Here is a 91,033-nt window from a genome sequence, read left to right as displayed (position 1 = left end):
GACCCCAAGCCCTACATCTGGACCAAGACCGCCGACGACATCCTCGAGCGCCTCGCCGGATATTTGAAGCGAATTCCTGACTCAGAAGACTAGGGCGTGTCCGCGAAGTCCCGCCCGGCGGGCGGCGCTTGGCGCACACCCCCGCTGCCTTGTCGGGCTCGTCCGAGCAGGCCCACGACGAGGGCGACCCTCCGCCGTGCGATCGCACGCCCCAGGCACCGTCCGCCCCGCCCTCCGGGCGGACACCGGGACTTCGCGGACCCGCCCTGGAGCCTGCCGCGCGGCCGGGCCTGTCGTGGCCCAGCGGCGCGCGCCTACTCCGTGACGCGGACAGCCGGGCACGGGGGGAAGTACGTGTGCGCCGGTCCGCATTCACCGTTCCGCGGCCGCGTCGATGCGCGGGATCCGGATGCCGTTGACGAGAAGCCCCCGTGGATGCGGCGGGGTCCCCGGGAGGGTTCTCCCGGGCGGACCGCAGTGTCGGGAGCCGGATGGAGACGCGGGGCAGCGGCCTTCCGAACGCCGCGCTTCGCTGCCGTGGCGCTAGGGTCCCAGTGACCCGCGCCCGACCACACGTGCGAATGGTTGACGTGTCCCTGCCTAGTCGGTACTTTCGCGCTCAGTGCTCTCCACTCACCGGCCCCTCGCGTACCGCTGAGCTCTTGGAGTCATCAGATGCCGGAACGTCAGCAGCTTCGCAGGCCCGCATCAGATCCGACAACGTTGTCAATTTCCCTTGTGGTTCCGGCCGTTGCTGTACGCACTGACCGACAACGTTGTCAGCGCTCACTCAGAGGAGAAATCTCGTGAGGACACGACTGTCCAGATCCCCCGGAGCGTATGTGATCGGCGTGCTCGCGGCCGCATCGCTGGCCGTGGCCGGGATGTGTGCGCCGGCCACGGCCGCCGCCAGGGCGGCGGCCGCTCCGGTCACCTCTCCGGCCACCTTGGTCAACCCGTTAGTCGGGACGACCAACCAGGCCAACGACTTCCCCGGCGCCGACGTGCCCTTCGGGATGGTGCAGTGGAGCCCGGACACGCCTTCGCGCCCACCGGGTGGTGGCTACGAGTACAACGACTCCTCGATCACGGGCTTCAGCCTGACCCACATCGCGGGCCCCGGGTGCGGTGCCTCCGGCGACATTCCGGTGCTGCCGACCGTCGGTGCGGTGAACACCGGAGCGACGGACGCGTTCTCGCACGCCAACGAGTCGGCCTCCGCGGGCGCGTACGAGGTCGCGCTCAACAACCAGGTGACCACCGAGCTGACCACGACCACGCGGAGCGGCATGGCCCGCTTCACGTTCCCCAAGTCCACCCAGGCGAACCTGATCTTCAAGCTCACCGGCAGCCAGTACGGCGGCACCAACACCCAGTTCACGAAGGTGTCCAGCACCGAGGTGAGCGGTCAGGTCACCAGCGGTCACTTCTGCGGGGCCGGAAACACGTACACCGTGTACTTCGACATGGTCTTCGACCAGCCGTTCGCCAACGAGGGCGCGTCGATCGCCAAGCCGGCGGCGACCCCGCGGGTCACTACCGGCACGGCGTCGAGGAACGCCGTGGACGATCCGAGCAAGTCGGTGCTGCACGCAAAGATGCCGAAGGCCGCGACGCCGAAGTCCGTGACGGGAAGCGCGGTACCCCAGGCGGCCGCCTCGAACGGCTACGTCACCTTCGACACCACTGCCAACCCGGTGGTGCAGGCCAAGGTCGGCGTCTCCTACGTGTCGGTGGCCAACGCGGTCGCCAACCGCACCGCGGAGAACAGCGGTTGGGACTTCGCCGCGACCCGCACCGCCGCGCAGAACTCGTGGAACGCCGCGCTGGGAAAGGTGCGGATCGCGGGCGGTACCGCGGCGCAGCAGCAGACCTTCTACACCGCGCTCTACCATTCGCTGCTGCATCCCAACGTGATCAGCGACTCGAACGGCCAGTACTACGGCTTCGACGGCAAGACGCACACCGTGGACTCCGGCCACAGTGCCGCCTACGCGAACTACTCGGGCTGGGACATCTACCGCTCGCAGGCCCAGCTCGAAGGGCTGGTCGCTCCGCAGGTCGCCTCGGACACCGCGCAGTCGATGGTCGACGACTACGCGCAGACCGGCCAGTTCCCCAAGTGGTCGGAGAACAACGGTGAGTCGTACGTGATGGTCGGGGACCCGGCGGACGCCATCCTCGCGGACTACCATGCCTTCGGCGCCACGAAGTTCGACACCGCCACCGCGCTGGCCGACATGGTCGCGGAGGCGAGCAAGGCCAACAACAACCGGCCGGGTCTGAACTACCTGAACTCGCCCGGGTACATGCCGCACGACGGCAGTTACGGCTGCTGCAACTTCTACGGCCCCGTGGCCACCACGCTGGAGTACGACACCGCTGACTTCGCACTCTCCGCGCTGGCCGGCCGGCTCGGCGACAGCGCGGACCAGAAGACCTACGCCAACCGCGCGCAGGACTGGCGCAACGTGCTCAACCCGGCCTCCGGCTTCGTCGAGCCGCGCAATGCCGGCGGCTCCTGGACCGGCGGTTTCGATCCGACCAGCGGCACCGACATGGTCGAGGCCGACTCCTGGATCTACACCGGGATGGTGCCGTTCGACGTCGGTGGCCTGGCCAGGGCCAAGGGCGGGAACAAGGCCATGAACGACTACCTCGACACCACCCTGCGCAGCTTCACCGGCGGCAACGGCTACGCGTGGGTGGGCAACGAGCCGAGCATCGAACTACCGTGGGAGTACGACTACATCGGTGAGCCGTACAAGACGCAGAGCACGGTGCGGGCGGTCCAGGACCAGATCTGGGCGGACACCCCCGGAGGCCTGGCCGACGGCAACGACGACCTGGGCACGATGAGCGCGTGGTACGTCTGGTCCGCGCTCGGCATGTACCCCGAGACCCCGGGCACCTCTGATCTCGCCCTCGGCTCACCGCTGTTCACGCAGGCAGTGATTTCGCTGCCGTCCGGCGCGTCGCTGACGATCAACGGCAACGGTGCCGCGGACAACGCACCGTACGTGCAGTCGGCCACCTGGAACGGCGCGGCCCGGAACAACGCCTACGCACCCACCACGGCGGTCACCGCGGGCGGCACGTTGAGCTTCACGCTCGGCACCAGCGCCAACACCTCATGGGCAAGCGCCGCTTCGGCGGCCCCGCCCTCCTACGCCGGCGACACCGCGGCACCGGCCTCGCCCCGCATCGGCCCGATCGGGGCCGGCGTCGGCACGAACCTGTGCGTGGACGACGCCAACTCCTCAACCTCCGACGGCACCCACGTCCAGATCTACGGCTGCAACAGCACCTACGCCCAGGACTGGATCGTCGCCGCCGACGGGTCGCTGCGTACGCTCGGCAAGTGCCTGGACGTCAGCAACAGCGGCACCACCAACGGCACGGCCGTCCAGTTGTGGACCTGCAACGGCAGCGGCGCCCAGAAGTGGACGCCGGGCTCCAACGGTTCGCTGGTCAACCCGCAGTCGGGGCTGTGCCTGGACGTCCCGAACTCCTCCACCGCCAACGGCACACAACTGCAAATCTACGGCTGCAACGGCACGGGCGCGCAGAACTGGAAGCTGCCGAGCTGAGCCGGTCCGCCCGGCGACCGGGCGGCATTCCCCGCACCTTCTCCAGCAGGTTCGGCTCCCGCCGTCCGGCCGTACGGCCGGACGGCGGGAGCACTTCCGCTCTCCGGCGGTCCGGCGCCGCGCCTGCGCCCTGCTGATAGGCCGGATGGCCGCAATCTGGTGGAGCACAGCGCTCCGGGGCAGTAGATGGGCAGAGCAGTCGCCGATTCCGAACGCGCGAGGGGGCCGAAGGATGATCCAGGTGGCGGATATCCGCGAGTGGCGCACGTACGACGTCGTGGACCCCGCAGGGCACAAGATCGGCACCTTCGAGGCGGTCTACGTGAACACCAGCACGGACGAGCCGGCGATGGCCACTGTGCAGATCGGCCTGCCCACACGACACCGGCTGGTGTTCGTCCCCCTTGACGGTGCGAGCGTCGGACCGGGATACGTGAAGGTCGCGTACGACAGGGCGCTGGTGAAGGAGAGCCCGTCGATGGGCACCGACGACGTGCTGCCCGCCGAGGACGAAGCCGCGATCTTCGCCCACTATGACATCGCCTACCACGTCGGCGCCGCCGGCGAGCGACAGCTCGCACGCCGCTGAGCGTCGCACGGACAGGGAGTACGCCGTGGTTCTCTTCCTGGCGCTGGTCATCGTCGCCATCGTGCTGGGCCTTGTCGGGGCTGTCGCCCACGGCCTGGCCTTCCTGCTGGTCATCGGCATCGTGTTGTTCGCGGCCGACATCGCCTATCTCGCGCTGCGCTGGCGGCGCTCGGGAAGGCGTCCCGTGCGCTGACCGCACGGCGAGGGAGCACGGCACGGCACCGCCCGGTCTCCGCCGGTGCCCTGTCCTGTCGGCGGAGTTCGCGGGCGCCCGCGAACGGGGTAGCCGGGCCGGGCCGTGACGCCGTGGCCGTTTGCGGTGCCCGTGGCGCCGCTGTACCGGGCCTCAAGTAATCGGAACCAGAGTGCCTTTAGTGGTGATCCCGTGCTACCTTTCTGGGTGTAACGGGACGACGGACCCATTAACTGGGGTCTGTCGGTGTCCCTCGTTCCAACGCCCCCTCCGTGCAGCGGAGTCGAAAGGGATGTGTGTCATGTCCACCACAAATACGGAGTCGCGGCCCACCGCAACCCGCCCGGAGCCCGGTGCCGCCGCCGGCGCCGAGCAGCTCACCGGCCGGCTGAAGCTTGTCCTCGGGGTGCTGCTGGTCGCCCAGTTCATGCTCGCCGTCGACTTCTCGATCCTGAACGTCGCGCTGCCGGCGATCGGCGACGGGCTCGGCTTCTCCCTGTCGAACCTGCAGTGGATCGCCACCGCGTTCGCCCTGTCCGCCGCCGGGTTCACGCTCTTCTTCGGCCGCATCGGCGACCTGATCGGCCGTAAGAAGATGTTCATCGGCAGCATCGCCCTGCTGGGGCTGTCGTCCCTGCTCGGCGGACTCGCCACCGGCCCGGGGGTCCTCCTGGCAGCCCGCGTCGCCCAGGGTCTGGCCACCGCCGCCGCGACCCCGGCCGGGCTGTCGCTGCTGACCACGGCCTTCCCCGAAGGGCCGCTGCGGCAGAGGGCGCTGGGGGCGAGCGGCGCCCTGATGTCGGCGGGCTTCACCGCCGGAGCCATTCTCGGCGGCGCTCTGACGGACCTGCTGTCGTGGCGGTGGGCCTTCTTCGTCAACGTGCCGGTCGCGCTCGCCGTCGTCCTCGTCGCCCCGGCCGTCATCAAGGAGTCCAGGCCCGCCGAGCGTCCCCGGCTCGACCTGCCGGGCGCCCTCACCGTGACGGGCGGTCTGCTCGCGCTCGTCTACGGGCTCACCCAGGCCGGTGCGCGAGGGTGGACCGGCGCCCCGGCGCTGTCCGGCCTGACCGCGGGCCTGGCGCTGCTGGCCGTGTTCTTCCTGATCGAACGGAAGGTCGCCCAGCCGCTGGTGCCGCCCGCCGTGCTCGGCCGCCGCAACGTGGCCTGGGGCAACGTGTTCGGCCTGCTGGCCTTCGTGACCGAGACGTCGCTGGTGTACCTGCTGACCCTCTACCTCCAGGACACCCTCGGCTTCTCGCCGCTCCAGGCCGGTGTGACCTTCGGCGTGCTCGGCGCGGGTACGGTCGTCGGCGGGCTCCTCGCCGCGAAGGTCATCGCCCGCACCTCCACGTCGACCGCGCTCGTCGCCGGAGGGCTGCTCCAGGCGGCCGCCACGGCCGTGCTGCTCTTCCTGGGCACCTCCACCGGCACGGCCCTGGGCGTACTGCTGCCCGCCACGTTCCTCGGCGGCATCGGCAACATGCTCGTCATCGTCGGCTTCATGGTGACCGCCACCAGCGGCCTCCCGGACGCCGAACAGGGTCTGGCCACCGGACTGGCGTCCATGTCCCAGCAGGTCGGCATCACCATGGGCACGCCGATCATGTCCGCCGTCGTCACCGCGGCCGGGGGCGGCGCCGCCACCGCCTCGGCGATCCACCACGGTGTCACCGTCGCCATCGCCGTCAACGCCGCCCTCGTCCTGCTCGGGGTCGTCCTCGCCGCGGGCTTCCTGCACGCCCGCAAGGCCGCCCCGCGGGCCGGGTCCGCCGTGTGAGCCCGGGGGCCCCGGACCGGTCCCCGGCCGGACGCGGGACGGGCGGGGCGGACCGCACCTGTCGGGCCGCCCTGCCCGTCCCGAGGTGACCACCGCCGCACCCTCCGCCGCCGCCCGTACCGCGCGCCGGTACGCACCATCGCGTCCTTCCCCGGTTCTGCCGCCCCGGCCGTTCCCGTACGAAAGGAGCCCCCCATGTCTCCCGCACTCCGCCCGGCCCGCCCCGCCGCCGGGGCGACCTGGTCCGACCTCGTGATCCCCGGCGACCCCGCCGTCAGCGCCCGCGTGTTCCGCCCCGGCTCCGGCCACGCAGCGCCCAACGGCTTCCTGGTGTGGGCCCACGGCGGCAGCTGGCAGTACGGATCGGTCGCGCAGTGGCACGACGTGACCGCCCGCCTCGCCGTCCTGTCCGGCTGGACCGTGGTGAGCGTCGACTACCGGCTCGCACCGCGCCACCGGCACCCCGCCCCCCTCGAAGACCTCCTGACGGCCCTGGAGTGGACCCGTCTGCGCAGCGACGCCTCGGGCTCGCCGCTGGCGGTCGGCGGCGACAGCTCGGGGGCCACCCTCGCGGCCTGCGCCGCACTCGCCGTCCGTGACCGCGGCGGCCGGCTCGACGCCCAGGTCCTGGCCTACCCTCCGCTCGACCCCGGCTGCCGGGCGCCGAGCCACCGGCGCGACCCCCGGGCCTTCCCGACCGCGGCCGCGCTGCGCCGCGCCTGGCACGCCCACCGCGGGACGGCAGCCACCGCCCTCGCCGCCGACGGCACCGTCCTGCACTCCACGCCCTTCGGCGCAGCGGGCCACCGCGGACTCGCCCCGGCCGTCCTGGCGGCCGGCGACCTCGATCCCGTCAGCGGCGACACCCTCCGCTACGCGCGGATCCTGCGCGACGCCGACGTCCCCGTCCACCTCCTCCACCCGCCCGGCACCGGGCACGCCGACCTCCTGCGCCCGACCGGGACCCTGCTGCCGCTCCTCGCCCGCACCCTGCGCGACCTGCCCCGCGAGCTCTGCACACCACCGTCCGAAAGGAACGACGTCCGATGACCTCGACCGTTTCCCCCGCCGAACCTCCCGCGTCCCCCGCCCCGCTGGACGCCCTCCTGCGCCACTTCACCGATCTGCGCGAGGGCACCCACGCCGGGCACCGGGACAGGACCGGCAAGGACGGTGCCTTCCGCGCCGCCGTCCGGCTCATGGACGCGCCCGCCCGCCAGGTCCTCGCCGAGTTCGACGCCCACCTGCTGCTCGGCAGCGGGACCCTGCACGCCACCGGCCTCCGCCAGGACGGGCACGGCGGAAGCTTCGCCGCCTGGTCGCTCTGCTGGCCCGAGCAACTGCGGGCCGGTATCACCTCCCTGACCCTGCACGCCCACTACGGCGCCGGCTTCCACCACCCCCACCTTCGCGGCGCGACTGTCGGCGAGTGGCCGCTCAACGTCTCCACCCCGCAGCAGGCCGCCGAACTGGTGCCGACCCTGCGTGCCGTCGTGGCTGCCGACCTCCACAACCTCGTCTTCCAGCGCGACTGGCGCATCGTCCCCGCCCTGCACGGCTCCCCTCGCGGCGGGGAATCCGGGACGGAAGGACTGCGATGAGTCCGCCCTCTCGCCGTCGGGCCCCCGTTCAGCCGACCGGGCCCGGCGCGGTGGCGGTCCGGGCGTCGAACGCCAGCCGGGCGTCGAGGATCTGGCCGACGTGGGTGTCCGCCCACTGTCCGATGGACGCGCTCAGCAGCCCCGCCTGGCAGCCGAGCGGTGTCAGGTCGTACTCCACGCGCGGCGGAACGGTGGGGAAGACCTTGCGGACGACCAGCCCGTCCCGCTCCAGCGTGCGCAGGGTCTGGGTCAGCATCTTCTGCGTGACGCCCGGCACGCTGCGGCTGAGTTCGTTGAATCGCATGGGCCCCGCGTTCTGCCGCAGCGCTCCCAGCGCGTAGAGGACCCACTTGTTGGCGAGCACCGCGATCACGGTGCCGGTGGGGCAGGCGACGGAGGGCACCGACCAGGTGGCTTCCGCGGCGTCATCGGTTTCCAATGGGTACCACCTTCCGAGAGGGTGCCTACTGTACAGAAGATACCGACCGGGTGATGATCAACGCATGCGAGCAGTCATTCAGCGTTCCCTCGGCGGCCCCGAGGTGTTGGAAATCGCCGAGGTCGACGTTCCCCGCCCCGCATCGGGCCAGGTGCTGGTGCGCGTCGAAGCCACGGGCTTCTGCCCGGCCGACTGGAAGGTCCGCGCCGGCCACGTACGGTGGTTCGGCGATCCGCCCTTCACCCTGGGACACGAGTTCAGCGGTGTCGTCGTGGAACGCGGCGCGGACGTACGCCGGTTCACGGCCGGGGACGAGGTGTTCGGATGGACGACCCCGCCGCACGGCAGCCACGCGCAGTACGTGGCGGTGCCCGAGACCTCCGTCGCCGCCAAACCGCCGACCGTCGACCACGCGCACACCGCGGCACTGCCCATCGCGGGACTGACCGCGCTCGGCGCCCTGGTGGACATCGCACAGATCCACGCGGGCCAGCGCGTCCTCGTGCACGGAGCGGCCGGCGGCGTGGGACACCTGGCCGTGCAGATCGCCAAGGCCCACGGCGCCCACGTCATCGCCACCGCGAGAACGGCGAAACACCCCTACCTGCGCGACCTCGGGGTGGACGAACTCGTCGACTACACGCGGACCGACTTCGCCTCCCTGCGGAACGTGGACGTCGTACTCGACACCGTCAGCAACGACTACGGCCCGAGATCCCTCGCCACACTCGCCCCGGGCGGCATCCTCGTCGACGTCGTGGGCGTCGGCGTCGACCGCACACCGGTCAAGGAGCAGGCGGCGGCCGCCGGGCTCCGGTTCGCCGAACTCTCCCTCGAACCGACCCCCGACTCCCTCGCCCGGCTCGCGGAACTGGCCGACCGGGGCACCCTGTCCGCCACCGTCCTCGAAACCCTCCCCCTCACCGAAGCCGCACGCGCACACGAACTGAGCGAGAGCGGACGCGTACTGGGAAAGCTCGTCCTCGTACCCTGAGCCGATCCGCCGCACGGCGGACGGGGGCGGGGGACACGCGGTGACCGGTGCCTCCCGTCCGGAGCGAGGAAGCTCAGCCGGCTCCCCGACCGGCGGCAGGGTGTCGTACCGGCCCGTGGCGCGTCGAGATTTACGGCGACGTGCGCGCGAGGTGCGCGCGGACCGCGTCGGCCGCTTCCACGTGCGGCTCGCGGACGACATAGCGGGTGATGCCCCAGCGGCTCTCGTGACGGGCCAACGCGGACGCGATCTCCTCGACCGTACCGATCCACGCGTAGGGGGAGCCGAGGACGGTCGCCGCGTCGCAGTGCAGGCGAGCGCCGATCTCGTGTGCCGCCGCCTCGGCGTCGTCGGTGATCTCCACCATCTGCACGAGTGCTTCCCGGGCCGGGGCGCTCTCGCGCTCGGCAGCCCCCTGCTCGATGAGGTCGACCTGACGGTCGATGTCCGCACCGCGCCAGCGCACCTCGTGCATGTGCCCGTCCGGCAGGGTCCGTCCCAGTCCACTCAGCCCGACCACGTCCGCGTGCGCTCCGGCCCAGCGCAGCAGGGCTGTGTTGCCGCCTCCGAAGGTGAAGGGAACCCGGCGCTGCACGGGACGGGGAGCGACCAGCCGCGCCTGGTCGGACCGCACGTCAGGGCCTTCCAGGCTGACCGTCTCACCTGCGAGAAGCGCGCGGCACGCCATCGCCACGTCCTGGAAACGCCGGACGCGGCCCGCGACGTCGGGGCGGCGCGTCCCCAGCATGGACCACTCGGCCGGGGTGTGACCCGCGCCCAGCGCCAGACGCGCACGTCCGCCGGACACCACGTCGAGGGTGGCCACGTCCGACGCGAGCAGCAGCGGCTCGCGCACGCCTGCCTGCGACACGTAGGAGCCGAGACCGAGCCGTTCGGTCACCGCGGCGGCGGCCGCCAGCGCCACGAAGGGGGAGGCGGCGGAGCCGGGATGGTCGGCCGTCAGCAGCGCGTCGTACCCGACTGCCTCCAGGTGCCGGGCCAGCGCGAGCCAGGAGGCGGCGTCCCGGGGCTGGGCCTGAACGGACAGTGCCGGAGGTGTCATAGGAGGAGCCTAATTCGGACTGTTGAGTCCCGACAGTGTCGCGGAACGCGAGCACCGTCGTGGCCGGGCACGGGGGGCGTTGGCCATACTCTGACGGCATGGCGAACCGTGACGGCGTCCGTGTCGATCTCGACAGCATTTTCAATGCGTTGGAGACGAACGGCTTCGATGAGGTCCGGGTGGAATTCGCTCCGGACGACGGTGGTGGTGCGGCGGCGTTTGTCGAGGTGGTGCGCCAGGCGACGAACGAGGCCAATGACCTGGCCAATGAGGCGGCGCCGGACTCCATCTGGGGGTCCTTGCTGACAGCAAGCCTTGCGGGTTTCTCTGTGCGGCTGGGGTCGATCTGGAGTGAGGAGGCGCTGCACACCTGGCTCGCGGCGTTCGGCGATCGGGTGCGGGTGGGTGGGCTGTCGGGTGAGCTGCGGGCCACGAAGACCGTCCGGTTGCCTGCCTGGGATTCGCCTGATCCGATGATGACCGCGTACGTCGCACTGGGGAAGTTGTCCGGGCTGGACGGTGCCGGTAGGTCGGGCTGGGCCGGGCGGGCGGTGCGTTGGGCGGCCGAGGCCGGAGGGGACGCCTACGTCGGCAGTAGCGGGATGAGTCAGCTCGACACCACCGGCGAGGTGTCGGTGCACCTGGCCTCCATGCTGCAGGTGGCTTCGTCCGGTGCGGTGCTGTACGCGGACGGGCTCGCGTCGCGGGCGGCGATGGCTGAGATCGGCTCGGACGGCCAGGCCATGTACCAGACCCATGATGCGTCCGCGTCCCTGGCAGCTGCGGTCGACCGGGCCCGCGCGGCGATCCTCGCCGAGGCGGAGCATGCGCACTACGCGTTCGTGGCGCCGACGCCGCGCCGGGCATACGGCTGGGACGCACGCGGCCGTGCCCTGCCGCCGCTGCGGGAGGGGATTCCGGCCAACGCGCTGTACACGCACGCGGACCTGTGGGGCCGGTTGGTTCCCGACGTCCACGGCATGCAGCTGCTCACGGACGAGCACCTGGACCGGGTCGCGGACCTTTCACAATGGACTGTGACGCACGTCGCTGCCGGGCGCACGCTCGTCGAGGCATCGGATCTGGCCGAGTGGCTCGGTCCCGGCGGCCCCGCGCTCTCGGTCCTCGACCAGGCGCGTGCCGACTTCGGCCGGGCTCTGGTGCCTGCCGACGATGTCCGGTAACCGCCGCTCCCCGTACGAACCATGAGCTTCTTCGAGGTGACCACCGGTCGGGCCAGGCGCTCGACTACGCACACCAGCTGCGACTGACCAGAACGTGGCGGCTTTCTGGAAATGGCCCGCTTCTGCAAAAGCGACGAAGGTGCGTGCTGCTTATCGATCCATGCCGGCTCACCTCGATGAACAACTGACAGTTGTGGATTTGAGGTAGCCCGGTTGTTTGACCAGCGGTTGTCCTGCCTACCAAAGGCGCAAGCGCCCGGTCGTGATCACGATGGAAGTGGTCCGGTTCGCGGCCGTGGCGACGACACCTGTCGCCTATGCCTTCGGGCGGCTCGGTTTCGTCCAGTTGCTCGTGGTCTCGGCCGTGGTCGCCGCTGCGAAGATCGCTTTCAACGCGGCCGGCGGCGCCTACCTCAAAGGCCTCGTGCGGCCGGGTGATCTTCTGGTGGCCAACGCGCGGTTCGAGTCCACGAACTGGAGTTCCATCGCGGTGGGGCCACCGCTGGGCGGGGCGGCGATCGGGCTGTTCGGGCCGGTGACCACCGTGGTGGCCGACGCGCTCAGCTACCTGCTCTCAGCGCTGGGCATCACCGCCATCCGCGGCCAGGAAGAAGCGCCGCGGACAACCGCCAGGCGTTCTGTCCGCGCGGACGCCCTGCTCGACGGTAGACCGCGACCCGCAGCTGAAGTTCGCAACCGGTCCACCCGGAACACCCTGCTCGGCACGGTGGAAGGGGCTGTCGCCGACGTCCGCGCACACGGCGGCACCATTGCCTACGTACGTGCCGGCTTCACCGAGGCCGGCTGGGACGCGGTCCCGGCCGCCAACACGTCCTTCGCCCCCCCTGGACCGACACCGTGTCATGCACCACGAGGACGCGGCCGCCGCCGTCCACGAGCGGCTTGCTCCCCAGGCCGACGACATCGTCGTGCGCAAGGTCCGGCACGGAGCCATGTCCACCACCGACCTCGACCGGCAGCTACGCAAGCGGAACATCACCACTCTGGTCGTCCCCGGCATCGCTACCAGCGGAGTCGTCCTGTCCACCGTCACGGACGCGGCCGACCGCGACTACCGGCTCTGTGTCCTGTCCGACGGCGTCACCGACCCGGACACCGAAGTCCACGACGTCCTGCTCCACCGCGTCTTCCCTCACGTGCCCACATCATCGACACCGCAGGACTGCGTGCACTGCTCCGGGCCGGTTGAGTCTCCCCCGGTGGGAGACGGCAGGGTGGCGCCATGGAAGGCGAAACGCGCTATTCGATCGGAGAGCTGGCCCGACGGACCGGTCTCACGGTCAAGACCGTCCGGTTCTACTCCGATCGCGGGATCGTGACACCGGCAGGCCGTAGCCCGGCCGGCTACCGCCAGTACGACACCGATGCCGTCACCCGTCTGCAACTGGTCGGGGCCTTGCGGGAGTTGGGGCTGGATCTGCCCACCGTCCGCCAAGTCGTCGAGCGGGAGGTGCCGCTCGTGGGGGCGGCCGCGGCGCACGCGCGGGCCCTGGCGGTACGGATCCGCGTTCTGCACCTGCAACACGCCGTGCTCACCGTGGTGGCCGAGCGCGGGCTCACTGCCGAGGAGGCCGATGTCATGCACCAGCTCGCCAGGCTTTCCGAACAGGGGAGACGGCAACTCGTCGAAGACTTCCTGCACGCGGTCTTCGACGGCCTGGACGGCGATCCCGCACTCGCCGGTGCCATGCGCTCGATGACCCCCCGACCGGCGGACGACCTTGGGGCGAAGCAGGCCCGGGCCTGGGTGGAATGGGCCGAACTGGCCCTCGACCCGGACTTCCGGGCCGGTGTGCGGCGCATGGCGCAGGACTTTGCGGCCGACCGGGCACGCAGCGGCGCCGCAGGCCCGCACCGCGACTTCACCGCGACCGTCCGTGACCTGGTCACACCGGCCGTCCTGGCGGGGGTCGAACCGGCCGCCCGCGACGCCGACCCGGTCGTGGCGGCGCTCACCGTCCAGTACGCGCACCTGTGCGACCGCCGCGACGAAGCCGCGCTGCGCGGCCGGCTGCTGCGCCGGCTGGAGGACGCGCACGAACCGCGCCGGGACCGGCACCTCCAGCTGCTCGCGGTGATCAACGGCTGGCCCGCCCCCGACGACCTGGCGCCCGTGCTTGCCTGGGCCGCTGACGCCGTACGCGCGCGGATACACGCGGCAGCGCCGCATCCGCTCCCTCCAGGCGCATCCGTAAGCAGCGCGGACCGTTGACCGTCCGCGGCCCGGCACCGCCCCTGCACCACTGAGCACCCGTCGACTTCCCCGCACCGAAGGCTCGTCACACCCATGAAGAGGACTCGTCGCGCCGCGGTACTGGCAGCCTGCTGATCGCCCTGCCGGCGTCCGTCACCGTCCCGTCCGCGACAGCCGTCGCGCCGACGGCCGTCGCGCCGGCCTCGTCCCGGGCCGAACTCCCGCGGCCCGGCGGGCCGTACGCCGTCGGACGGCAGATCCTGGAGCTGGTCGACCAGCAGCGGCCCGGCCCGTGGGTACGGGCGTCGGGCCCGCGCCGGCTGATGGTGTCGCTGTACTACCCGGCGCTTGCGGGCACCGGCGGTCCGGCCCCGGCCCGGATCGGCTTGGCCGGCCACTCGGCCGGTGGCGCGGCGGCCGTTCCCGCCCTGCCCGCCGACGGCCGGACGGTCACCGCTTCCCGGGCGCTCCAGTCACCCGTGAGTACGTGGCGGCCTTCTTCGACCTCCATCTGAAGGGCCTGGACCGACCGGTCCTCGACGGACCGACCCCCGGCAACCCGGAGGTCGCCTTCCACCCGTGAGATCCGGACGCCTCGGCAGGCCCGCACAGCATGAGTGCCCCTCGCCACGGAGAAACGTCAGGTGACGGTTGGTTCAAGGCCGTCCGGGATCGGTTGCCGTGACGTGGTCGATCAGGGCCAGGGCGTCGGCCACGGAGCCGGTGGGGTCGGGGACGGGGTAGAGCACACCGCGTACCGTGCGGTCCCTGTCCAGCAGCAGCGTCAGGCGTTTGAGGCGGTCCGTGCCGGCGGCCCGGAAGGTCGGCAGCCGCAGCGACGCCGTCAGTTGCAGGGCGGCGTCGGACAGCAGGGGGAACCGGATGCGGGCGTGCTCGGCGAAAGCGGCCAGCTCGTCCGGTCGCTGGGTGCTGACGCCGTGGACACGGGCGCCGCGGGCGGCGAACTCCGGCAGCCGGTCGCGGTAGGCGCACGACTCCAGGGTGCAGCCCGGGGCGCCGGGGATGTCACCCCAGCCGGGCGGGTGGCCCGCGGCGCCGGGCGCGTAGGCACCGGGGAAGCAGTAGAGCACGGTCCACGCCGTTTCCCCCACCGGGTCGAGTTCGGCGGGAGTGCCGGGGCCGGGCGCGGCCGGCAGCGCCAAGGCGGGCAACCGGCTGCCGACCAGTTCGTGCACCCGGCGGGCCTCGACGGAGTCGACGGGGGTGGTCGCGGTGAGCGTGCCGTCGCCCATCACGTACCGGCCGCCCCAGTCCTGGAGCGCGACCAGGACCGGGAGCAGGCCCTTACCGGTCGGGGTGAGGTGGTAGGCGTGGCGCGGGGGGTGCGCCTGGTAGAGCCGTTTTTCCAGGACGCCGTCACCGACAAGGGCGGTCAGCCGCTCGGAGAGCACCTTGCGGCTGATGCCGAGCCCGGTGCGCAGCGCGTCGAAGTTGTGCGTGCCGCCCGCGATGTCACGCACGATCAGCAGCGTCCACCAGTCGCCGACGACCGCGAGCGCCTGAGCGATGGAACAGTGCGGGTCGACGTCTCTCGGGTTGCGCATGCTCCCAGCTTGCCACCGGCGTCCACGCACCCCCTCTAGTGAGTCTTCATTAGAGACTCACTAGGGGGCTGGCGATGTCCGGGCCGGTGACACAGGACCACCAGAGCGCCGGTGGGGGGCCGGCGGCCGCGGGCGGCCACCGCGGTGACAGAGCCCGGCGGCGCCGGAGCGCGGCCGTCTTCTGGCGGTACTGGACCGCCTCGGCGATCAGCGGCGCCGGTGACGCGGTCACCACCGTGGCGCTGCCGCTCCTCGCGGTCGGTGTGCTCGGAGCGGACGCTTTCCAGGTCAGCCTGATCACGGCGGCGGGCTTCGCCGCGTGGATCCTGATCGGCCTTCCGGCCGGCGTGCTGGTGCACCGGCTGCCGCTGCGGGAGACCCAGGTGGCCATGGACCTGCTGCGGGCAGCGGCGATCGGCTCGGTGCCGCCGGCCGCCGCGTGCGGGGTCCTGTCGCTGGGGCAACTCATCGTTGTCGCACTGCTGGTGGGACTGGCGAGCGTCGTCTTCGACGTGGGCAACGCGACGTTCCTGCCGTCGGTCGTCACCAAGGAGGAGCTGACGGCCCGCAACAGCCTGCTCTCCGGTACCGTCTCGGTGACCCAGTTGGCCGGGCCGTCGCTGGGCGGAGTGCTCGTGCAGGCCCTCGGCGCGGCGGCGACCCTGGTGGTCGACACCGTCAGCTACCTCGCCTCGGCGGCCCTGCTGCGGACACTGCCCCGACGCGGCGGGCCCGGCTCCGGCGCCGTGCCCGGGGCCGGGCCGTCGACCGTCGCGCTGATCCGGGAGGGCTGGCGCTACGTCGTCCGGCACCGGGCGGTGGGGCCGTGCGCCGCGGTGGCGACCTCCGTCAACTTCGTCTGCGGGGGGCTCACCGCGCTCACCCCGGTATTCCTGGTGCGCACCCTGCACGCCCCCTCCGCGGTGGTGGGCGTGCTGATGGCCGCGGAAGGAGTGGGCGGTCTTGCCGGCGCGGCCATGGCACCGCGGCTGGCGGCACGGGCCGGCAGCGCCCGGGCGCTGCTGCTGGCGTGCGGCACGTCGGCGTGCGCGGCGCTGCTGATGCCGCTGGCCGGCAGCGGTCCGGGTCTGCTGCTGTTCGCTGCGGGCAACGCGGTCTTCGGCGCCGGCACGGTGGTGCTGAGCATCCTGACCCGCACTCATCGCCAGACCACGACACCGCCGGACCTCCTGCCACGGGTGATGGCCACCGTGCGGTTCGTGTCCTGGGGTGCCATCCCCTTCGGAGCCCTGACAGCCGGGGCCGCATCCGTCGCGTGCGGTACCCGCGGGGCGCTGTGGCTGGTCTGCGCCCTCGCCTTCGTCGCCCCGGGTGTCCTGCTGGCCGGTCCGCTGCGCGGGGTGCGCCGCCTGGAGGACGCGGGCTGACCGCGCCGCCCGCGACCGGGACGGGGCGGCGCGATCAGCGACGTCTGAGGTGGCTGGTGCCGCAGGAGGCTGAGTCGTTCGTCTGTTCGGCGGCAATGCAGCGGCCTAGCTCGGCGAGCGAGGACGGTTGCCGCTCCGCCGACGCCGGGAGCCGCCACACGGACCTCGGGAAGCCCGCCCAGCTCGCGGGGGCTGGGGGTGACGCTGTGGCCCAGCCCTCCGGCCCGTCGGCGCGGTCCTCTGGCGTCGGAGGTGAAAGCCACGTTCACCCACACGTCCGTCGGCCCGAACGCCTCCTCCACCGCGTCCGCCGCCGCGGCCACGGCCTGGTGGTCGGCCACGTGGGTGGGCACCACGAGCGCTTCGCGGCCCAACTCCCGCACCTCCGCCGCTGCCGCCTCCAGCCCGGCCCGTCCGCGCGCCAGCAGCCCGATACGGGCCCCGCGTCGCGCGAACTCCCTCGCCACCGCGCGTCCGCTGCCGCCGCTCGCGCCGGTGACGACCACCGTCTGCCGCCGTGCACGCGCCCGCCCGGCCATCCGCTCTTTCGAGCCGTCGCCCATGGCCGCGCGTCTCCTTCCGTGCGCGAATGCGGTCACCCCGCGGCGAGCCCGGCATGCGGCCGCCCCGCCATCCGGGGGCCGTGGGGCGTACCGCACCGTGGTCTGGGGCATTCGCCCGCTATGGACCATTCCGTGGCGCCCGTCCTCGACGCCCTCGCGGCCTACCACCGCGAAGGGCAGCTGCCTTTCACCCCGCCGGGCCACAAGCAGGGCCGCGGCGCCGATCCGCGGGTGCGGGAGGTGCTGGGCGAGGCGGTCTTCGCAGCCGACGTGCTGGCGGTGGCGGGGCTCGACGACCGGCGCTCCACCGGCCGGGTGCTGGAGCGGGCGCAGGAGCTGATGGCCGACGCGGTGGGCGCCGAGCACACGTTCTTCTCGACCTGCGGCAGCTCGCTGTCGGTGAAGGCCGCGATGCTCGCTGTGGCCGGACCGCACGAGAAACTGCTGGTCAGCCGCGACGCCCACAAGTCCGTCGTCGCCGGACTGATCCTCGCCGGTATCCGTCCCGTCTGGGTGGACCCGACGTGGGACGCCGAGCGCCATCTGGCCCACCCGCCGAGCCCGGAGTCCTACGCCGCCCGCCTCGCCGAGCATCCCGACGCCCGCGGCCTCCTCGTCACCAGCCCGACCCCGTACGGCGCCTGCGCCGACCTCGGCGGCATCGTGGAGGTCGCGCACGCCCGGGGGCTGCCGTGCGTCGTGGACGAGGCGTGGGGAGCGCACCTTCCCTTCCACCCCGACCTGCCCACCTGGGCGATGGACGCGGGCGCCGACGTCTGCGTCACCTCCGTGCACAAGATGGGGTCCGGTCTGGAGCAGGGCTCCGTCTTCCACCTCCAGGGCGGCAGGATCACCCCGCAGACCCTCGCTGCGCGCGCCGACCTGCTCGGCAGCACCAGCCCCTCGGTGCTCCTCCACGCCGGGCTCGACGGCTGGCGCCGCCAGATGGTCGAGCACGGCCGCGAGCTGTACGACCACGCGCTCGCCCTCGCCGACCGCACCCGGGCCAGGATCGCCGCCCTCGACGGACTCCAAGTCAACGGCCGCGCCGACTTCTGCGGCCCCGGCCGCGCCGCCGACCTGGACACCCTCCAGGTCTTCGTGGATTTCACGGCCCTCGGCACCAGCGGGTACGCCGCCGCCGACTGGCTCCGCGCCCACCACCGGATCAACCTGCACGTGTCCGACCACCGCCGGACCAGCGCCCAGCTCACCCACGCCGACAACGAATCCACCGCGGACCGACTGGTCGGCGCCCTGCGCGACCTGGCCGCCCGCGCCGGGGAGCTGCGGCCCGCCCCGCGCGTGGCGCTGCCGAGCCCTGCCGAACTGCGCCTGGAGCAGGCCGTGCTGCCGCGGGACGCGTTCTTCGGGCCGGTCGAACAGGTGCCCAGGTCGAAGGCGGCGGGCCGGATCGCCGCCGAGATGCTCACCCCGTACCCGCCGGGCATTCCCGCCGCGCTCCCCGGCGAGCGGCTGAACGCGGAGGTCCTCACATACCTGGAGTCCGGTGTCGCCGCGGGCATGGTCGTGCCGGACGCCGCCGACCCCTCGCTGCGGACCGTGCGGGTGTCCGTGGCGGGCAGCGGGGCCGACTGAGGGCGGGGCGCCCGCACCCCGCGGCGACCTCCGGTTCCTGCGGGGTGTCCGAGGGACGTGAGGCCCGCTGTCGCAGCGACGCTCGGGGTCGAGGAGGAGTACGTCCTGCTCGACGCGGACACCGGGCTGCCCGCACCGCGGGTCGGCGCGGTACGGGCAGCCGCCCCGCACGAGCCCGTGCCGGGCGGCGACGAGGTGGATGTGGGCAACGAACTGCTCCAGGCGCTCGTCGAGGTCGCCACGCCGGTGTGCACGGGCCTGGACGAGGTGACCGGCCGGCTCTCCCGGCTGCGCCGGGCGCTGGCCGACGCGACGTACGCGTGCGGGTGCCGGGTGACCGCGAGGGGGACGGCCCGGCTGGGTGTCTCGGCCGGGGTGAGCGGCTGGAATGTGTTCTTCCGTATCGGGTAGTCGGCGGGGAGGGAGTGGTGGGGCCGCCACCGCGGGCACCGTTTGAGGAGGTGCGTATGACGGGCAGCGGGCAGGACGGCCGCTACGCGGCCGTGCTCTTCGACGTCGACGGCACGCTGATGGACACTGTCCCGTTGCACACCGTCGCCTGGTGGGAGGCGTTGCGCCAGAGCGGGCGGACGGTCGCGATGACCGATATCCAGCGGGCGGTCGGGATGGACGGTACGCATCTGCTCGACACCCTGGTGGGCGGGGACCGTGACCGTGGGGGCGACGCCGGGCTCAAGGGCGCGCACGACGCGGTCTACGCGCAGTTCTGGTCGCGGCTGGCTCCGCTGGAGGGTGCCGCCGACCTGGTGCGGGCCTGTGCGGCCCGTGGGCTGCGGGTTGTCCTGGCGTCGTCGGCGTCCGGGAGGGAGGCGGAGGTGATGGTCGGTGCGCTGGGTGCCGGGGACGCCGTGCATGCCGTGACGACCTCCGACGACGTCGAGGCGGGCAAGCCCGCGCCCGACGTGGTGCGGCGGGCGCTGGAGCGGGCGGACGTCGCCCCCGGGCGGGCGGTGTTCGTCGGGGACGCGGTGTGGGACCTGCAGTCCGCGGGGAAGGCCGGGGTCACCGGCCTCGGTGTGCTCACCGGCGGCGGCTACTCCCGTGAGGAGCTGCTGGAGGCCGGTGCCGCCCGCGTCTACCGCTCGCCCGCCGACCTGCTCGAACGGCTCGACGACAGCCCGATCGGCGCGCTCGCCGCGGGGAAGAGCCCCGGCTGACCGGCGAGCCCGTCCCGCCCGCCGAGCCGAACCTCCACCCGCGACCCCAAGTCCGCCTCCCAGCGCGGCGGGCAGCACTCGCACAGCCGGGCGCAGGGCCCGGCCCGTGACCAGCGCCACGCGTGTGCGCCGTGCTCGGCCGCGCAGCGAGGCCGCCTCCCGCGCCGTGAACCTGTGGGGGCCTTCGCCGGACACCTGCTGCGCGGCACGGACGCCGACGTCGCCCGGCCGGCCGTCTGGCTGCCTTGCCGTCTCCCAGCGCGTCCTCCGGACGCCGTTTTTCCGGGGCCCGGTGGGGGAGTGGAGGGAGAGCGCGGTATCGCCGTGGAGCGCGCTGAGCCCGGCGCGTACGGCCACCGCCGTGGCCGTCGCGATCTGGCTCCGGACGCGAGCTCCTACGCGACCCGGCAGTAAACGCTCCGGTTCTGGCGCCGGGCGCTGCTGACGAGAGCAGCCAGACCGCTCACGATCGCGTCGGCGATCTCCGTGTCGATGACCTCGCCGTCCTCCGCGCGCAGCCGCGTCCACGAGGCGGCGACATCGCTCAACCTGGAGTGCGTGGCATCCGCGAGCGCGGTGGACAGGCGAGGCGAGATCGCGAGGACGGCGCATCCGTCGTCGTCCTGGCCGGCGACGGTGCGCGGCTCACCGGCCTCGACGAGATCCTCGAAGTCGCCGCCGGTCAGGAGGCATTCCCACTCGACCACGGCCTCTTCGGGGTCGAAGTTGCCGAAGGAGAGCGGCTCGAATGCCCGTCCCGGCCCCGTCCGGAGGGTCAGGCTCGCTGACGCGTCGTCCGGCGCGACGAAGAACTCCACGATGGTGCTCACCCGGGCATCATGCCCGACAGCCCCCAACCATGATCGGCCGGACAAGTCCTGCAAGCTCTCCTTCGTCACCGAGCACGACCGCGATCCCGCGGGCCCGTTCCGCCACCCCACGAAGCCCGCCCACACCCGGACCCGGACGCCCCGCTGCCCGCACGCCGACGGACGCGGGCGAACATGCGCCAGCTCACCCCGGCGGGGCCTGAGGACCGGCTCCGGTAGCGCCGCGGACGTCCGGCGTCGTCGCTCCCGCCCGCGCCCCGGTCCGGGGAGCGGGCGGCAGACGGGCGTTGTCGGCGGCACGTGCCAGGATGGGGACGTGGAACAGACATTCGGTACGCCGTTCATCGGCCGGGAGGACGAGCTCTCCCGGCTCACCGACGTGCTGAAGCGGGCCTCGGCCGGCGATCCGCGCGCCGTCCTGCTGTCCGGGGACGCCGGTGTCGGCAAGACCCGCATGCTGACGGAGGCCGCCACGCACGCGACCGCCGCCGGCATGACCGTCCTGACCGGCCACTGCGTGGACCTCGGTGACGTGGGTCTGCCCTATCTCCCGTTCACGGAGATCCTCGGCGCGGCCGCCGCCGACGACCGGTTCGCCCCGGTCTTCGCCGCGCACCCGGCCGTGGACCGCCTGACCGGCGCGGCTCACGGCACCGGCGGCGCGCCCGACCCCGGCAACCTCCTCCAGCTCTTCGAGGGTGTCACCGGACTCCTCGCGGACCTCGCGGACCTGGCCCCGCTCCTGCTCGTCCTGGAAGACCTGCACTGGGCGGATCAGTCCTCCCGGGATCTGCTCCGCTTCCTGCTCAGCCGGGGCATCCTCCAGCGGCCCTTCCCCGGCGGCCCGCCTCGCCGCCTCGCCGTCTTCGCCTCCTACCGCGCGGACGACCTGCACCGCCGTCACCCGCTGCGGCCGCTGCTCGCCGAGCTGGTCCGGCTGCACGCCGTCGACCGGCTCGAGCTGCGGCCGATGCCGGACGCTGACGTGGCGCGGCTCGTCCAGGCGCTGCGCACCGGCCCCGTCTCCGACAGCACGGTGCGCAGTATCGTCCGCCGCGCCGAGGGGAATGCCTTCTACGCCGAGGAGTTGCTGGCCGCGATGCCCGGCAACGACGGCCCCGCCTCCACCGCGATGCCCAGGGGGGTGGGAGGCCTGGGCGGCTTGGCCGACGTGTTGCTCATCCGGCTCGAGCAGCTCTCCGAGACAGCGCAGCAGGTGCTCCGCACCGCGGCCGTGGCGGGGCGCCGCGTCCGGCACGACCTGCTGCGTGACGCCGTACAACTGCCACAGGAGGAGCTGGAGTCGGCGCTGCGCGAGGCGGTCGGACGCCAGCTGCTGGTTCCCGGTGACGACGCGACGTACTCGTTCCGGCACGCCCTCACCCGCGAGGCCGTGTACGAGGACCTGCTGCCCGGCGAACGGGTGCGGCTGCACGGGGTGTTCGCCCGGCTCCTGGCGGGAGAGGGCCGATCGGCGGAGAGCGCGGCGGAACGTGCTCACCACTCACGAGAGAGCCACGACCCGGCCGACGCGCTGGCCGCCTCCCTCGAGGCCGCCGACCACGCGCAGCGTGTGGGCGCGCCCGCCGCGGAGCTGCGCCACCTGGAGTCCGCCCTCGAGCTGTGGGCGGCGGTTGACGCGTCCGATCGCCCCGGGACCTTCGACGCCATCACCCTCACGCTGCGCGCCTCGGCCGCCGCCGCCCGCGCCGGTGAACCCCATCGTGCCGTCCAGCTCACCCGCTCGGCGCTCGGGCGGGCCGGCGCGAACACCGACTCCGAACTGGCCGCGCGAGTGCGCTACACACTCGCGGGCGATCTCATGCGCGTCGACAGCCTGGCCGACGCCTTCACCTACAGCAGTGAGGCGCTCGCGCTCATCCCGGCGGAGCCGCCCTCGTCCACCTGGGTATGGGCGGCCGCGACCCATGTCATGGCCGCACGGTACGTGGGGCGGCACGAGGACGCCGAGCAGGTCGCCCGGCAGGCGCTGGAGAGTGCCGAACTGCTCCGGCTCGGCGACGCCCGTGCCGACGTGATGATCTCCCTGGTCGGCATGGAGGCGCACAACCGCCGGACCCCCGAAGGCCGGGACCGGCTGCGCCGCGCGCGTGAACTGGCCCGCGCCGCCGGGAACTTCTCGGTGGAGATGCGCGCCCTGTTCAACCTGGCCATCGGCTGCTACGAATCCGGTGACCTGGACGACAGCCTGACCTGGATCGGCGACGGCCTCGAACGCGCCACCCGGGCCGGCCTCCACTCCTCCCCGTACGCCCTGGAACTGCGCTACCTGCGGTCGCTGCTGCTCTACACGCTCGGCCGCTGGGACGAGTGCGCGCGAGCGGCCGCCGCCGACGCCGAAATCCTCCCGGTCGCAGGCGGGTTCGCGACCGGACCCGCGCTGTACGTGGCCCTCGCCCGCGGTGAGTACGACGCGGCCGTCACGGGCGCCCAGGCGCTGCTCGACCGCCCCTTCGACTGGATGTCGACACTCGTCGCGAGTGTCGTGCTGACCGACAGCGCCGCGCTGCGCGGCGATGCCGACGGCTCCGTCCGGCAGATGCGCGCGTCCGTCGAGGCGCTCATGGACGCCTCGGGTTCCGAGCGGCCCGACGTGGTGGTGCGGCTCGCGGCGCTCGCACTGGCGGCGGTCGCCGACGCGGCGCAGGAGTCCCGCCTGACCGCCGACACCGTGGCAGCCGGACTCTGGGCGAAAACCGCCGACGAGCTGGTGGAGCTGGCCCGGACCACAGCCGCCCAGGGCGAGGACGGCACCAGGCAGGGCCCCGAAGGACTGGCGTGGCTGGCCCGCGCCGAGGCCGAGGGGGCGCGCGCCGCCACCGGACCGGAGGTGGACGCCTGGGACCGGGCCGTGACGGCGTTCGGCTACGACGATCCGTACGAGCTGGCCCGGTGCCGTTGGAGGCTGGCGGAAGCCCTCCTCACCGCCGATCGCCGTACCGAGGCAGCCGAACAGGCCTACGCGGCCCGGGACACCGCTGTGCGGCTGGGCGCGGTTCCGCTGCGCGAGGCGGTGGACTCCCTGATCAGGCGCGGCCGCCTTGCGGACGCTCCGGCGGCCGCGGAGCGCATCGCCGCGCTGACCCCCCGGGAGAGCGAGGTCCTGCGGCTGCTCGGCCGAGGGCGCAGCAACCGGCAGATCGGCGAGGAGCTGTTCATCAGCGGGAAGACAGCGAGCGTCCACGTCTCCAACATCCTCGCCAAGCTGGGCGCCACGGGCCGGACCGAGGCCGTGGCCATCGCCTACCGCGAGGGTCTGCTCAAGCCCGGGACGACCGCTGACAGCTGATCCGGCCGCACATCAGTCGAGCGATCCCCGTACCCGGCCGGACGTGGTCCTGGCCGACGAGGCCCACTCCTCCCGCCCCATCCGCGACCACCTCCGCAGACGCAGCGTCAGGGCGGTCACCCCCGTCCGGTCCGACCGGCGCGGCCACCGACTCCGCCGCGGCAGCCGCTGGTCCGACCGGTGTTCCGAACGAAACGCCCTAACCTCGGAGCATGATTACTTGCGTCGTTGAGTACGTGATCGACCCGGCGAAGATCGAGGCGTTCGAGCGGTTCGGGCGTCGCTGGATGGAGCTGGTGAACCAGCACGGCGGCACCCACCACGGCTACTTCCTGCCGGCGGAAGGCGCGAGCGACAGGGCTCTGGCCCTGTTCAGCTTCCCCAGCCTCGCCGCCTACGAGGAGTACCGGACGCTCTTCGGTGCGGATCCGGAGTTCGTGGACGCCGACCGCATCAGGGACGAGAGCGGGTGCGTCCTGCGGTACGACCGCACCTTCATGCGCCCCCTCCTGCCCGGGTCCTCCTCGTGAACCGGGTCGGCGAGTAGGCGGGGCACGGAGATGCGCGCCGTGGACGGCGGCTGAAACGGCGGGGCGCCGCCGGTCGTGCGGATCCACGGAGGCGCCTTCCGGCCGGGGACCGCCGCTACCTGCCGCACACCCTGCAGCCGGGCCAGGCGACCGACCTCGCGGGCCGTGAGCGCGCTCCACCCGGGCCGGGTGACCACGAACGCCGACGGCACCCACGGCTACGCCCTCGGCACCCGCGTCCTGTACGGCGGCCCCGGCTGGGACCCGGCCAACCGACCGCTGCTCACCTCGCCCGGCAGCGTCCGACGACGAAGTCCTCGTCATCAGTGCACAGCTCCGCTGTTTGCCCGCGGGTTTCGGGGCAAGCCGACTGTGGGGGTCGGAGGCGGAGGAGGTGGTCCTGGTGGTGCTGGCGGATCGGTATCGGCTTGATCGGGTGGTGGGGCGGGGTGGTACGGCAGAGGTCTGGGCAGCCTGGGACCTGCGGCTGGCACGGCCCGTGGCCGTGAAGCTGGTCTCCGCCCGGGCCTCGGACGAAACGGTGGCGCGTTTCCGGCGCGAAGCCAGGACGGAGGCCCACCTCCACCACCGGCACATAGCCGAGATCTACGACTTCGGCACGCAGGACGGCCGGCCGTACCTGGTGATGGAGCTGGTCGACGGCCCCACTCTCGCCGACATGGTGCGGGGGCGCGAGCCGCGCCCTGCGGAGTGGGTGGCCGCTGTCGGAGCCGAGATCGCCGACGGTCTGGCGGAGGCGCACCGGCTGGGAGTGGTCCACCGGGACATCAAGCCGTCGAACATCCTGCTGGACGAGACCGGGTCGGTGAAGATCGCGGACTTCGGGATCGCCCAGTGCCTGGACCAGGAGACGACCACCCGCATCACCCGCGCCGGCACGGTCACCGGTACCAGCGCCTACATGGCACCCGAGGCGGCGCGCGGGCACACGCTGACTCCCGCGGCGGACGTCTACTCGCTGGGCTGCACGCTGTACCAGTTGCTGGCTGGTCGGCCTCCGTTCATCGGTGAGCACCCGCTGGCGGTGCTGTGCCAGCAGGTGGAGTGCACTGCGCCGCCGCTGCGGGAGTTCCGGCCCGGCCTGGCGGAGGAGGCGGAGGCGTTCGTCCGGCGGATGCTCGCCAAGGACCCGCAGGCCAGACCGACGGCCTTGGAGGTACGGGACTGGTGCGCGGCCGCGGCCCGGCAGACGACCGCATCTGCTCTTCCGGCCGCCTCCGTGCTCGCGCAGGCCCCTGACCTGCGGACCGGCCCGGGCCGCGGCGACCGCGGCCGCACGCGGGTGACCGTCCCGGTGCCCGTCCGCGGCCACCGCAGGGGTCCGGTCACCGCCGTCGGGGCGACCGCGGCCGTGGCGGTCGTCTCGGCGGCTGTCATGGCCCTGGCGTGGCCCGCTTCCGAAGGGCACGCCCCGCCGCCGCAGTCGGGCGCCCACACGGCGACGCACGTCACCACCGACGCCCGCCACCGGGGGACGTCGACCCCCGGCTCGCACTCGCCCCGCACCTCCGTGCCGGAAGAAGACACCCTGCCGGTGAGTGACGGGAAGACGTCACCAACCGCCGCGCCAAGTACCACGGGCCCGCTCGACACATCCGTGATCACACCTCAGCGAACCTCGGACAGCAGCGAGCCGGCCGCTCCTGCCCCCTCGTCCACGCTCGATGCGCCTGATCCGTCTCCCACCACCGCGCCGCCGACCACCCCGGCGTCCTCCGCCACTACTGAGCCCACCCCCACCGCGACGACCACGGCGCCCACGAGCACCGAGAGCCTCGGCTGACACAGCCCGGCTCGTCGTCCCTAGGTTGCGCTCCGGACGCGGAGGGCGATGAGTACCACTGATGTGGTCCTGGCGGCGGTGCGTTGACGGATTCGGCACGCTTCGGCAAGGGCTGCCGCGCGGGAACCGGTCGCTCCGCAGATCGACTGGCCGGCCGAAGGCGTCCTTACCCCCGACTGCTGTCGGTGGAAAGCGATCCGCACGTCGCGCTTGTCGCGACCCTGGCCCGAGCCGCCATCGACTTTCTCGGCGGTCCGCAGCGCACGCAGTGGAGATCCTGCACCGCGCCCCGCTGTGTCCGCTACTTCGTCAAGAGCCACGGGACGGCTCTGGTGACCGCACGGGCGCGGGCACCGGCCCGTCGGCACGGGGGCCGGGCCCGGTGGGGCATCTCCCACCCGCCGGTCCGGTGACCGGGCAGGCACCCGGTCTTGCCGGAGATGCCGACAACGAGGCGGGGTTGCCCCTCGTCCACCCGGGGAGAGCCGTCTGGCCACCGGGGGCCCTCCATGGTGAAGACCACCGGGCGTCACTCGTCGGGCGTGCTGCGAGGTGTGGTCGGGTGTCGGGGTCAGGAGCGGCGGTGCTTGCTGGCCCGGCGGAGGTTGTCGGTGTGGGTGGTGAGTGTGTCGAGGCTGGTGGCGAGGTCGGGGTGGCCGGTCCCGAGGTGGGAGCGGATGCCGGCCAGCGGAGCGATGAGGTCGGCGGCGTCGGTGGCACCGAGGGCGGTGTGCAGGGCCTGCAGTGCCGGGTCGGCCGCGGCGGGCAGGTCGGTGAGGGCCGTGATCCGGGCGGCGAGCGTGCGCAGGTCGGCGGCGTTGGTGCGGGCCCAGTCGATGACCGTGCGGTCGGCTGCCCTGCGGTCGCGTACGGCCTTGACGCGCTCGGCGCCCGTCTGCGTCGTGCCGGGCGCCGAGGGGCGCAGTCGGAGGTAACGGTTCTCCGCGGCCTGCCGGCTGGCGACGCCCATGGGCGGGGCGAGGTCGGCCCAGGTGGCGCCGGCGGCCCTGGCGGCCTCCACGATGCCGGCCTCCCAGCCGGCGAGCTGGGTGCGCAGTTCACGCAACAGGAGGAGGGCTGCCATGGCCTGGTGTGCGGCGGTCGGCGGCTCGCCGCGGGGGTGCTCGGCGGGGTCCTGGGCTCCGTGTACCGCGTCGTGTACCGCGTCCTCGATCGCGGACAGCGCGGCAGCCGCTGCCATGAACGACACGGGCTCGCCCGCGGTTCCGCCCCCGGGCGCGGACGGTTTCGTCTCCCCACTCACTATGGCGTCACCCTTTCCACGACATCTCGGCTTGTCATCCGATGGATGACATGTTACAACGGATTCAGGTGAAGCGCACTGGCACCTTGTACAGAGCAAACGGAGGTGTTCGCGATGCTGATGCGCACTGACCCGTTCCGGGAACTCGACCGTCTGACCCAGCAGTTCCTCGGCTCCACGGGAACCTGGTCCCGGCCCAGTCCGATGCCGCTCGACGCGTATCGGACCGGCGAGGAGTACGTGATGTGCTTCGACCTGCCGGGCGTGGACCCGCAGGCGATCGACATCGACGTCGAGCGGAACATGCTGACGGTCAAGGCCGAGCGCCGGCCCCGCCACGAGGGCGACGGCGTGAAGTGGGAGCTGTCGGAGCGCCCCCTCGGGGTCTTCTCCCGCCAGGTCGTGCTGTCCGACATCCTGGACCCGGACGGCATCAGCGCCGACTACGACGCCGGCGTACTGACCCTGCGGATCCCGGTGGCCGAGAAGGCCAAGCCGCGCAGGATCGCCGTGAACCGCAAGGACGACCGCAAGCAGATCCAGGCCTGACCGCCCCGACCGCGGCCACGGGCGCCCCGGCACGATCCCACGGGACCGCGCCGGGGCGCCCGCCCGGGCGGACTCCGCGGCCCTGCGCACGCGTCGGCCGTGATCCGCGCGAAGGCCAGGCCCCGATGCGGGGAGACCTTCAGGACACCGGCGTGGCGCTCCGCCTCAGGCGTGGACCGCCGCCCGCGCTCGGATCTCCTCCCACCCCCGACCCCCAGCGCCTTCGGCGCTGACCGACATCCCGAAAGGTTTTAGATGACCTGGGACCACCTCATCGCGCAGGTGCGCGACCTCGGCCGCTACGACAGCGACCAGGAAGCCGCCGATGTCCTGCGTGCTGTCCTGGCCGCGCTCGGCGGCCAGCTCGTCGCTGAGGAACGCTGCGAACTGGCAGCGGTGCTCCCTGTCGAAGCCCGTACGCACCTCGTCTCGGCGATCCCCCTCACCGAGCCCGCCGACGCTCCCGCCTTCGTCGCCACCGTGGCGGACGCACTCGGCACCACGTCGGCCCAGGCCCGCTGGCACACGACCTCGGCTCTCGCCGCCCTCGCCGAGATCGCCGGACCGTCCCTCACGGACCGCATGCTTGCCGAACTGCCACGCGGCTACGCGCTCCTGTTCTGCCGCCCCGACCTCCAGGCCGCCGCCTGACAGCACTTCGCATGGGGGACGGAATTCGGCCACCTGTAACTGCTTCGCGCACTTCAGGACCAGACCGTAGCCGTCCCCTCATAACCGTTGGAGGCGTCGAACCCTTTGACGACGACATAGGCGTACCTATTGGCTGACGTCTGAACGCAGTATCGGCTGCCGATGTCGATCGGCAGTTCCTCGGAGCCCTGGGTCGCTACGGTGTCCGAGCACTGATGCTTGTCGGGGGAAGACTTCCCGTCCCATTGGGCCACGGTGGGGTTCGTTGTGAAGAATCCACCGTTCTGCCCGTACAGGACGGACCCCTCCCTCTCGCCACCGGGGTAGTACACCCAGAAGTCCGCCTGGTTGTTGCTGGACAACACGTGCGCGGGCACGGTGTCGAGATCGACAAAGGTCAGGTGCAGGGAACCGTGCCAACGCACTTCGTCGGTGCTCGGAGACGGAGGAGCCGGTTTCGGGGAGGCCGTGACCGGAGCCGGAGCGGAGGAGGTCGTAGCAGCGACGCTGCTACCGGGACTCGGGCCGGTACCGCCCGCGGGCGGTGCGCCTCGCTCATCCTCGCCGTGCGCTCCGCCGTCGCCACCGAGGTTGAGCACGGCGACTGTCGCGAGGACGCCTGCGACGGTGAGGCCACCGAGGACCACCTTCCAGGACGGCGCGCGTAGACCCGGATGAACATGAAGGTCCCGGCCCGCCTGGTAGACGCGCCCGTCGCTGTCTGCTCTGGCGTCGAACCGCCCGGTCCCGCCCGGCGTGTTGTCGTCCTGCGGGGTCATCGCTCAGTGATGTTCAGGTCCCGGCCCGCCTGGTAGACCCGCCCTCGCTTCGAGGCGTTCGCCCGCATCGAGACAGCAGGCGCGGGCCTTCCGCCGGCCTGTGCGGGGTCGAGCTCGGCCAGCAGCTGCCTGAGGTGATCGGCGGCGCTCGGGTCCGTCGCCAGAAGGCGGCGCAGTCGGGCCTGCCACTCGATGCGGAGCGACTCTTCCGAATCGGCGTCGCCGCTCGCACGAGCGGCAAGCAGGTCGGTGCGCGTTGCTTCCACCTCCGCGCCGATCGCATCGCTTCGATCAGGACGGATCTGACGCCACATCCTGACGACGCCGCTGCGAACGCTCGTCCAGGCGTCCGTGGCCATCAGCGTGACGAAGGTCGACGCAGCACCGCCTGCGAGCTCCGTTAAGTCCGGCTCCATGATTCCTCCCCTGCGCGGAGGCCCCCGCGCCCCCGTCGGCGGTACATGATAGCAGTCGGACCGTGAGAGCTATTCCCTTTCGTGACGGGCCCTCAGGGGACGTAAAGGCCGATCTCGCCGATCGGTTCATCGAATATCTGATCGTTCACGCGAAATGACGGGAAGACGTTGAACGTGTGAAGCCGATTTTCGGAACGGTCTTCTGCGATGACGAGTACGGCGAGTGCGTTCGTCGGTATTCGGCTCGTGTGGCGGGGGCGTGGCTCAGACCAGTTCGGGGCGTGGTTCCGCCGGTCGCGGGCGCAGTCGCAGCTCGCCGGCGGGCTCCTGGTCCCATCGCCTTGTGGTCCACACGTAGGGGAGGACCACCGAGACCAGTGCGAGGACGAGAAGCGGTCCGAAGAGCCACGGGTGCCTGGCCATCTCCACTGGCAGGTAGCGGTAGGACAGCAGCAGCGCGACGAAGACCGTCGCACCGCGGGCCACCAACCATGACGCCGACCAGTCCCAACCGCGGTCGAGCGCGCGCATCGCCGTCTCCACGGTGAGCGCGAACACCGCGCCGGCGACGAGGTCCGCGCCGTAGTGGTAACCGAATCCCAGCGTGGCCGTGAGCGTGGCGACCAGCCAGAACGCGCCGGCGGCGCGCAGCGCCCGCGGACCCTTGCGCGAGTGGACGAAGATCGTGGTCGCCCATGCCGTGTGCAGGCTGGGCATGCAGTTGCGCGGGGTGATCCCGTCGAACGCCATCGGGTGCGGGCGCCCGATCGGTGTCGGTGTGTCCGGCCACAGGTTGGCCGCCGCCCAGTGGCCGCCGTCGGTCCCGAAGGCGAAGACCGGGCCGACCACCGGGAAGATCATGTAGACGGCGGGTCCGAGCAGGCCGATGACCAGGAACGTACGCACCAGGTGGTGGCCCGGGAAGCGGCGGTCCACCGCCACGTTGCGCAGTTGGTACAGGGCGATGACGGCCGCTGCCAGCGGCAGCTGGCCGTAGACGCCGTGCAGGAGGAGGGAACCCGCCGGACCGGTGGCCGCGACCGCCCGGCCGACCAGCCACGACGGGTTGCCCAGCGCGTGATCGGCGGTCGCCACGTACTGGTCGAGCACCATCGGGCGGGTCTTGGACGTGATGAGCAACCAGGTGTCGCCGGTCTTGTGGCCGGTCACCAGCAGCAGGCCAAGTCCGACACCCTTCAGCAACAGGGCGCGCTCCTGTCCGGTGCGGCGCGTGACGGCGATGACCGCACAGCCCAGGATCACCCACAGGGCGCCGTTGCCGAAGTGCACCCCACCGCCCACCGCCCACCGCACGAGGCAGAAGACGACGTCGATGCCGATCGCCGCGCCGAGCGCGACGAACCGCTGCCGCCAGGTGAGCACCACCATCGTCAGTGCCAGTCCGGCGTACAGCAGCGGCCCCGAGGTGGGGGCGAACACCACCTCGCGCGCCTGGTTGGTGACGGGGCCGGGCAGACCGTAGTGGCGCGCGGCGATCTCCAGCGAGACGAGGAATCCGAGGACCACTGCGCCTGCCGCGCCCCACAGCACGGCACCTGGCCGGTGCCGGGTGGCGACCGCTGTTGTGCTGCTTGCCCGCGATGTCTTGGATATCAAGTCTGGCCGATGTGTCGGGTATCGGCCGCACGGAGCATTCTTCGTGCCGGACGGCACGCTCTTCCCGGCGAACGCCGGCCGAAGAGGGCGATCCCCGTGATTTCGAACATGTTACCGGGGCTCGAACTGGCGTTGAACGGGGGTCGCGGGTGCGCGGCGGCGCGGGATCGCCACGGGCGGACACCGAGCCCTCGCGACGTTGGGGGAGGGCCCGCTTGTACTGTGCAGACCTGGACATCTGAAAGGGAAATCCCTCGTGAAGAGCTTCACTCTGCCCGGTACCGACATCGTCGCCCCGAACGTCGTGCTCGGCCTGATGCGTATCGCCGACAAGAGCGACGAGGAGGTCCGGGAGCTCGTCCGCACCGGGCGCGACGCGGGCATCGACTTCGTCGACCACGCCGACATCTACGGCGGCGAACTGCACGCCTGCGAACGCCGCTTCGCCGAGGCGATGGCGCTGACCCCGTCGCAGCGCGACGAGATCACGATCCAGACCAAGGCGGGGATCGTGCCGGACGGCGGCTACTACGACTTCTCCTACGAGCACATCGTCGAATCGGTCGAGGGCTCGCTCGCGGCCCTGCGGACCGACCGCATCGACATCCTGCTGCTGCACCGCCCGGACGCGCTCGTCGAGCCCGAGGAGGTCGCGCGCGCCTTCGACGCGCTGGAGTCCTCGGGCAAGGTGCGCGCCTTCGGCGTCTCGAACCACACCCCGCACCAGATCGACCTGCTGCGCAGGTACGTGCGCCAGCCCATCGTGGCCAACCAGCTCCAGCTCTCGATCACCCACGCGCCGATCGTCGCGCAGGGGGTCGCCGCGAACATGCTCGCGGAGCAGCAGGCAGCCACCCTCGACGGCGGCGGGATCGTCGACTACTGCCGTCTGCACGACATCACCGTCCAGGCGTGGTCCCCCTTCCAGGCCGGCTTCTTCACGGGTGTCTTCCTCGGCTCGCCGGACTACCCCGAACTCAACGCCGTCATCGACCGTCTCGCCGCCCAGTACGACGTCCCCGCCATCGCGATCGCGACCGCGTGGATCACCCGCCACCCCGCACGGATGCAGGTCGTGCTCGGCACCACCAGCCCCGAGCGCGTCGCGGGCGCCGCACAGGGCTCCGACCTGCGGCTCACCCGGGCCGAGTGGTACGAACTGTTCCGCGCCGCGGGCCACATCGTCCCCTGAGGGCGGGACTGCCGGCGTCGCTGTGCCGCGCCGAGGGCGGCCGGTACACGCCGTGGTCCGTACTTGGAATGGGGCCGGGCGGGTAGCTGACCTTCGAAGGGGTCAGATGCCGACCGTGGAGGAGGGCTTCCGTGCGTGGGGTGATGCGCTGGCTGGACCAGCACTTATGGGCTTACGCCCTGTTGCTCGTCGTGGTGGACGCAGGTGTCCTGATGGCTGTCCGGCCCAGCCGTTCGCCGATCGGGGCGGTGCTGAGCGCGGCTTTCTACGCCGCGTTCTCCCTTGCGCTCTACCGGCGGCGCCGGCGCAGGGACCTGGCCGCGGCCGGCGACGAACACGCCGACATCCGGGGTCTGAACCGGATGATCAACAAGGGGCGGATCCCGGAGGATCCTGCCCGGCGTCAGCAGATGCGTGGCCTGATGGCCCGTCGGAAGGGGCAGCTGCGCCGCCTGCGGTGGCTGGCGCCGGCCTTCACGGCGATGGTCCTGGCTGTCGCGGTCCTGCCGCTGGTCAGTGGCAAATGGGTGGCGGCCCTGCCGCTCCTCGGCCTGCTCGTCGTCCTGGACGGCATGGTCTGGTTCGGATACCGGCGCCAGCGCCGTACGCTGCGCCGGCTCGAGCAGCGGCTCACCTGACCGGCGTCCGGGCCTGCCGGGCCGTCAGGGCTGTGCAGGCGGCGTCACCAGATGACCAGGGAGTTCACGTGGGCGGTGGGACCGAACGGGCGCCGGTGCGGCCCGCGCACACCGGCGCCTGGACGGACTCCGTGGTCACCACCGCCAGGCCGCCCGGCGACTCGGCAGGCCCGCCCGCCTTCCGCAACCATGGCGCGCATGTCTTCGCGGGCCGCGGTCTGGCCGGACTGCGAGAACGGGTGGAGATGCCGGGCGGAGAGTCCGTGGCGGGGCCCCTCGGACAGGGCGGGTTCCGCGAGTCCCTGCTCGCCCCCGCCGTCAGCCGGCCAGGGCGCGGCGGGGGCCTTCCGGTCCGGGGTGCGGGGGTTCACCCGCGGCGCAGGAACATCACGATGGCGACGACGATGACGATCAGAACGACAGTTCCCAGGCCGATGTACATAGTGAATCCTCTTCCTCGGGGTGGGGGAGCCCGCCGGGTACGCCCGGCGGACCGGCCGGAGCGATTGCTCCGGCTGGAGGCATCTGCCCCGGGAACCGATCCGCACGCATGAGCGACTTCGACGCCCTGGCTCCTCCTCCGGCCGTCGGCGCCCCCGCCGAGGCGGTCGGCCCGTCGTCCCGGTCTGCCCGCAGGGGGGCCGGCCGGGCGGATGCCCGTCGCGTCACCGGAGCGCATCCCTCCGGGGCGGAGGTCGAAGGACCCCGGTGGGGGAGCGGGCCGCGGCCCTGGCGCGACGGGCGGCCCCCAGCCGTGCTGGATGCCGCCGCGGGCGGTGGGAGGCTTCACGCCCGGGTCCGGGCGTGAACACCGCCGTCCGGGGCAAAGGGGGCCTATGGACGATGCAGCGGCAGACGGGCCGAGAAGGGCCTTCGTACTGGGCGGCGGCGGGGCGCTGGGCGCCCACGAGGTGGGCATGCTGAAGGCGCTGTTCGCCGCCGGTATCCGGCCGGACGCGGTCGTCGGCACCTCCGTGGGGGCGATCAACGGCGCGGCGGTGGCCGCCGAGCCGTCGCCCGCCGCCATCGACCGCCTCGCCGACCTGTGGACCGGGCTCGGCCGGGCCGGTGTGTTCACCGGCTCGCTCCTCGGACGCCTCACCACCGTCGTGCGCAGCGGCACCCACCTGTACGCGCCCGGTCCGCTGGACGACCTGCTCCGCTCGCATCTGCCCGTGAGCCGGGTCGAGGACCTGGCCGTACCCTTCCAGTGCGTGGCCGCCAGCATCGAGAAGGCCGCCGAGCACTGGTTCGAGGACGGCCCGCTCATCGAGGCGGTCCTCGCCTCGTGCGCCGTACCGGGCCTGCTGCCGCCCGTCGAACTGGACGGCGAGCACTTCGTGGACGGCGGGCTCGTCAACAGCATCCCCGTCGCGCGGGCGGTGGCCCTGGGCGCGCAGGAGGTCTACGTCCTCCAGGTGGGCCGGGTCGAACGCGCCCTGCGGCCGCCGCGGTTGCCGTGGGAGGTGGCCCTCGTCGCCTTCGAGATCGCCCGCCGCCACCGTTTCGCCCGTGACATGGCGGAGCTGCCGGGCGGCGTGACCGTCCACGTTCTGCCCAGCGGCTCCGCGCAGCCCACCCCCCTCGGCCAGTTGCGCCACCGCACGTTCGGCCACACGGCCCAGCGCATCGAGGCGGCGTACGCGGCGTCCTCCCGCTACCTGGACACCGCGCTCGCCGGACCCGGCGGTGGAAAGGCGTCGCAGTGACGTCCCCGGTGGAGGGCACGCCGACGCCGGGCGTGCCGGAGGCAGTGCCGGGTGCCCGGCAGCCGGTGGCGGGCGCGCTTCCCGGGGCGGGGCGCGCGCGGGGGGCCCGGCACCCGGAGGGCGGCGCGGACCGCACGCCACCGGCCACCGACGCCACGGCGGCCGGCCCGCGCCGGCGAGCGGGTGCCACGGCCCTCGCGGTGGCGCGACGCGCCACCACCGTGCCGCTGCTGCTCGCGCTCATCCCGGTCGTGGCCGCGCTGTTCGCCGTCGCCGCCCTCGCCGGTGCGGTGTCCCTCGCCGCCCGCAGACCGGCCCGGCCCGCCCGCGTCACCGGCTTCCTGCTCCTCTACCTGCTGGCGGACTGCGCGGGCCTCGTCGCGGCGGCGGCGCTCTACGTACGCCACCCTCCGGGCCGCCGTGGTGCGCGCGAGGCACGTGTCGCGGGTGCGTACGCGGTGCTGACCCGGCTGCTGACGTACCTGCGCGCGGCGGCGCGCCCCCTGTTCGGCCTCGACCTGCGCGTCACCCCGCGGATACCGGCCCCGGCAGAGCAGCCCGGTCCGCCGCTGCTGGTCTTCGCCCGGCACGCGGGCCCCGGCGACTCCTTCCTCGTCCTCCACACCCTCCTCGGCGAGGCGGGCCTGCGCCCGTACACGGTGCTCAAGGGCTCGCTGCGCGCGGACCCGTGCCTGGACGTACTGGTCAGCGAGGTCCCGCACTGCTTCCTGCCCGCGCCGGACGGCGGCGACCAGGAGGCGATCGGCGCGCTGGCCGCCGCGCTCGGTCCGGGGGACGCGCTCGTCCTCTTCCCGGAGGGCGGCAACTTCACCCCGCGCCGCCACCGCAGGGCGGTGGCCTCGCTGCGCCGCCACGGCCGCCTGCGGAAGGCCGCACGCGCCACCCGGCTGCACTACGTCCTGCCGCCGCGTGACGCGGGCGTGCTCGCGGCCCTGGAGGCGGCACCGACCGCCGACGCGATCTTCGTGGCGCACTCCGGCCTGGACGTCATCGACTCCGTCCGCTCGGTCTGGAACGGCATCCCCCTGCACCAGCCGGTGCGGGCCCACTGGTGGCGCGTCAGCTCCGGGGACATACCGCGCACACCGGAAGCCCGCAGCGAGTGGCTGCTCACCCAGTGGACCCGCGTGGACGCCTGGATCGCCACCCACGCGCCCCCCGGCACCGCCCACGTCTGAGCCCCGCCCGTCCACCCGTCGGCGGCGCTCACGGACCCCTCCGGGTACTCACCTGCCGCCGCTGTCACCCGTTCCGGTCTGAGTAGGAGTACGGATCCGCGGGCGACCGCCCGTCGGCAGACTCGGGGGCAACCGAAGAGGGGGATCCCATGAAGAAGTCTGTCGGCGGCTCCGGTCGCGCTCTCGCCCTGCTGGTGGCCGGAAGCGCGGTCGTCGCACTGACCGCCGCGTGCTCCATCGATCTCCGGGACGCGATCTGCGGCTCGGACGAGTACCCGGTCGCCGCCGTCGGGTCCGCCGGCGGCGGCTCCTGCGTCCCGGACAAGGAGCAGCCGCCCAAGGGCAGTGTCCGCTACCCCCAGGGGAAGGTGCCGCAGCACGTCGACGACAAGTGGGACAAGTACTGGCAGAACCACGCGCTGGACGCGAACGGCAAGGTCGTCACCGACCCGGACCAGGCGGGGGAGGGATGACCCCCGCGGGGTGATCGGCGTCGCCGGGCCCCGGCAGCGATGAGTTTCGGCGGTGCGGGGAGTCGGTCTTCTCGGATGCGTACTCAAGGAGACCGAGTGTTCGGAGGGAACATGTCCGTCAGTGGGACGGGGCTGCCGGCTGTCGTCGATGCCGAGGTCTGGGCGCGGGAGTTGGCCGCGCTGCGGGCGCGGGAGAAGGCGGCCACCCGGGAGCTGGACGCCATCGCCGCGCAGCGGCGGCGGTTGCCGATGGTGGAGATGCCGGACTACGTGCTGGAGGGGGAGGACGGGCCCGTGCGGCTCGTCGAGGTCTTCGGCGGGCAGCCGCAGCTCGTCGTCTACAACCACATGTGGCGGGACGGGGCGGCGTGGCAGTGCGGCGGGTGCACGGGGTTCACCTCGCAGTTCACCCGGCTCCTCGGGCTGGAGAAGTTCGACGCGCGGTTCGTGGTCGTCACACAGGGGCCGATCGACGAGGCGCTCGCGTACCGGCGGCGGGTGGGCAACACGATGACGTGGTACTCGACGGCGAACAGCCCGTTCGGCAGCGACGTCGGTGCCCCGCCGGGCGGCGGCTTCGCCGTCAACGTCTTCCTGCGCGACGGCGACACCGTCTACCGCACCTGGCACACCGACGGGCGCGGCACCGAGCAGTTGAGCCATCTCTTCGGCCTGGTCGACCTGCTTCCCTACGGCCGCCAGGAGGAGTGGCAGGACTCTCCCGAGGGCTGGCCGCAGTCCCCGACGTACAGCCGCTGGGCGTCCTCGCAGGAGATCGCGGCGGCGTACGGGGAGGGCGCGGGCGGCTGAGGCGGGGCGGTTCCGGGGTGCCGCCCATGGGGCGGCGGCCCCGGACACCGGCAACCGCGTTGGTGGGGCGTCTAGTTGAGGGGGATCGTGTGGAGGGCCGGGGGGAGGGCCGCGCGGTAGGGGAGGAGGCCCAGGCGGCGGTGCCTGAGGGTGGCGGTGACGCTGACGCGGGCCTGGGCGGGGGTCGCGGCGGGGGCTTTGACGATCACGGTGAAGGTCTCGTCGCCGACCAGGGGGTGGGCACTGGTGGGGTGGATGCGCCATTCGGGGTCGCTGTCGCGTTCGCCCATGCCGATGACGAAGGGGGACTCGCGCGGCGCGCCGGGGGTGACGGCGAGGGTGGACTCGACGATGGCCAGGCGGGCGGTGAGGGTGACGGCGGTGGAGCGGCCCGCCGGACGGCTGCGGTGGCGGGGGGAGAGGGACCAGGCGACGGGCTGGCGGTCGGCGGGGGCGCCGGGCGCTTCGAGGAGGATGCCGACGGTCGCGTCGGCGAAGGGGTCGCCGTTGGCGGGCGGCCGGAAGGCGCAGGTGACGCTGAGCAGCAGGTAGTCGCTGTGGGCGGCTTCTGCGGTCAGGAAGCCGAGCCACTCGGCCGTGTCGGCGGCGGCCTCCCGCGGGGTCAGGGGGTGGACGACGGGGGTGCTGACCGACACCCGGCCCTCGACGCGGGGGTGGGGGGCGGGTGACTGGAGGCGGGGGACGCTCTCCAGGGCGACATCGTGGAACGGCGTGGTGGGCAGGGCGAGTTGGCTCATGAGGGGGCTCCGTGCGTCGCGTCGTCCGGGGAACGCCAGTCGCCGATGAGGCAGAAGGCGCCCCAGTCGCGGTATGCGGGGTGACGGGCCCGGGTGGTGGTCTGGGCGTCGCGGAACGCGGCCCGGCGGTCGGGGTGCCGGGCGAGGCGCTCGTACAGCGTGCCGAAGAAGTCGGTGGCCACCTGGGGGTGGACCGGCCACAGGCAGCCGACGACGGCCGAGGCGCCTGCGGCGAGGAACGCGGCGGGCAGGCCGCGCAGGTTGTCGTTGACGTCGAAGCGCCCCAGGGCGGATTCGCAGGAGCTCATCGTGACCAGCTCGACGCCCCGCAGGTCGGCGCGGAGGACGTCGTGCGCGAAGAGGCGGCCGTCGTTGTCCGCGTCCGGTGACAGGAACAGGCACTGGTACCAGGGCGCCCACTCGTTGTGGGCGCCGTGCGCGGCGATGTGGACATAGCGTGCGTCGGCGAGTTCGGCGAGCAGCCGACGGGGCGTGGCGGCCGCGCCGAGCACCGCGTGGCCGCCCATCGCCGCCGCGACACCGGCCGCGTGCGGCTCCAGCGCGTCCTGCGCGGGCCGTCCGTGCGGCGTTCCCCCGGTGGCGGAGGCGAAGGCGACCAGCCCCCGGGGGGTGGGGGGTCGACGCACGGGTGAGGGGGGTGTGCGGAGGAAGCCGAGGCTCGGCAGCTGGGTCACGGTCCAGTCCTCGGCGAGGGGGCGGCCGTTCACCTCCAGCAGGTGGAACGGCACGTAGTGCAGGGGGCCGTTGGGCCATATGCAGAGGTGCCGTTTGCCCGCCGCCCGCCAGCCGTCCAGCGCCTCGGCGTATCCGGCGAGCAACAACCCGCTCTGGTCGCGCAGTTGGGTCTGCGCCATCCGGCTCACGGGGCGGTGCAGCGGTTCCGCGACGACGGCGCGGCGCAGCTCCGAGACGTCGAACATCAGCGGGTGGGCGGACAGGACGTGGCCCTCGCGCGTGAAGCGGTAGATTCCGGCGTCGACGTCGCCCAGCCGTACGGTGTGGTGCTCCAGGCCCTCGCGCGTCACCGCCAGGCCCGACACCGAGCTGGCGGCGCCCGTGCCGTCCGCCCGGGGGACGTAGCCGAGGTAGAGGGAGAGCAGCACGGTGTCCTCGGGCAGCAGGGGGCACAGCTCGTCGGGGAAGAGCAGCGGGTTGCCGCGCCCGGCGGCGCCCGCGAGAAGCTCCTGGCTGATCCAACGGTCCGCCGCGCGCAGGGTGTTGCGGTGCTCCGTCTCGGGATCGCCGCCGGTCTCGGCCTCGCCGGTGCCGACGTAGAAGAGCATCGCGTCGTCGGGGCCCGGGAGTTCGGGCTCGCTGACCGGACCCGGCAGCCGGGCCTCCTGTGCCGCGACGTGGGCGAGCATGCGCGCGAGCCGGGCGGAGGGGGTGAAGGGGCCGGGACGGTCGGACAGAAGCGTGAGGTCGACGCCCTTGGCGGCCTGGTGGAGCAGCGCCATCAGGCCGAAGGAGAGGGCGGGGTAGCCGCTGAGCTTGAGGGTGAGCAGCTGGTAGAGGTCGCGCAGCTTCCAGCCGACGCCCTCGTCGAGTCCGCCGCGCAGCCATACGGACCCGGGCAGCAGCGCCGCGGCGGCCGGGCCCGCGCCTGTCCCGTCCGCCGCCAGCACCGCTTCCAGCCCGGCGTCCAGGCTGGTGAGCGCCAGGCCGGTCTGGCCGCACAGCGCGTAGGACTCCGCGGCCATGCCGAAGTGCCGGGCGGCGAGGGCCTCGTGGCCGTACGCGGCCGGGTCGGGCGGGGCAGCTAGGTCGGCCGGGTCGGGCGGGGCCGGGGGTGCCGGGCGCTCCCCGGAGGCCGCTCGCACCATGACCCGCAGCCCCGCGTCGTGCGCGAGCGTGCCGTCGAGGTAGTGCAGCGCGGCGGCGTGCCGGGCGCACAGCGCGAGGTCGATGTCGCGGGCCCGTGTGGTCAGTTCGCGGCCGAGGTGCTCCTCACCGCCGCCCCGGGAGTGGGCGGCGAGGTGGATGAGGGTCGCCGCTCGCTCGTCGGACGGCCAGTCCTCGCGTTCGGCCTGCGCGAGGACGTGCGCGGCCGCCGCCTCCGGCGGGACGGGTCCGGTGGGGCAGTCGACGCGGTTCTCCGGCAGGCAGTGCACCTCGCTGTCCCACCGGGCCCGGCGGTACGAATCCCCCGGCAGCGAGGGGAGTTCGCGGTCGGCGGCCTCGATGAGCCGGAACTCCAGGTCCGGCCTGCGGACGTGCCGGGCCAGGCCGAGCGCCTCCGCGAGGACGCCCGCCGCGTCCCGCACCCCGAACCGTTCCCGCACGGTGGCCAACGGCAGCGGGAGGACGCCCGTCAGCTCGTCGGGCAGGGCGACTTCGCCGAGGACGGCCAGGACCCGCAGCAGGTAGAGACGGCCCAGCGGGTCCCGCACCGGGTCCAGCAGGTCGAACGCCTCGCGGGCGGCGGCACGGATCTCGTCGTCGTAGGAGACCGCGGTGGGCGTGGCCGCCTGCCCCGACTCCCGCGCCAGGCCCGCCAGGACGGACAATGCCTCCGCCAACGACTTGAGCACGCGCGCCCGTTCGTGCCCGCGCGACAACTCCGCGCCCTCGCGCAGATAGCGCACCGCCTCCCCGACCGCCTCCAGCGGCGGCGGCATCTCGGCGCTCTCGGGCTCGCCGACGGCCCCCGCGCCGTGGGGGTGGACCGCGCGACGCCGGGCCGCGCGGTCGCGCCACAGATCGTTGGCCGACGCGAAGGTCAGGCCGGAGGTGTGGGCCACGTACGGACTCAGACGCAACAGGCCTGCCGCGTAGAGGGTTTCGGCGAGTTCGGCGGGGTCGTCCCCGGTACGGACCCCGGCGCGCAGCTTCGTGATCTGCTCGTCCGCCACGGCGGCGGCGTGGGCGAAGAGGTGGCCGTCGGCGATCTCGACGAGCGCGAGCCGCGCCGCCTCGACATACGCGTCCGCCGCCCACCACCACGGTGTGTCCCGCTCGGCGGGCCACCGCGCACGCGTGGCCTCCAGGGTGAGGGTGAGCGCGGGCAGGGCGTCGACGGGGTTCCCGGCCTCGACGAGCCGGGCGGCGCCGAGCAGTACGGAGGCGACGGCGGTCCGGGAGAGCTCGCGCGCCGGGTCGCGCACCCGTGCGATCGCCTCGGCCTGGGTCGTGACCCGCCCGCCGACCTGCGCCGCGAGCGCGACCAACTCCTCCGCCTGGCGCCGTACCTCAGGATTCTCGGACTGCCCCGGCCCCGGTCCCGGCCCGGCGACTGCGAGGGCAGCCGCTGCCGTGCTGTCCGGCGGCGGGGGTTCGGCGGTGGCCCGCCGGGCGCGCGCCTCGTGGGCGAGGAGCAGTCCCGTGGCCCGCGCGAGGTTGGCGAGATACGACTCCCGGGCCGGGGCCGCCGCCCGGTCCACGGCGAGGCGCAGCCACCGTACGGCCTCCTGCAGCAGCGTCACCGACTCCTCGCCACCGCCCCCGGACCCGGAGGGGGCCGTGGCCGGGGACCCGTCGAGCGCTTCGACGCGCCGCCCGAGAGCGGCGCCGAGTCCGGCGGCTGCCCGCGCGGCGCTCACGTCGGGCGACGTGGCGGCGTGGGCGAGCGCGTCCCGGAAGGCGGCCTCGGCCCGGGTGAGGTCGCGCGTGTCCCGGGTGAGTTCGAAGCGCCCGACGAGCGCCTCGGCGTAGGTGGCCGCGCGGGTCGTGCGCCGGGCGGCCGACGGTTCGGGCAGGTCGGCGACCGCGCCCAGCAGGCGTACGGCGGCGGCCGCGTCGGCTTCGCGTACGGCGGCGGGCCGGTCACGGAGGGCGGCGCGCTGCGTCAGCGCGAGGCCGTGGACGGTGTCCCGGTAGGCGTTGTCGTCGCCGTCCGCAACCGTCTCCACCAGGCGTACCGCCTCGTCGAGCGCGTCGCCGTCACCGCTCTTCTCGGCCTCGACGACCAGGTCGGCAGCGTGCTCCAGCGGGTCGCGCCACGGGTCGTGGCCGGTCTCCTCGACGAAGCGCGGCCACAGCTCACGCGGCACCCGCCGATGGTCGACCAGGTAGAGCAGCTTGAACACCTGTATCGCCGTGGCCAGTTCGGCATCGGCCCGCTCGCCGGGTCCGAGGGCGAGGGATCGCGCCCAGAAGAACGCGGCGAGGGTATGGAGCGTGTCGGGGTCGGGCGCGGCCGGGGAGTCCCGGATGTCGACGAGGAGCGACCGTGCGAGCGCGAGGGCGTCCTCGTCGAGCACGGCACGGGGGTCCTGGCCGGTCCTGGCCTCCCTCACCCGCGCCGCCAGTTCGCGCAGAACGTCATCCACGAATCCCCCGTCCGTCGGCCTGCCCATCGTAGTGACGGGACTTCCGCCGCCCCGGCGAAACGCGCACCTTGCGGGGCGGCGGGCACGGGGGCGAGGAAAGGAACGGGCCTCGCACTCCCCGAACACGGCTGCCCGAGGCCGCGAACCGAGTGCCACCGCCTCGGTGCACCCCTTGGACGCACCCGTGCGGCCAGGCCGGTTTCGGCAACGGCCACGGCCCGCCCGGGGCCCGCTCCGGCAGGTGCTCGACACCCGCGCCGGTCGGCGCCGTCCGGACGCGCCGGACCGCCGGGCCGGGCCCGGGGAGGTGTCCCCGCAGCGGTCCCTGACGGGGAACGCCATCAGGTGCGATTTCCGGGGCCTGACGGACAAGGGCTCGTAGCGGCGGCGGTGCCGGGCGACAGCCCGCTCGGCAGCCTCACTCAGGTCGCGCCGGGGCGCCGAGGGCACGGTGCGACACGGACGTGCGTACGGAGCGACGAGCAGGACCCGCCGGTCACGGGGGTGACCGGCGGGGCGGCGGCGCCGCCCACAGCCGTGGGCCGCCGTGGTCGCGCAGCCTGCGCAGGAAGGAGAGCACGCCCGCGCTGCCCGTCGCCCAGCCCGGTCCCGACGTGGCGAGCGTGTTGTCGGGGAAGAGCGGCCGTCGCGGGGTGCCGCCGCTGCGGGCCAGGATCAGCCCGGCCACCTCCTCGGCGGCGCGGTGCAGTCGGCTGTCGCCGGTCGCGGCCGCCGCGTCGATGAGGAGTTCGCCGACGCCGGACAGGCCGCAGCACTGGGACACCGGGCTCATCCGGGGTGCGAGGGCGTGGCACGCCCACGCGCACTTCAGCCCCAGGTCCGTGATGAGCGGGTCGGCGTCGTGCCTGCCCGTCTCGATCAGCACCGCCCCGATCCCGGCCAGCCCCCGGCACCAGGACCCGTAGCGCCGGTGGGCCTCGGGCCGGGCCGCCAGGGCGAGCAACCGGGGGGTGTGCGCGACCAGTTCGGCCAGCCCGCGGCGGGCGGCGGCGCCCGCGTCCGGGTCACCGGTGCCGCGGTGGTAGGCGTACAGGAAGTGCACGACGCCCGCCGAGCCGTGGGCGAAGCCGAAGGGGAACGCCGCCTCGGAGGCCGCCGCCGAGGCGGGCGGCTCGACGCGCTCGCGCCCGGCTGCCCGCAGCGCCCGTACGCACTCGCTCGCCGCGGCCGTCCGCGCGTCGCCCTCCGCGACCCGCCCTGCGGCGTACGCGTGCCCGGCCAGTGCCAGCAGCCCGGTCCCGGCGCCCGCGGCGCCGCTGATCTGGTCCCGGGTGCCGTCGTACGGGGGCGGGTCGGCGAAGGCCGCGGGCAGGCCGGTGAGCGCGGCGGCCGAGTCGAGGAAGAGGTCGATTCCGGTACGGCCGACGTACAGCCCGGCGGCGAGCTTCGGCAGGTCCGGGTCGTCGGCGGTCCGACGGGCCAGGTCCCTCACCGCCTTTGGCACGCCCGGCTGGTCCGTGTGGTGCAGCAGTTCGAGGCCCAGGCCGGCCGCGCCGTCGTAGAGCGTCGTTCCGGAGCCCTGCCGTCCGTCCCGGGACCGCGCTCCCGCGGGCAGGTCCGCGGCGGCGGCCACGCAGGCCGCGACGGTGTGCGCGATCAGGTCGTCCAGCAGGCCGGGCGTGATCCGCAGCGGCGTCGGGAGCGGGCGCCCGGCGGCCGCGGGCGGTTCCGGTACGCGCCGACCCCGCGCCCAGGCGGTGCGCCGTACGGGGTCGGGGTCCGTCAGTGCGGCGACGAGTTCACGCGTCGGCCGGTGCGCGGCGCCCGGGAGCGCACCGGCCAGGCAGGCCAGGGTGCGGTCGCGGTTGACGGCGTCGTCCCGGTCGACGACCACCGGATCCATGCCGGTCAGCGCGAAGTGCAGGGTCGCGCCGAGCGCGTAGAGGTCGTCGGCCGGTCGGGGCGGCCCGCCGGCGCGGTGGGCCGGCATCGAGTAGCCGGGCGTGGCTCCGGCCGGTCGTTCGCCGTGCAGCGCGCTGACGCCGAAGTCCACCAGGGACGCGGTACCGTCCGCGCCGAGCACCACGTTGGACGGCTTGAGGTCGCCCACGACGACACCGCGGGCGTGGACACCGTCGAGCACCGCGAGCAGGCGGCGCGCCAGGGCGGCGATTCCGCGGCCGGTCCCGGCGTCCTCGCCCGGCCACGCCTCGGCGGGCTCGTACGGCCCGTGGGCGAGCACGTCGCGGCGCAGGTCGCGGGGGCCGAGGTCGGTGGTGACCAGGTACTCGTCGGCACCGTGCCTGAGGTGCTCGCGGATCGCGGGGACGCCGTCGAGGCCGGTCAGGGCCGCGAGGACGGCGTGCTCGTGCCGCAGCCGGCCGCGGGCGTCGACACCGTCGGCGTCCTCACCCGCGTACGCCCTGGCCTGTTTGACGATCACCCGTTCGCCCGTGACGGCGTCCACGGCGCGGTAGACGTCACCGTGCGGGGAGCGGGCGACGCCCGAGGTGAGCCGGTAGCGGCCGCCGATCAGCCGGGCCGGGCGGGGTGGTTGCGGCGGCTCCGCCCGGAACGGGTCCGCGGCCCACGGCGGTTTGCGGTAGCGGGTGCCCGCGCGGCCGGGGAAGGTCGCCCCGCCGGGGCCGGTCATGGTGAGCGCGGCGTCGTCGCCGCCCGTGGCACGGAAGGGGCCGTAGCGGTAGGAGACGGGGGAGTCGGGGCGGATCCGCCGGTCGCTGAGCACCCGGGGGGCCGGCCGCCCCGCCAGCAGCTCGGCCAGCTCACCGCCGAGCGCCGCCACGTCCGCCGGACGCGGATAGACGGTGACCGCCTTCCCGACCAGAGCGGGATCCCGCTCCCCGCTGTTCATCGCCCGCAGTTCCTCGGCGCCCGCGGCGAACTTGGCGTCGCACGCGTACCGCAGCAGCACCGGCACGACCAGGTCCGCGACCTGGCACAGGTCGGCCGCCCGCGCGGAGACGTGCAGCTTCCAGCCGTGGCGGGGGAGCTGGCCGTCGCCGCCCGCGAACAGGCAGAGCCACGGGCCGTCGGCGACCAGCCGCCGCCCGCTGCCCGCGAGCAGCGCCGCGAGCCGCTCGCGTAGGCCGGGGCCGCCGTCCTCCCGGAATCCACGGTCGGCGTTCGCCCGCAATCCGGACACGGACGTTCCCGGGGCGCGCGCCCCGATAACGTCCGCGCCCTCCGGGGACGTCCCGGCCGCCATGCCCGGACTAGTCGCAGCCGAGGCGGGTCGTCGCGGTCGGGAAGGGCTCGGGCAGACAGGCCTCGATACCGCGGCCGGGGTCGGCCTGGTCCTCGAACGGCACTTCTTGTTCCTCCACGGCCACGTCCAGTGGGCCGGCGTCGCGGACAGGCAGTGCCACAGGGCTCATGGTGGTCCTTTCGTCAGGAGGGGGACGGGACGGCCCGCCGTGCGGGGTCGTCATGTCCCTGCCAGTCTCGCCGCGGCGGTGCGTGCGGGCAAGGAGTGCGAATCGGCCGTTCGCCGGATGCGCCCGCCCTGCGCCGCCCGAAGGCCGGGGCTCCCCGGGGGGCGACCGCCCTGGGCCCCGCGCACCACGCCGGCCCCGCTCGTATCCCTCGATATTGTCTGAGCACGGTCAAGAATCTAGAGTGGGTGCGGAGCACTGGCCCTTCCGTACCGTCCGGCACACCCCTCCTACCTGGACGTGACATGACGCGACGCCGTCGTACGCTCATCGCCGCCTGCCTGCTGGCCGTTCCGGCCGCGAGTGCCCTGCTGCCCTCCGCGGAGGCGGCCGTGCCGCCCGAGCACGCCGTCGTGGTCTGCCAGAGCGCCAGCTTCTACGCCAACTACGACAGCGCGAACGGCCCGTCGGGGCTGCTGCGCACGCTGGGCTACGGCAAGAAGATCGGCCACACGCCGGGTTCGCACCCCGTCTACAACGGCTGGGCGGCCAGCTTCGACTTCGGGCCCGACGACTGGGGCTATCTGCGGATCGAGTGCATCGGCGGCTACGACTCCTGGTGAGGCCGGATCCGGCCCCCGATGCCGCCCGCCCCTCACACCCCCTTCCAGCAGAAGGAGTTCACCGTGCTGCGAAACGTGACGACGGGCGCCGCTGCCGCCGCCCTGGCCGCCGCCGCGCTGCTGACCGCCGCCGTCCCGGCCGGTGCCGCCGACGGGACGGTCGGCGTGCGGGAGACGGTCTGCGCGCAGGACCTCTACGTCAGGACCGAGCCCCTCGGCGCCTGGACGGGCACGCTGTTCCAGGGCCAGACCTTCCTGGTCGAGCAGGTGGACGGCTCATGGGTGTACGGCTTCGCGTACGGCGACATCAACCGGCACGGGTGGGTGCAGAACGGCTGGTTCTGCTGAGGGACGACTCCGCCGCGGCCCCGGAGCCGCGGGGGTCGGCGGCCACGCGGCGATCAATGCACCGGACCCGGCCGCGCGGTGTGTGCTACGTTGCGGCCATGCCCACCACGGTTCGTCTCTATTGGCGCTTTACCTCGGCTCCGGGAAGAGCCGCAGGTCACTTGCGCTGACCACGACGACCCGGAGCCACAAGGGTAGGGACATCCGTCCCTGCCCTTTCGCCGTAAGGTGGGCCACTCCGGGTACCTGTGACGACGCGGTGCGAGGCGGACCCACCTTCGTACAGAAGGAATCGCGTCTCCATGCTTTCCGCTATCCCGGACGAGCGGTCACAGCCCACCAACGATCTGCGCGTCCGCAGTTTCCAGCCCCTTGTGTCGCCCGCGGAACTCCGCAGGAGCCTTCCCATGACGGCCGCCCGTTCCCGGGTGGTCCTCGAAGGCCGGGAAGCCGTACGCAAGGTCCTGACCGGTCAGGACGACCGGCTGCTGCTGGTCACCGGGCCGTGCTCGGTCCACGACCCGGCGGCCGCCCAGGACTACGGCCGCCGGCTCGCCGAGGCCGTCGCCCCGCTGAGCGACGCGCTCTGCGTGGTCATGCGGGTCTACTTCGAGAAGCCGCGCACCACCCTCGGGTGGAAGGGCCTCATCAACGACCCCGACATGGACGGCACGTACGACACCCAGCGCGGACTGCGGACGGCCCGGCAGGTGCTGCTCGACATCGTGGACCTCGGACTGCCGGTGGGCTGCGAGTTCCTGGAGCCGACCAGCCCGCAGTACCTCGCGGACCTGGTGAGCTGGGGGGCGATCGGCGCCCGTACCCCGGAGAGCCAGGTGCACCGCCAGCTGGTGTCGGGGCTCTCCATGCCGGTGGGCTTCAAGAACGCGACCGACGGCGATGTGCAGGCCGCGATCGACGGCTGCCGCGCGGCAGCCGGTGAGCACGTCTTCTTCGGGATCGACGGGGACGGCCGGGGCGCGATCGTGTCCACCACCGGCAACCCGGACAGCCATGTCATCCTGCGCGGCGGGCGCGGCGGCCCCAACTACGACGAGCGCAGCGTCTTCGACGCCTGCAAGCTCCTGGCGAAGGCGGGAATGCCGGAACACGTGGTTGTCGACGCCAGCCACGGCAACAGCGGCAAGGACCACGTCCGTCAGGAGGCCGTCGTCCGCGAACTGGCCGGACGCATCGGCGACGGTGAGCGGCGCGTGGCCGGTCTGATGATGGAGAGCTTCCTCCTGCCGGGCCGCCAGGAGCCCGGTCCGCTCGACACCCTCGCCTACGGCCGGAGCGTCACCGACGCCTGCATCGGCTGGCAGGAGACGGCTCCTCTCCTGGAGGAACTCGCCGGGGCCGTTCGCCGCCGCCGTGGCGCTGCCCGCTGACCGGTCCACGCACCCGGCCGCGCGCCCGGCGGCTCGCAGCCACCGGGCGCGCGACAGGCCGGACGGGGACGTCCGTCAGGCCGGGAACACGTGCTGGCCGGGAGCCAGCAGCCCGCACGGGTCGTAGCGGTGCTTGGCGGCCGCGAACTCCGCCCAGACGCGGCCGTACTGGTGACGCCAGTCCGCGGCGCTCATGGGAATCGTGCCCACCGGGTACTGCGTGCCGCCGGCCGCGCGCACCGTCTCGTACGCCGCGTGGTTGGCGGCCGCGCGGGCGGTGATCGCGGCGGGGTCGGCCGGATCCAGCGTCCACAGGACCGCGAACAGGTACGGCACCGGGTCGTCCGGCATCCGCAGCAACGGGGTGTGCAGCCGGGCGGCGGAGAGCGGGTAGAGCAGGACGACGCCGCCGGGGCCGGTGTCCTGACCGGCCATCCGGTCGAGCAGGGTGCGGGCGAGTTCGGCGGCGCGGTCGCCGGGCAGCAGCAGGTTGAGCCAGGGGTGCGCCCATGCCCAGAAGCCCGCCGCTTCCAGCGCCGCGACGCCCGGGGCCAGCCGGTTGAGGAAGTCGAAATAGTCCAGGGTCTCGGCCGTGACCGCGCCGGACCGGTCGTAGCGCAGGCCGCGGAGCAGCGCGGTGTCGTCCGGTGCGGGGCCCGCGGGCGGGCCGTAGGCGGTCGCCTCGATGACGTAGCCGGTGAACGCCCCCGTCGCGTCGGGTGCGATCGAGCCCTCCACATAGGCGAACCGCTCGTCGTTCACCAGTCGCCGCTGGTCGTCGAGGTAGGTGGCCAGGTCGGTGTAGGGCAGCAGGAAGTGGCGTACGGAGGTGGGCGCGGTCACCAGCCGCAGCGTCGCGGAGACGATGACGGCGCACTGGCCGAGTCCGGCGAGCACGGCGCGGAAGAGGTCGGGGCGGCGGGTCGGGGAGCAGCTGACCAGTTCCCCCGCTCCGGTGACGACCTGGAGCGCGGTGACGGTGTCCACCTGGGCGCCGTACCGGTGCGACTGGCCGCCGAGTCCGCCGACCGACAGGGTGCCGCCGACCGACAGTTCCAGGTAGTCGGTGAAGACCGGCGGGGTGAGGCCGTGCGCGAGGGTGGCCCGCACGACCGCGCTCCACACGGCGCCGGCGCCGACCGACACGGTTCCGGTACCGGCCGCCCGGTCGCGTACCGGCCCGATCGTGTCCAGCGGCGCGGTCTCGATGATCAGCCCGCCGGCCACCTGCGCCTGGCCGTTGGTGCCGTGGCCCTGGCCGCGGGCGGCGACCTGGATGTGATGGGTGTTGCAGAACCGGACCATCGCCACGATGTCGTCGACCGAGCCGGGCCGCAGGACGGCGGCCGGGAGGCGGTGCACGAAGTGGCCGAAGTCGTCCGCGTCGGCGGCGAGCGACGCGGGGTCGGTCAGCAGCGTGCCGTCCAGCTTCGGCACGCCGGCCATGCCGTCGCCCAGGGCGTCCCCGGAGTGCGGGCGGGCCGGGCCCGCGACCCAGGAGCGGGCCGACGGGTCGAAGGCGATCACCCCGACGCCCGCGGCCATGCTGTGCAGAACGGTCCGTCGGGTGGGCTGCTGGGACATTCTCCGCCTCCTCGGCAGGGCGCGACGTCTCTCGTACGGTGCGGCGCGCCGCCGTGCGGGCACAGGCCGACGACCAGCGCGATGCTATCCGAGGCGGTGTTCACCTGCGGTCACATCGACGGGAACGGGTGCCCGTGTCGCGGTACGGCCGGCGAACGGCCGTACCCCCGTGGTCCCCGCGGTCCCCCGGGAGGGCGTGTGCCCCCGGTCCTGCGGCCGCCGGACGGACAAGGGACAATGGCCGGGACCGACTTCACCCGGGGGAGACCACGTGGCAGTTCGTGAACAGCCCACTGGGGCACGGGACCTGGCGGAACTGCGGCGGCGGGCCGCCGAGGCAGCCGCCCCGCAGCGTGAGGACGGGGTGGTGGTCTGCGAGAACCTGGTGCGGATCTACCGGACCGAGGGCGTGGAGGTGCAGGCGCTCCAGGGGCTCGACCTGGCCGTCGCCGAGGGCGAGATGGTCGCGGTGATCGGCGCCTCCGGCTCGGGGAAGTCCACCCTGCTGGGCATCCTGTCCGGGCAGGACGTGCCCACCGCCGGTTCGGCCGCCGTGGACGGGCACGACCTGCTGGCGATGAAGGGCCGCGACCGGCTGCGTTACCGGCGCGGGACGGTGGGCTTCATCTGGCAGCAGACGTCGCACAACCTGCTGCCGTACCTCACGGCCGTGGAGAACGTGATGCTGCCGATGACGTACACCGGCGTCCGGCGGTCCCGGTGCCGGGCGCGCGCCGAGGAGCTGCTCGGCATGCTGTCCGTCGCGCACTGCGCGGACCGCACCCCCGACATGCTCTCCGGCGGTGAGCAGCAGCGTGTCGCGATCGCCGTCGCCAACGCCAACGCGCCGCGCGTGCTGCTGGCCGACGAGCCCACCGGCGAGCTCGACACCGCCACCAGCGACGAGGTGTTCGCGGCGCTGCGCCGGGCCAACGAGGAGCTGGGGGTCACGGTCGTGGTCGTCACGCACGACCCGCTGGTGTCCGAACAGGTGCAGCGCACCGTGCTGATCCGTAACGGGCGCACCTCCACCGAGGTGCTGCGACGGGTCGCCACCGGCGAGGACGGCGTGGAGGTGCTCACCGCCGAGGAGTACGCGGTCCTCGACGGCAGCGGGCGGCTGCAGTTGCCCGGCGAGTTCACCGAACGCCTGCACATGCGCAAGCGGGTGCGGCTGGCCCTGGAAGCCGACCACATCGGCGTATGGCCCGACGAGGCGGCGCGGCGGGCCAGGTCCGCGGCGGAGAACGGCGAGAACGCCGAGAACGCCGAGAGCTCCGAGGACACCGGGCCCGCGCAGGACGTGCCGTAGCCCGGGGCCCCGGTCAGCTCAGCCGCAGTACGGCTCCCAGGCGGCGCCGGCGGGCGAGCACGGTCTCGGTGGCCGCGGCGGCGAGCACCAGCGCCGTCACACCGGCGACCAGCGCGACGAGCAGCCCGTAGTCGGTGCGCAGCGCGGGTTCGGCAGGGCCGCCGGTGAACTGGCGCAGGTCCAACGCCCGTGCCATCAGCCGGGGTTCGATCAGCCCCAGGACCGTGCCGCCCACCGCGGAGGCCGCCGCGAGCGGCAGCAGCTGCAGGAGGTGCAGCGCCCCCGCCTCCCCGCCGCCGAGCCCAAGGGTGCGCAGGAAGGCGGTGGTGCGGCCGCGTTCGTGGGCGGTGAGGGCCAGCTCCAGGGCGAGGGCGAGCAGGCCGGACAGCGCGGCCAGGGCCGAGGCCGCGGTGTAGAGGGTGCCGAGGCCCCGGGTGAGGCCGTCGTCGTGCAGGGCGTCCAGCTCCTCGGCGCGGACCCGGATCCGGGCCAGCGGTCCGAGCGCGCGGGTCGCCGCCGACCGCAGCGCGGCGGGTGTGGCGGTGGCCGGGGTGTCGGCGCGCAGGAGCAGGACGGTGCTGTCGGTGTTCTGCGCCGGCATCAGCCGGTCGGCGGTGGCGGTGGTGACCAGGAGCGGTGTCCCGGCGGGGATCCGCGCGGTGACCGGCCCGAGGAGCGGGTCGCGCAGGTCGGCGGCGGTGAGGGTGCCGACCGGGGTGAAGGTCAGGTCCACCGTGGGCTGCCCCTCGGCCCCGAGCGACGTGGTGAAGCCGCCGCTGCGCTCGCCCGCCCGCAAGTCGGCGGAGAGGAAGGACGGCAGCGGGGTGTGCGCGTCCGGGCGGCCCGCGGGCGCCGGGCCCAGTCCGGCCAGCAGGGCACGGGCCAGCGCTGACCGGGGGGCGACGGCGACGAGTCCGGCCGGGTCCACGGTGATCACGGCGGCCCGGGTGGTGAGCGCCCCGTCGGCCTGCCCCACCAGGCTGACGGTGTGCACCTGCTGGACGGCCGTCCGTATCCCGGCGGTGGATTCGGCGGGTGTGACGTGCCCGCTCGCGGTCGCGCTCGCGTCGGCGCCGGCCGCCCAGTCGGCGCCCCCGGCCAGGCCGTCGCCGATCGTGCGCTGCACGAGTCCGCCGAACACCGCCGTGCCCAGCGTCAGCACCAGGACGAACAGCGCGAGACCGGTCGCAGGGGCGTCGTGCGCGGCGCGGGCCGCGCCGACGAAGCCCACCGTCCCCCGGCCGCGCCGGGTCCGCCACAGCAGCAGGCGCAGCGCCAGCGGGTAGCACCGCAGCAGCACCAGCACGACGGCCAGCGCCACCAGCACCGGCACCGCCCCGAGTATCCCGTCGGGACCCTGCGAGCGCAGCGCGACCACCCCGGCCGCCGCCGCGAGCAGCACCGTCAGCTCCAGCACCACGCGCCGCAGTACGGCCGTACGGCGGCGCGCCGTCCGCGCCGGGCCGGGCCTGCGTGGCTCACGGACCGCGAGCCACGTCATCAGCGGCACCGTCACCGCGACCACCGCGGCGGCGGCGACGGCGACCAGCGGCTGCGGCGCCCCGGACGTACCCCCCGGCGCGAGGGCCCGCCCCACCGCCCACCCGGCGAGCGCGGCGACCGGGACCACCGTCCACGCCACGGCGCAGCGCACCAGCACCAGCCGCGCCGTGGACGCGCCCCGGGCGCGCTGCAGCCGCAGGTGCGCACGCCTGCGGAGCAGCAGCAGCCGCACCGCGACGACGACGGTGGCCAGGACGACGGCGGCGAGCGCGTCCACGGCGAAGGCCGCCAGGGCTCTCGCCTGGTGGTCCTGCGCGGTGAACGAGGCCAGCAGCGGCGTCAGGGAGTCGACGACCAGCACGGAGCCGGTGGTCTGGCCCGCGACGGTGCAGATGACGTCGCCGGTGACGAAGTCGGTGCCCTGCCCCTGGCACAGGTCGGCGTTCAGGGTCGCGCCGATACCGGCCAGCGGCCCGGACAGGGCGCGGGCCTCGTCCAGTGCCGCACCGCGCAGGTCGGCGTGCAGCTGCCAGGTCACCAGGGGGCCGCGCACCCCGGCGGCGGACAGCACGTCGGCGGTGTCGCGGCCGACGAGGCCGCGGGCGGACAGGACCGTGCCGGAGGTGCGCTCGGCGGGGGCGGTCGTCGGCCGGTCGAGGCTCTCGCGTCCCGTCCAGTAGCCGCCCGTCCCGGCGGTGGGGCGGTAGATCCCGCTCACCAGCAGCGTCACGTGCGGCGGTGTGTCCTGGACGTCGGGTGTCGCGGCGAAGTCGACGGCGAGCCGGCTGCCGGGACCGACGCCGAGCGCGGCGGCGGTGGCCTGCGACAGGGCGACCTGGGGCACACCGCCCTTCGGCGTGCTGTCGGCGGGCGCGTGGCCGCTGACGTAGCGCAGGTGGCCCTGCGCGGACGGCAGGTAGCTCAGCGCGAGCCGGGTGCCGGTGACGGTGCGGTCCGGCGGGCGGGGCGAGGTCAGGGCCGCCTGGCCGTAGTCGTACCCGGCGTCGCCCTCGGGCGTCAGGCGGGCGGCGGCGGGGGCGCCGAGCCGGGCGGTGAGGGTGCGGCCCGCGCCGAGCAGCCGGTCGACGTCCACCTGGGGGCTGTTGAAGACCGCGAGGGTGGTGCTCATGGTGACCAGCGGGGTCTGCGCCTGCGCGGACTCGACCCGCTGCCGCAGCGCCCGGTCCTCCTGGCGTCCGGCGAGGGCCGGGGCCCACGCGCACAGCGCGGTCAGCGCCAGGACGAGGACCGCGAGGCACCCGAGCAGCGGCAGGTCGCCGCGGGTCTCCCGGCGGATGAGGCGCAGGGTCATCGCCGCCCCCTTCCCCGCCCGCCCCGTCCCGTCGCGTCCCTTCTCCGCCGCCCGCGTCACCGGTCCTCCCCCGCGCGCAGTACCCGTACCAGGTCCACCCGGGCCAGCAGCCGGCCGAGGCCCAGCACCACCGCGCTGATCGCCAGCGCGGTCGCCACCGCGGTCAGCGCGACGAGGCCCCAGGGGACGACGAGCGGCAGCGGCGGGTACGGGGCCTGCCCGCTGTCGTCCACGGTGACCAGCGGCAGCACCGCCGAGGCGAGCGCCGTACCCATCAGCGCGCCCGGCACCACCGCGAACAGCGCGAGGCCCACCTGCTCGGCGCCGAGCAGCGCGGAAAGGCTCCGGGAGCGGACGCCGACCGCCCGCAGCAGGGCGAACTCCCTGCGCCGCTGCCGGGCGGAGATCACCGCGTGCACGGTGAAGGCGACGACCGCGAAGCCGGGGGCCATGGAGCGGACGAGTTCCAGCACGCGGCGAAGACCGCTGCGGAACGGGTCGTCCTGGAGGGCCGCCGCGGTGCGCGGTGTCGTGGTGGCGTGGCCGAGCGCGGGCCGCCCGTCGGCGGCCGCAGCCGTGCGCGCGCTGTCGGTGCTGCCGAGCCACCAGAAGGCGGGGTCCGCCTGGTCGGCGCCGGCCAGCGTGGTGGCCGAGGCGAGCGCGCGCTGGTCGGCGACCAGGTGCCCCTGTCCGCGGCCGAGGCCGGGCAGCGCTTCCGCCCGGCCGACGATCCGTACGGTGACGCGCGCGCCGTCGCCCAGGCCGAACGAGGTGGTGTCGCCCACGGCCAGGCGGGTGTCGCGGAGCATCGCGGCGTCGGCGCGTACGGGCAGCGGCGCCGGTTTCCCGGCGGGACCCGCGACCAGCCGTGCCTCGGTGCCCGGCCGGGTGTCGAAGTCGCTCGCGGACAGGCCCGTGGCGAAGTCCCCCTGCGCCTCGGACGCCTTGAGGCCGGTGCTGATCGTGGCCCGCAGCGCGTCCGGGCCGCCGCGGGTGATCGCGCACACCCCCGGGGTGCCGGGCTGGTAGCTGTAGTCCGCCTGCCCCCGGCAGGCCGCGGCGGCGGACGCAGGCCCATGGTCGGTGCCGTCGGCCCAGGCCTGCCCGCCGTCCGGCGCGGCCCAGCGGTCCGCGGTACCGGGCGCCCGCCCGCCGAACCTGAGGATGCGCAGGTCGAGCCGCGCGGGGCGTTGACCGGCCTGCGGCAGCACACCGACGGCGGTCACGGTGAGCGGGTACGTCCGCGGGCGCCCGCCGCCGTCGGCCACGTCGAGGGGGACGACGACGGTGTGCCGGGCGCCGTCCGCGGCGGGCAGGAAGGCCGACACGGTGCTGACCAGGCCGTACCCGTCCTGCACGGTCAGCACCAGTTTCGGCGCCGCCTGGCTGCCGTCGCTGCCCAGCCGTTCGTCCAGCAGCAGCGCGGTGGGCCGCCCCGGCAGGGGCGTCCCGTGGACGGCGGGCGCCGGGGTGCGGGGGGCCGGGCCGCCGATCGTGCCGACGAGGTTCTCGGTGACGCCGCCGGGCAGGTTCACCGTCGCCTGCGTCACCGGCGCCACCGAGGTGACAGCGGGCAGCGCCCGGTAGGCGGCCCCGAGCACCGCGGACGGGTAGCCGTCGGCCGCGGAGGGCTGGACCCGTACATCCGCGCCGACGGCGAACGCGGCCTGCTCCGACGCCAGGCCGCCGAGGCACGCCAGCGCGGTGGTCGCGAAGGCGCTCACCGACATGGCCAGGCACATCAGCACCACGGGCCCGGCGTTGCCCGCGGCCCTGCGCCCGAGGTGCCAGCCCGCGAGCGTGAGGACCAGGCCCCGGCTGCGGCGGCCCACGGCGTCCAGCAGCAGCGAGGTCAGCGGCAGCAGCCGCAGCAGCAGGAGCGCGGCGGCCACGGCCACCAGCGACGGCACCAGCACCAGCACCGGGTCGGCGGCCGCGCTGCCGCTGCCCGCGCCGCCGAGCAGCGAGTGGTGCCGGCGCAGCTCCAGGTAGCCCGCGACGGCGACGGCCAGCAGCGCCAGGTCGGCGCCCATGCGCTGGACGGCGGCCGCGCGCGCCCCGCGGGGCGGCCGCGCGGGCGGCGACGGCAGTACGGGCAGCAGCACCGCGGCGGCGTGCACCAGCAGCGTCAGGCCCACCGCGGCCCAGGAGTCGGCGCCCCGGCCGCCGGGGTGCAGCAGCCCGGCGAGGAAGACCGCGGCCACCGCGGCGGGGATCCCGGTGAGCGCCCACTCGCCGCCCGCGGCCCGCAGCAGCCGCGCGGTGCTCGCGCCCCTGCCCCGCTGGAGGGCCAGCTCCCCGCGCCTGCGCACGGTCAGCTGCCGGGCAGCCAGCACCAGGGTGGCCAGCGCGAGGACGGCGAGCATCACGCTCGGCAGGTACAGCGAGGAGCGGGCGGCGACCATGGGCACGGACAGTGTGTCGACGGCGCCCGGCAGACCCGAGGCCACCGTCATGTCGTCGAGCGACGGCTCCCGTCCGCCGAACACGGACACCCCGGTTCTGCTGCCGGACAGGGCGCGCACCCGGTCGCGGAGTCCGGACAGGGCGTCCGCGTCGAGCCGGGAGAAGTCGGGCTGCACGCTCCAGTGCGCGGTCAGGTGCCCGTTGAGTGCCGCGCTGCCGTTGAGCGCCGCGGGCGGCACCACCAGCAGATCCTGGACGGCGGTCTGCTGCTGCGTCAGGTCGCCCGCCATCGCGGGCCAGAACCCGGCGGCGCCGGACGGCCGGAAGACGCCCGTGACACGCAGCGTCATGGTCCGCTGGAAGGCGTCCTGCACCCGCAGGGCCGAGCCGGGCCGCAGGCCCAGCAGCCGGGCCAGCGTGTCGGTCACCGCCACCTCGACGGGGGCGGTGGACCCGGTGCCGACCCGTACGGTGGGCAGCGAGGTGAAGGCGGCGGCCGGCGGGTCGGCCGTGCCCGCGGGCCACTTCCCCGCGGTCAACTGCCCGAAGGCGCCCGCGCCCTGCACGGCCACCGGGTGCAGGCTCGTACCGCCGGGCCCGCGCGGGCCCGCGGCGCCCTCGACTCCGGTCACGGAGACCGGTGAGGTGCCCAGCAGTCCCACGTACGTGTGCTGCGGCACGTCGCCGAAGGCCCGCGCGGCGGCGGCGCGTACGCCCCGGTCGGCGGCGGCCATCCCGTCGGCGGTGAAGGACGCGTTGACGGTCACCTGCGCGCCCGGGCCGGCGGCCAACCGGCGTACGGCCCCGGCCTGTACGGAGCTGCCGGCCTGGGCGGTGAGCGCGGCGAGGGCCGTCGCGCAGAGCAGAACCGTTACGGCGACGGCGGCCAGGACCAGGCCGTGCTGCGCGGCCCGCCGGGCGCTCGCGGGAATCCGCCGGGCTCGGCGCTGAGCGCCCTGGTGCCGCGGCGGCGGCGTGGCAAGGCCGGGGGCGACCACATGAACTCCCCTGCCTCGAACATGTGACGGGTGGCGACGCGCCCCAGATCTATCACAGGGGTGCCCCGGCCCGGCAAGGCAGGGCGGTCGTCCCCGGCCACCGGCCGCCCGGCCGTGCCCCGCCCGTCGAGGGCGCCGTCCCCCCCGCGGCATGGGGATCCCGTCCCCGGCGCGTGCGGTGCCGGGGACGGGAGCCGCCGGTCAGCGGGCCGTCAGGAACTCCCGGGCCGGGAGCGGGCGGTTCACGATGCGGGTGTCGCCGATGTTGCCGTGGAAGACGATGTCGGTGGCGCCCGCGTACTCGTGGCCGCCCAGCAGCCAGGGCAGGCCGAGGGAGGTGAGGCCCTGGGACACGCGGTTGGGGTTGTCGACGACGGGGGCGCCGTCGACGTACAGCCTCGTCCAGCGGCCGTCGTTGACCACCGCCAGGTGCCACCACCGCAGCTCGACCAGGCCGTGGCCCCAGTTGGTCGTCGGGTAGGTGGTGTTCAGCGGGTAGTGGTTGAACTGCGGCTCGCGGCCGTTGTCGGAGATGGCGAGCTGGAGCACGGGCTCGTTCACGTCCGTGTTCTTGCCGTGCTTGCCCGCCGCCCCGGCGGAACCCCGGCGGCTGAGTACCGCCGCCCAGCCGTTGTTCCCGGCGTCCCAGTCGAGCGGCATCATCACGAACGTCTCGATCGTGTACCCGCTCCGGAACGTCTCGGTGTTCAGCGGCGCGTTCGCCCCGGTGGTCAGGTACGAGCCGTGCAGCGGGTTCCGGCCGCCGACGAACTTCAGGCTGGCGTGCCCGGGCTGGTCGGGGTGGTGGTCGGCGGACCACGTCAGCGCGTCGGCGGCGCTGCCGGGGACGGTCACCACCGTCAGGTCGTTGCCCTTGCCCGACAGGTCGCGGATCGTCCGGCCCGCGGTGAGCGCCGTGCCGGGCGCGCCCTGCCCGTCGAACCGCCAGTAGGCGAGCGTGCCCCTGACCAGCTCCTCGGCCGCCGGGCGGGACGGCCGGACCGGGACGGGGACGAAGCCGCTGAAGCGCTCGTCGAAGTCGATCGCCATCGAGAAGTTGTCGACCGGCCCGGTGATACGGGCGTGCTCGGCCGCCAGCTCGCTGCGGGACTCCGGGTCCTGCGCGAGGATCCACGGGTTGATCGTCTCGACGTCGATCGTGTTGCGGACCAGGTCGAAGTGGTACAGGCGGATCATCGCGCCACCGCCGAAGTACCGGTTCTGGTAGTTCGTGACGTGCATGTGCACGTCGTTGCCGGCGGCGTTCTTCTGCGTCATGCGCCCGGGGGGCCAGTAGTGCCCGTTGAGGGTCAGGAAGACCTGGTCGTTCTCGTTGATCAGCCGGTCCCACATCGTCTGCCCGTTGCCGGCCATCACGGCGTTGTTCTCGGGGTCGCCGGACTCGTAGGGGAAAACGTTGTCATCGTAGGGCGAGGCGACGATGTCGTGCGAGGTGAGGATCACCGGCATCCTCGGGTGCGCCTTGATGACCGCGTCGGCCCACGCGTACCCCTGGTCGGTGGTCCGCCAGTCCAGCGCCAGCACCAGCCACGAGCGGCCCGCGGCCTGGAAGACGTGCGCGGTGTTGTAGCCGGTCGGGTCCGCCGCGAGGAACGACTTCGCGCGCCGGAACCGCCGCGGACCCATGGTCCGCAGGTACGGGGTGTCCCCTCGGCTGTCGTCGCCGCTCACGTCGTGGTTGCCGGCCAGCACGCTGTACGCGGCCCCGTACGCGTCCAGCATCGCGAACGCCTTGTCGACCTCGCCGAACGACAGCGGGTCGCCGTCCTCCGTCAGGTCGCCGAGGTGCGCCATGAAGACGATGTTGCTGTCGGGCGTCCCGCTGTTCTCGATGATGTAGCGGAACGACTCCTCCTGCGGCTCCCGGTTGACGCTGTCCTGGCTTCCCCAGTACAGGAACTGGGTGTCCGGCATCACCGCGAGGGTGAACTGCAGGGCCTCCGGGTCGGGGTTCCACGTGCCGGACCTGCCCGGCCTGCCGGACCTGGCGGCGTCCGAGCCCTCGGCGGCGGCCGCGGGAGCCGCGCTCAGCGCGGAGGCGCCGACGCCCACGGCCGCCGCTCCGGCACCGGCCAGTGCCGCGCTGCGCAGGAAGCCTCGCCGATCCTGCCCGCCGGGTCCTTGCGACGCGGCGTCATGCTGGGTGCACATAGGGGGCCTTTCACGTGTGGCGGTTCCCAACACCGCCGACGCTAGCCAGGGGCGGCCTGAGCTGGGCAGACGTGAGATGACGGGGGGCCTTCGAGGAGTTGTCCATATGTGGGTCGCGGACGTCCCCGCGGGGGGACGTCGGTGCCGACAGCACCCGCGCCCTGGCAGAGGTCATCGGTGGCGCCGCGCGAGGAGGCCGCTCGGACCGGCCGTACCGGGGCAGCACCACGACGTCCGCCCGCCCGCACGAGGAGCAGCTCCACGTGACCCACGGGAGAGGCCGGCGGGGCGTCAGCCCGGGAAGCGGGACACGCTGCGGAGGTGGTAGCGCCGTTCGGCATAGGCGAGGTCGTCGCGCCAGAGGCGGCGGGCGGTGCCGCGCATCAGTGGGCGCAGGAGGGCGGCGGCGGCCCGGGCGGCGGCGAAGCCGGGGCGGTCGCTCGTGGCGAGGACCGCTTCGACCACGGCGGTACGCGGCTGGTCGTGGCCGGGCGGGCGCAGCGGCGTGGCGTGGGTCTCGACCACCGAGCCGGTGCCCTCGCCGTCGGTGATGCGCATGACGACGGTCCGCGGACCGGGGGCGGTGAACACCGCGCGGACGGGGACCACCAGACGTGAGGTGAGCGTGAAGGACACGTCGACGGCGATCCCCGCGTCCGCGTCGGGCAGCACGGTGAGGTCGGCGAAGGAGTAGGGGTGGAGCCAGGCTCCGTGCCAGGGGTCGAGGCGGTTGGCGACGACGTCCTCGGGCTCGCAGCGGCCGACACCGGTGTAGACCGCGTCCACCGACCGGGCCAGGACGGGGCGGCCGGGTACGAGCGGGGCGGGCAGCGGCGGTTCGCCGCCGACGTGGTCCAGGCGGACCCAGACCAGGACCCCGTCGTCGTGCACCGGGTACGGCTGCCAGCCCGCGTACGGGGAGCCGTCCAGGGCCAGTCCGTGCCAGTGGCAGCGCAGGACCCCGCCGCACACCGGGCTGTCGCGCAGCGGCGCCCCCAGGTGCGGGCAGATGCCCGGCCCGGCGACCGGCGCTCCGGCGCGGCCGCGCCAGACGACGACCTCCTCGCCCGCGACGGTGCGGGCCAGCGGGCGGTCGCCGGCGGTCTCGCGGGAGGCCCCGACGACGTACCAGTTGCCGGTGGGGCGCGCCTGCGCGGCGCGCAGCGCGTCCGCGATGAGCGAGGGGCGGGCGTCACGCCAGGTGGGGGGCTGCCGCGCCCACGGGACGGGGCGGGTGCGCAGCCGCAGCGGGTAGCGGTTCCGGGCCGCCCGCCGCGTCACGGCGCGTCCTCCGGGGCGGGCGCGGGCAGCGTGCGCCGGGCGCCGCCGGGGGAGGACGGCGGCCGGTCGGCGTACCGGGCCCGCAGCCGCGCCGCGGCGATGCGCGCCAGGCCCGCCCCGGCGACGGCCGCCCGGCGCCTCCGGCCCACCACGGAGCGGCGGTGCAGCACGGTGTAGCCGTCGCGGGCGATGGCGTCCAGGATGCCGCGGTAGAGGGTGAAGGCCGTGCGGATGCAGGGTTCCGACACCGGGTCGAGCAGCGCGATGCCGGGTTCGGCCTCGCGGTAGACACCGCGGGTCAGGTGCTCGGCGGCCTGGAGGGCGGCGGTGACACGGGGCTCGGACCTGCCGGTGCGGCGGCTCCACAGCAGCAGTTCGCGGTCGACGCCGTGGGCGCCGAGCAGATCCTGCGGGAGGTACACGCGGCCGCGGTCGAGGTCCTCGCCGACGTCCCGCAGGAAGTTGGTGAGCTGGAAGGCCACCCCGAGCGCGGCGGCGTAGGGGGCCGCCTGCTCGCGCGGGGCGACGGTGCCGAGGACGGGCAGCATCTGCAGGCCGATCACCGCGGCCGAGCCGTGCATGTACGCGCACAGGTCCTCGTAGGCGGCGTAGTCGGTGACGACGAGGTCGGCGCGCATGGAGGCCAGGAAGTCGGTGAAGTGCCGGTGGTCGATGCGGTAGCGCGCCGCCGTGTCGGCCAGGGCGTGGACGACGGGCTCGGGGCTGGCGCCGGCCAGCAGGCCCGCGTGCAGGCGCTGTTCGAGCCGGTCGAGGGCGTCGGCCCGCTGCTGCGGGGACGTCCGGGGGGAGAGGCTGTCGACGATGTCGTCGGCCCAGCGGGCGAAGCCGTACAGGGCGTGGACGGCCGGTCTCCTGGCGGGCGGCAGCAGACCGGTGGCCAGGTAGTACGTCCTGCCGTGCCGGGCGTGCAGGTCGCGGCAGCACAGGTAGGCGGCGCGCAGGCGCGGATCGGTGACACCGGCGCGGTCCAGCGAGCGCCGCACCGCGCGGGCGGTCACCGCGGCACCCCGCCGGTCGCCGGGGACCGCGGCGCCCGCGGCCGTCCGCCGACGGGGGAGGGCAGGCCCGTGACCCGGGCGGCGGCGAGCTTGCCGGAGATCAGGACGGTGGGGATGCCGACCCCCGGGGTGGTGCCGCAGCCCGCGAGCACGGCGTTCTCGGTGCCGCGCGGCAGGTTGCGCGGGCGGAACGGCCCGGTCTGGGCGAAGGTGTGCGCCACGGAGAACGGCGTGCCCGCGCCGTGGCCGAGCGCCTGCCAGTCCGCGGGCGTCACCAGGTGCTCGCACTCGACGGAGTCGGCGATCCCGGTGAGCCCCCGGCGGTCGAGTTCGCGCAGGATGCTGTCGCGGTAGCGGGGCGCCAGCGCCGCCCAGTCGCCGGGGCCGGGGCCGGTCACCGTGTTGGGGCACGGCGCCAGGACGTAGTGCAGATGGCGGCCGGGCGGCGCGAGCGACGGGTCGTGCGTGGTGGGCCGGCTGATGAGCAGCGACGGGTCGCTCATCAGCCGGCCGGTGCGCGTCAGGTCGTCGAAGACGGTGCGCCAGGCGGCCCCGAACGACAGCGTGTGGTGGGCCAGTTCGGGCCAGGTGCGGTCGGTCCCGGCGTGCAGCACGACCGCCGACGGGGAGTGCCGCAGCGCCAGCGGGCGACGGGGCTCGCGTCCCAGCAGCCGGTAGGCGACCGGCAGATCGGGGGTCAGGACGACCGCGTCGCAGGCGATCCGGCCGTGCGCGGTGACGACGGCGGTCACGCGCGCCCCGCGCCGTTCCAGCGCCACCACCTCATGGGCGTAGCGGATGTCGGCCCCGGCGTCGCAGGCCGCGTCCGCCATGGCCCGGGGGAGGGCGTGCATGCCGCCGCGGGGGAAGTACACCCCGCCCACCGTGTCCATGTAGGCGATGACGGCGTAGGCGGCGAGCGCGCGGGCCGGGGGGAGCCCGGCGTACAGCGCCTGGAAGGTGAAGACCCGGCGCAACCGCTCGTCACGCAGATGCCGCTCGACACGCGGCTGCCAGCGGCCGAAGCCGCCGAGCGCGGCCAGCCGCGCGAGGTCCGCGTTCAGCAGGCCGAAGGGGGAGTCCATGTTGGCGTCGATGAAGCGCCGCATCTGCGCCCGGTACAGCCGCTCCAGCCAGCCGCGCAGGCTCCGGTAGCCCGCCGCCTCGCGGGCCCCCGCGAAGCGGAGCACCTCGGCCTCCATCGCCTCGGCGTCGGTGTGGACGTCCAGCGCGCTGCCGTCGGCGAACCGCGCGCGGTAGGCCGGGTGGAGGGGGATCAGGCCGACCCGGTCGTGCAGGCGCTCGCCGACCGCGGCGAAGGCCTCGTCGGCGATGTCCGGCATGGTCAGCACGGTGGGGCCGGTGTCGAGGCTGAACCCGCCGAGCGTCAGCCGCCCCGCCCGGCCGCCGGGCTGCGCGTCCCGCTCGACGACCGTGACCCGCCGTCCCGCGCCGAGCAGGTGCAGCGCGGCCGACAGGCCCGCGAGCCCGGCGCCCACCACGACGACGTGATCGGTACGGCCCGCCACGGTACGCATCACCACGTGCCCTCCTCGTCCGCGGCCTCCTCGGCGGCGGCCAGTTCCGCGGCGATCGCCGGGTCCACGTCGGCCTCCCGGCCCGCCGCCCCCTCCGGCGACGGCACCCCCGCGACGGTCGTGACCAGGTCCTCGACACGGCGCCGGGCGTCCGCGCCGAGTCCGGCTCCCGGACCGCGCAGATGGAGCAGGGCCCGTACGGTCAGCCCGGCGATGTCCGACTCGACCGCCCGGCGGGCCCCGGTGGCCTCCAGCACCCGCCGCACCTCGTCCTGCGCGCTGTCCGACAGCCCGGGGTCGCCCACGCACGCGTCCAGCACCCGCAGGGCCTGCCGGTCGCCCGCGTGCCCGGCCCGCCGGAACGCCACCGCCACCAGATAGGTCGGCTTCCCCGCCCGGATGTCCGCCCCCGGCGGCCTGCCCGTCCGCGCCGGATCACCGAAGACGTCGTTGAGGTCGTCCCGCAACTGGAAGGCCAGCCCGGCGCAGCGCCCCGCGGCGGACAGGGCCCGTACGGTCGCCGCGGGGGCGCCCGCGAGGACGGCGCCCAGCACGAGGGGCCGCTGCACGGAGTACATCGCGCTCTTGAGCAGGGCGGTACGCACCGCGGTCCGCGGCACCCGGCAGGCCGTCGCCTGCCCGTGGACGTCGAGGTACTGACCGGCCGCCAGCTCGGTCCGCAGCAGCTGCCACTGGGCGCGCAGCGCGCCCGCCCGGTCCGGCGGGACGGGCGCGGCGGCGACCGCGTCGTCCGCCCACGTCAGCGCGAGATCCCCGGCGAGCACGGCCGCCGACTCACCCCCGGTCGGCCCCAGCGGCCTGCGGCGGGTCCCGCCGTGCGCCGCGTCCCAGGCCGCGTGGAAGGCCGGACGGCCGCGCCGCACCCGGCCCCCGTCCATGACGTCGTCGTGCAGCAGGGCGCACGTCTGCAGCAGCTCCATGCCGACCGCCACCTGCAAGGCCGCCCCGGCCACGTCCCCCGCCGCGGCGGTGTCGGGCGCGCACGCGCGCATCGCCCACCACACGAGCTGCGGGCGCATGCGCTTTCCGCCGTCGAGGACGAACCGGGCGACCGGCCCGGCCACGTCCCTGCCGAACGCCGCGTCGATGGCCGCGGCCTGCGCGACGCGGGCCCGCAGCAGCACGCCCGCCGCCGCACCGACGGCGGCGGGCACGTCCGCGTCGACGGCGGACACGTCGATCCCGGTGACGTCGGGGCCGACGTGGGTGCCGGCGCTGTCGGCGCGGTTCCGGTGCGTGTCGGCATCCGCCGAAGGACGCGGCCCGGGGCCCGGGCTTGCGCTGGTGTCCGCGTTCGCGCCTGCGCCCGGGGCGGGGCCTACGCCTGCGGCGGGGCCCGCGGCCGTGCCTGCGCCTGTGTTCGCGTCCCTGTGCGCGCCTGCGCCTTGGGCGGGGCTCGTGCCTGCGCCTGTGCCGATGCCGGAGTTCGCGCCCGTACCCGTGCTCGCGCCCGTGCTCGGCGCCGCGGGCAGCGTGGCCGGTGCTGCCGCGGTGGCGCTTCCCGCCGGTGTGGTGGGGCGGTGGGCGGGCGGGGTGACCTGCGTCCGGGGCATCACGCTTCCTCTCTCACGGACGGGCCTCGTGCGTGGCACCGGTACTTCCCCGCCGAGCGGCCCGGCGGATGCACCCGCGGGGCCGTCGCCCGGCAGAGGGCGCGGCGGAAGCGGTCGCGCCCCGACGGCTTTCCTGGCCAGCGGAGCATCTGACGCGCCCGCGCGGGCGACCGCCACCCCCGGCAGTCGCCCGATCGGCCGCCGTGCGTGCGGCCATGCGCGTGCCGGGCGGGTGGCCGGCCGCGTCCCGCCCGACCTGTGGGGCGCCGCTACGGGGAGGGCGCTCGGCGCTCGGGCGCGTGACCGCGAACCGCCCGGCACGGGCGGCAGTCCGCCAGGTGACGCTTCGCCTGATCCGCCCGGCCCCGTACGCGGAGCGGGCGGATCAGGCCCCGGCTCGCGAGCGGGCGGGCCTCACCCGCGAGGGTCCTCCGGAAGGGAGCGGGAGCTTCCGCCGCACGCGTCCAGCAGCAGGCCGAGCGCCTCGGGCAGCGTGCGAGGACGCGCGGTTCCCGCCACCTCCGGCGGCCAGCCCGGCCCTGCGGCGACGACGAGCGGCCGGGTGCGGGCGCCCCGGACCCCCCACCGCGCGGCGGCCAGGTGCTGCGCCAGGGGCACGCTGCTCGTCGACCGGGACTGCGACCACAGCACCAGGACCCGTGGGCCGGTCCTGCGTACCGCGGGGACGAGCGCCTCCACGGGGACGGCGCCGCCGAGCATGCGGGTGGCCACCGACGCCTGGACCGCAGCGGCGTTGAGCGCCTCCAGCGGCAGCGTGTGCTGCTCGTCGGGGACGCACGCGAGGACGGCGGTGTGCCCGGCCGCGTCCGGCGGCGCGGCGGCGAGCGCCTCGGCGCGCAGAACGCTGGAGACGTGCCAGGACAGCAGGTGCTCCACCTCCACGTACCGGTCGCCGGAGGACTCCCACCGGCGGCCCGCCGCGCGCAGCGCGGGCACCATCACCTCCTGCCACGCCCCGATCAGCCCGTACCGGCGCACGGCCGCCGCGAGCCCCGACTGCACGGCGGCGGCGTCGAGCCGCACCGCGGCCCGGACCAAACCTCGGCACGCCAGGCGTGCCTCCTCGTCGGACGGCTCCGTTCGCGGGAGGCCGGGTGCGGGCGGGGCCGGGCGCGCGATCTCGCCGGTCGGGGAGGCCCCGTCCCGCCGGGGCCGCGGGAGGGCGGGTGCGCGCAGGGCCAGCCGTGCCGCCTCGGCGGGCGGCAGACCCGTCGCCGTCAGCCGGCACATCTCCTCCAGCACGGCCACGTCGTGCGGGGCCCACCGCCGGTGGCGGCCGCCGGGCCGTACCGCCGGGCCGAGCCCGTAGCGCCGGTCCCAGGACCGCAGCGTGGTGGGCGACACACCGAGCCGCCGGGCGAGCGCGCCGGTCGTGATGCCGGCATCGGCCTCGCCGGACGGGGGGTCGGAAGGCGTGTGCGGTGCGGCGTGTGACACCCCATCAGGATACGACGCACTTTCGATGCGAGTTGTCGCGCGGGGCGTGCTGCGCCGACGCTGCCCCGACCGGCCGGGAGTCACGAGCGGCGCGGCCAGGTCCGGGCACTGTCGAAGGGGACGCGTCATGACCGTCGGGCCACCGGCCTGTGAGCATCCGCCGTGGCCGGCGGACGGCCTGAGCGACGAGCAGATCGGCGTGGGTTTCGCCGCAGGCGACGAGGACTGCGTGGTGGCCGCCTACCGCCGCTTCGGCACGCTGGTCCACACGCTCGCCAGCCGTTCGCTCGGCGACCCCAGGGAGGCCGAGGACGTGCAGCAGCAGGTCTTCCTGGCCGCCTGGCACGGCCGCGGCCGCTTCCGCCCGGAGCGCGGACCGCTCGCCGGGTGGCTCGTCGGCATCACCCGCCGCAAGGTGGCGGACGCCCTCGCGGCGCGCACCCGCAGGACCGAGCTGATCAACGCCGCCGGTTCGGGACCGGCCGTGGCGGAGCAGCCGCAGGCGCAGCCCGAGCGGATGCTGGACGTCATCGTCGTCGCGCAGGCGATGGCGGCGCTCAGCGGGCCCCAGGCCACCGTCCTGCGCCTCGCGTTCTGGGAGGACCTGACGCAGCCGCAGATCGCCGAGCGGACCGGCTGGCCGCTGGGGACGGTCAAGAGCCATGTCCGGCGCGGCCTGCTGCACCTGCGGACCGCGCCCGCCGGTTCCGCGCTCGGCGGCCTGCGCCGTCCGGAACCGACGCACTGACGGTGCGGGCTCCTCGGGGCGTCCCCGAAGGCTTCCCCGGGGGGCCGGAAGAGGCCCCCCGGGGTGAGTCGGTGCCGCGCCTGCATCCGATACGCCCCCCGTCACGGAATGCTGGCGCGGGAACGGGACTCCGCTGCGGAGGGAAGGAGCGCACGGCGTGCAGGACGCGGACGTGGCGATCGTCGGAGCCGGCGCGGCAGGGCTGTCGCTGGCCCACGCGCTCACCTCGCCCCCCGGCGCGGGCCGGGTCCCGTCGCTCGTCGTGGTCGAGCCCTCGTCGTCCGGGTTGCGTCCGCCGCCGCGCACCTGGTGCTTCTGGGAGTCGGGGAGCGGGCCGTACGAGCGGGCGGTGGCCGCGTCGTGGCGGTGGCTGCGCGTGCACGACCGGCACGGCCGCGCGGTCGTCCGCGACATCTCCCCGCTGCGCTACAAGATGATCCGCTCGTCCGACTTCGAGGCGCTGGTCGGCGCGCACCTCGGCGGCCTGCCGGAAGTGCGGCGCGCGGACGGCACGGTGGAGCGGGTACGGGCGGTCGCCGGGGGCGCCGAGGCGCTGCTCACCACCGCCGGGGGGACCCGGCGGACCGTGCGCGCCCGCTGGCTGTTCGACTCCCGGCCCCGCCCCCGGCCGCCCGCCGCGCGCACCCTGCTGCTCCAGCACTTCCAGGGCTGGTTCGTCCGGACCCGCCGCCCGGTCTTCGACCCGCGCGTCGCCGACTGGATGGACTTCCGCGTCCCGCAGCCACGGCACGGCATGGCCTTCGGCTACGTCCTCCCCACCGGGCGCCACGAGGCCCTGGTGGAATACACGCAGTTCTCCGCCCGGGCGCTGACCCCCGACGCCTACCGGGCCGCCCTGCTCGACTACACCGGGCGGGTGCTGCGGCTGGGGGAGTTCGACGTCACGGACACCGAGACCGGCGCGATCCCCATGACCGACGGCCGCTTCGCCCGCAGCAGCGGCCCGGCGGTCTTCCGTATCGGCACCGCCGGGGGCGCCACCCGCCCCGCCACCGGCTACACCTTCGCCACCGTCCAGCGGCAGAGCCGGGCCATCGCGCGGGCCTACCGGGCGGGCCACGACCCCGTGCCGCCGCGTCCGCACCGCTCCCGGTCGGCGGCCATGGACGCGGTCCTGCTGCACGGGCTGGACAGCGGTGTCATCGACGGCGCCGACTTCTTCCCCCGGCTCTTCCGCGAGGTGCCCGCCGTACGGCTGCTGCGCTTCCTCGACGGGGCCACGCGCCTGCACGAGGACCTCGCGATCGGCCTGCACACGCCCGTCCTGCGCATGCTCCGGTCGGCCGCGGCGCTGCCCGCCCTTCCGCGCCGCCACTTCGTGGACCCCCCGGCGCCCCCGCCACCCCCACCGCCCGCCGGAGCCCTTCCCGGCGGGCCCGGGATCCGAGGAGAGACGTGATGGCGCTCCTGCACGACACCGACCTGGCCGCCGCCTTCGACCGCGGCGCCCGCAGCTACGACACGCTCGTCGCCGCCAACCCCGGATACCACCGTCAACTGCGGCGCTCGGCCCGCCGGCTGGACCTGCCGCACGGCGGCGCGGGCCTGCGCGTGCTCGACCTCGGCTGCGGCACCGGCGCGTCCACCGCCGCGCTGCTGCACGCCGCTCCCGCCGCCGACATCGTCGCCGTCGACGCGTCCGCGGGGATGCTGCGCCGCGCCGCGGCCAAACGGTGGCCGGACCGCGTCAGCTTCGTGCACGCCACCGCCGAGGCGCCGCCCGACGAGGTGTCGGACCGCCCGTTCGACGCGGTGTTCGCCGCCTACCTCTTCCGCAACCTCACCGACCCCGACGCCGTCCTCGCCCGCGTGCACGCGCTCCTCGTCCCCGGCGGCAGGCTCGCCGTCCACGAGTACGCGCTGAGCGGCCGTCCGGTGGACCGCGCGGTGTGGACGGCGGTGTGCAAGGGCATCGTCCAGCCGGCCGGTGCCCTGACCGGCAACCGCGCGCTCTACCGCCACCTGTGGCGCAGCGTGACCGGATTCGACACCGCCGCCGCCTTCGCCGCCCGCGTGGCGCGGGCCGGTTTCAGTACACCGCGGGTCCTGCCCGTCGCCGGATGGCAGGCCGGCATCGTGCACACCGTGCTCGCCCGCCGGGCCGCCGGTGTCCAGGACACCGCGCGGCCCTTCGCCGGTGCGGGGGAGGCACGGTGACCGGCGCCCTCCTGCGGCCCGGCGGCGGCCGCACCGGACGCGACAGGCGGATCCGCGTGCTGCCCGCGCACCCCGGCGCACCGCGGCCCGCCGGGCGGACGCGCTCCGCGGCCGTCGTCGGCGGCGGCATCGCCGGACTCACCGCGGCCACCGCGCTGGCCGAACGCGGCGTCGAGGTCACCGTGTACGAGCGGCGGCCCTTCCTCGGCGGGCGGGTGGGCGGCTGGCCCGTGCGGCTCGCGGACGGCAGCGACGCCACCATGAGCCGCGGCTTCCACGCGTTCTTCCGCCAGTACTACAACCTGCGCGCGCTGCTGCGCCGTACCGACCCGCGACTCGCCGGGCTGACCGGCCTGCCCGACTACCCGCTCCAGCACAGCAGCGGCCTGCGCGACAGCTTCCGGCACGTTCCGCGCACCCCGCCGCTGAGCGCTCTCGGCTTCGTCGCCCTGAGCCCCGCCTTCACCGTCCGCGACCTGCTGCGCATGCACCCCGTGGCCGCCCTGCCGCTGCTGGACGTGCGGGTGCCGGACGTCTACCGCCGCCTGGACCACCTCAGCGCCGCGGAGTACCTGGACGCCATCGGGTTCCCGGCAGCCGCGAACAGCCTGGCCTTCTCCGTCTTCTCGCGCAGCTTCTTCGCCGACCCCGCCGAACTGTCCGCGGCCGAGATGGCGCTGATGTTCCACATCTACTTCCTCGGCTCCAGCGAGGGCCTGCTCTTCGACGTCCCCGACGCCCCCTACCCGCAGGCCCTCTGGGAACCGCTGCGCCGCCACCTGGGCGGGCACGCCGCGGACGTGCGCACCGGGGCCGCCGTCCACGGTGTCACCCCCGTGCCCGGCGGCGGATACGTCGTCGAGACCGACGACACCGCGGACCGCCACGACACCGTCGTCCTCGCGCTGGACGCCGCCGGGCTGCGCACCCTGGTGGGCGCCTCACCGCGACTCGGCGACCGGCCCTGGCGCGAACGCGTCGCCCGGCTGCGCACCGCCCCTCCCTTCCTGGTCTCCCGGCTGTGGCTCGACCGCCCGGTGGCCCGCGACCGCCCCGGATTCCTCGGCACCAGCGGCTACGGCCCGCTCGACAACGCCAGCGTCCTGGAACGGTGGGAGAGCCAGGCCGCCGACTGGGCCGCGCGGACCGGCGGCTCCGTGGTCGAACTGCACGCCTACGCACTGCGCGACGACACCGCGCGGGAGGCGCAGCAGGACCTCCTGCTGCGCCAGCTCCACCGCCTCTACCCCGAGACCCGCGACGCCCGCGTCGTGGACGCCCGCCACGAGTGGCAGGCCGACTGCCCCCTCTTCCCCGTCGGCTCCCACCACGACCGCCCCACCGTCACCACCCCCGACCCGGGCCTCGTCCTCGCGGGCGACCTCGTCCGCACCGACCTCCCCGTCGCGCTCATGGAACGGGCGGCCACCACCGGCTTCCTCGCGGCCAACACCCTCCTGCGCCGCTGGGGCGTGCGCGGCCACACCCTGTACACCGTCCCGGACCGCGGCCGCTCGGCGCCGCTGCGCGCCGCGGCCGCCCTCGCCCGCCCCCTCCGAGCGCCCGCCCCGCCCGTACCGGCACCCTGACGTCCCGGCCGGACCGGGCCCCCGAGGGCCGCTCGCCGGCAACGCCACGGACTGCGGCGAACACAGCGGACGCTCCCGGACCCGCTGCGGCGGGCGGGGGGACGGGGCGGCACGCCGAAATGGCTTGTCCCGCGGGCCGGATGCCGACCACGATCGCCTCATGACGACCAGAAAGGGCCATGCCGTCTAGGCACCCCGCCCGGCTCTCCGCCGCTCGCGCGCCGCCGGCCGCCGTCCCAACGCAGCGCCCGACGGCCGTGACCGCCCCACTCACCCAGGAGAGCCCGCCCGTGCAGAAGACCGCCCTCGTCCCCTACGCGCACCTTCCCCGAGCGCACCACGACCGCCATGTGCTGACCAGCACCGTCGACGTTCACGGCACCGCCCATTGGCTGCTCGTCGACCATGCTCCTGCGCAGCGCGGAGGGAATGTCCGGCCCTTTGACGCGCTGGTCGTCTCCGTCGATCCGGGCGGCAGTGTCGAACTCACCGAGCTGAGCACCGTGCGGGCCCGCTGGCCGCACCTGGACCGCCTGCCCGGCGGCGGGTTCGTCGTCGCCGCGTCCCGCACCCGCCGGCCGGCAGCCGCGGACCAGGCGCAGGTCTTCGACGCGCTCGGCCGCGAGACCTCGTCCTTCTCCGTCGGGGACGCCGTCGAGCACCTGCTCGTGGACGAGGCCGGGCACATCTGGGTCGGGCACTTCGACGAGAACCCGGCGGGTGTCCGCCGCTGGAGTGCCACGGGCCGACTCGTCCGGACGTCGGACGACGCCCACATCCCCGGCCTCTTCGACTGCTACGCCCTGAACGTGTCGGGCACCGTCGCCTGGGCGTGCCCGTACACGGACTTCCCGCTCGTGGAGATACGTCCCGGCCGCACCGACCGGCCCGTGAGGGTGTGGGCGAACCGCGTACGGGGCGCCAAAGCGGTGGCCGTCCACGGCGAGCGGGTCGCCTTCGACGGCGGCTACGGTGAGGAGCAGGACCGGCTCGTCCGCGCGGAGATCGCCGACACATCGGTCGAGCAGGAGGACGCCGGCCTGCTCACCCTGCCCGACGGCGCCGCCCCCGGCCTTCGGCGGGTCGTCGGCCGGGGCAGCAGGATCTACGTCCAGGCCGAGCCGTTCACAACCTGGGGCGTTTTCGACCTCGGCGGCTGACACCCGGGGGTGGAAGGCCGACCCCGCCCGTCCCGTCCGGGCCGCACCGACGCTCCGCCGACGCCCCCTCTCCGTGCCGGGGTCAGGACGTGATCGAGGCGCGGAAGTGGTAGCGGTCGCCGCGGTAGGCGGCCAGGGTCAGTTCGAGGGGGCGGCCGTTCTGGTTGTAGGCGAGCTGGTAGGCGACGAGGACGGGGGTGGCGTCGGTGATCTCCAGGAGTTCGCGTTCGGTGGCGTCCGGCTGCCGGGCCTCCACGGAGTAGTCCGCGACCTGCGGGTTCTGCGGCGGCTCGGCGCCGCGCAGGGTCGCGAACAGTGAGGCCTCGGTGAAGTCGGTCTCCGCCAGGACCGGGCACAGCGCGAGCGGCAGCCGGTTGTGTTCCAGGACGACGACCTGGCCGTCGAGGAACCGCAGCCGGCGCATCTCGAAGAGGGCCGCGCCGGGGCCGACGCGCAGCGTTTCCGCCTCCGAGACGGTGGCCGGGCGGACCACGGAGTGCAGTACCCGGGCGCGGGTGACGAGCCCGTGCTTGGCCGCGTAGTCCGCGAAGCCCTCGACGGTGTGCGGGCTGGTGCCGGTGCCGCGGAAGTCCGGGGCACCGGCCTTCTCCTCCTCGGGGAAGGCAGTGGTCCGTGCCACGAACCAGCCGCGGGCCGCGGCCGATTCGAGCATGCCCCGGGCGGCCAGGTCGGTGAGCGCCGCGCGCATGGTCACCCGGGAGACCTCGTACCGCGTGGCCAGGGCCCGCTCGGAGGGCAGGCGGTCCCCGGCGTGGGCGCCGCCCGCGGAGACGTCGGCCCACAGGCGTGCCGCCACCTGGGCGTAGAGCGGCAGCGCGTCGTCGGACAGCAGGCTCTGCGGGAGGCGGGAAGGCGTCGTTTCCGGAGTAGGCATACCAGAAGCATACCAGTTGGTGACTATTGACGGCCACCTGGCAGACCAGTTACCGTTCCCACGAGCCCGGCACCAATGAGGCAAATGGGTGTGAACGGTAGGAAAGCCAGGTGTTGACCATGCAGAGCGCGTTGGACGAGGTGGTCCGGCGGCAGAAGGCCGGGGAGCCGCGGGGCATCACCTCGGTGTGTTCCGCCCACCCCCTGGTCATCGAGGCGGCCGTGCGGCAGGCCGTCGAGACCGGAGACGACCTGCTGGTGGAGGCGACCTCCAACCAGGTCGACCAGTACGGCGGCTACACGGGCATGCGGCCCGCGGACTTCCGCGACCTCGTGCACCGGACCGCGGCCGCGTCCGGTCTGCCACTGGACCGGGTCATCCTCGGCGGCGACCACCTCGGCCCGAACCGTTGGCGGTCCCTCCCACCCGGCGAGGCGATGGAGCAGGCCGCCGGCCTTGTCACCGCCTACGCCGAGGCGGGCTTCACCAAGATCCACCTGGACTGCAGCTTCTCCTGCGCCGGCGACCCCGTGCCGCTGACCGACGACATCGTCGCCGACCGCGCCGCGCGGCTGATCCGGACGGTCGAGGACGCCGTCGGCCCGGCGCGGGCGGAGCGGATCCGGTACGTGATCGGCACCGAGGTCCCCACCCCCGGGGGCGCGCACGAGACGCTCGGCGCCCTGCGCCCGACCGGGGCCGAGGCCGCCCGCACGACCCTGGAGCAGCACCGCAAGGCGTTCGCCGAGCACGGCGTCGAGGGCGTCTGGCCGCGCGTGACGGCGCTGGTGGTGCAGCCCGCCGTGGAGTTCGACCACCTGCGGGTCGTCGACTACCGGCCGGAGCTGACCGAGGAGCTGCGCCGGGTACTCGACGACGAGCCCGCCATGGTCTACGAGGCGCACTCCACCGACTACCAGACCCCCGAGGCGCTCACCGCGCTGGTCCGGGACCACTGGGCGGTCCTCAAGGTGGGCCCGGGACTGACCTTCGCCCTGCGCGAGGCGCTGTTCGCGCTCGCCGCGATCGAGGACGAGCTGGTACCGGCCGCCGAGCGGTCGCGGCTTCCTGAAGTCGTCGAGCGCCGGATGCTCGCCGAGCCCGCCCAGTGGGAGGGCTACTACCCGGGCGGCGCCGACGCGCAGCGCCTGGCCCGCCGCTACAGCTACAGCGACCGGCTGCGCTACTACTGGCCCGACCCCGAGATCGAGGCCGCGCAGGAGCGGCTGCTGCGCAACCTCTCGGCCGTGGACATCCCGCTGCCGCTGCTCAGCGCCCACCTCCCGCTCCAGTACGCCCGCGTCCGCCGCGGCGAGCTGGCCCCCCGGCCGCGCGACCTGGCCGTCGACCACGTCCGCGACGTCCTGCGCGACTACGCACGAGCCACCCGCCCGCACCAGAAGGAGTACGTGTGACCACGCCCACCGGCACGCTTCCCGTCGACGACGGCGCTGCCCACACCGTCCGCGAGATCGCCCAGCAGCCCGCCCTGTGGCGGGAGGTCGAGCGGATCGTCGCCGCCTCCCGCGAGTCGCTGGACGCCTTCCTGCGTCCGCTGACCGCCCGCGCCGACCTGCGCGTGGTGCTCACCGGCGCCGGCACCTCCGCCTTCGCCGGCCAGGTGCTCCAGCCGGCGCTGGCCCGGCGTCTGGGGCGGCGCGTCGACGCGGTCGCCACCACCGACCTGGTGTCCGACCCGCGCGGCTGCCTCGCCGAGGACGTGCCCACGCTGCTGGTGTCGTTCGCGAGGTCGGGCGACAGCCCGGAGTCCGTGGCCGCCACCGCGATCGCCGACCAGGTGCTCTCCGAGGTGCACCACCTCGTGATCACCTGCAACGAGCAGGGCCGGCTGGCACACGACCACGCCGGGCGCCCGTCGTCCTACGTGCTGCTGATGCCGCCCGCGTCCAACGACCGCGGCTTCGCCATGACGTCGAGCTTCACGTGCATGACGCTGGCGGCGCTGCTCGCGCTCGGCGGCGCGGCGTACTCCGGGGTCGCCGAGCGCCTGGCGGCGGCGGCCGAGGCGATCACCGCCGAGGACGCCGTGGCCCGCACGGCGGGCGCCCTCGTCGGCCGCGCCCCCGAGCGCATCGTCTTCCTGGGCAGCGGACCGCTGAAGGGCCTCGCCGAGGAGTCGGCGCTGAAGGTGGTCGAACTCACCGGCGGGACGCTCGTGACCGTCGCGGACTCCTCGATGGGTTTCCGGCACGGCCCCAAGGCGGTGCTGAACGACCGTACGGTGGCAGTGGTGTACCTGTCGAACGACCCGTACACCCGCCGGTACGACCTGGACATCGCCGCGGAGCTGCGCGGGAATCTCCCCCCGCACAGCGTCGTCACCGTCTCGGCGGACCTCGGCGACGGCACGGAGGGCAGCGGCGACGACGCCTGGCTGCTCCCGGGTCTCGCCGGCACCGAGGACGCCGCCCTGGCGCTTTCCGCCGTGGTGTTCGCCCAGCTCATCGCCCTGCGCGCCTCCCAGGCCCGGGGCCTGCGGCCCGACAACCCGTTTCCCGCGGGTGAGGTGAACCGCGTCGTGGAGGGCGTGATCCTGCACTCCCTGCAGGACTGACCGGACAGATCAAACGGCGCAGAACGAATGCGCCGGACGGAGGTACAACGATGTTCCTAGGCGTCGACGGCGGGGGTACGAAGACCGCGTTCTGCCTGGTCGACCGGTCCGGACGCGTGGTGGCGCGGGCCCAGGCGGCAAGCTCGTACTACTTCTCACAGGGCGTCGGCCTCGTCGAGCGGGTACTCAAGGAGGGCGTGGACGCGATCTGCGCCACAGCCGGGATCGCCCCGGCCGACATCGAGTACGCCTTCTTCGGGCTGCCCGGCTACGGCGAGGCGGCGGGCGACCTGCCCGTGCTGGACGCCACACCGCGAGGAGTGCTCGGGCACGACCGCTACGCCTGCGACAACGACATGGTCTGCGGCTGGGCGGGATCGCTGGGCGCGGTCGACGGCATCAACGTCATCAGCGGCACCGGTTCGATGACGTACGGTGAGCGGCAGGGCGAGGGCGTCCGCGTCGGCGGCTGGGGCGAGATCTTCGGCGACGAGGGCTCGGGGTACTGGATCGCGGTCCGTGGCCTCAACGCCTTCTCCCGGATGAGCGACGGGCGGCTGCCGGAGGGCCCCCTCGGCGGGGTGTTCCGGCGTCACCTGGGGCTCGCCTCCGACCTCGACGTGATCGACGTCGTGCACAACCGGTGGCAGGGGGACCGGAGCCGGATCGCCGCGCTCAGCCGCCCGGTCGCCGAGGCGGCCGACCTCGGCGACGAGACCGCCGCCGCGATCCTCCGTGAGGCCGGCCACGAACTGGCCCGGCTCGTCGACGTCACCCGTGAGCGGCTGGGTTTCGGCCCGGACGAGACGGTCCCGGTCTCCTACTCCGGCGGCACGTTCGGCGCCGGCCAGGTCCTGGAGGCCTTCACCGCCGGACTGAAGAATCGTTTCTCCATCTATGAACTGCGTCGCCCTCTCTACGAGCCGGTCGTAGGCGCAGCCCTGTACGCGGCGAAACTCGCCGGTACCCCCCTGCCCCGGACCGCGCTCGACGCACTGCGCGAGAGCCCCGGTTCCCCCGTCTCCGGAGAGGACGACCGATGAAGAACGCCAAGAAGAGCTGGATCCTGTACGCGTCGTTGCTCGTCCTGTTCTGGGGCGTGTGGGGTGCCTTCTCCAGCGAGCCGAACAGCCGGTACGACTACCCCAACGAGATGATCTACGTCATCTGGGCGTTCACGATGCTCATCCCCGCGTACTTCGCGATGCGCGGCAACACCTTCGACCGGCGGCCGATCGCCGCGGTGTACGGGCTGATCGCGGGACTGACCGGCGCCGGAGGACAGCTGCTGCTGTTCCGGGCGCTCGCCGACGGCCCGGCGTACCTGATCTTCCCGCTGGTGTCGCTCTCCCCGGTGATCACCGTCCTCATGGCGATGGCGCTGCTGCGCGAGCGGATCACCCGGCTCGCGGTCGTGGGCGTGGTGCTGGCGCTGGTGGCGATCGTGCTGCTCAGCATCCCCGGTGGCGGCGGCGACTCGCACGCGCACGGCCCGTGGCTGCTGATGGCGATCGGGATCTGCGTCGCCTGGGGCGTGCAGGCGTTCTGCATGCGCAAGGCGGCACTCGTCGGGGTCAACGACGCGACGACCTTCGGCTGGATGACCATCAGCGGTCTGCTGCTGGTCCCGGTGGCGCTCGCGATGGCGGGCGGATTCCCGACCGACTACCCGTGGCAGGCGCCGACGCTCACCGCCGTCACCCAGGTCCTCAACGCGGTCGGCGCGCTGTTCCTGGTCATGGCCTTCAGCCGGGGCAAGGCCTCGGTGGTGGCCCCGGTCACCAACGCGCTGGCGCCGGTGCTGACCATCATCCTGTCCCTGGCCGTCTACCAGACGCTGCCCAACATCTGGGGCGCCATTGGCATCGTGCTCGCACTCGGCGGCTCCACGCTCATGGTCTACAGCGACGAGAAGGGCGACGACGCGGACTCCGTGGCCCCGGGGGCCCTGGACGAGGACACCCCCGTCGGCGCGGCCTCCGCCGCGCAGAAGCTCTGATCACCACCCCTGCGGCGGCCGGTACGGATGTGACACTCGTCCGCACCGGCCGCACCGCGTCCCACGCACGCACGCACCCGCCGTCCATCAGCCGTCACCCATCAGCCGTCAAAGCGACATGAAAGCGAGGGGATTGCCCCATGTCCCTGGTTCCGACGCGTGACCTCGTCTCGGAGGCCGCGGCCACCGGCCGGGCCGTCGCGGCGTTCAACGTGATCACGCTGGAGCACGCCGAGGCGATCACCGCGGGCGCGTCCGCGGCGGGCGCCGCGGTGATCCTCCAGATCAGCGAGAACGCCGTGCGGTTCCACGGCGGGCGGGTCGCGCCGATCGCGCGCGCCGCGGCCGAGGTCGCCCGTGCGTGCGACATCGACGTGGCCCTGCACCTGGACCACGTCACGGACATGGACCTGCTGCGCACGGCGGCCGATGCGGGCTTCTCCTCCGCGATGTTCGACGCCGGCGCGCAGCCGTACGCCGAGAACCTCGCGGCCACCCGCGCCGCGGCGCAGTGGGCCCACGCCGCCGGGGTGTGGCTGGAGGCCGAGCTGGGCTACGTGGGCGGCAAGCCCGACGCCCCCGCGAGCGCCCACGCGGCCGGCGTCCGCACCGACCCGGTGGAGGCGGCGGACTATGTCGCGCGGACCGGCGTGGACGCCCTGGCCGTCGCCGTCGGCAGCAGCCACGCGATGACCGAGCGTTCGGCCGCCCTGGACCACGAGCTGATCGGACGGCTCCGCCGGGCCGTCCCCGTACCGCTGGTCCTGCACGGCTCCTCGGGTGTCGGCGACGAGGAGCTGCGCCGCGCCGTCCGGGCCGGCATCGCGAAGGTCAACATCGGGACCGCCCTCAACATCGCCTTCACCCGCGCGGTCCGCGAGACCCTGGCGGCGAGGCCGGACCTGACCGACCCCCGCCCCTACGTCAGCAGCGGCCGCGACGCCATGGCGGAGACGGTGCGGGCGCTGATCGGAGTGGTGAACGGCTGAGCTGCGGCCGTCGCCGACCGGGCAGGCGCGGCGCGGCTCGGTACGGCCGCGCTCAGTGCGGGAAGTGCCGCGGCAGCTCCGCGGTGAGCGCGGCCGCGGCGGGGGAGAGCCAGCGCCGCCGGTGGCGGGCCAGTTGCACCGTGACGTCGGGGAAGCGCGTGCCGGGCACCTGCGTCAGGCGGCCCGACGCGAGCGCGTCCGAGACGTTGACGTGGGCCAGCAGGCTGAGGCCGAGGCCCGCGGCCACGCACGACCTGGCGGCCTCCAGGCTGCCGAAGCGCGTGATCCTGGGCTGCGCGTCCTCGGCGGCGGTGAGCAGCCGTTCGATGAAGCGGTCGCTGTACGAGCAGCCCTGTTCGTGCAGGAAGTAGTCCTCGCGGGCCAGTTCCGCCCAGTCCGCGGGCGCGTCGGCAGGCGAATCGGCGGGCGAATCGGCGGCGTCGCGGGTGGCGACGGGGTGGTCGGGAGCGCAGACGAGTACCAGGGGTTCGTGGGCCAGCGGTGTGCACTCGATGTCGCGGAAGGCGGCCTCGTCCTCCAGCAGCAGGGCGAGGTCCAGTTCGCCGTCGCGGAGTGCGGTGACGGCTGCGGCGGTTCCCATCGTGCGCAGGTCCACCTCGATCCCGGGGTGGCTGCGCCGCAGGGCGGCGATGACTGCCGGCAGCCGCGCGGACACCAGCGTCTCACCGGCCGAGAGCACGACGCGTCCGGTCACTTGGCCGCCCGCGCCGCCTGCCGAGGCGGCGACCGCCCGCAGCCGGGACTCGGCTTCCAGCACCGCCTCGGCCTGCGCCAGCACTTCGCGCCCGGCGCCGGTGAGCACCACCCCGCGGGGCAGCCGGTCGAACAGGCGCAGGCCGAACTCCTTCTCCAGCGCCTGCACCTGCGCGGTGACGGTGGACTGGACGAGGTGCAGGTGCTCGGCCGCGGCGGTCAGGTTCTCCGTGCGGGCGACGGTGGCGAAGGTGCGCAGCAGTCGGGTGTCCATGTCCTGCACCCTAGCCTCTTGTCATCGGGTGAGCCGATGCCTTGGATCGACAGCGATCGTTTGTGGGGATGTCTGGGTGCTGTCACGGTAGGGGCATGAACCTGCAGACACGTCCCGACATCCTGCGCTACACCGCTTTCACGACCGATCCTGCCGGTGGGAACCCGGCCGGTGTCGTCCTCGACGCGGCCGCGCTGGACGATGCCGCCATGCTCGCGACCGCTGCCGAAGTCGGCTACTCGGAGACCGCGTTCGTCACCGCCGCGGACCACGGGGCACGGCGGTTCCGGCTGCGGTACTTCAGCCCGCTGGCCGAGGTCGCCTTCTGCGGTCACGCGACCGTCGCCACCGCGGTGGCGCTGGCCGAACGCCACGGCCCCGGCCCGCTCGTCTTCGACACACCGGTCGGGGAGATCGCCCTGGACACCACCGCGGACCCGGCGGGTGCTGTGACGGCGACGCTCACCAGCGTCCCCACCCGCTCCCGGCCGGCGACCGGCGAGGAGGTGAGCACCTCGCTTGCGGCTCTGCGCTGGTCGCCCGGCGACCTCGACCCGGCGCTCCCGCCGCACGTGGCCTTCGGCGGCAACGAGCACCTGGTCCTGGCCGTGGCCACCCGCGAGCGCCTGGCGGACCTCGACTACGACTTCGACGCCCTGGCCGCGATCATGCACCGCCACGGCTGGACCACGCTCCAGCTGGTCTGGCGCGAGAGGCCGGAGGTCTTCCACGCCCGTGACCCCTTCCCGATCGGCGGTGTCGTCGAGGACCCGGCAACCGGTGCCGCGGCCGCCGCCTTCGGCGGCTACCTGCGCACCCTCGCAGCCCTCCCGCCCTCCGGCGCCTTCACCATCCACCAGGGCGAAGACCTCGGCCGCCCCAGCCTGCTCCGGGTCGAGGCCTCCGCCACGGACCCACGCGTCCGCGTGAGCGGCCAGGCCGTGGTGATCACGGATACCGAGCGCGTGCCGCGGTGAACGAACGCTCGCGGCGGCACGAGGCCGCGCCGGCCCCGCCCCCGGTGGTGGCGGGGCCGGCGGCGTGGCGGGTCAGCACATCTTGTAGCTGGTCCTCGTGCTGTTGTAGGAGCAGGTGCCGGTCCTGGTCCCGGTGGAGGTCTTGAGGGTGGCGGTGTCCTTGTCGTTGTTCCAGATGTAGTTGCCGCTGCCCCAGTAGCGGTTGGTGGTGGTGTTGGTGCCCTTGCCGGTGTGTATCGTGACGGTCTTTCCCGCGCCGAGGGTGTAGGCGGTGAAGGTGTACTTGTGGGCGGAGGCGTCGGTGACGCTCCAGCCCTTGAGCGAGACGCTCTTGCTGGTGGTGTTCTTTATCTGCACGTACTCGGCGTTGAGGCTCGCGGCCGACCGGGTGTCCGTGCCGGGGCTGTTGTAGTAGATCTTGTACAGGTGGACCGAGCCGGACGCGGCCTGCGCGGGCGCGGCGGCCAGTGCGAGAGCGGCGGCGCCGCAGACGGCGAGCGCGGCAGCGGCGGCGGTGGTACGGGTGTGATGCATGCGTTTCCCCTGATGCGTGACCGGGTCCCCTTGCCCGGCAGATCGCCCAGAGTAGGGACATGTCCCACCACCGGGGGCGTCATTACCGAATCGGGACGGTCAAAGGGCCCCGGGGCGGGGGGCCGTCGTGTGCGGGACAGTCGCCTCGTGTGCGGTCGGTCGTCGCGTCCTGTCCGCTCTTGATCGATGATGAACAGTCACCTAAAGTGCGTGCGGCTGTGCTTGGGGAAGCGCGGCCTGGGGGTGCGGAGATCGACGGACCGATCGAGGCTCCGTTGACGTGCCCGCACGTCACATTTCTGGGGGGTTCCATGCGATTGCAGAAGATCACGCTTGCCGTGGCCGCGGGAGCGCTGGCGGGCGCCGCGCTGACCGTGCTGCCGGCGACACCGGCGGCGGCAAGGACGTGGTGGTGCCGCTGGGATTCGCGGTCCAGTACTACCGGCTCTCCGATCTGCAGCCCGACGGCGAGCCCGTGATGCTGAGCGACCTCGCGGCGTCCGTCGCGGTCGCGAACGACGGCACCCTCGCGGTCGGGAACTTCAGCTACTGGACCGCGCCCTCGGTCGGGGTGTCCGTGATCAGGCCCGGCGAGTCCGGGCCACGGCGGACGTACGCCCCGCAGGTCAACAGGAGCGGGCTGGCGTGGTCCGCGGACGGCACCCGGCTGTACGCGGTCTCGGGGGGCACCACGGGCCAGGGCATGACCGACCCGGTCCTCGACGTCTTCCGCGACCCCGAGCGGGGCGACACCGCGATGGATCTCACCGCCCCGTCCGCCGCCACCTCGGGAACGCCCTTCACCGTGCAGGGCTCGCTGACGTCGGCGGCCCCGTTCACCGCCGGGCAGAGCGTGCACGTCACACGTACCGACGCCGCGGATCCGGACGGTACGGCGCTGCCGGACGCGACGGTGGACGCCGGCGGACGGTTCTCCTTCACCGACGCGGTCACCGCCGAGGGCGCGGTGTCCTACCAGGTCACCTATGACGGCGACCAGGAGCACCGGCCGGCGCAGGCGTCGGCGTCGCTCGCCGTCACGGACGACGCGAAGGCGGACACCACGCTGTACCTGGCGTTCGAGAGCCGCGCGAAGGTCGGCAAGAAGCTGAAGATGGACGGCAGGCTCAGCGCCGCCGATTCGATCCCCGCGGGCGCGACGGTGACCGTCACCCGCCAGGACGGCAGCGGCCCGGTCCCGGCGCTCGTCGGTACGCGCACGGTCGCCGCCGACGGCACCTTCCAGATCGCCGACGTCCCCCTGGTCGCGGGCCCGGCCGTGTACACCGTCAGCTACTCCGGCGACGACGCGTACGCGGGCAGCACCGTCTCGCAGGCGGTGCAGGTGCTCTCCTAGGGGATAGGGGACGGGCGAACCGTCCCGGACGCCGCGCCGACCGCGCGGCAGGCCGTACCGCTCGTGCGCGCGCGGAACGGACCTGCCGCGCGGTCGGCGTTTCGTCGAGGGCACACCGGCGGAACGCGCCGCACGAGCGGGCCGCCCCCCTCGCGACCAGGATCCTTTTGGGACTCGCGCCGCAGTTATGTCATCGTATGAAGACATCACGTGATGACAAACCTGGGGAGAACGTCGATGACTGCCCGACATACAGGGTCCGACCTGCGGCAGCGTGCGCTGGTTCCGGTGCTGGTCTTCCTCGGCACGGTGGTCGCGGTGATCAGCAGCCTGGGGGCTCCGCTGGTCCCGACCATCGCCGACGTGGACCATGTGTCACTCACCGACGCGCAGTGGTCGCTCACGATCACGCTGCTGGTCGGATCGGTCGCCACCCCCGTGATGGGCCGCCTGGGAGACGGGCCCCACCGGCGCCGGGTCGTGCTGGGGGCGATCACCATGGTGCTGGCCGGCAGCGTGCTGGCGGCGCTGCCGCTGAGCTTCGGCTACCTCGTCGCCGGGCGGGGACTGCAGGGAGTGGGCCTTGGGCTCATCCCCCTGGCCATCGCCACCGCACGCGACGTGCTGCCGCCCGAGCGGTCGCGCCCGGCGGTGGCGCTGCTCTCCATCACCACCGTGGCCGGTGTCGGCCTCGGCTACCCGCTCACCGGGCTGATCACCGAGTCGATGGGCATCCACGCGGGCTTCTGGTTCGGCGCGATCATCAGCGGCCTCGCCCTGCTGGCCGCCGTGCTCGTCGTCCCCCAGGTCGGCCCCCGGGAGAAGCGGCCGCTGGACGCCCCCGGAGCGGCGCTGCTCGCGGTCGGACTGGCCTCGCTGCTCCTCGCGCTGAGCGAGGGCGAGGTCTGGGGCTGGACCTCGGCCAGGGTGCTGGGCCTGGTCCTGTTCGCGCTGGCGCTGCTGGTCGGCTGGGGCTTCCACGAGCTGCGGACCGCCCACCCGCTGGTGGACCTGCGGACGCTGCGCAACCGGTCGGTACTGACCGCCAACGTCGCCGGGCTGATAGCCGGTGTGGCGATGTACATGCTGATGTCGATGGTCACCCGCTTCGTGCAGACCCCGAGCGCCACCGGCTACGGCTTCGGCACGTCGGTCCTGGTGACCGGGCTGGTGCTGCTGCCGTTCTCCGCCGCCAGCGTCGCCTCCAGCAAGCTCGTGCCGCTGCTGACCCGGCGGACCTCCACCGCGATGGTGCTGCCGATCGGCTGCGCGATCTCGCTGCTGTCGATGGTGATGTTCCTGTTCGCCCGCGGCAGCCTGTGGGAGCTGTTCGTGGTCATGGGCATCGCCGGACTGGGCGTCGGCTGCACCTTCGCGGTGATGCCGGGCCTGATCGTCAGCGCCGTGCCCGCACACGAGACCGGCAGTGCCATCAGTTTCAACCAGGTGCTGCGTACCATCGGCTACACCACCGGCAGCGTGCTGAGCGCCGTCGTCCTGGAAGCGCATACCGCCCCGGGCCGGATGCTGCCGGACAACAGCGGCTACCAGGCCGCCGCCTGGCTGGGCTGTGCGATCTGGGTGGTCACCGGTGTCCTCGCGGTCGTCCTGCCCAGGCGGTCCGCCGCCGCGAAGCGCCCCGTGACCGCCGTGTCCCCCGTGACCGTGGACGAGGAGCTGATGGACGAGAGCATCGCCGACGCCGAGAGCGCCGAGGACAGCGTCACCGCGAGACCGGGCCGGTCCGGCCGGTGAGCCCCGCCAAACGGCGGGACTCCGCCCGCAGCCGGCAACTGCTGCTGGAGGCGGCGGCCGGCCTCTTCGCCGAGCGCGGGTTCGATCGCAGTACGACCAGGGAGATCGGCGAACGCGCGGGCGTCGACCCGGCCCTGATCGCCCGCTACTTCGGCGGCAAGGCACAGCTGTACATCGCCGTGCTCGACCTGGACCGGGCCAGCGCCCGCCCGGCCGACCTGCTGGAACCCGAACGCAACCGGATGCTGGTCGACCGCGTCGACCGGCGCGGCCCCGGCCCGGTCTTCCGCGCTGCGGTCACCCCGCTGGAGGACTCCGACGTCCACGCCACCGCCGTGGACCAGCTGCACTGGCGACTGGTGGACCCCCTGCGCGAGCGGTTCACCCGCGAGGGCCTGGACCGGCCCCAACTGCGGGCGGAACTCACGGTGGCCGCCTTCGTCGGCATCGTCCTGACACGCCACGGCGGCGCGTTCCGGACGCTCGCCGAGGCCCCCACGGACGACGTCGTCCACCTCGTACTGGACATGCTCAACCCGGTCCACGGCAGCGCGGACGCCTGATCCGGCCGCGGGAACGGGTTCAGGGCGTCGCCCTCCACGGGCACAGTTCGCCCGTGGAGTCCGGCCGGGTGCCGGACGCGCTGGCCGGCGGACCCCCGTCGGGGCTGAACGCCAGGGCGAGCAAAGGGGACCGCGGGGACATCAGGGAGAAGAGCCGCTCGCCGGTGACGGTGCCCCAGGCGAACACGGGCCCGTCGGAAACGCCCGCCAGGGTCTTGCCGTTGGGGCTGAAGACCAGATCGTTGACGTCGTCGGAGCCGTTGCGCCGTCCGGACCGACGGCCAGCGCCCGTACACCGCCGGGGACGGGCAGCGACGTGAGCAGGCCTTGCGTCACGGACGCGCGGTGTGCTCACCTCGGGGCGGCCCCGACCGGGGACGTGTCACCAGGGCACCTCCCCCTCGTCGTCGAAGAAGCGGCCCGTCGGTCCGTCGTCCGGTACGGTCGCCAGGCGGATCGCGCAGGCCGCGCCCTGCTGCGGGGTGCGCACGCCCTGGAAGCCGTTGAGGTCGGTCGCCGTGTAGCCGGGGCAGACGGCGTTGATCAGGACGGGCGTCCCGGCCAGTTCCCTGGCGTACTGCACGGTGACGGCGTTGAGGAAGGTCTTCGACGGGGAGTACGCGACGGCGATGGGGCCCACCTCGGCGCCCGGCGCGGTCTGGAGGGTGAGGGAGCCGACGCTGCTGGAGACGTTCACGATCCGCGGTGACGGCGAGCGGCGCAGCAGCGGCAGGAAGGCGTTGGTGACGCGGATGACGCCGATCACGTTGGTCTCCACGGCCGCCCGTACCCGGTTCACGTCGACCGTGGTGGGCTCCTGCGGCCCGCCCCCGGTGATCCCCGCGTTGTTGACGAGCGCGTCCAGGCGCCCGGTCCGCTCCTCGACCAGGCGGGCCGCCGCGGTCACGCTCGCGTCGTCCGTCACGTCCAGCGGTACGCCGAAGACGTCGGCCCCGGCCGCGCGCAGCGTGTCCACGGCGGCCGCGCGCCGTTCCTCGTTCCGCGCGCCGATGCCGACGGACCAGCCGAGGGCGCCGAGCCCGGCGGCGATCTCGTACCCGATGCCCTTGTTGGCCCCGGTCACCAGCGCGACCTTGGGGTGGTTCCCGGTGTTCGTCTCACTCATGGCACCGATGTTTCTCCCTGCCGGGAAGGGCGTCCAAGACCGACTCGGTGGACGGCGATACCGCCCGGGTATCGCCCCAGGCCCGCCCGGTTAGGCTGGCGGGGTGGAGACACGTGAGCTGCGGTACTTCGTCGCGGTCGCCGAGGAGCTGCACTTCGGGCGGGCCGCGCAGCGGCTCGGGATCGCCCAGCCTCCGCTGTCGCGGGCGATCGGCGGGCTCGAACGGCGCCTGGGCGCCCTCCTGCTGGAGCGCGGCAGCCGGGGTGTCACCCTGACCGCGGCGGGGGAGGTGCTGCTGCGGGAGGCGCAGGCCGTGCTGGACGCCGTCGAGGCCGCCGAGCAGCGCACCCGCCGGGCCGCCCTCGCCGCGACCGGCCGCCCCACCGTGGTCCTGGCCGCGAAGGCGGGGGCCGGCGGTGAACTGCTGGCGAAACTCCTCGACGCGTACGCCGCCGAGCCCGGCGCCGTCGCCGTGGACGTCGTGCTGTGCGGGCCGGGCGAGCAGACGCGGCTGCTGCACGACGGACGGGCCGATGTGGCGCTGCTGCACCGGCCGTTCGACGACACGTCCGGCTTCGACACCGAGGACCTGCACCGCGAGGGCCAGGTGGCGGTCCTCCCGGCGGGCCACCCGCTCGGCGACCGCCCCCATGTGCGGCTCGCCGAGGTCACCGGGCTTCCCGGTCTGCCGCTGCCCCGCTGGCCCCGCCCCGACAGCACCTTCCCGGACGGCCCCGGACCGCGGGTGCGCGACCACACCCAGCTCACCCAGCTCATCGCCCTCGGCCGGGCCTGCGCGATCGTCCCGGAGTCGGGCCTCACCGGCGTGCGCGAGGACCTCACCGCCGTACCGGTCCCCGACGCCCCCCACGTCACCACGGTCATCGCCTGGCCCCCGCACAGCCGCTCGACGGCGGTCGCGGGACTGGTCCGCGCCGCCACCGCCCTGTGACGCGAGGGCGCCGGCGGTCAGCCGTGCGCCGTCAGGTACGCGGGCCCCGTCCCGAGCCGCGCCCGCGGATGCGGTCGTACGGCGGTGGCACGGGGCGGCCCGGCGGCACATGGGGTGTGCCGCCGGGCCCGGTGGTGCGGGGTGGGGGTTACTGCGTGCCCGCTGCGGCGCCCGCCGCGATGAGCCGCTGGTTGACGGCGCGGACCGGGCCGGGCTCGACCTTGACGACCGCGCGGTCGTACGTGGTCAGGCCGTTCAGCTCGCCCTCGACATCGCTGAGCTGGGTGTAGACCGAGCCGGACAGGTTGCCGGCGGCGGCCGGGACGAGCTGGCTGGTGTTGTCGACGTAGTCCTGGGTCAGCTCCGCGACGGTGGAGGCGTCACCGCCGTAGTTCTGGCCGCCGGAGACACCCAGGATGTGACCGGGGACGTTGAGGGAGTAGCCGCCGTGCTCACCGTCCACCGCGGCCCGGGTGGCGTCCGGGGACGGGAACGCCGGGCCGTGGTAGACGTGGTAGTCGATCATGTCGCCCCGACCCGAGTCCCCTTGCGAGGCGCAGCAGTTGACGCCGGAGGCGGAGTCCACCAGACGGCTCGGGTCCTGCTGCTCGACCGCGTCGGACAGCGCGCCGGTGGCTTCCTTGGACTGCTCGCCCCAGCCCTCGTTCATCATGGTCCAGACGACGATGGACGGCGTGCTGATGTGCTGGTCGACGATCGCGTGGACCTGGTCGTCGAAGGCCTTGTCGTCGGCCGCGCTCGCGCCCGGACCCTCGTTGCGGCTCGGCATGTCCTGCCACACCATCAGGCCGAGCTTGTCGGCCCAGTAGTACCAGCGCGCGGGTTCGACCTTGATGTGCTTGCGGACCGTGTTGAAGCCGAGCTGCTTGTCCAGCTCCAGGTCGGACTTGAGCGCCGCGTCGGTCGGCGCGGTGTAGATGCCGTCCGGCCAGAAGCCCTGGTCGAGGTTGGCCAGCAGGAAGGTGGGCTTGCCGTTCAGCTCGATCTTGTTCACGCCGCCGACCTGGGCGACGGAGACCGACCGCATGCCGAAGTACGAGCCGACCTCGTCGTACGAACGGCCGTCGGTGAGACGGACCTTGAGGTCGTACAGGTACGGGTGGTCCGGGCTCCACAGCTGCGGGTGCGGGACGTGCAGCGTGAGCTTCCCGCCCACGGTGCCGACGACCGTGCCCACGGGCTTGTTCCCCGCGTACGCGGTGGCGCTCACCAGGGACCGGGCCGGGGTGCCCGCGGCCGGGCGGACGGTGACGGCCAGCGTGTCGTCGGACAGGTTCGGCGTCAGGACGAGCGAGTCGATGCTCGCCTGCGCCACCGGCTCCATCCAGACGGTCTGCCAGATGCCGGAGGACGGGGTGTACCAGATGCCGCTGGGGTCACGCGACTGCTTGCCGGTCGGCGTGCTGGGATCGGTGGTGTCCTTGACCTTCAGCGTGAGCGTCTGCGGCCCGCGTCCGGCCAGGGCGTCGGTGACGTCGGCGGTGAACGCCTCGTAGCCGCCGACGTGGTGGGCCACCTGCTTGCCGTTGACGTAGACCCAGGCCTCGTAGTCCACCGCGCCGAAGTTCAGGTGCAGCCGGCTGCCCGAGCCCACCTTCCAGTTCCGCGGGACGGAGAACGTGCGCTGGTACAGCGACCAGTCGTGGTGCTCGGCGACGCCGGACAGCGGCGCCTCCATCGGGTAGGGCACCAGGATCGAGCCGCTCAGCGTGCTCGTGGGCAGCGGGGCGTTCGCGTCGGTGGCCTGGAACTGCCAGGTGCCGTTGAGGTTCTGCCACCGGTCGCGGGTCAGCTGCGGCCGGGGGTAGTCCGGGAGGGCGTTGGCCGGGCTGACGTCCTTGGCCCACTTGGTGGCGAAGTACCAGGTGGAGTTGTTGACCGCCAGGCCGGAGAACAGCGGGACGGGCCCGGCGGAGGTGGTCAGGCCGCCCTGCCCGTCGTAGCTGACCCGTACCTTCGACTTGAGCGCGGCGGGTATGTCGGAAGCGCCCGCGGTCAGCAGCAGCTGCGAGCGGTCGGCGGGGTTGACATCGATGTCAGGCGTCCACCGACTGCTGCCCGCGATGACGGCCAGGTGCTTGCCGAGGTCGGGCGGCAGCGCGGCGACCGGGCCGGGCAGCTGCACGGTCGCGGTCTTGCCCGAGGAGGTGACCGCGGCGTCGACGGTGGGCGGGGCGAAGCCCTCCGGCAGGTGCAGCGCGGAGTCGGGGATCGCCTGCCGGCTGATCCCGGGGCCCGACCACTCGGTCGTGATGTAGGCGCCGCCGTTGCCCTGGTTGTAGTCGAACGCCAGGCTGTGCAGGCCGGCGGTCAGCGTGACCGGCTCGGACTGCGTCTGCACGTCCCAGTCGGTCGTCCAGTGGTCGATGACACTCGCCCCGTCGAGCGACATCCGGAAGCCGTTGTCGCCCTTGATGTAGAACGTGTACGTCCCGTCGGCCGGGACGTCGAGCCGGCCCGTCCAGTGCGCGGCCACGTTGAGGGTGGAGCCCGCGTTGTCGCGCAGCGTCGGCAGCAGGTCGGGCACGTTGAGGGACTTCTCGACACCGGTGCTGCTGTACTGGGCGAAGTCCAGCGACGTGGCGTCGGAGCTGAGGTAGTAGTCGGCGCGCAGGCCCTGGGGGGCGTCGGCGGCCGGGGCCGCGGACGTGCCGGCGGCCGACGTCTGCGTGGCTCCGGCGGTGGCCGGGGTGATCAGTGCCGCGCCCAGCAGCAGCGGCACCAGGGCGGCCAATCGGTGTGTTCTCGGCATGCGGGATATGCCTGATCTCACTGCGGATACACCTCTCCGTGGGAGGAACCGGCGTGCAGGACTGGCGGAGATGTGGGCCTCCGCCAGTTTTCCAACGTTGGAAACTTTGACCGGGAAGGATGAAAGCAGGACCCCGGGGTGACGTCTACCCCCCGCGCGGTGATTGTCGAGGACGGATCGGCTGCGCGGCGCTCACGGGGCATGCCGGAGCGCGACTCCGTGCAGCATCGAATGAGATTCCGTCACGGTGGGTGGAAAACACGCGACATGAATCGCTCCGCGGCGCCCCGATTTTTCTGGCCTGCCGGAAATTCCGGACGGACCGGGCGGCGCCGCGGCGTGAGGGGGCGGACCGGCGTCAGGACACCGGCCCGCCTTCGACGAACACGAAGTCCAGCTCGGCGTAGTAGGTGCCCTTGCCGAACGTGACGACGTTCTGCCCGGCGGTCAGCGGGAGTTCGACGAAAACGAGGTTCCACATGCCGTTGGCGCCCCAGCCGCACCAGCGGTCTTACAACGTTGAAAACATCGCGACTATGAGAGCACGGTCCTTTGACCGTGTCCACCCCTCGCGCAGGAATCCGCGGGCCGTGAGCACGGCAAAGGGGCTTCTCCCTCCGGGGGATCGGACCGGGGCGTCGGCGGCAGTGACGGCGACGGCGACGGCGAGGGCGACGGCGACGGCGATGGCGCGCTTGCCGCGCGGTCGCTCCGGACGCCGCCCGGGGCGGCCGGTACGGCGGCGGGCGTGGGTGGGCACGGTCGCGCCGCGCCGTGCCTGCCGTAGGCTGCGGCCGTACGGCTACCCGTGGGAGGCGGTCGCCCTGATCACCCTCGATCTGCATCCGATCTTCCGGAACAACCGGTCCCTCGACGTGGCGCTGCGTCAGGCGCTGTTCCGGGCCGCCGCCACCGGGGAGGACGTGCTGCAGGTCATCCCGGGCAAGGGGACGGGCGCGCTCCGGCAGCGGGTGCTGACCACGCTGGGGCAGGCGCACTTGAGGAAGCTCTACGCGCGGGTGGAGGTCGATCCGGACAACCCCGGGCGGATCCTGGTGCACATGCGCTGAGCGCGCCCCCGGGGCCGGGCCGCGTCCCGCTCCTGGTGGCGGTCCCGCCTGCGGTGTCCGGGCGTGCGCCCAAGGCCGTTCGCGGGTGTGGCGGTTCGGCGACGCTCCGCATCGAGGGTGTATTGACAGGTGCATGACTATCGGTGAATCTGTACTGCCGCCTCGCGTTCCCCACGC

72 protein-coding genes and 5 pseudogenes are annotated in these 91,033 nt (G+C 74.0%); 49 read left to right on the top strand and 28 right to left on the bottom strand.

From position 1 onward, the window contains the following. Positions 1-806: 806 nt before the first annotated feature. The 6 genes from ACH4PY_RS33095 to ACH4PY_RS33070 all read left to right on the top strand — a co-directional run bounded on the left by ACH4PY_RS33095 (position 807) and on the right by ACH4PY_RS33070 (position 7,750). Positions 807-3,590, top strand: coding sequence for a lectin (locus ACH4PY_RS33095; protein ID WP_398191631.1), 2,784 nt, complete (start codon positions 807-809; stop codon positions 3,588-3,590). A gap of 232 nt (positions 3,591-3,822) precedes the next feature. Continuing rightward, positions 3,823-4,179 (top strand): PRC-barrel domain-containing protein, encoded by a 357-nt coding sequence (locus ACH4PY_RS33090; RefSeq protein ID WP_398191628.1) that lies wholly within the window; start codon positions 3,823-3,825, stop codon positions 4,177-4,179. 25 nt (positions 4,180-4,204) lie between these two features. Further along, the gene (locus tag ACH4PY_RS33085; RefSeq protein ID WP_398191625.1) at positions 4,205-4,372 is read left to right on the top strand and encodes a hypothetical protein; all 168 of its coding nucleotides are present in this window, start codon (positions 4,205-4,207) and stop codon (positions 4,370-4,372) included. A 301-nt stretch (positions 4,373-4,673) separates the two neighbouring features. Beyond that, complete coding sequence (locus tag ACH4PY_RS33080) at positions 4,674-6,149, top strand: MFS transporter (RefSeq protein WP_398191622.1); 1,476 nt, start codon at positions 4,674-4,676, stop codon at positions 6,147-6,149. Positions 6,150-6,344: 195 nt separating this feature from the next. Next, positions 6,345-7,199, top strand: a complete 855-nt coding sequence (locus ACH4PY_RS33075; RefSeq protein WP_398191619.1) for an alpha/beta hydrolase — start codon at positions 6,345-6,347, stop codon at positions 7,197-7,199. Continuing rightward, positions 7,196-7,750, top strand: coding sequence for a hypothetical protein (locus ACH4PY_RS33070; RefSeq protein WP_398191617.1), 555 nt, complete (start codon positions 7,196-7,198; stop codon positions 7,748-7,750). The genes ACH4PY_RS33075 and ACH4PY_RS33070 overlap by 4 nt, the downstream gene beginning before the upstream one ends. A gap of 28 nt (positions 7,751-7,778) precedes the next feature. On the opposite strand, the gene ACH4PY_RS33065 is transcribed toward ACH4PY_RS33070, so the two are convergent. Then, positions 7,779-8,189, bottom strand: a complete 411-nt coding sequence (locus ACH4PY_RS33065) for a winged helix-turn-helix transcriptional regulator (RefSeq protein ID WP_398191614.1) — start codon at positions 8,187-8,189, stop codon at positions 7,779-7,781. Positions 8,190-8,253: 64 nt separating this feature from the next. Between ACH4PY_RS33065 and ACH4PY_RS33060 the strand changes: the two genes are divergently transcribed. After that, complete coding sequence (locus ACH4PY_RS33060; RefSeq protein ID WP_398191611.1) at positions 8,254-9,183, top strand: NADP-dependent oxidoreductase; 930 nt, start codon at positions 8,254-8,256, stop codon at positions 9,181-9,183. Positions 9,184-9,313: 130 nt separating this feature from the next. On the opposite strand, the gene ACH4PY_RS33055 is transcribed toward ACH4PY_RS33060, so the two are convergent. Further along, a complete protein-coding gene (locus ACH4PY_RS33055) occupies positions 9,314-10,246 on the bottom strand; it encodes an LLM class flavin-dependent oxidoreductase (protein ID WP_398191608.1) in 933 nt (310 codons plus the stop codon). A 98-nt stretch (positions 10,247-10,344) separates the two neighbouring features. Between ACH4PY_RS33055 and ACH4PY_RS33050 the strand changes: the two genes are divergently transcribed. The 4 genes and pseudogenes from ACH4PY_RS33050 to ACH4PY_RS33035 all read left to right on the top strand — a co-directional run bounded on the left by ACH4PY_RS33050 (position 10,345) and on the right by ACH4PY_RS33035 (position 13,663). Further along, positions 10,345-11,430, top strand: a complete 1,086-nt coding sequence (locus ACH4PY_RS33050) for a hypothetical protein (protein ID WP_398191605.1) — start codon at positions 10,345-10,347, stop codon at positions 11,428-11,430. Between the two features lie 244 nt (positions 11,431-11,674). Beyond that, positions 11,675-12,097, top strand: a pseudogene (locus ACH4PY_RS33045) (MFS transporter); the annotation flags it as partial. A gap of 196 nt (positions 12,098-12,293) precedes the next feature. Further along, positions 12,294-12,770, top strand: coding sequence for a cysteine hydrolase family protein (locus ACH4PY_RS33040; RefSeq protein WP_398191602.1), 477 nt, complete (start codon positions 12,294-12,296; stop codon positions 12,768-12,770). Continuing rightward, positions 12,674-13,663 (top strand): MerR family transcriptional regulator, encoded by a 990-nt coding sequence (locus ACH4PY_RS33035; RefSeq protein WP_398191599.1) that lies wholly within the window; start codon positions 12,674-12,676, stop codon positions 13,661-13,663. Before ACH4PY_RS33040 ends, ACH4PY_RS33035 begins: the two co-directional genes overlap by 97 nt. Positions 13,664-14,301: 638 nt before the next feature. Here ACH4PY_RS33035 and ACH4PY_RS33030 read toward each other — a convergent pair. Continuing rightward, positions 14,302-15,210: a winged helix-turn-helix transcriptional regulator gene (locus ACH4PY_RS33030; RefSeq protein WP_398191596.1), complete on the bottom strand. Its 909-nt coding sequence runs from the start codon at positions 15,208-15,210 to the stop codon at positions 14,302-14,304. Positions 15,211-15,284: 74 nt separating this feature from the next. On the opposite strand from ACH4PY_RS33030, the gene ACH4PY_RS33025 reads away from it, so the two are divergent. Beyond that, positions 15,285-16,598, top strand: a complete 1,314-nt coding sequence (locus ACH4PY_RS33025; RefSeq protein ID WP_398191594.1) for an MFS transporter — start codon at positions 15,285-15,287, stop codon at positions 16,596-16,598. Positions 16,599-16,846: 248 nt separating this feature from the next. Here ACH4PY_RS33025 and ACH4PY_RS33020 read toward each other — a convergent pair. Beyond that, positions 16,847-17,137, bottom strand: a pseudogene (locus ACH4PY_RS33020) (SDR family NAD(P)-dependent oxidoreductase); the annotation flags it as partial. A gap of 144 nt (positions 17,138-17,281) precedes the next feature. Between ACH4PY_RS33020 and ACH4PY_RS33015 the strand changes: the two are divergent. The 4 genes and pseudogenes from ACH4PY_RS33015 to ACH4PY_RS33000 form a co-directional block, all read left to right on the top strand. Further along, positions 17,282-18,760, top strand: coding sequence for an aminotransferase class I/II-fold pyridoxal phosphate-dependent enzyme (locus ACH4PY_RS33015; RefSeq protein ID WP_398191591.1), 1,479 nt, complete (start codon positions 17,282-17,284; stop codon positions 18,758-18,760). Between the two features lie 57 nt (positions 18,761-18,817). Beyond that, the gene (locus ACH4PY_RS33010; protein ID WP_398191588.1) at positions 18,818-19,171 is read left to right on the top strand and encodes a glutamate-cysteine ligase family protein; all 354 of its coding nucleotides are present in this window, start codon (positions 18,818-18,820) and stop codon (positions 19,169-19,171) included. Between the two features lie 56 nt (positions 19,172-19,227). Continuing rightward, a complete protein-coding gene (locus ACH4PY_RS33005) occupies positions 19,228-19,938 on the top strand; it encodes an HAD family hydrolase (protein WP_398184068.1) in 711 nt (236 codons plus the stop codon). Between the two features lie 12 nt (positions 19,939-19,950). Then, positions 19,951-20,052: pseudogene (locus ACH4PY_RS33000) on the top strand (plasmid stabilization protein); the annotation flags it as partial. A 281-nt stretch (positions 20,053-20,333) separates the two neighbouring features. Here the strand turns inward: ACH4PY_RS33000 and ACH4PY_RS32995 are convergent. Further along, on the bottom strand, positions 20,334-20,768 hold the full coding sequence (locus ACH4PY_RS32995) for a hypothetical protein (protein ID WP_398191585.1): 435 nt from the start codon (positions 20,766-20,768) through the stop codon (positions 20,334-20,336). A gap of 316 nt (positions 20,769-21,084) precedes the next feature. Here ACH4PY_RS32995 and ACH4PY_RS32990 point away from each other — a divergent pair, with 316 nt between their 5' ends. The 5 genes and pseudogenes from ACH4PY_RS32990 to ACH4PY_RS32970 all read left to right on the top strand — a co-directional run. Continuing rightward, positions 21,085-24,078 (top strand): helix-turn-helix transcriptional regulator, encoded by a 2,994-nt coding sequence (locus ACH4PY_RS32990; RefSeq protein WP_398191582.1) that lies wholly within the window; start codon positions 21,085-21,087, stop codon positions 24,076-24,078. Further along, a pseudogene (locus ACH4PY_RS32985) lies at positions 24,059-24,241 on the top strand (IS5/IS1182 family transposase); the annotation flags it as partial. The gene ACH4PY_RS32990 and the pseudogene ACH4PY_RS32985, both read left to right, overlap by 20 nt. 49 nt (positions 24,242-24,290) lie before the next feature. Further along, positions 24,291-24,608, top strand: coding sequence for an NIPSNAP family protein (locus ACH4PY_RS32980; RefSeq protein ID WP_398191579.1), 318 nt, complete (start codon positions 24,291-24,293; stop codon positions 24,606-24,608). A gap of 394 nt (positions 24,609-25,002) precedes the next feature. Beyond that, positions 25,003-26,412: a protein kinase gene (locus ACH4PY_RS32975; protein ID WP_398191577.1), complete on the top strand. Its 1,410-nt coding sequence runs from the start codon at positions 25,003-25,005 to the stop codon at positions 26,410-26,412. A 111-nt stretch (positions 26,413-26,523) separates the two neighbouring features. Continuing rightward, positions 26,524-26,825: pseudogene (locus ACH4PY_RS32970) on the top strand (hypothetical protein); the annotation flags it as partial. A 158-nt stretch (positions 26,826-26,983) separates the two neighbouring features. On the opposite strand, the gene ACH4PY_RS32965 reads toward ACH4PY_RS32970, so the two are convergent. Continuing rightward, a complete protein-coding gene (locus ACH4PY_RS32965; protein WP_398191574.1) occupies positions 26,984-27,613 on the bottom strand; it encodes a type III effector protein in 630 nt (209 codons plus the stop codon). Between the two features lie 177 nt (positions 27,614-27,790). On the opposite strand from ACH4PY_RS32965, the gene ACH4PY_RS32960 reads away from it, so the two are divergent. Next, positions 27,791-28,225 (top strand): Hsp20/alpha crystallin family protein, encoded by a 435-nt coding sequence (locus ACH4PY_RS32960; RefSeq protein ID WP_398191571.1) that lies wholly within the window; start codon positions 27,791-27,793, stop codon positions 28,223-28,225. Between the two features lie 255 nt (positions 28,226-28,480). Next, positions 28,481-28,876 (top strand): DUF2267 domain-containing protein, encoded by a 396-nt coding sequence (locus ACH4PY_RS32955; protein ID WP_398191569.1) that lies wholly within the window; start codon positions 28,481-28,483, stop codon positions 28,874-28,876. A gap of 53 nt (positions 28,877-28,929) precedes the next feature. On the opposite strand, the gene ACH4PY_RS32950 is transcribed toward ACH4PY_RS32955, so the two are convergent. The 3 genes from ACH4PY_RS32950 to ACH4PY_RS32940 all read right to left on the bottom strand — a co-directional run bounded on the left by ACH4PY_RS32950 (position 28,930) and on the right by ACH4PY_RS32940 (position 31,622). Then, on the bottom strand, positions 28,930-29,655 hold the full coding sequence (locus ACH4PY_RS32950; RefSeq protein WP_398191566.1) for a hypothetical protein: 726 nt from the start codon (positions 29,653-29,655) through the stop codon (positions 28,930-28,932). Next, on the bottom strand, positions 29,652-30,071 hold the full coding sequence (locus tag ACH4PY_RS32945) for a hypothetical protein (protein WP_398191563.1): 420 nt from the start codon (positions 30,069-30,071) through the stop codon (positions 29,652-29,654). Before ACH4PY_RS32945 ends, ACH4PY_RS32950 begins: the two co-directional genes overlap by 4 nt. A 264-nt stretch (positions 30,072-30,335) precedes the next feature. Beyond that, positions 30,336-31,622, bottom strand: coding sequence for a phosphatase PAP2 family protein (locus ACH4PY_RS32940; RefSeq protein WP_398191560.1), 1,287 nt, complete (start codon positions 31,620-31,622; stop codon positions 30,336-30,338). 322 nt (positions 31,623-31,944) lie between these two features. Between ACH4PY_RS32940 and ACH4PY_RS32935 the strand changes: the two genes are divergently transcribed. The 6 genes from ACH4PY_RS32935 (at position 31,945) to ACH4PY_RS32910 (ending at position 37,709) form a co-directional block, all read left to right on the top strand. Further along, positions 31,945-32,880, top strand: a complete 936-nt coding sequence (locus ACH4PY_RS32935; protein WP_398191557.1) for an aldo/keto reductase family oxidoreductase — start codon at positions 31,945-31,947, stop codon at positions 32,878-32,880. A 131-nt stretch (positions 32,881-33,011) separates the two neighbouring features. Beyond that, positions 33,012-33,518 carry a hypothetical protein gene (locus tag ACH4PY_RS32930; protein ID WP_398191554.1) on the top strand — a complete coding sequence of 169 codons (507 nt, stop codon included), beginning with the start codon at positions 33,012-33,014 and terminating at the stop codon, positions 33,516-33,518. Positions 33,519-34,354: 836 nt separating this feature from the next. Then, a complete protein-coding gene (locus tag ACH4PY_RS32925; protein ID WP_398191551.1) occupies positions 34,355-35,227 on the top strand; it encodes a patatin-like phospholipase family protein in 873 nt (290 codons plus the stop codon). A 200-nt stretch (positions 35,228-35,427) separates the two neighbouring features. Continuing rightward, entirely contained in the window at positions 35,428-36,426 is a 999-nt protein-coding gene (locus ACH4PY_RS32920; RefSeq protein WP_398191548.1) for a hypothetical protein, read from the top strand. A 149-nt stretch (positions 36,427-36,575) separates the two neighbouring features. Beyond that, entirely contained in the window at positions 36,576-36,899 is a 324-nt protein-coding gene (locus ACH4PY_RS32915; RefSeq protein ID WP_398191545.1) for an SCO0607 family lipoprotein, read from the top strand. A gap of 111 nt (positions 36,900-37,010) precedes the next feature. Beyond that, the gene (locus ACH4PY_RS32910; protein ID WP_398191542.1) at positions 37,011-37,709 is read left to right on the top strand and encodes a DUF899 family protein; all 699 of its coding nucleotides are present in this window, start codon (positions 37,011-37,013) and stop codon (positions 37,707-37,709) included. A 71-nt stretch (positions 37,710-37,780) separates the two neighbouring features. On the opposite strand, the gene ACH4PY_RS32905 is transcribed toward ACH4PY_RS32910, so the two are convergent. The 4 genes from ACH4PY_RS32905 to ACH4PY_RS32890 form a co-directional block, all read right to left on the bottom strand. After that, positions 37,781-38,467 carry a hypothetical protein gene (locus tag ACH4PY_RS32905; protein WP_398191539.1) on the bottom strand — a complete coding sequence of 229 codons (687 nt, stop codon included), beginning with the start codon at positions 38,465-38,467 and terminating at the stop codon, positions 37,781-37,783. Then, positions 38,464-42,756 carry a CHAT domain-containing protein gene (locus tag ACH4PY_RS32900; protein WP_398191536.1) on the bottom strand — a complete coding sequence of 1,431 codons (4,293 nt, stop codon included), beginning with the start codon at positions 42,754-42,756 and terminating at the stop codon, positions 38,464-38,466. The genes ACH4PY_RS32905 and ACH4PY_RS32900 overlap by 4 nt, the downstream gene beginning before the upstream one ends. Before the next feature lie 496 nt (positions 42,757-43,252). Further along, the gene (gene lanL, locus ACH4PY_RS32895; RefSeq protein ID WP_398191533.1) at positions 43,253-45,880 is read right to left on the bottom strand and encodes a class IV lanthionine synthetase LanL; all 2,628 of its coding nucleotides are present in this window, start codon (positions 45,878-45,880) and stop codon (positions 43,253-43,255) included. Positions 45,881-45,950: 70 nt separating this feature from the next. Next, positions 45,951-46,103: an SflA family class IV lanthipeptide gene (locus ACH4PY_RS32890; RefSeq protein WP_398191530.1), complete on the bottom strand. Its 153-nt coding sequence runs from the start codon at positions 46,101-46,103 to the stop codon at positions 45,951-45,953. 311 nt (positions 46,104-46,414) lie between these two features. Between ACH4PY_RS32890 and ACH4PY_RS32885 the strand changes: the two genes are divergently transcribed. The 3 genes from ACH4PY_RS32885 to ACH4PY_RS32875 all read left to right on the top strand — a co-directional run bounded on the left by ACH4PY_RS32885 (position 46,415) and on the right by ACH4PY_RS32875 (position 48,471). Next, a complete protein-coding gene (locus tag ACH4PY_RS32885; RefSeq protein WP_398191527.1) occupies positions 46,415-46,732 on the top strand; it encodes a hypothetical protein in 318 nt (105 codons plus the stop codon). A gap of 18 nt (positions 46,733-46,750) precedes the next feature. Next, the gene (locus ACH4PY_RS32880; protein ID WP_398191524.1) at positions 46,751-47,080 is read left to right on the top strand and encodes a hypothetical protein; all 330 of its coding nucleotides are present in this window, start codon (positions 46,751-46,753) and stop codon (positions 47,078-47,080) included. Positions 47,081-47,382: 302 nt separating this feature from the next. Further along, positions 47,383-48,471 carry a 3-deoxy-7-phosphoheptulonate synthase gene (locus ACH4PY_RS32875; protein ID WP_398191521.1) on the top strand — a complete coding sequence of 363 codons (1,089 nt, stop codon included), beginning with the start codon at positions 47,383-47,385 and terminating at the stop codon, positions 48,469-48,471. A 75-nt stretch (positions 48,472-48,546) separates the two neighbouring features. On the opposite strand, the gene ACH4PY_RS32870 is transcribed toward ACH4PY_RS32875, so the two are convergent. Continuing rightward, positions 48,547-50,055, bottom strand: a complete 1,509-nt coding sequence (locus tag ACH4PY_RS32870) for an FAD-binding protein (protein ID WP_398191518.1) — start codon at positions 50,053-50,055, stop codon at positions 48,547-48,549. Between the two features lie 271 nt (positions 50,056-50,326). Between ACH4PY_RS32870 and ACH4PY_RS32865 the strand changes: the two genes are divergently transcribed. Beyond that, complete coding sequence (locus ACH4PY_RS32865; protein WP_398191515.1) at positions 50,327-51,367, top strand: ABC transporter ATP-binding protein; 1,041 nt, start codon at positions 50,327-50,329, stop codon at positions 51,365-51,367. Between the two features lie 13 nt (positions 51,368-51,380). Here ACH4PY_RS32865 and ACH4PY_RS32860 read toward each other — a convergent pair whose 3' ends face one another. The 8 genes from ACH4PY_RS32860 to ACH4PY_RS32825 all read right to left on the bottom strand — a co-directional run bounded on the left by ACH4PY_RS32860 (position 51,381) and on the right by ACH4PY_RS32825 (position 66,628). Next, the gene (locus ACH4PY_RS32860; protein ID WP_398191512.1) at positions 51,381-54,182 is read right to left on the bottom strand and encodes a hypothetical protein; all 2,802 of its coding nucleotides are present in this window, start codon (positions 54,180-54,182) and stop codon (positions 51,381-51,383) included. A 56-nt stretch (positions 54,183-54,238) separates the two neighbouring features. Next, entirely contained in the window at positions 54,239-57,586 is a 3,348-nt protein-coding gene (locus ACH4PY_RS32855; RefSeq protein WP_398191509.1) for an FtsX-like permease family protein, read from the bottom strand. 201 nt (positions 57,587-57,787) lie between these two features. Continuing rightward, positions 57,788-59,758 (bottom strand): LamG-like jellyroll fold domain-containing protein, encoded by a 1,971-nt coding sequence (locus ACH4PY_RS32850; protein WP_398191506.1) that lies wholly within the window; start codon positions 59,756-59,758, stop codon positions 57,788-57,790. Between the two features lie 291 nt (positions 59,759-60,049). Further along, positions 60,050-61,039 carry a DUF5914 domain-containing protein gene (locus ACH4PY_RS32845; RefSeq protein WP_398191503.1) on the bottom strand — a complete coding sequence of 330 codons (990 nt, stop codon included), beginning with the start codon at positions 61,037-61,039 and terminating at the stop codon, positions 60,050-60,052. Further along, on the bottom strand, positions 61,036-62,058 hold the full coding sequence (locus ACH4PY_RS32840; RefSeq protein WP_398191500.1) for a phytoene/squalene synthase family protein: 1,023 nt from the start codon (positions 62,056-62,058) through the stop codon (positions 61,036-61,038). The genes ACH4PY_RS32845 and ACH4PY_RS32840 overlap by 4 nt, the downstream gene beginning before the upstream one ends. Beyond that, positions 62,055-63,596: a phytoene desaturase family protein gene (crtI, locus tag ACH4PY_RS32835; RefSeq protein ID WP_398191640.1), complete on the bottom strand. Its 1,542-nt coding sequence runs from the start codon at positions 63,594-63,596 to the stop codon at positions 62,055-62,057. The genes ACH4PY_RS32840 and crtI overlap by 4 nt, the downstream gene beginning before the upstream one ends. After that, on the bottom strand, positions 63,596-64,792 hold the full coding sequence (locus ACH4PY_RS32830; protein ID WP_398191497.1) for a polyprenyl synthetase family protein: 1,197 nt from the start codon (positions 64,790-64,792) through the stop codon (positions 63,596-63,598). The genes crtI and ACH4PY_RS32830 overlap by 1 nt, the downstream gene beginning before the upstream one ends. Before the next feature lie 792 nt (positions 64,793-65,584). Continuing rightward, a complete protein-coding gene (locus ACH4PY_RS32825) occupies positions 65,585-66,628 on the bottom strand; it encodes a MerR family transcriptional regulator (protein ID WP_398191494.1) in 1,044 nt (347 codons plus the stop codon). Between the two features lie 127 nt (positions 66,629-66,755). On the opposite strand from ACH4PY_RS32825, the gene ACH4PY_RS32820 reads away from it, so the two are divergent. The 5 genes from ACH4PY_RS32820 (at position 66,756) to ACH4PY_RS32800 (ending at position 72,303) form a co-directional block, all read left to right on the top strand. Next, positions 66,756-67,376, top strand: a complete 621-nt coding sequence (locus ACH4PY_RS32820; RefSeq protein ID WP_398191491.1) for an RNA polymerase sigma factor — start codon at positions 66,756-66,758, stop codon at positions 67,374-67,376. 157 nt (positions 67,377-67,533) lie between these two features. After that, positions 67,534-68,796 carry a lycopene cyclase family protein gene (locus ACH4PY_RS32815; protein ID WP_398191487.1) on the top strand — a complete coding sequence of 421 codons (1,263 nt, stop codon included), beginning with the start codon at positions 67,534-67,536 and terminating at the stop codon, positions 68,794-68,796. Beyond that, on the top strand, positions 68,796-69,554 hold the full coding sequence (locus tag ACH4PY_RS32810) for a methyltransferase domain-containing protein (protein WP_398191484.1): 759 nt from the start codon (positions 68,796-68,798) through the stop codon (positions 69,552-69,554). The genes ACH4PY_RS32815 and ACH4PY_RS32810 overlap by 1 nt, the downstream gene beginning before the upstream one ends. After that, positions 69,551-71,143 carry an FAD-dependent oxidoreductase gene (locus ACH4PY_RS32805; protein ID WP_398191481.1) on the top strand — a complete coding sequence of 531 codons (1,593 nt, stop codon included), beginning with the start codon at positions 69,551-69,553 and terminating at the stop codon, positions 71,141-71,143. The genes ACH4PY_RS32810 and ACH4PY_RS32805 overlap by 4 nt, the downstream gene beginning before the upstream one ends. A 290-nt stretch (positions 71,144-71,433) precedes the next feature. Further along, positions 71,434-72,303: a hypothetical protein gene (locus ACH4PY_RS32800; RefSeq protein ID WP_398191478.1), complete on the top strand. Its 870-nt coding sequence runs from the start codon at positions 71,434-71,436 to the stop codon at positions 72,301-72,303. Positions 72,304-72,385: 82 nt separating this feature from the next. Here ACH4PY_RS32800 and ACH4PY_RS32795 read toward each other — a convergent pair whose 3' ends face one another. Continuing rightward, on the bottom strand, positions 72,386-73,198 hold the full coding sequence (locus tag ACH4PY_RS32795; protein WP_398191475.1) for a GntR family transcriptional regulator: 813 nt from the start codon (positions 73,196-73,198) through the stop codon (positions 72,386-72,388). A 119-nt stretch (positions 73,199-73,317) separates the two neighbouring features. On the opposite strand from ACH4PY_RS32795, the gene ACH4PY_RS32790 reads away from it, so the two are divergent. The 5 genes from ACH4PY_RS32790 to ACH4PY_RS32770 all read left to right on the top strand — a co-directional run bounded on the left by ACH4PY_RS32790 (position 73,318) and on the right by ACH4PY_RS32770 (position 78,761). Then, a complete protein-coding gene (locus tag ACH4PY_RS32790; RefSeq protein WP_398191472.1) occupies positions 73,318-74,613 on the top strand; it encodes a D-tagatose-bisphosphate aldolase, class II, non-catalytic subunit in 1,296 nt (431 codons plus the stop codon). Then, entirely contained in the window at positions 74,610-75,773 is a 1,164-nt protein-coding gene (locus ACH4PY_RS32785; RefSeq protein ID WP_398191469.1) for an SIS domain-containing protein, read from the top strand. Before ACH4PY_RS32790 ends, ACH4PY_RS32785 begins: the two co-directional genes overlap by 4 nt. 50 nt (positions 75,774-75,823) lie before the next feature. Continuing rightward, on the top strand, positions 75,824-76,816 hold the full coding sequence (locus tag ACH4PY_RS32780; RefSeq protein WP_398191466.1) for an N-acetylglucosamine kinase: 993 nt from the start codon (positions 75,824-75,826) through the stop codon (positions 76,814-76,816). Then, complete coding sequence (locus tag ACH4PY_RS32775) at positions 76,813-77,772, top strand: DMT family transporter (RefSeq protein ID WP_398191463.1); 960 nt, start codon at positions 76,813-76,815, stop codon at positions 77,770-77,772. The genes ACH4PY_RS32780 and ACH4PY_RS32775 overlap by 4 nt, the downstream gene beginning before the upstream one ends. 140 nt (positions 77,773-77,912) lie before the next feature. Next, entirely contained in the window at positions 77,913-78,761 is an 849-nt protein-coding gene (locus tag ACH4PY_RS32770; protein WP_398191460.1) for a ketose-bisphosphate aldolase, read from the top strand. A gap of 52 nt (positions 78,762-78,813) precedes the next feature. Here ACH4PY_RS32770 and ACH4PY_RS32765 read toward each other — a convergent pair whose 3' ends face one another. Continuing rightward, on the bottom strand, positions 78,814-79,749 hold the full coding sequence (locus tag ACH4PY_RS32765) for a LysR family transcriptional regulator (RefSeq protein WP_398191457.1): 936 nt from the start codon (positions 79,747-79,749) through the stop codon (positions 78,814-78,816). A gap of 95 nt (positions 79,750-79,844) precedes the next feature. Between ACH4PY_RS32765 and ACH4PY_RS32760 the strand changes: the two genes are divergently transcribed. After that, positions 79,845-80,726, top strand: a complete 882-nt coding sequence (locus tag ACH4PY_RS32760; protein WP_398191454.1) for a PhzF family phenazine biosynthesis isomerase — start codon at positions 79,845-79,847, stop codon at positions 80,724-80,726. Between the two features lie 72 nt (positions 80,727-80,798). Here ACH4PY_RS32760 and ACH4PY_RS32755 read toward each other — a convergent pair whose 3' ends face one another. After that, positions 80,799-81,260 carry a lamin tail domain-containing protein gene (locus tag ACH4PY_RS32755; RefSeq protein WP_398191451.1) on the bottom strand — a complete coding sequence of 154 codons (462 nt, stop codon included), beginning with the start codon at positions 81,258-81,260 and terminating at the stop codon, positions 80,799-80,801. A gap of 412 nt (positions 81,261-81,672) precedes the next feature. Between ACH4PY_RS32755 and ACH4PY_RS32750 the strand changes: the two genes are divergently transcribed. From ACH4PY_RS32750 to ACH4PY_RS32740, 3 genes are all read left to right on the top strand, one after another. After that, a complete protein-coding gene (locus ACH4PY_RS32750) occupies positions 81,673-82,617 on the top strand; it encodes a hypothetical protein (protein ID WP_398191448.1) in 945 nt (314 codons plus the stop codon). 237 nt (positions 82,618-82,854) lie between these two features. Next, on the top strand, positions 82,855-84,372 hold the full coding sequence (locus tag ACH4PY_RS32745; RefSeq protein ID WP_398191445.1) for an MFS transporter: 1,518 nt from the start codon (positions 82,855-82,857) through the stop codon (positions 84,370-84,372). Continuing rightward, a complete protein-coding gene (locus tag ACH4PY_RS32740) occupies positions 84,369-84,935 on the top strand; it encodes a TetR family transcriptional regulator (RefSeq protein ID WP_398191442.1) in 567 nt (188 codons plus the stop codon). The genes ACH4PY_RS32745 and ACH4PY_RS32740 overlap by 4 nt, the downstream gene beginning before the upstream one ends. Before the next feature lie 382 nt (positions 84,936-85,317). Here the strand turns inward: ACH4PY_RS32740 and ACH4PY_RS32735 are convergent, their stop codons facing one another. Continuing rightward, positions 85,318-86,061: an SDR family oxidoreductase gene (locus ACH4PY_RS32735; protein WP_398191439.1), complete on the bottom strand. Its 744-nt coding sequence runs from the start codon at positions 86,059-86,061 to the stop codon at positions 85,318-85,320. 103 nt (positions 86,062-86,164) lie between these two features. On the opposite strand from ACH4PY_RS32735, the gene ACH4PY_RS32730 reads away from it, so the two are divergent. Further along, positions 86,165-87,013 carry a LysR family transcriptional regulator gene (locus ACH4PY_RS32730; protein ID WP_398191437.1) on the top strand — a complete coding sequence of 283 codons (849 nt, stop codon included), beginning with the start codon at positions 86,165-86,167 and terminating at the stop codon, positions 87,011-87,013. A 148-nt stretch (positions 87,014-87,161) separates the two neighbouring features. Here the strand turns inward: ACH4PY_RS32730 and ACH4PY_RS32725 are convergent, their stop codons facing one another. Together ACH4PY_RS32725 and ACH4PY_RS32720 are read right to left on the bottom strand one after the other, a co-directional pair. After that, on the bottom strand, positions 87,162-89,786 hold the full coding sequence (locus ACH4PY_RS32725) for a PA14 domain-containing protein (RefSeq protein WP_398191434.1): 2,625 nt from the start codon (positions 89,784-89,786) through the stop codon (positions 87,162-87,164). A gap of 358 nt (positions 89,787-90,144) precedes the next feature. Further along, complete coding sequence (locus ACH4PY_RS32720; RefSeq protein WP_398191432.1) at positions 90,145-90,267, bottom strand: hypothetical protein; 123 nt, start codon at positions 90,265-90,267, stop codon at positions 90,145-90,147. A 271-nt stretch (positions 90,268-90,538) separates the two neighbouring features. Here ACH4PY_RS32720 and ACH4PY_RS32715 point away from each other — a divergent pair, with 271 nt between their 5' ends. Continuing rightward, positions 90,539-90,856 (top strand): Smr/MutS family protein, encoded by a 318-nt coding sequence (locus ACH4PY_RS32715; protein ID WP_398191429.1) that lies wholly within the window; start codon positions 90,539-90,541, stop codon positions 90,854-90,856. The last annotated feature ends 177 nt before the right edge of the window (positions 90,857-91,033 follow it).

It is taken from the genome of Streptomyces sp. NPDC021224 (genome assembly GCF_044332905.1).
Taxonomy (GTDB): Bacteria; Actinomycetota; Actinomycetes; order Streptomycetales; family Streptomycetaceae; genus Actinacidiphila.
Note: the sequence above shows the minus strand (reverse complement) of the source record. Positions and strands in the feature narration are given on the sequence as shown.

What these genes read in the sequence shown, in the direction of transcription:
- ACH4PY_RS33090 (WP_398191628.1), top strand. Translation starts at nt 3,823, where the DNA reads ATGATCCAGGTGGCGGATATCCGCGAGTGGCGCACGTACGACGTCGTG.
- ACH4PY_RS33080 (WP_398191622.1), top strand. Translation starts at nt 4,674, where the DNA reads ATGTCCACCACAAATACGGAGTCGCGGCCCACCGCAACCCGCCCGGAG.
- ACH4PY_RS33075 (WP_398191619.1), top strand. Translation starts at nt 6,345, where the DNA reads ATGTCTCCCGCACTCCGCCCGGCCCGCCCCGCCGCCGGGGCGACCTGG.
- ACH4PY_RS33070 (WP_398191617.1), top strand. Translation starts at nt 7,196, where the DNA reads ATGACCTCGACCGTTTCCCCCGCCGAACCTCCCGCGTCCCCCGCCCCG.
- ACH4PY_RS33060 (WP_398191611.1), top strand. Translation starts at nt 8,254, where the DNA reads ATGCGAGCAGTCATTCAGCGTTCCCTCGGCGGCCCCGAGGTGTTGGAA.
- ACH4PY_RS33055 (WP_398191608.1), bottom strand. Translation starts at nt 10,246, where the DNA reads ATGACACCTCCGGCACTGTCCGTTCAGGCCCAGCCCCGGGACGCCGCC.
- ACH4PY_RS33050 (WP_398191605.1), top strand. Translation starts at nt 10,345, where the DNA reads ATGGCGAACCGTGACGGCGTCCGTGTCGATCTCGACAGCATTTTCAAT.
- ACH4PY_RS33040 (WP_398191602.1), top strand. Translation starts at nt 12,294, where the DNA reads ATGCACCACGAGGACGCGGCCGCCGCCGTCCACGAGCGGCTTGCTCCC.
- ACH4PY_RS33035 (WP_398191599.1), top strand. Translation starts at nt 12,674, where the DNA reads ATGGAAGGCGAAACGCGCTATTCGATCGGAGAGCTGGCCCGACGGACC.
- ACH4PY_RS33030 (WP_398191596.1), bottom strand. Translation starts at nt 15,210, where the DNA reads ATGCGCAACCCGAGAGACGTCGACCCGCACTGTTCCATCGCTCAGGCG.
- ACH4PY_RS33025 (WP_398191594.1), top strand. Translation starts at nt 15,285, where the DNA reads ATGTCCGGGCCGGTGACACAGGACCACCAGAGCGCCGGTGGGGGGCCG.
- ACH4PY_RS33015 (WP_398191591.1), top strand. Translation starts at nt 17,282, where the DNA reads ATGGACCATTCCGTGGCGCCCGTCCTCGACGCCCTCGCGGCCTACCAC.
- ACH4PY_RS33005 (WP_398184068.1), top strand. Translation starts at nt 19,228, where the DNA reads ATGACGGGCAGCGGGCAGGACGGCCGCTACGCGGCCGTGCTCTTCGAC.
- ACH4PY_RS32980 (WP_398191579.1), top strand. Translation starts at nt 24,291, where the DNA reads ATGATTACTTGCGTCGTTGAGTACGTGATCGACCCGGCGAAGATCGAG.
- ACH4PY_RS32965 (WP_398191574.1), bottom strand. Translation starts at nt 27,613, where the DNA reads ATGGCAGCGGCTGCCGCGCTGTCCGCGATCGAGGACGCGGTACACGAC.
- ACH4PY_RS32960 (WP_398191571.1), top strand. Translation starts at nt 27,791, where the DNA reads ATGCTGATGCGCACTGACCCGTTCCGGGAACTCGACCGTCTGACCCAG.
- ACH4PY_RS32955 (WP_398191569.1), top strand. Translation starts at nt 28,481, where the DNA reads ATGACCTGGGACCACCTCATCGCGCAGGTGCGCGACCTCGGCCGCTAC.
- ACH4PY_RS32950 (WP_398191566.1), bottom strand. Translation starts at nt 29,655, where the DNA reads ATGACCCCGCAGGACGACAACACGCCGGGCGGGACCGGGCGGTTCGAC.
- ACH4PY_RS32945 (WP_398191563.1), bottom strand. Translation starts at nt 30,071, where the DNA reads ATGGAGCCGGACTTAACGGAGCTCGCAGGCGGTGCTGCGTCGACCTTC.
- ACH4PY_RS32925 (WP_398191551.1), top strand. Translation starts at nt 34,355, where the DNA reads ATGGACGATGCAGCGGCAGACGGGCCGAGAAGGGCCTTCGTACTGGGC.
- ACH4PY_RS32915 (WP_398191545.1), top strand. Translation starts at nt 36,576, where the DNA reads ATGAAGAAGTCTGTCGGCGGCTCCGGTCGCGCTCTCGCCCTGCTGGTG.
- ACH4PY_RS32910 (WP_398191542.1), top strand. Translation starts at nt 37,011, where the DNA reads ATGTCCGTCAGTGGGACGGGGCTGCCGGCTGTCGTCGATGCCGAGGTC.
- ACH4PY_RS32905 (WP_398191539.1), bottom strand. Translation starts at nt 38,467, where the DNA reads ATGAGCCAACTCGCCCTGCCCACCACGCCGTTCCACGATGTCGCCCTG.
- ACH4PY_RS32885 (WP_398191527.1), top strand. Translation starts at nt 46,415, where the DNA reads ATGACGCGACGCCGTCGTACGCTCATCGCCGCCTGCCTGCTGGCCGTT.
- ACH4PY_RS32880 (WP_398191524.1), top strand. Translation starts at nt 46,751, where the DNA reads ATGCCGCCCGCCCCTCACACCCCCTTCCAGCAGAAGGAGTTCACCGTG.
- ACH4PY_RS32875 (WP_398191521.1), top strand. Translation starts at nt 47,383, where the DNA reads ATGCTTTCCGCTATCCCGGACGAGCGGTCACAGCCCACCAACGATCTG.
- ACH4PY_RS32870 (WP_398191518.1), bottom strand. Translation starts at nt 50,055, where the DNA reads ATGTCCCAGCAGCCCACCCGACGGACCGTTCTGCACAGCATGGCCGCG.
- ACH4PY_RS32860 (WP_398191512.1), bottom strand. Translation starts at nt 54,182, where the DNA reads ATGACCCTGCGCCTCATCCGCCGGGAGACCCGCGGCGACCTGCCGCTG.
- ACH4PY_RS32850 (WP_398191506.1), bottom strand. Translation starts at nt 59,758, where the DNA reads ATGTGCACCCAGCATGACGCCGCGTCGCAAGGACCCGGCGGGCAGGAT.
- crtI (WP_398191640.1), bottom strand. Translation starts at nt 63,596, where the DNA reads ATGCGTACCGTGGCGGGCCGTACCGATCACGTCGTCGTGGTGGGCGCC.
- ACH4PY_RS32820 (WP_398191491.1), top strand. Translation starts at nt 66,756, where the DNA reads ATGACCGTCGGGCCACCGGCCTGTGAGCATCCGCCGTGGCCGGCGGAC.
- ACH4PY_RS32810 (WP_398191484.1), top strand. Translation starts at nt 68,796, where the DNA reads ATGGCGCTCCTGCACGACACCGACCTGGCCGCCGCCTTCGACCGCGGC.
- ACH4PY_RS32795 (WP_398191475.1), bottom strand. Translation starts at nt 73,198, where the DNA reads ATGCCTACTCCGGAAACGACGCCTTCCCGCCTCCCGCAGAGCCTGCTG.
- ACH4PY_RS32790 (WP_398191472.1), top strand. Translation starts at nt 73,318, where the DNA reads ATGCAGAGCGCGTTGGACGAGGTGGTCCGGCGGCAGAAGGCCGGGGAG.
- ACH4PY_RS32780 (WP_398191466.1), top strand. Translation starts at nt 75,824, where the DNA reads ATGTTCCTAGGCGTCGACGGCGGGGGTACGAAGACCGCGTTCTGCCTG.
- ACH4PY_RS32775 (WP_398191463.1), top strand. Translation starts at nt 76,813, where the DNA reads ATGAAGAACGCCAAGAAGAGCTGGATCCTGTACGCGTCGTTGCTCGTC.
- ACH4PY_RS32770 (WP_398191460.1), top strand. Translation starts at nt 77,913, where the DNA reads ATGTCCCTGGTTCCGACGCGTGACCTCGTCTCGGAGGCCGCGGCCACC.
- ACH4PY_RS32765 (WP_398191457.1), bottom strand. Translation starts at nt 79,749, where the DNA reads ATGGACACCCGACTGCTGCGCACCTTCGCCACCGTCGCCCGCACGGAG.
- ACH4PY_RS32760 (WP_398191454.1), top strand. Translation starts at nt 79,845, where the DNA reads ATGAACCTGCAGACACGTCCCGACATCCTGCGCTACACCGCTTTCACG.
- ACH4PY_RS32755 (WP_398191451.1), bottom strand. Translation starts at nt 81,260, where the DNA reads ATGCATCACACCCGTACCACCGCCGCCGCTGCCGCGCTCGCCGTCTGC.
- ACH4PY_RS32745 (WP_398191445.1), top strand. Translation starts at nt 82,855, where the DNA reads ATGACTGCCCGACATACAGGGTCCGACCTGCGGCAGCGTGCGCTGGTT.
- ACH4PY_RS32735 (WP_398191439.1), bottom strand. Translation starts at nt 86,061, where the DNA reads ATGAGTGAGACGAACACCGGGAACCACCCCAAGGTCGCGCTGGTGACC.
- ACH4PY_RS32725 (WP_398191434.1), bottom strand. Translation starts at nt 89,786, where the DNA reads ATGCCGAGAACACACCGATTGGCCGCCCTGGTGCCGCTGCTGCTGGGC.
- ACH4PY_RS32720 (WP_398191432.1), bottom strand. Translation starts at nt 90,267, where the DNA reads ATGTGGAACCTCGTTTTCGTCGAACTCCCGCTGACCGCCGGGCAGAAC.